The following is a 106,688-nucleotide window of genomic DNA, read 5'->3' as shown; positions in this document are numbered from 1 at the left end:
GTAAAACCCAGCCCGTAAACCCAGCCCGTAAACCCAGCCCGTAAACCCACCGCGTACACGGGTGGCGACGCCGCGTATCGATCGTGTGCCCGGGGTAGGTGCCCTGTGTGCGTCCTGTCTGCCGTTTTCGCCACCGATGGGTGACGATCGAGGCCATCGGCCGGGTCGTCACCCAAAGGTGCCACGTGTGCAGCAAGACACGGGTCAGGGTCCGCTGAGCGGTCGAGGCTGAGCAGCCGAGGCTGAGCGGTCGAGACCGGTGATCAGTTCGGCGCGGGATAGGTGACGCGGCAGTTCTTGTCGGACGGTCCCAGGATGTTGGCGAGCACCGGGTTGCCGTTCTCGCCGAACTCCGCCTGGACGAACACGACCGGGTTCGCGACGCCCATCCCCCTCAGATACGCCACGCCGCGCTCGCACAGCTTGATCGCCTGCCAGGAGTTGTCCGCCGTTTCCGGCAAATCGGTATAAATGCGCAAATATCCTCCGACGGTGCGAATGTCCTTGAGCCGCTTGTTCGCCTTGTCACCGGCACCCCAGGTGGCGCGGAAGTAGTCGGCCGCCTTGCGGTCGGTGTGCGGCGACGGGCCGTCCCCCTTGTAGCCCTTCGCGTTGTAACCACTCCGCCCACCCGTTTCAGGCCGCCCGCCCGCTTCCGGCGCGCCGTCCTCCACGTAGGCGGCCACCTCGCCGGGCCCGCTCTCGGTCATGGCCTGCTGGTGCTCGGGCGCCGGTGTGCCCTGGACGGGCTCGCCCGACGGCGGCCGCGCGCCGGCGCCCGGCGCCTCGCCCTTCTTCTGCGGCTCCCGCTTGCCCGACGACGGCTGCGCCTCGGCCCGCGGCTCACCGGCCGCCGCCCGGCCCGAAGGACGCGCGGCACCGTCGGCCGCCGCCTGCCCGCCCGGCGCTCCGTGCGACGGCTCGGACTGGCGCGCCGCGCTCACCACACCGCCGGGGGCGCCGTCGTGCTGGCCGAGCAGCCCGAACAGGCCGCCGACCAGCGCCAGCACACCCGCGGACGCCCCCACCACGACGATCCGGCCGTTCACCGCCCGGCGGCGGCCATGGCGACCGGCGGCGCGACGGCGGCCCGCGGCGTGCCGTCCGCGACCCTGCCCTTCGGTCTGTGCCACCCGAGCCCCCTTGGAACGCACCACCCGGCCCAGTCACCGAGCCGAGCCGGAGGATTTCTCCCGATTGTGACAAACCGGATGGGGCAAATTCAGTCGGATGGGCAACTTCGTCTGAAGCGGCAGGGCGGCGGCCCGGCTCGCTACGGCAGGCCGGCGACGAGGTCCTGCACCGGCTTGCGCACGCCGGTGTAGAAGGGGATCTCGATGCGGGTGTGCAGGCGCGCCTCGGCGCCGCGCAGGTGACGCATCAGGTCGACGATGCGGTGCAGCTCGTCGGCCTCGAAGGCGAGCATCCACTCGAAGTCGTTGAGCGCGAAGCAGGCCACCGTGTTGGAGCGCACGTCGGGGTATTCGCGGGCCATCTGCCCGTGCTCGGCCAGCAGCTTCCTGCGCTCGGCGTCGTCGAGCAGGTACCACTCCAGCGAGCGCACGAACGGGTAGACGCACACGTACGCGCGCGGGTCCTCCTCGGCCAGGAAGGCCGGGATGTGCGACTTGTTGAACTCGGCCGGCCGGTGCAAGGCCATCGCCGACCACACGGGCTCGCTGTGCCGGCCCAGGTCGGTACGCCGGAACCGGGTGTAGACGTCCTGCAGGTCCTCAGGCGTGGGAGCGTGCCACCAGAACATGAAGTCGGCGTCGGCGCGGAAGCCGGCCACGTCGTACAGGCCCCTGGTCACCACGTCTTTGCCCGCCGCCTGCTCCAGCAGCGCCTCGACCTCGTCGCCGATGTTCTCCCTGCTGCCGAGCACCGGCTCGGTCACCTTGAACACCGACCACATGGTGTAGCGGATCACCTGGTTGAGATCGCGGGCCTTGAGCCGCGGAGCACCCTCAGTCATGCCTTCATTCTCCTCGTTGGGCAAGGTGGTCAAGAATCCGGGCGGCGGCAGTGCGCGCGGTGGAGACGCAGGCCGGGATGCCGATGCCGTCGTAGGCGGCGCCGCACACGGCCAGCCCGGGCTGGACGGCGACCGCGGCGCGCACCCTGGCCACCCGGTCCAGGTGGCCCACGTTGTACTGCGGCAGCCCGCCGCCCCAGCGCGTGACCCGGCTGTCGACCGGCAGGCCGCGGGCGCCCATCACGTCGCCCATCTCGGCGATGGCCAGCGCGACCAGCTCGTCGTCGTCACGCTGCAGCAGTTGCTCCTCGCCGATCCTGCCGATCGAGCAGCGCAGCACCACCAGGTCCTCGGTCAGGTGCGGCCACTTCACCGAGCTGAACGTGACGGCCTTGACCGGCCGGCCCTCGACCGGCGGCACCAGGTAGCCGTTGTGCCCGGGCGGCTCGGGGAAGGCGTCGAGCGGGTAGGCGAGCGTGACGACGGCCATGCTGGCGTACTCGATGCGGGCCAGCTCGCTCGCCGCCTTGGGCGCCTCGGACTTGAGCAGCCTGCTCGCGGCGGGGCCCGGCGTGGCCACGATCACCGCGTCGGCCTCGATCGTCTCTGGCCTGGGCACCGGGCCTGCCACCAGCCGCCAGCCCCGCTCGGTGCGGTGCAGCTCGCGGACGGTGACGCCGGTGCGCACGTCGGCGCCCGACGCCTTGGCCACGGCCTCGGGCAGCGTGCCGACGCCGTTCCTGAGCGTGGTGAAGACCGGCCCGGCGTCCTTCGGCGCCTCCTCGACGAGCTGCCTGGCCCCGCTGAGCAGGGAACGTTCGGAGCGGGCCAGCGCCGCCACGCGCGGCATCGTGGCCTCCAGCGACAACATGTCGGAGCGGCCCGCGTAGACGCCGCCGAGCAGCGGCTCGACCAGCCGGTCGACGATCTCGCCGCCCATCCTGGCCCGGATGTAGGCGGCCACGGACACGTCGGTGCGCACCAGCGTGGCGGGCAGGATCTGGTCGAGCGGCACCCGCAGCAGCCCGCCGGGCGAGACGATGCCGGATTTCGCCAGCTCGGCCAGGTCCGCGGGCACGCCCATGACCTGGCCCTTCGGCATCGGCCGCAGCGCGCCCCTGCTGTAGATCGCCGAGCTCGCGGTGCCGGGGAAGACCAGGTCGTCGCCCAGCCCGACCGCCTTGGCCAGCTCTTTCCCCTCGGGCCGCCGGGCCAGCATGGCCTCGGCGCCCGCGTCGACGCCGACCCCGGCGACCTCCGAGACGTGCAGCTTCCCGCCGATGCGCGGGCTGCCTTCGAGCACGGTCACTCTGATCCGCTCGCCCGCGCCCTGGCGGAGGTACCAGGCCGCGGCCAGCCCCGAGATCCCCCCGCCGATGACGACTACGTGCGCCCGATTCCCTTCCACGCCTTCTGACGCTACCGTCTCACCGGCTCGCCCACCCGCCCGGGTCGCGGTCGCGGGTGCACGACGCGTGACCCTAACGTGACGTCCGCCGTCAAACCCGGTTGATCCTCGGTCCGTCTTACGTGACATGAGGAGAATCCGGTACGGCATAGCGTTAGCCGCCTCCAGCGCGGCCCTGCTCCTGACCGCGTGCGGCGGGGGCGGCGCCTCGCTGTCGTCCGCCTCCGGCGGGGCGCCCGGCACCCCGCTCCCCGAGTCCGCCGCGGCCGCGGGGCCCCAGGCCGACCAGAACTACTCGGCCCGCGGGCACAGCGGCCTGGCGGACGACGCCGCCGCCCCGCAGAAGAAGCCGGCGGGCGTCGAGAACGTCAAGGTGGTCCGGCAGGAGCAGCGGCAGGTCATCTACACGGCCTCGCTGACCGTCCGGGCCCCGCAGGTGGGCCCCGCCGCGCAGCAGGCCAAGCAGATCGTCGTCGGGGCCGGCGGCTACCTGTCGAAGGAGGAGTCCAGCGCCGGCGAGGACAGCGAGGCCTCGGCCACGCTGGAGTTCAAGGTCCCGCCGGCCCGTTACGCCGACGTGCTCACCGCGCTGGGCAAGGTCGGCAAGCAGCTCTCGCTCAACCAGGGCACCCAGGACGTCACGCTGCAGGTCGCCGACGTCGAGAGCCGGGTGAAGTCGGCGGAGAAGTCGCTCGAATCGCTGCGTACGCTGCTCGGCAAGGCCACCACGGTGGGCCAGGTGCTGCAGGTGGAGCGGGAGATCTCCAGCCGCGAGTCGGACCTGGAGTCGCTGCAGGCCCAGCAGAAGGAGCTGGCCACGCAGGTGTCGATGGCGACCGTATCGCTGCGGCTGGTCGGGCCGGTGACGGTGGTCGAGGACCCGGCCGACGAGCCCGCGGGCTTCCTCGGCGGGCTCAAGTCGGGCTGGAGCGGGCTGGTCGCGTTCGCCAAGGAGGCCGTGACGGTGCTCGGCACGCTGCTGCCGTGGCTGATCGTCATCGTGCCGCTGATCATGCTGACGGTCTACCTGACGCGCCGTCGTCGCCGCCGCGCGCGCCCCGGCCCGGGCGGCTCGGGCGGGCCCGGCGGACCCGGCGGTCCTGGCGGCCCCGACGGGCCTGGCCAGGGGCCGGCCCGGTCGGCCGCCGATCCCGTCTCCGTGTGACGGCTAGCCCCGGCCGTGCTCGTGCACCAGGTCGGTCAGGCGCTTGAGCTGGTCGGGGTCGGTCGAGGGCAGCACGCCGTGCCCCAGGTTGAACACGTGGCCCTCGGCCGACTCGCCGCGCCGCAGGATCTCCAGCGCCTTGCGCTCGACGACCTCCCAGGGCGCGAGCAGGATGGCCGGGTCGAGGTTGCCCTGCAGCGCCTTGCCGGGGCCGACCCGGCGGGCGGCCTCGTCGAGTGGCACCCGCCAGTCGACGCCGACGACGTCGGCCCCGGCTTCGCCGAGCACGCCGAGCAGCTCGCCGGTGCCGACGCCGAAGTGGATGCGCGGCACGTCCGGCTGGATGCCCTCGAAGATGCGGCGGGTGTGCGGCAGGATGAACTCGCGGTATTCGGCGGGGGCGACCGCGCCCACCCACGAGTCGAAGAGCTGGATCGCCGAGGCCCCGGCCGCCACCTGGATGCGCAGGTGCGCGAGGACGATGTCGGTCAGCCGGCCCATCAGCGCGTGCCACAGCTCGGGCTCGCCGTACATCATGGCCTTGGTGCGGTCGTGGTTCTTGGACGGGCCGCCCTCGATCAGGTACGAGCCGAGCGTGAACGGCGCTCCGGCGAACCCGATCAGCGGCGTGCCGCCAAGCTCGCCGACCAGCGCCTGGATGGCCTCGGTGACGTACGGCAGGTCGCCGGGCTCCAGCGGGCGCAGCGCGTCGAGGCCGGCGGCGTCGCGGATCGGCTGGGCCACCACCGGGCCGACGCCCGGCTTGATGTCGAGGTCGACGCCGATGGCCTTGAGCGGCACCACGATGTCGCTGAAGAAGATGGCCGCGTCGACGCCGTAGCGGCGGACGGGCTGCATGGTGATCTCGACGATCAGCTCCGGCGTCGCGCACGCGGTCAGCATGGGCACACCCTCGCGCACCTTCAGGTATTCGGGCAGCGAGCGGCCGGCCTGGCGCATGTACCAGACCGGGGTGTGCGGGACGGGCTGGCGTCGGCAGGCGCGCAGGAACGCGGAGTCGGCGAGGTTCACCCTCCAAGGGTGCCATGGCCGTGGGTCGCCCCCGACACCGGCGCGAGGTGTCGGAAAAATATGCATTGGAGACCCAAAATCATGATCAGATAGGCCGATGAAGGTTTACCGGTCTGCCCGCCATCGGCGTCACCTGCGGGTCGAACGCTTGCCATGGGTCGCCAGAGAGCCGGTCTCGGCTGGACCAAATGTTCGCCAAGCCACCGCGCGGCACCGATTCACCGACCACTTTCAGGACACGCCGAGCGCGATGCGGGGAATTGTCAGCGGCTCGTGCCAACGTCGGAGCCACGACCCGAAGAAAGGCCGCAGTGCGATGACAAGGGCGATGAGCGCGTTGTGGAGTTCCCCGGAGCACCGCAGTGACTACTGTGCTTCCTGCGCCGGCGAGCGGCTGTTCGAGCAGCCGCCCTGCCTCGACGGGCACGAAACGGGCCAGTGCCCCGAGTGGGCCTGCCTCGAATGCGGCCACGCGATCCTGCTCGGCCTGGCCGAGTCCGTCCGACCGGTCCGCCAGCTGGTTACGGCAGCGGCTTGATCTTCAAGGATGAGCACCCCCGTGGTCCCCTTCCGTCCACCTTCGACCTACGCTTCGGCTATGACCCTCGGTGACCAGCCGCCGCCGCCCGCCGCGTTCACGCGTGCCGTGGAGAGCCTGCGGCCGGCCGAGGTCAGGCCGGAGATCGAGCTCGAGGACCTGCCCGCGCCGCAGCGGCTGGCGCCGTACTCGGCCGCCATCGGCGCGTCCGTCTACCGCGACGACGACGAGCTGGCGGTCGGCAGGCTGATCCTGCTCTACGACCCCGACGGCCAGCGCGGCTGGGAGGGCCCCTTCAGGCTCGTGGCCTACGTCCGGGCCGACATGGAGCCGGAGATCACCTCCGACCCGCTGCTCGGGCCCGTCGCCTGGAGCTGGCTGACCGAGGCTCTCGACGCGCATCAAGCCGACTACTCCGCCGCCGGCGGTACCGTGACTAGAGCCGTGTCCGAGGGGTTCGGCAACAAGGCCGAAGACCCGGTCACCACCGAGCTCGAACTGCGGGCCTCGTGGTCTCCGGCCCAGGAGGACCTCTCCGGCCATGTCGCCGCCTGGTGCGACCTCATGTGCCTGGCGGCGGGGATCCCGCCGCTCCCACCGGACGTGGCAGCCCTGCCCCGCCGACGTGATGATCCGGAGAGTGACCGAACGAAGTGAGGGCACAAGTCAACACAGCACATACGTCATGAGGCCGGTGAACTCGTGACAGAAGAACGTACCGTCGTGCCACTGCTCGAACCGAGCGAGGGCATTCCGCCGGTCATCGCCGACGCCGACGCGCTCGCGCGCACGGTGGAGTCCTTCGCGGCCGGCTCCGGCCCGGTGGCCGTCGACGCCGAGCGCGCCTCCGGCTACCGCTACGGCAACCGCGCCTACCTGGTGCAGTTGCGCCGCGCCGGCGCGGGCACGGCGCTGATCGACCCGATCGCCTGCCCCGATCTGTCCGCGCTCGACGCGGCGGTGGCCGAGGCGGAGATCGTGCTGCACGCCGCGTCCCAGGACCTGCCGTGCCTGATGGAGGTCGGCTTCAAGCCGCGCACGATGTTCGACACCGAGCTGGCCGGCCGCCTGCTCGGCTACGAGCGCGTGGGCCTGGGCACGATGGTCGAGACCGTGCTCGGGCTCCGGCTGGAGAAGGGCCATTCGGCCGCCGACTGGTCCACCAGGCCGCTGCCCGAAGACTGGCTGCGTTACGCGGCGCTCGACGTCGAGGTGCTGGTGGAGCTGCGTGACGTGCTCCACCGGGAGCTGGACGAGAGCGGCAAGCTGGAGTGGGCGCGCGAGGAGTTCGCCGCCGTGCTCGGCACCCCGCCGCCGGCGCCCAGGTCCGATCCGTGGCGGCGCACGTCCGGCATCCACAAGGTGCGCAACGTGCGCGCGCTGGCGATCGTGCGCGAGCTGTGGACGATGCGCGACCGCATCGCCCGCGAGAACGACCTGGCCCCCGGCCGGGTGCTGCCCGACGCCGCGATCGTCACCGCCGCGCTGGAGGGCCCGCGCACCAAGAAGGCGCTGACCGAGATCTCGGCCTTCACCGGCCGCAGCGCCCGCAGGCACATGGGCGACTGGCTCGCCGCGGTCACCCGCGCCCGCCAGCTCCCCGACGGCCAGCTCCCGCAGCCGAGCACGGCCGGCGAGGGCCCGCCGCCGCCGAACCGGTGGGCCGACCGCGATCCGGCGGCCGCCAAGCGGCTGGCCGCGGCCAGGGCGGTGGTGGCCGCGCTCGCCGAGGAACACCACATGCCCACGGAGAACCTGCTGCAGCCCGACGCGGTGCGCAGGCTCACCTGGGAGCCGCCGGCGCAGATCACCGGCGAGAGCGTGACCGAGCGGCTGCGCGAGCTGGGCGCCAGGCGCTGGCAGCTCTCGCTGACCGCGCATGCCCTGGCCAAGGCGTTGTCCCGGCTGGGCAACGAGCTCTGATCGCGGCGGCCACGGGCCGGGCCGCGCCACTTGACGTGTTCAGTGGCGCGGTCGTACCGTTCGGGAAAGCGCTTTCCCCGAAAGGAATCCCATGAGCGTGCGCACCATCGGCGTCGTGATGAACGGCGTCACCGGCCGGATGGGCTACCGCCAGCACCTGGTCCGCTCCGTCCTGGCCATCAACGAGCAGGGCGGCGTCGCGCTCTCCGACGGCTCCAGGGTGAAGCTCAACCCCGTCCTCGTCGGGCGCAACGCCGACAAGCTCGCCGACCTGGCGGCCAGGCACGGGATCGCGGACTTCACCACCGACCTCGACGCCGCGCTCGCCGACGACGCCAACCTGATCTACTTCGACGCCCAGGTCACCACCGCCCGGGTGCAGGCCGTGCTCAAGGCCATCGACGCGGGCAAGCACATCTACGCCGAGAAGCCCACGGCCGAGTCGGTGCAGGAGGCCGTCGCGCTGGCCGAGGCCGCCGCCGCCAAGGGCGTCAAGAACGGCGTCGTGCAGGACAAGCTCTTCCTGCCCGGCCTGCTCAAGCTGAAGCGGCTGATCGACGGCGGCTTCTTCGGTCAGATCCTGTCGGTGCGCGGCGAGTTCGGCTACTGGGTGTTCGAGGGCGACTGGCAGGAGGCGCAGCGCCCGTCCTGGAACTACCGGGCCGAGGACGGCGGCGGCATCGTGCTCGACATGTTCCCGCACTGGCACTACGTGCTGGAGAACCTGTTCGGCCGGGTCGAGTCCGTCTACGCCAAGGCCGTCACGCACATCCCCGCCCGCGTGGACGAGCAGGGCAAGCCGTACGACGCCACCGCCGACGACGCCGCGTACGGGATCTTCGAGCTCGAAGGCGGCGTGATCGCGCAGATCAACTCCTCCTGGACGGTCCGCGTCAACCGCGACGAACTGGTGGAGTTCCAGGTGGACGGCACGCACGGCAGCGCCGTCGCCGGCCTGCGCAACTGCCGCGCCCAGTCGCGCGCCACCACCCCGAAGCCGGTCTGGAACCCCGACCTGCCGGTCACCGCCCGCTTCCGCGACGACTGGCAGGAAGTGCCGGACAACGCCGAGTTCGACAACGGGTTCAAGATCCAGTGGGAGATGTTCGTCCGGCACGTGCTGGAGGACGCGCCGTTCCCGAACGACTTCGCCTCGGGGGCCCGCGGCGTGCAGCTGGCCGAGCTGGGCCTGCGCTCGTCGGCCGAGGGCCGCAGGATCGAGGTGCCGGCGCTGTGAGAATCGACCTGCCCGGCGGCGCGTACGAGCTGCGCGACCCGGTGACCTGGCCGGTGCTCGACACCCCGGCCACGAGCCGGGTGGTCTACGCGGCGGCGCACGTGGTGGCCGACCCGCTCGGCGACAACACGCCGGGCTCCCCCGCCGCCGTCGACTGGGACGCCACGCTGGCCTTCCGTCACCACCTGTGGCGGCACGGACTGCGCGTGGCCGACGCCATGGACACCGCCCAGCGCAACATGGGCCTGGACTGGGCCGCGACCAAGGAGCTGATCACGCGCAGCGCCGCCGAGGCCCGCGCTTTCGGCGACCCGGCGCGGCTGGTGGCCTGCGGCGCGGGCACCGACCACGCGCCGGGCGCGGCCGACCTGTCCACGATCACCGCCGCGTACGCCGAGCAGATCGAGACCGTGCAGGCGGCCGGCGCGGGCGTGATCGTCATGGCCTCGCGCCAGCTCGCCCGCGCCGCCACCGGGCCCGCCGACTACCACCAGGTGTACGGCAAGCTGTTCGGGCTGGCCGAGCGGCCGGTGATCCTGCACTGGCTGGGCGAGATGTTCGACCCGCAGCTGGCCGGATACTGGGGCTCGCGCGACGTCGCGGCGGCCACCGACTCGTTCCTGGAGCTGATCCACGCCCACGCCGGGATGGTCGACGGCGTGAAGGTGTCGCTGCTGGACGAGGAGCACGAGATCGGCCTGCGCGCCGCGCTGCCGGCCGGGGTCAGGCTGTACACCGGCGACGACTTCAACTACCCGTCGCTGATCAAGTCCGGCTCGCACGCGCTGCTGGGCATCTTCGACGCGATCGCCCCGGCCGCGGCCGCCGCGCTGCACGTGCTGGACGCGGCCGAGTCCGCCTGCGACGAGGCCGGCCGCGAGCGGCTGCTGGCCGAGTACGACGCCATCCTGGCCCCCACGGTCGCCCTGTCGCGGAAGATCTTCGAGACGCCGACCTACCACTACAAGACCGGCATCGTGTTCCTGGCCTGGCTGAACGGCCACCAGGACGCGTTCGCGATGGTCAACGGCGCCCAGTCGGCGCGGTCGCTGACGCACCTGGCCGAGGTGTTCCGCCTGGCCGACCAGGCCGGGCTGCTGGCCGACCAGGAGCTGGCCGTGCGCCGGATGCGGGCCCTGCTGGCGGTGCACGGGCTATGAGTCTGTCGCTGAACCAGTGGACCACCCGCAGGTGGTCGGTCGCCGAGGCGGTCGACGGCTGCGTGCGTCACGGCCTGGAGGCGGTCGGGCTGTGGCGGGAGAAGGTGGCCGAGCAGGGCCTGGCCGAGAGCGTCAAGCTGGTGCGCGCGGCCGGGCTGCGGGTGTCATCGCTGTGCCGTGGCGGCTTCCTGACCGCGGGCGGGCTGCCAGGCGAGGAGGGCCGGCAGGCGTTCGCCGCCGCGCTCGACGACAACCGGCGCGCCATCGACGAGGCCGCCGAGCTGGACGCGGCCTGCCTGGTGCTGGTCGTCGGCGGGCTGCCCGGGGTCAAGCCGGGCGAGCCGCTGCCCGCCGGCTTCACCCGCGACGTCGGCGCGGCGCGCGAGCGTGTGGCCGAGGCGCTGTCGGTGCTCGCGCCGTACGCCGGCGAGCGCGGGGTCAGGCTGGCCCTGGAGCCGCTGCACCCGATCTACTGCCCGGACCGGGCGGTGCTGTCCACGCTCGGCCAGGCGCTCGACCTGAGCCTGGCGTACCCGGGCGAGCAGGTCGGCGTGGTGGTCGACACCTTCCACGTGTGGTGGGACCCGCGCCTGTTCGACGACATCGCCAGGGCCGGCGACAGGATCGCCTCCTACCAGGTGTGCGACTACCTGCACCCGCTGCCCGCCGACGTGCTGCTCGGCCGGGGCATGATGGGCGACGGCGTGATCGACTTCGCGCCGATCACCCGGGCGGTGCTGGCGGCCGGCTACACCGGCGACATCGAGGTGGAGATCTTCAACGCCGACGTCTGGGCCGCCGACCCCGACGACGTGCTCGCCACCATGAAGACCCGCTACGCCGAAGTGGTGCTCTGAGCCCGCTCAGAGCAGGCCGCGTTCCAGCGCGGCCACCACCGCGGCGGCCCGGTTGTCGACGCCGAGCTTGGCGAAGACGTGCTTGAGATGGGTCTTCACGGTGGTCTCGCTGATCAGCAGGGCGCGGGCGACCTCCTTGTTGGCCGCGCCCCTGGCGATCAGCCTGAGCACCTCCAGCTCGCGCGGGCTGGGCGTGCCGCCCCGCTCCGGCGCCAGGCCGTCCATCAGCCTGGACGTGATCGCGGGCGCGAGCACCCGCCCGCCCGCGGCGGCCGTGCGCACGGCCTGGTGCAGGGTCTCCCGTGGCGCGTCCTTGAGCAGGTAGCCGGCCACGCCCGCGGCCAGCGCGCGCGAGACGTCCGCGTCGGTGTCGTAGGTGGTCAGCACGATGACGCGGATCCCCGGATGGGTGGCGTGCAGGCGCTCGATGGCGCCGACGCCGTCGAGCCCGGGCATGCGCAGGTCCATCAGCACGACCTCGGGCCGCTCGGCGCGCGCCCGGGCGAGCGCCTCGTGGCCGTCGCCCGCCTCGGCCACCACCGCGATGTCGGGCACGCCGTCGAACATGCCGCGCAGCCCGTCGCGGACCACCGGGTGGTCGTCGACGATCATCAGGCGCAGGGGATGCTCAGGCACAACGCGGTCCCTTCGCCCGGGGTGGACTCCACGATCACCGTACCGCCGGAGCGCTCGGCCCGTTCGCGCATCGCGACCAGCCCGTAGCCGCCGGCCGCGGCGCCGGGGTCGAAGCCGGCGCCGTCGTCCAGCACGTCCAGCGTGACCTGGTCGTCCATGTACGACAGGGTGAGCGCGGCCCGTCCGGCCTTGGCGTGTTTGGCCACGTTGGCGAGCGCTTCCTGGGCGGCGCGCAGCACGGTCGTCTCCACCTCCCTGGGCAGCCGGCGCGGCTCGCCGTCGACCGCGACCGACACCGGGACGCCGATGCCGTCGCTCCAGCGCTCGGCGACGGCCGACAGCGCCTCGGGCAGCTCGGCGTGTTCCAGCGGCTCTGGCCGCAGCGCCTCGACCGAGCGCCTGGCCTCGTTGAGGCTCTCGCGGGCCAGCCGCTTGGCCACCGCGATGCGCGCGCGTACCGCCTCCGGCTCGGCGCCGGCCTGCTCGGCGGCCTCCAGTTGCGTGATGATGCCGCTGAAGCCCTGGGCGAGGGTGTCGTGGATCTCCCTGGCCAGCCTGGCCCGCTCCTCCAGCGTGCCCACCGTCCTGGCCTGCTCGCCGTGCTTGACGAGGGCCTGCACGAACGTCCCCATGACGATGACCAGCGCGAAGTTCCCGGCCAGCACCGCCAGCACGACCGGCTGGCGGACGGCCTCCTCGATCCGCCCGCTCGCCTGGGCGGCCACCAGCACGAGCAGCACCGCCCCGACGTGCCCCCACCGGTACGGCAGCATCACGTACGGCAGCGCCACCATGCCGAACACCATGATCTCGAACAGCGGGTCGCGCGAGATGAGCACGAACAGCAGCCCGAGCAGCACCAGCAGGTGCCAGCCCATCGGGTGCAGCCGTTCGAGCAGGCCGGGCCGGCGCGCCACGAACCAGCCGTACCAGGCGGCGATCACGGCGAGCGCGCCGACCGTGACGGGATCGGGGCCGAGCCGCAGCACGGACACCGTGGCCGCGAGCCCGAGGCAGCCGTAGAACAGCAGGTGGAAGGCGCGTAACCAGCCCGACTCCGACATCTGTCGATCACTCCCAACGGAACAGCGCCGCCGCCACGGCCGTGCTCACCACGATTATCCCGGCCAGGATCAGCAGCGGCGTCGCCGTGGGCGCGCCGAACCAGCTCTCACGCAGCGCGGTCACGCCCTGGCTGAGCGGCAGGTAGTCGCCGATCCTGCGCAGCGGCTCCGGCAGCCCCTCGCGCGGGATGGCCGCGCCGGCCAGGAAGATCATCGGGAACATGACCAGCATGCCCAGCAGGTCCGCGACCCTGCCGCGGGGCGCGATGGCGGCGATCACGAAGCCGATGGCGCAGCACGTCAGCGCGCACAACACGAACGACAGCGCCAGCATCAGCGGATGCGCGGGCAGGTCCACGCCGAACGCCAGCACCCCGGTGCCCACCACGATGAGCGACCCGGCCAGCCCCATCACGAGCTGCGCCACCACCTGCCCGGCGAGCAGCGCGAACGGCGAGACCGGCGTGGTGGCCAGGCGGCGCAGCACCTTGCGTTCCCGGTAGGTGGCCATGATGCCGGGCAGCGCGGCGATGCCGCCGATGGCCAGGATCATCGCCATGTAGCTGGGCACGAAGATGTCCAGCCGGTCGTTGCCGCTGTTCAGCACGAGCAGCATCATCGGGAAGGCCACCATGAAGAACAGGCTGCCCGGGTCTCTGGCCAGCAGCGTCAGCTCCGCGAGCGACAGGCGGGCGATCGCCTTCATCGGACGCCTCCCTCGGCCAGCGCGAGGTAGGCCTGCTCGAACGAGCCGGTGCCGGTCCGCTCGACGAGCTCGCGCGGGGTGCCGAGCGCCACGATGCGGCCGTGGCCGAACACCGCGACCCGGTCGCACAGCTCCTCGGCCTCGTCCATGAAGTGGCTGACCAGCACGGCGGTGGTGCCCGACGCCTTGAGATCGCCGATCAGCGTCCACGTCTCGCGGCGGGCGACCGGGTCGAGCCCGGTGGTCAGCTCGTCGAGCACGACCAGCTCCGGCCGGCCCACCAGGGCCAGCGCGAGCTGCAGCCGCTGCTTCTGCCCGCCCGACAGGTCGCCGAACGCCTTGTTGCGCAGCGGCGCCAGGCCCCAGCGCTCCAGCACCGCCCGCCAGTCGTCAGGACTGTCGTAGAAGGCCGCGAACAGCCGCAGCGCCTCGGCGACGCGCAGCCTGTCGGGCAGCTCGCTCTCCTGCAACTGCACGCCGACCCGCTGGGCGAGCCGACGCCGCCGCGCCGCCGGGTCCAGGCCGAGCACGCGCACGCTCCCGCTGTCGGGGCTGCGCAGCCCGGTCAGGCATTGCACGGTGGTGGTCTTGCCCGCGCCGTTGTGCCCCACGATCCCGAACGTCTCACCCGCCGCCACCGTGAACGACACGCCGTCCACCGCCCGGGTCCCGCCGTAGCTCTTGTGGAGGTCCTCGACCTCTATCGCCGTCATGCCTTCGAGCCTCCCGGCGGACGGGCGCGGGCGGCATCACCCGGGTGGACGCCGGGCATCCCTCATCCGGAGGACCCCTCTTCGACCACCGTCACGGTGCCCGCCGCGCCGTTGACCGTGATCTCCTGCCCGGTGGTGACGCGGTGCGTGGCGTCCGGCACGCCCACGACAGCCGGGATCCCGTACTCGCGGGCCACCACCGCGCCGTGCGACATCGCGCCGCCCATCTCCATCACCAGGCCGCCGGCCGTGAGGAACAGCGGAGTCCAGCCCGGGTCGGTCGACGGGCACACCAGGATCTCGCCGGGCTCCAGGTGGGCGCCGACCGGGTCGAGCACCACCCGCGCCGGGCCGGTGACCGTGCCCGCGGAGGCGGCCGTGCCGGTCAGCGCTCCCTCCTGCGCCGCCGTGGAGCGCGACTCGGGCTCGGTGCCGTCAGAGAGCATCACCCGGGGCACGTGCCTGCGCCGCGACTCCCGCTCGTACGCCGCCCGCCGCTCGGCCACCAGGCCACGCAGGTCGCCGCCGCCGGGCAGCGCGGCCCGCGCCTCGTCCAGGCCGAGGAAGAACACGTCGTGAGCGGACTCGATCACCCCGGCCGACACCAGGTGCTCCCCCACCACCAGCAGGCTGCGCCGCACCCCGGCGAGGATCTTGACCGCGTAGAACTTGGGCAGCTCCCTGATGCCCACCAGCTTCCTGGTCCGGCCGAGCGCGAAGCGCACGACCGCCGCGCGCAGCCTGCCCTTGCGCCCGGCCAGCGCCGCCACCCGGTCGATCGCCGCCTCGGCCGCGACCGCGCCCTTGGCGAACAGCACGTCGGGCGCCAGGTCGCCGCCGCCGTCCAGGCGCAGGTAGTTGGCCAGGACGCCGAGCAGGTGCGCCGGGTTCTCCGACCAGCGCGGCAGGCCCAGGTCGATCTCGGCCACGCCGCGGTGGCCGTACTCGGCCAGGAACGCGGCGATCTCCCGCTGGGCGCCGGGCGGCAGCTCGCCCGCCTGGTAGCGGCGGGTCAGCTCGGTCACCGGCTCGCTCAGGAACGGCTCGGGCTCGATGCGCCCGGCCAGCGCCCACAGCCGCAGGTCCATCTCGGTGGTCGGGTTGCCGGGGACGCTGCGCAGGACGTCCTGCATGTCGGCGATGGGCACCCCGGACAGCCGGGACGCCAGCGCGAACAGCGCGTACCCGGTGATCGCGACCGGCATGATCGAGATGATGATCGGAAAGGTGCCGTGGATCATGCGGATCGCGTGGTCCAGCCGTTCGGCCGGGGTGGCGGTGGCGGGCAGCGCGAGCCGGGCGTCCAGTTCAGCGCCGAGCCTGCGGGTGCGGGCGAGCGCGCGGTCGGGGCGGGTCAGCGCCTGCAAGGCGCGCGACGGCGCGTGGATGCGTCCCAGGAAGCGCCTGACCTTGGCCGCCACCGGCCGGCGGGCGGTGTGGATCAGCGACAGCCGCGGGTCGTCGAACAGCTCACGCATGATGCCGACGGCGCGGGCCTCGCCCAGCGCGAGCGCGCGCGGCAGGATCGCCCGGCCCGCCCGGCTGCGCACGGCCGTGGTGATGTCGAACCACACCCGCTGCCCGGACACCGCCATGAACGGCGCCCCGTCCAGCGGGTCCGCGGGGCCGTGGCCGAACAGGCCGGCCGCGCCCGCGGTGATCAGCCGGAACGCCGACAGCCCGGCCGGGGTGAGCGGGCCCATCACGCCCTGGGCGACGTTGAGCGAGAAGTAGACGCGCAGGCCCGGCCTGGTGGTCTCGGGCAGTGGATACAGGGTGGTGATCGGCCTGGCCTGGGTCAGCCAGAGGCGGCCTTCGGCGTCCACGGCCCATTCGGTGTCCTGCGGCGCGCCGTAGTGCTCCTCGACGCGGGCGCCGAGCGCGGCCAGGTCGAGCACCTGCCGGTCGGTCAGGCAGAGCCCGTCGTGGTTGGCCTGGCGGCGTTCGGTGCCGCCGCCGGGGAGCGCGTGGATGCTCAGCAGCTTGTCACCGGCGTGGCGTTCGCGGATCCTGCCGTCGCCGACGATGAAGCGGTCCGGGTTGACCGCGCCGGACACGACGGCCTCGCCGAGCCCGGGCGCGGCGTCGATGACGACCTCGCGGCGGGTGCCCGTCACCGGGTTCGCGGTGAACATCACCCCGGCCGCCGTGGCGTCCACCATCACCTGGACGACCACCGCGAGTCGCACCACCGCGTGGTCGATGCCGTTGGACTCGCGGTAGGCGACCGCGCGGTCGGTCCACAGCGAGGCCCAGCAGCGGCGGACGGCGTCGATCAGCGCGTCGGGGCCGACCACGTTGAGATAGGTGTCCTGCTGGCCGGCGAAGCTGGCGAACGGCAGGTCCTCGGCGGTGGCCGACGACCGCACCGCGACCGGGACGTCGTCGCCGAGCGCGGCGTAGGCCTTCAGGACCGCCTCGCGCACCTGCGGGGGGACGGGGGTTTCCAGGAGCCGGCGCCTGGCCTCGGCCGCGAACGCGTTCCCGCCGTCGGGGGCCGGGGTCCCGTGGAGTGAGGAGGGCGGGGTGGTGTGGGCGGCGATGAGGGCGGCGAGTCCGGCCTGGTCGGCGGCCTGGCGGTAGGCGTCGGTGGTGAGCGCCCAGCCGGGTGGCACCGGCAGCCCCGCCCTGGTCAGCTCGCCGAGGTTGGCGGCCTTGCCACCGACCTCGGCGAGCATCCCGCCGTCGATCTCGGAGAAGTCCAGTGCCGTTGTCATCGTCGGTACCCCCGCCGTTCAGCGTCCTGTCACGAGTCTCACGCTTTCACGGCAAGAATTCAACACCCGATGAACAATCCCCCGACGAACGCGGTCACCACGCCAGGGGCGTCCCGTCCAGGTCCCAGGCCGGGTCGACGGGCACGTCCAGGGCGGCCAGCGCGGTCGGGGCGACGTCCACCAGCCGGGGCTCCCCGAGCGGGCGCCCGCCCAGGTCCTCGCCGAGGCGGGCGGCGATGACGAACACCGTGCGCTCGGCGTCGGAGGTGCCGCCGTGGCCGCCGGCGTCGACGTGGCCGTGGTCGGTGGTGATCAGCACGGTCCAGCGCTCCCCCGCGTACGACGCCCGCCCCCGGACCGCGTCGAGCAGGCGGCCCAGGTAGGCGTCCTGGGTCAGCAGCGCGGCGGTGTACTCGGGGCACAGCGGCCCGAGCTCGTGCGCCACCTCGTCGGTGTCGCCCAGGTAGACGAACGTGAGGTCGGGGTCGTCCTGGGCCAGGTGCCGCTCGGCGGCCTCGGCGATCTGCTTGTCGCAGGTGGCGAACGTGAGCGCGAACCCGTCGAGCACGTGCCGGTGGTCGATGGAGCGGCTGAAGGCGCCGTTCTCGTCGAGTGCGGCCCAGGAGAAGAAGGCGGAGGTGAACAGGTCGGGGCGGGCCGCCTTGGCCCGGGTCAAGAAGTCCGGATATTTCGTGTACTGGGGCGCGTAGAAGCCGTTGTCCACGACGCCGTGCTTGTCCGGCCAGACCCCGGTGGCGATGGACGACCATCCGGGACCGGAGTCGGTGCGCGACCTGATCGTCCGCACCGTCCCGTCGTCGCGGGAGAGGGCGAGCTCGGGCACCACCTCGCCGGCGGACTCGGTGCGCGGGGCGTCGGGCTCGCCGTAGGGGAGCTTGCTGGTGCCGTACGCGCCGGCGGACATCAGCCCGCCCAGCACGGGCGCGCCTGCGGCGGCGATGCGGTCGAAGCGCAGGCCGTCCATGCCGACGACGAGCACCTTGTTTCTCAACTCGGGCATTCCCCTATCTAAGCGCCGAAAGCCCTAGGCGCTGAACCGCCGCACCCACTCGGCCGCCCCCGGCAGGATCTCCTCGACCGGCGCCACCCGCGGATACCAGGTGCGTTCCCACTCCAGGGACACCCAGCCGTCGTAGCCGGCCGAACGCAGCAGCTCGCCTGCCTCGTCCAGCGGCACCGCGCCCGTCCAGAGCGGCACCGGCGTGGTGTCGTCGGCCGAGACGGCGTCCTTGACCTGGACGTAGGCCAGCGTGGGCGCGAGCGCGGCGAGCGTGTCGGCCGGGGATTCGCCGTTGCGCCACGGGTGCAGCAGGTCCCAGAGCGCGCCGGTGGTGCCGGGGCAGCCGGCCTCGGCCAGCAGCCCGGCCACGGCCGCGCCGGTCGCCATGAGGTCGTGCGTCTCGACGAGCACGCGCCGGCCGAGGTCGGCGGCCTCGCCGGAGACGGCCTTGAGCCTGCGCGCGCCGATCGCCGGGTCGTCGCCGCGCGGGAACACCCGGACGCCAGGAGCGCCGAGGTCGGCGGCCAGGCGCAGGTCGGCGAGGAGCGCGTCGACGACCGGTTCGTCCGGCCCAGGCTCACAGATGCGGACATATCCGGCGACGGCGGAAATTTCTAGACCGGCCCGCTCCACCCGCTCGCGCACCGACCGCCGCTCGCCGGCGCTCAGGCCGGTGTGCACGCCCGTGTCGGGGTGCAGCCGCAGCTCCAGCCCCTGGCACCCGTGCCCGGCCGCGATCTCGATCGCCCGGTCGAGCCCCTCGCCGGGCAACCCGAGCGTGCTGAGCGCCAGCTTCACGCCGTCCTCCGTCTCGCCGCGTCGGTCATGCCAGTCTCCGTACGCTCTCCCGCAGGACGACCTCGCCGGCCACCCGCTCGACCACCGGCTCGTCGCCGTCGGCCAAGGCCAGTTCCAGGGCCCGCGCCCCCATGTCCGTGAGCGGCAGCCGTACGGTGGTCAGCGCGGGCACCTGGTCACGCAGCGTGACGATGTCGTCGAACCCGGCCACCGAGACGTCCTCGGGCACCCGCACGCCACGCTCCCTGTAGGCGGCCAGCGCGCCCACCGCCATCACGTCGTTGACCGCGAACACGCAGGTGGCGTCCCCGGTCTGGGCGGCGGCCGCGTGCCCGCCGTCGCGGTCGAACGGCCCGTGGACCACCCGCGGCGCGGGCAGCCCCAGCTCCTCGACGGCCGCGACGAACCCGGCGCACCGGTCGGCCGCCGTCATGAGGTGCGGCGGGCCGGCGAGCACGGCGAACCTGGTGTGCCCGAGCCCGGCCAGCGAGCGGGCCAGCGCCGCCGCGCCCTCCCGGTTGGCCGGGGCCACGGTGTCGACGTCGAGCAGGTCCTGGCCCACGCAGGCCACCCGGCCGCCGCCGGAGCGGTATCTGGCCAGTTCGGCGCGGAGCCGGTCGGTCACGTCAGGATCGGAGACGCGCGAGCCGGCCAGCAGCACCGCGCGCACCCGCTGGGCGTGCAGCGTGGCCACGTAGGCGATCTCCTGCTCCGGGTCGCGATGTGTGGTGCCCACCATGACCAGCAGCTTCTCCGTGGCCGCCGCGCGCATCGCCCCGTCGGCCAGCGCCGCGAAGTACGGGTCGGTCAGGTCGTGGACGACGATCCCGATGACGTTCGCGGCGCCCCGCGCCAGGGTCTGAGCGGCGATGTTGGCCCGGTAGCCCAGCTCGTCGGCGGCCCGCTCGACGCGCGACCGCAACGCCGCGCCCACCTGGCGCGTGCTGCCGTTGAGCACGCGCGAGGCGGTGGCGAGCGAGACGCCCGCCTGCTTGGCGACGTCTTCCAGCGTGACCACGAGACCTCCCCGGAAAGCGGTTTCCAGTGTGCCATACGCGCACTGCCCGGCACGCGCGGACCGGCGCCGGTCTCCGCATCCTTACATGCTCACCAGGGGAACAGGATGTCCAGCAGCCCGCCGCCCTTCTTGCTCTCCGACGGGGTGGGCGCGGGGGCCTGGGTGGTCGGCGCCGGGGCCTGCGAGGTGGGCTGGCCGGCCGGCTGCTTGGTCGGCGGCTTCGTCGCGGGCTGCTCGGTCGCCTTCTCCTCGTTCTTGACGCCCTGCGGCTCGCCGCCCGCGTCCTGCATCTCGCCCTCGATGTCGCGCGTGGGCTGGGCGGTGGGCTTGACGGGCGCGGCGGTGCGCGTGGCCGACGGCCGGGTGGTGGGCACCCGCGTCGGACGCACGCGCGTCGCGGTCGGAGTGGGGGTTACGGTCGCTGACCCGGTCGGTGGGACCGCGCCCGAATCGGTGGGTTCCGGCAGGACCGCGTCGGGCTCGACGGGCACGGAATCGGCCGGCGACGACACCCGCTCGGCGCTCGCGCAGCGGCCGCCCCCGCACGGGTCATCGGACGACGTGCCGGTCAGCAGCCAGCCCGCGCCGACGCCCACCAGCACCACCGTGGCCGCGGCCAGCACCAGCACCCGGGCACGCCGGCGCACCTCCCGGTCCGCGCCCGAGCGCCGGCCGGTCAGGTCGTCTCCGTCGTCGGTCCAGCCCGAGCCGAGGAAGCCGCGGCGGGTCCTGTCCGGCTCGTCGTCGAGCGTGGACTCGTAGCCCTGGTCGAGCGGCAGGTAGCCGGGCTCCTCGACGGCATGCGGGCCGCTGTCCGAGCGCAGGTCGGCGTCGGAACGCAGGTCGGCGTCGGTGTACGGGTCGCCGTCCGAGCGCGGGTCCGCGTCGGTGTACGGGTCGGTGGCGGAGCGCAGCTCGGCGTACGGGTCGGCGTCGGCGTACGGGTCGGCGTACAGGTCGGCGTCGTGGCGGGGCTCGTCGAGCCCGTCGGCGGACGCGTCCGCGGCGCCCCCGCCGGTGGCTCCCGCCGCCGCCGCGTCCAGGGCGGCGAACGCGTGGTGCGGGCCACTGGCCGGGTCGGAGTATCGCGTCGCGCCCAGCACGTCGTGCGGGTCGCCGGCCTCGCCCGCGCCGCCCTGCGCGCCGCCCTGCGTGCCCTGGTCAGGGGGAAGGATGTACGTCCCGTTGGGCGAGACCTGGATGGCCGGCTGCTCGTCGGTGTCCTCGGTGCTCCAGCGCGGGGACAGCACGTCTCCGGTCATCGTCGGATCTAACGACCTCCCCTGCCCATCCTCGTACGGCCTGTCGTTCTCGTCGCGCGACACGATGAACCCTTCTCGTTCGAATACGGAACGCGACCTTTCCTAACAGAATCGACCACCACTTGTCCGGAAATTTCACATGTTTTCCTAAAGTCACGCTGCGTCACATTCGCCGAACCAGCGTTCGAGTGCGGCCCGCAGCGGATGGCCGGTGGCCTCGGAGGTCCACGCCACGTACCCGTCCGGCCTGATCAGCAGCGCGTCGGCGGGATGCGCGGCGCTCGCGCGCACCACGTCCACCCGGCCGGCCCAGCCCGCCGCCTCGGCCACCAGGTCGTCGCGGCCGGCCAGGTCGAGCAACAGCGGCCGGCCCGCCCGCAGCAGCTCCACCAGCGTGACCGGGCCGTCGCCGGTCTTCAGCTCCAGGTCCACGGCCATCCGCCCGGCTCCCGGCACGCCCACGTCGTAGGCGGTGCGCACGCCGCTGATCATGCCGCTCAGGTGCTCGTTGACCTCGTCGAAGCGCATCAGCTCGGCGAACAGCTCGCGCAGCGGGTCGACCGCGGGGTCGGGGTTCGCCAGCGCGGTCTGCGCGCGCACGTTCCACAACACCCGGGCGCCCACCGGGTGCCGCTCGGCGTGGTAGCTGTCGAGCAGGCCGGCCGGCGCGTGCCCCCGCACCTCGGCGGCCAGTTTCCAGCCCAGGTTGAACGCGTCCTCGAGCCCGGTGTTCAGGCCCTGGCCGCCCCACGGGAAGTGCACGTGCGCGGCGTCGCCGGCCAGCAGCACCCGGCCCGCGCGGTACGTCTCGGCCTGCAGCGCGGCGTCGCCGTACCTGGACAGGGCGCCCGGGTCGGCCATCGGGACCGGCCGGTCCAGGATGTGTTCGGCCGCCGCGCGCAGCTCGTCCAGGGTGACCGGGGCCTGCCGGTCGGCGTGCGGGGCGCGGAAGTCGTAGGTGGTGACGCGGCTGTGCCCGGCCGGGTTCAGCCAGACGATGATCCAGCCTCGCGGGGTGCGGGTGTAGCCGGGCGGCACGCCGTACGGGTCGAGCAGGCGTACGTCGCCCATGAGCGCGGCGACCCCGGCGGGCGTGCCGGTGAACGGGATGCCCGCCGCCGTGCGCACCGTGCTGCGCGCGCCGTCCGCGCCGACGACGTAGCGCGCGGCCAGTTCGCGCCCGTTGACCGTGAGCACCACGTGGTCGTCGTGCTGGACCAGCCCGGTGACCTCCTGCCCGCGCCTGATCTCCGCGCCGAGCGCGGCGGCGCGGCGGGCGAAGACCTGCTCGGCCCAGGACTGCGGGCTGCCCACGATGCTGACGCCCTCCTGCGCCACCGCGCCCAGGTCGAGCCCGAACATGCCGGAGAAGTGGAAGCTCACGCTGCCCGTGCTCGACCGGCCGACCGCGCCGAGCAGGCCGCGCCGGTCGAGGCTCTGCGCGGTGCGCGCGTGCAGCGTGCCCGCCTTGGACTCGCCCGACGGCATCGCCAGCCGTTCGAGCACCACCGGCCTGACTCCCTGCAGGGCCAGCTCGGCGGCCAGCAGCAGGCCCACGGGGCCGCCGCCGGCGATCGCGACGTCGTACATCACAGCTCCTTCTCGCAGGTGGACGTGCGTCTCAGACGAGCGCGGGCGCGGCCGCGCGCCGCCTGGCGAAGGTGAGTGCCACTCCGGTGCCGAGCAGCATCCCCGCCGCCGCGATGAACACCGCGGTACGCAGGCCGGTTGCGAGCGCCGGGCCGCTCGCGTGTCCCAGCCCGCCGGCGGCCACCAGCACCGCCAGTCCGAGTGCCGAGCCGACCTGCAGCGCGGTGGAGGCCAGGCCGGAGGCCACGCCCTGCTCGCCGTCGGCGACCCCGGTGGCCGCCGCGATCCACATGCCGGTCCAGGTGAGCCCCTGGCTGACGCCCATGACGACGATGCCGGGCAGGACGCCGGCGTACGAGCCGTCCGCGGCCACGCCGAACGCCAGCAGCGCGGTGCCCGCGGCGCCGCCGACCGTGCCGATGAGCAGCGTGGCGCGCATGCCGATCCGGCCCGCGAGCCGCCCGCCGAGCTGCGTCCCGAGCGCGATCAGCAGCGCGGGCACCAGGAACGCCAGCCCGGTCGCCACCGCGCCGTAGCCGAGCACGTTCTGGAAGTAGACGGTCAGGAAGTACGGCAACGCGTTGAACGTGGCGCCGAAGACCAGGATGACGGCGATGGCCGAGCTCAGGCTGCGGTTGCCGAGCAGGCGCGGCGGCATGAGCGGGTCGGCGCCGCGCCTCTCGACCGCGAGGAACGCGGCCAGCAACGCGGCCGCCAGCACGACGCCGACCAGGATCGGCGCGGACGTCCAGCCGGACTCGGGGCCCTGGATGAGCGCGTAGGCGAGCAGGCTCACCCCGGCGGTGGCCAGCACCGCGCCCGGCAGGTCGAAGCGGCGGCCGCGGGCGCGCGGGCCGTCGGCGGGGATCAGCAGGTAGGCGCCGGCGATCGCCAGCGCGGCCAGCGGCACGTTGACGTAGAAGACCGCCTGCCAGCCCCACGCGCCGGTCAGCAGCCCGCCGAGCAGCGAGCCGAGCGCCAGCCCGCTCGCGCCCGCGCCGCTCCACACGCCGAGCGCCCTGTTGCGCGCGGCCCCCTCCTCGAACCTGGTGTTGACCAGCGCCAGGGTGGCGGGGAAGAGCAACGCGCCGCCCAGGCCCTGCACCGCGCGCGCGGCGACGAGCAGCCCTTGGCTGCCGGCCAGCCCGCCGGCCAGCGACGAGATCGCGAACAGCGCCAGCGCCGCCACGAACATCCGCCGGTGCCCCAGCAGGTCGGCCGCCCGGCCGCCGAGCAGCAGGAAACCGCCGTACGAGACGGCGTACGCGCTGGCCACCCATTGCAGGGTCTGCGCGGAGAAGCCGAGATCTCGCCCGATGTCGGGCAGCGCCACGAAGACGATGAAGAAGTCGAGTGCGGTGATGAGCTGGGAAAGCGCCAGCAACGCGAGGGTCCAACCCGGACGATATGTCACGATCTCTCACTTACGATAGTTCGGGAAATTCGTACGGTTCGAGATACTCGTACAGTTGTCGGCCGTTCGTCAAATCACTGTCCGGGACATGCGTACAATCGGAGCATGCTGCACCCGTCACGCGACCAGATCAACCTGCTGGACGTGCTCGCGGCGCTCGGCCACCCCGTGCGCGCCCAGATCGTGCGCGCGCTGAGCTCGGGCGAAGAGCGGTTCTGCGGCTCGATCGTGCCCGGCGTGCCCAAGTCGACGCTGACCACGCACTGGCGGGTGCTGCGCGAGGCCGGCGTGATCTACCAGCGGCCGGAGGGGCGCAAGCAGTTCATCACGCTGCGCGCCGACGACCTCAACGCCCGCTTCCCCGGCCTGCTCGACCTGCTCATGACCGCCGAACTCTGACGCCGCCCAGGCCCCGCCACTCAAGCCCCGCCGCCGGGTCCGGATCTCAGGTGCGGCCGCTCAGGTGCCCGCGAGTCCTTCGGCCAGGGCGTCGAGTGCCGCCTTGACGCGTTCCACGCTCACCCCGCACTCCCGCAGCCGGTAGGCCAGCAGCGGCGCGGCGAGCGGCGCGAGCAGCGCGTCGGCCAGGCTGGAGGTGTCGGCGCCCGGCTTCACCTGGGCGAGCAGCATCGCCACGTGGGCGTGGTGCGCCTGGTAGGCCCCGCTGAAGCGGGCGAACGCGCCCGCGGTCTCGGCCATGAGCAGCAGGTCGAGTTGCGCCACCGTCCTGTCGGTCAGGGCGTGCAGGAACGCGCGCAGCCGGGCGGCGGGCGGCGCGCCCGGGCCCAGCGGCGGCGGCCCCTCCAGGAACGCGGCCTGGAGCTCGCGCTCCCGCTGGTCGATGAGCGCGTACGCGAGCCCCGACCGGTCGCCGAAGCGCCGGTAGAGCGTGCCGACCCCGACCCCGGCCGCCGCGGCCACCTCGGCCATCGACAGCCCTGACACGCCGTGCTCGGCCACGATGCCGGCCGCCGCGGCGAGGATCTTCGCCCGGTTTCGCGCCGCGTCGGTGCGCTCGCGTTTCACACGGTCCATCCTCCCATCACTTGCGAACCGGAATGGATTCCGCTTAGTCTCCCCTAAGCGGAACCCATTCCGATTAGGGGAGACAACCATGACACGCAAGGTCGCCTTGGTCACCGGTGGCAGCAGGGGCATCGGCGCGGCCATCGCCCGCCGCCTGGCCGCCGACGGTTTCGACGTGGCCATCACCTACGCCCAGGCGCGCGACCGGGCCGAGGCCGTGGCCAAGGACATCGAGGCGGCCGGCGGCCGGTCGCTGGTCCTGCGCATGGCGGCGGCGGACCCGGCCGAGCCGGTCGCCGCCGTCGAGCGGACGGTCGCCGCGCTGGGCGGCATCGACGTGCTGGTGAGCAACGCGGGCATCGCGCCGTACGGGCCGCTGGAGGAGGTGACGCCGGCGGAGGTGGACACGACGCTGGCGGTGCACGCGCGGGCCTCGTTCGTGCTGGCGCAGGCCGCGGCGCGGCACCTGAGCGCGGACGGCAGGATCGTGGTGATCGGCAGCAGCCTCGCCGAACGCGTGCCCTACCCGGGCTGGACGCTGTACGCGATGAGCAAGGCGGCGCTCGGCGGGCTGGTCAAGGGCCTGGCCCGCGACCTCGGCCCGCGCGGCATCACCGCCAACCTGGTCACCCCCGGCTCCACCGACACCGAGATGAACCCGGCCGACAGCCCGGAGGCCGACGGCGAGCGCGCCTACACCGCGCTCGGCCGGTACTGCTCGCCCGAGGACATCGCGGCCACCGTCGCGCACCTGGCCGGCCCGGGCGGGCGCAACATCACCGGCGCCACCATCCCGGTGGACGCGGGCGTGACCGCCTGACGGGCAGGCGGGAACGGGACCGTCCGGGCGGGTAGGCAGAAAGATGTAGGCGGGGTTCGGCCCGCAGCAGGATGCCCGGCGCCGGCGCCGGCGGCATCCTCGGTGAGGTGACCATCGGCCTGCTGCTCGCCCTGGCCGCTCTCGCGCTGGTCGACAGCACCAGCTTCGGCACCCTGGGCATCCCCGTCTACCTGCTGCTCGCCTCGGAGCGTGCGCAGACGCCCCGGCTGCTGATCTATCTGGCCACCGTGGCCGGGTTCTACTTCCTGGTCGGCGTGGCGCTCATGCTCGGGCTCTCCACCCTGCTGGAGCACTTCGGCGAGGCATTGCGCAGCACACCGGCGTACTGGGCGCAGTTCGCGCTCGGCGCGGGGCTGTTCGCGCTGAGCTACCAGGTCGACCCCAAGCGGCGCGCGAAGCTGGGCAAGCCGGCGCACCGCTTCGAGCCGCGCGTCGGCGGCCCGCGGGTGATGGTGGCGCTGGCGCTCACCGCGGGGCTGCTCGAGGTGGCCACGATGATGCCTTACCTGGCCGCCGTCGGCATCATGACCACCTCGGAGCTGCCCGCCGGGCAGTGGGTGCCGGTGCTGGGCGGCTACGTGCTGGTCATGATCCTGCCCCCGCTGGCGCTGCTCGCGCTGCGGGCCGTGGCCAGGTCCTGGCTGGAGCCGAAGCTGGAGCGGCTACGCGCGTGGATGACCAAGCACACGGCGAACGCCGTCAGCTGGACGCTGGCCATCGCCGGCGTCCTGCTGGCACTCAACGCGCTGCCGCACCTCGCACCCTGAACCGCCCTGAGCCACCCCGAGTCGCCCTGAGTCGCCCTGGGTCGTCCCGAGCCGTCCTGAGTCTCACAGGCAGGGGTTGGTCTTCGCGTCCACGACCTTGTCCTTCTGCGAGTCCGGGATCACCGACAGCACCCGCACGCCGGGCCAGTCCGTGCCGATGACGAGCTGGATGATCGGCCCGGTCGGCGCCTTGCCCGCCGACTTGGCCCCGCCGTCCGGCTGGTACGGCTCGCTGGTCAGCGGCTTGACCTTGCCCGCCACCGGGGTGCGCTTGTCCTTCGACAGCCTGGCCGCCACGGCGTCGCCGTAGGCCGAGCCCTCGGTGTCCTTCTTGGCGTAGCGGATGGCCGTAGTGTCGGTCTTGGCCACGTTGCCGACGCTGGTCACCACGAAACCCTGGGCGGCCAGCTCGGCGGCGACCTGACCGGCCTTGCCGGCCTCGCCGGTGCCGTTCAGCACCTGGACCCTGACCTGCTCGTGCTCGATCTTCGGCGCCGGGCTGGCGCCGGGGCTGGCCTGGACGGTGACCTCGACGTCGTTCCTGACCCGCTCGAAGAACTCCTTGGCCTCGGCGGCCCTGAACTGGACCCGGTTCTTGTCCTGCGGGTACGCCTCGACCGGCACCGTGACGCCCTTGAGCTCCTTGACGCTCATGCCCTTGACGCTGTTGGCGATGTCGAACATGCGGGTGAGCGACAGGTCGTCGTCCACCTCCACCGCCTTGACCGCGGCCCGCAGGAAGGCGTCGAGCCTGCCCGGGTCGGTCAGCAGGCCGCCGTCGGTGACCTTCTGCATCACCTTGGTGAGGAAGACCTGCTGGCGGGTGATGCGGCTGAGGTCGCTGCCGTCGCCGAGCGCGTAGCGGGTGCGGACGTAGCCCAGCGCCTGCTCGCCCTTCACCACGTGCTTGCCCGCCGGGAGCACCAGCTTGGCCTTGGGGTCGTTGACCGGCTTGGGCAGGCAGATCTCGATGCCGCCGATGGCGTCCACGATGCCCTTGAACCCGGTGAAGTCGACCTTGACGTAGTGGTTGATGCGAATGCCGGTGATCGCCTCGATGGTCCGCCAGGTGCACTCGATGCCGCCGTCGTTGAAGGCGGAGTTGATCTGGCGCAGCCCGGACGGGATCGTGCCACCGCCGGGCCGGTTGCACAGGGGGATCAGCACCATCGAGTCACGCGGGAAGCTGATCATGGTGGCCTTGTCGCGGTTCGGCGACAGGTGCAGCAGCATGATCGTGTCGGTGCGCTCGCCCAGATGCTGCGACTGCGGGCCGTACTTCTTGTTGTCGCCCACGCGCGAGTCCGACCCGACGAGCAGGACGTTCAGCGCCCCGGTGTCCGGCGGCCGGCTCTTGCCGGGGTCGACCGGCTTGCGGGTGATGTCGTCGGCGAGGCTGCGGTAGTAGACGTACCCGCCGAGGCTGACGGCCACCAGCAGCACGGTCAGCACGATGGCCACCCAGCCCACCGGCGTCAGCGGCCCGCCGCGGCGACGCGGCGCGCGACGCCTCGGCGCGGGCGGAACTCCCCGGCGCTGAACAGCGACGTCCCGGTAATCGCTCACGCAGGCCCTTTCACCCGAAGATCACCGCGCAGCATACTCAGAAACCGACGTTTCATGGCATGTTGTCAAAATGTTAGCGCGGGAATGGACAGCGAGGGCTCCATCCAAACCGCGCGAATCAGGGGCATCGCTACCGACCGTGACGCCATCATGACCTCATGCTCTCGACCGAGACCCCTCCACTCCCGGGCGCGCGAGCGGTGGCCGCGCTGCGCGCCGGCGCCAGGTCCGCGCGCAGGACCGCGCTCACCACGCTCTGCGTGTCACTCGCCCTGCTGTCATCCGCCCAGGTGCTCGCCGACCGGGCGCCCACCAGGGAGGAGACGCTGCCGCTCGCCGTACTCGCCCTGGTGGTCTTCGTGCTCGCGCTGCCCACACTGGCGCTCACCCAGGCGATCTGGGGGCTGCGCATGCGGGCGGTGCGCCGCCGCGAGCGCGAACTGTACGCCGTGCCGCCGCGCGAGCGCGGGCGCACGGCGGGCCGGCTCGGCATGGCCGCGGGCTGGGCGCTCGTCGTGCTGCTCGGGGGCACGCTGCCGCGCCTGTTCCGCGACGCCGCCGCCTACGGCATCGCGGCCGCACTTACCTGGGCGACCGAAGTCCTCACCCTCGCGACAGCCGCCGCCGGGGTGTCATTCCTTCTCTGGTGGGCACGTGACGCGCTGGGGATGCTGGCGCGTGCGAGGCGTTCGGGTGGATCACCTGGCGATCCTTGGGATCCCGGACGGGGCACGCGCCCAAGAGGGGGCGCGGCGCTCTGGACGGGCGCGGCCGTAGCGGTCGCCGCCCTGCTCGGAGCCCGCGCCCACCTCTGGGAGCCGGCGACGGGCGTGATCTACGCGCTGCTCACCGCCGCCCTCGTCCTGGGAGTAGTTACCGGCGAGTAGCATAGGCGCGGAAACCATCCAGCAACGAGGAGCGAATCCGTGCCTTCCTCTCGTGACGTCGTGTTCGTCGACGGCGTGCGCACGCCTTTCGGCAGGTCAGGGCCGAAGGGGCTGTATGCGGAAACCCGCGCGGACGACCTGGTCGTCCGCGTCATCCGCGAGCTCATCAGGCGCAACCCCAACCTGCCGCCTGAGCGGGTGGACGAGGTCGCGATCGCCGCGACCACGCAGATCGGCGACCAGGGCCTGACCATCGGCCGGTCGGCCGCGGTGCTGGCCGGGCTGCCCAAGAGCGTGCCCGGCTACGCGATCGACCGCATGTGCGCGGGCGCGATGACCGCGGTGACCACGGTCGCGGGCGGCATCGCGTTCGGCGCGTACGACGTGGCCATCGCGGGCGGCGTCGAGCACATGGGCAGGCACCCGATGGGCGAGGGCGTCGACCCCAACCCGCGTTTCCTGTCGGAGAAGCTGGTCGACCCGAGCGCCCTGGTCATGGGCATGACGGCGGAGAACCTGCACGACCGCTACCCGTCGATCGGCAAGGAGCGGGCCGACGCGTACGCGGTGCTGTCGCAGGAGAAGGTGGCCAAGGCGTACGCCGACGGCAAGATCCAGCCCGACCTGGTGCCCACCGCGATCAGGACGGCGGAGAAGGGCTGGGGCCTGGCGGTCGAGGACGAGGCGCCCCGACCCGGCACCACGATGGAGGCGCTGAGCGCGCTCAAGACGCCGTTCCGCCCGCACGGCAACGTGACGGCGGGCAACTCCTCGGGCATCAACGACGGCGCCACCGGCTGTATCGTCGCGGCCGCCGACGTCGCCGCCGAGCTGGGCCTGACGCCGAAGATGCGGCTCGTCTCCTACGCGTTCGCCGGTGTCGACCCCGAGGTCATGGGCGTCGGCCCGATCCCGTCGACCGAGCGGGCGCTGCGCCTGGCCGGGCTGTCCATCGAGGACATCGGCCTGTTCGAGATCAACGAGGCGTTCGCCGTGCAGGTGCTGGCCTTCCTGGAGCACTTCGGCATCGCCGACGACGACCCGCGGGTCAACCCGTACGGCGGCGCGATCGCCTTCGGCCACCCGCTGGCCTCCTCGGGCGTGCGGCTGATGACGCAGCTCGCGCGGCAGTTCGGCGAGCGTCCCGACGTGCGGTACGGCATCACCACCATGTGCGTCGGCATGGGCATGGGCGGCACTGTGATCTGGGAGAACCTGGCATGAGTGACATCGAGACCTGGCGCTCGCTGCTGAGCGCGAAGGACACCGGCGAGGTCGTCACCAAGGCGCTGGTGCGCGATGTGACGCTGCCCGGCGGCGCCGGCACGATGGCGCTGATCACCCTGGACAACGGCTTCGACCACACCAAGCCGAACACGTTCGGGCCGCAGGGCCTGCTGGCGCTGAACGACGCGCTCGACGCGATCGCGGCCCGCACGGACCTGGCGGCGGTCGGCGTGACCGGCAAGCCGTTCATCTTCGGCGTGGGCGCGGACCTCAAGGGCGCGGCCACGGTGGCCTCCCGCGAGGAGGCGCTGGCCATCGGCGCGCTGGGACACCACGTGTTCAGGCGGCTGGGCGAGCTGGCGGTGCCGTCGTTCGCGTTCGTCAACGGCGCGGCCATGGGCGGCGGCCTGGAGATCGCGCTGCACTGCACCTACCGGACGATCTCGGCCGGCGTGCCCGCGGTCGCGCTGCCCGAGTGCTTCCTCGGCCTGGTGCCCGGCTGGGGCGGCACGCAGCTGCTCCCCCGCCTGATCGGCCCGGCGAACGCGATCAAGCTGATCATCGAGAACCCGCTGGCCCAGAACCGGATGATCAAGGGGAAGCAGGCGTTCGAGCTGGGCGTCGCCGACGCGCTGTTCGAGCCGGCCGACTTCCTGGAGGAGTCGCTGCGCTGGGCGTCCCGGGTGCTGAGCGGCGAGGTCGCGATCGAGCGGCAGAGCTTCGACGGCTGGGCCAAGGCCGTCGGCGACGCGCGCTTCCTGGTGGACATGAAGCTGCGCGGCGCCTCCCCCGCCCCCTACCGGGCGCTCGACCTGATCGCCCTGGCCGAGACGGCCTCGCGTGACGAGGGCTTCGCGGCCGAGGACGAGGCGCTGGCCGACCTGCTGATGAGCGACGAGCTGCGGGCCGGTCTCTACTCCTTCGACCTGGTGCAGCGCCGGGCCAAGCGGCCCGCGGGCGCGCCCGACAAGGCGCTGGCGCGCAAGGTCACCAAGGTCGGCGTGGTGGGCGCGGGCCTGATGGCCTCGCAGATGGCGCTGCTGTTCGCGCGCCGCCTGGAGGTGCCGGTCGTGCTGACCGACCTCGACCAGGCGCGGCTGGACAAGGGCGTCGGGTACGTGCACGCCGAGGTCGACAAGCTGCTCGGCAAGGGCCGCGTGTCCGCCGACCAGGCGAACCGGCTCAAGGCGCTGGTGACCGGGTCGCTGACCAAGGACGCCTTCGCCGACGCCGACTTCGTCATCGAGGCGGTCTTCGAGGACCTGGCGGTCAAGAAGCAGGTCTTCGCCGAGGTGGAGGCCGTGGTCTCGGCCGGGTGCGTGCTGGCCACCAACACCTCGTCGCTGTCGCTGACCGAAATGGGCGCGGACCTGGCGCACCCGGAGCGGCTGGTCGGCTTCCACTTCTTCAATCCGGTCGCGGTCATGCCGCTGCTGGAGATCATCAAGGGCGCGGCCACCGACGACGCCACGCTGGCCACCGCCTTCGCCGTCGGCAAGTCGCTGCGCAAGTCGTCGGTGCTGGTCAAGGACGCTCCGGCGTTCGTGGTCAACCGGCTGCTGACCCGGTTCATGGGCGAGGTCATCGCGGCCGTGGACGAGGGCACACCGCTGGAGACGGCCGAGCACTCGCTCGACGGGCTCGGCCTGCCGATGACGCCGTTCGCGCTGCTGCAGCTGGTCGGCCCGGCGGTCGGCCTGCACGTGGCCGAGACGCTGCACGCGGCCTTCCCCGGCCGGTTCGGCGTGTCGGAGAACATGGGCAAGCTGGTCGCCTCGGGCAAGCCGGGCGTCTACCGTCCGGACTTCTCGCTGGATGAGGAGGCGGTGGCGCTGTTCGCGGGCGGCACCCCGCCATCCGCTGGGCCGTCAACGGCCGAGCAGGTGCGCGAGCGGGTGCTGCGGGCGCTGTCCGAGGAGGTGCGGATCATGCTCGACGAGGGCGTGGTCGCGGCGGCCGAGGACATCGACCTGTGCATGATCCTGGGCGCCGGCTGGCCGTTCCACCTGGGCGGGATCACCCCGTACCTGGACAGGACCGGCTACGCCGAGCCGCGCTTCCTCGCGCCGGGCGTGGCGTCCTTGCCTGCTTGACGCGGGCTTTGCCCGGGTGACCCTCGTTCGTGACTTCCGCCTCCGTAGCGTGTGGTGCCGTCCCACGAACGGAGAGTAATCATGATGAGATCACTCAGCACCCTCGCGCTCTGTGGAGCCTTCGTGTTCGCGGCGGCGTCCCCTCCCGCGATCGCGGCGGCCGAGCCCAAGGCCAAGCTCAAGGTCGTCGTCGCGGTGAAGAACGGAACCACGAAGACGGACTGGCTCTACTGCAACCCCGACGGCGGCACCCACCCGGCCGCCAAGGCGGCGTGCGGGCTGCTGCGCAAGGCGAAGGGCGACCCGGCCAAGGTCAACGTCAACCCCCGGCCGGTCTGCACGAAGGAGCTCACGCCGCACGCCGTCGTCGTGGCGGGCATGTGGCGCGGCAAGCCGGTGCGGTACGCCACGATCTTCGGCAACGAGTGCCTGATGAAGGCGCGCACCGGGGCGCTGCTCTCGCTCTGAGCGAGGTCTTCTCCTGAGGGGATGGGCTTCACGCCCATCCCCTCGGTCGTGTCAGCAGGTGAATCTGGCCGCCGCCCAGTCTCCGTGGTCGCCGGCGTTGCCGTTGCCGGCGTCCTCCAGGACGAGGTCCACGTACTGGGCGCCCTTGAGGTCGGCGGTGACCTCGACGGGGGCCGAGGCGCCCGTCAGGGTGCCCGAGCGGTAGACCTGCTCGCCGTCGGCGACGACCGCGAAGACCACCGAGCCGTAGCCGGGGATCTCGTCGTCGACGCCGATCGTGGCGGTGAAGGACGTGCAGGCGCCGCCCAGGAAGTACGACACGGTGGACTTGGCGTGCGCGCCGAGGCCCTTGTCGTGGACGACGCCGCCCAGGGTGAGCGGACGGCCGTCGCCGGCGCCGCTCTCGCCGTTGCTGCGGTCCTTCTCGACCGGGCCCCAGCCGTTGGTGGCCGACAGCCACGGGTGGTCGGAGGCCCAGACCTGGCCCTTGGGCGGGGCGGGCAGGGTGAGGGTGGCGGTGGTGGCGGCGAACACGTGCACGGCCCCGTTGTCCGGCATCGTCACCGCAACCACCTTCTTTTCCGGATTTATCCGGACTTGCTGGTAGAAGATGCGGTAATCGGTGGTCGGGTATTGGTTGGGGCCGGTCGCGGTGTTCTTGCCCTTGTGGGAGAAGGCCACCTTGGAGCCGTACGCGGCCGGGTCGAGGCAGCACCAGTTGGCGAACCCGAGCGTGGCCGTGCCCGTCGAGCCGTCCTCGTAGTGCACGGTCAGCGGGCCCGACGCCGAGCCGCTGGTGCCGGTGCCGAGGAAGGCCAGGTGGTTGCCCTGGCCGGTGAGCGCGATCGTCTGGCCCTGACCGGCCACGTTGTCCGGCTTGCCGGCCTCGGCGGACGGCCAGGTGAACGCGACGCCCTGAGCCGTCACACTCGCGCCAGGCGTCAGCCCGATCGCGGCCAGCTTCTGCCGCGAGAAGCTGGAGCCGCCGCCGTCGATGTTCCCCTTCGTGGTGTCGGCGTCGTCGCTGCCGCCCACGTTGTTGAACGCCGCCGCCAGCGACCTGTACGGCACCCGCGACGCCAGCGCCGCGGTGACCTCCTGCCGGTCGACGTGCGCCCGGTACGACCCGGTCGCGATCAGCGTCACCGCGCCCGGCGTCGCCTCGTCCGGCACCCGGACCTCGACCTGCCTGGTCACGGACTTTCCGTCGAGCACGATGCCCGCGTTCACCGCGGCCGGGGCCGTCCAGCCGTCGGGCACGGTGAGGCCCAGCTCGACGCCGCGCGCCGGCAGCCCGGTCCGGTTGGTGAAGGTGACCGGCACGGTCACCGACGTGGCCGGCGTCATCAGCGCGGGCAGCTCGGCCGTCAGCGTGACGTCGGTGTCGCCGGGGAACAGCCCGCCGACCACGCCCGCGCCGACCAGTTCCAGTTCGGCGGAGCCGGTGGCGGCCACGGCCGGGATGCGGGCCTTGACCAGCGTGCCGTCGGCGTACCAGCCGGTCTGGCCGCTCTCGTAGGCGGCCTTGCCGATCTTCGCCAGCGGGCGCTTGCCGTGCAGGATCACGGCGGGCGCGCGCCCGGTGTGCACGTTCAGCTCGTACGGCCGCGCGGCCGGCTTGCCGGCGTACGCGCCCTCGATCGGCCCGATGCCGATCCTGACGGTGCCGACGCCCTTGTCCGGGGCGTCGACGGTGAAGCGCTGCGTGGCGCTCTGGCCGGCCGCGTACGCCCTGGTCCTGCCGTCGTCGGCGTACAGGTCGAAGGACGAGTCGCCGAGCGGGTAGACGTCCAGGGTCAGCGGGTCCTCGGCCCTGACCTCGGAGTGGTTGTTGATGCCCGCCTTGTACATGGGCACGATCGCCCCGGCCCGGACGAACACCGGCAGCGTGTCCAGCGGCGCGTGGTAGCCGTTCAGCGTGGCCGGGCCGTTGTGCACCTTGCCGGTCCAGTAGTCGACCCAGCGGCCTTCCGGCAGGTAGATGCCGTCGCGTACGTCGCCGGGCCGGTAGACGGGCGCGACCAGGAAGTCGCGGCCGGCCAGGAACTGGTCCTTGAGGTTCCAGGTGGCCTTGTCCGCCGGATATTCCATGACCAGGGCGCGGTTGACCGGAGCGCCGGTCCTGTGCGCCTGCGCGGCGTAGGTGTAGAGATAGGGCAGCAGCCGCTCGCGCAGCTTGAGGTACTTGCGGTTGATCGAGGTGTACGGCTCGCCCTGCGTCCACGGCTGCTTGTCCTTGGCGGCCCAGCCGGACATCGACATGAGCACCGGGCTGAACGCCTTCCACTGCAGGTCACGCGTGTACGACGGGCCCGAGCCGCCGAAGATGCCGTCGATGTCGCCGGCCGTGAACGGCATGCCGGACAGCCCGGCGCCGGTGATGGCCGGGATCTGCCAGCGGATCGCGTCGAGCGTGCCGTAGTGGTCGCCGGTCCACTGCACCGCGCAGCGCTGCGACCCGGCCCAGCCCTCGACCATCCAGACGAAGCCGCGGGCGTCGGAGTGCTGCTCGATGCCCTGGTCGGCGGTGTCGCAGGCGGTCAGCGCGTGCCGGTAGCCGGCGCCGACCCAGGCCACGTCGAGCTTGCGCACGCGCACCCCGGCCTCCTTGACCTCCCACTCCTGGTTGGTCAGCGCCCGCTGGGTCCACAGGCCCATCTCGATGCCGCGCTGGCGCAGCGCGTCGCCGGTCTCCTTGAGCTGCTGGTACTCGCAGCCGTAGCCATCGTTGACCAGCATCCAGCCGCGCGGCATGTCGTGGTCCAGGTAGCCCTGGGCGACCTTGACCGCGTCGGGGGTGGTCCACTTGGCCGGGTTCCTGGTGCCGGTGTAGGTCGGGCTGGAGTGGTTGTAGCAGTCGGCGTCGCCCATCTCCAGGCCGTAGATCGGCGGCATCATCGGCCGGCCGGTCAGCTCGGTGTAGCGGTCCAGCGGCGTCTTCAGGTCGAACGCCTTGGGCGCGACGAAGTAGAAGGCGTCGAAGCGCTGCTCCTGGTGCGTGGTCACGACCGGCTGGGCGAAGTCGTAGCCGCCGGGCGCGAACGTGTCGCGCAGCACGCCGTAGCCGGCGCTGCTGACGTAGTAGGGGGCGGCGTTGGGGTTGCCGCCGTCGTCCCAGTCGAAGTCGTTGGTGATGCGGATGGCGGCGCCGGTGTGGTTGAGCCGGCCGTTCTGCATGCCGCCGCCGAAGAACTGCTCGTCGGGCGCGGGGGCGAGGGTCTGCCTGGTGCCCGCGGTGTCCCAGCTCAGCGGCTGCTTCTCGGCCAGGACGAGGCTGCCGTCGGCGCGGTGGACGCTGATCAGCGGCGGGTTCTTGGCCAGCTTGACCGTGACGGCGGCGGTCCTGATCTCGTACCGGTCGTCGAACTCCTGGTGCGAGCTGGGCACCGGCGCGTAGTCGGTCTTGGCGATGATCTTCGAGCCGGTCCCGGTGTTGGCCGGGTCGGTGAACGTGCCGTCAGGGGCCAGTTCGACCCGGAACACGTCGTCCTTCTGGAAGGTGACTCTGAGCTTGGCGCTGCCCGCGCTCGCGGTGTAGACGCCGTTCTCCGCGGTGAGCGCGGAGAACGGGTCGAGCGTCGCGGCGTGGGCGGTGGCGGGCAGGGCGATGGCGCCGAACGCGGCGACCACCGCGCTCGCTAACCAGCACGCGAGTCTGCGCATGCGCTGGCCTCCGGGGGGTGTGGGTGCGCATTATTGCGCACACCGTAAGCTCAGAGGTCAGCTTTAGGCAAGTGAGTCGCGCGCCGGGCCGCCCGGCTGTTCCAGTAGCCGTACGCGAAGTACAGGACGAGCCCGATGGCCATCCAGACCACGAAGCGGATCCACGTCTGCACCGGCAGGTTGAGCATCAGGTAGACGCAGGCCAGCACGGACACGATCGGCAGCACCGGCACCAGCGGGGCGCGGAAGGCCCGCTCCAGGTCCGGACGGGTGCGCCGGAGCACGACCACGCCGATCGAGACCACCACGAACGCGAACAGCGTGCCGATGTTGACCAGTTCGGCCAGCTCGCCGAACGACACGAACCCGGCCAGCGCCATCGTCACCAGCCCGATGATGACCGTGAGCCTGGCCGGCGTGCCGTAGTGCGGGCTCACCTTGGCCAGCGATCGCGGCAGCAGCCCGTCGCGGCACATCGCGAACATCACCCGGGTCTGGCCGAGCAGCAGCACCAGCACCACCGTGGTCAGACCGGCGATCGCGCCGACGCTGATGATCGTCGCCAGCCAGGGGTAGCCGACGGCGGTGAACGCGTCGGACAGCGGCGCCGCCGTGCTCAGCTCGCTGTAGCGCTGCATGCCGGTGACGACCACCGACACGGCCACGTACAGGGCGGTGCAGATGGCCAGCGAGCCCAGGATGCCGCGCGGCACGTCACGCTGCGGGTGGATGGTCTCCTCGGAGGCGGTGGCGACGATGTCGAAGCCGATGAAGGCGAAGAACACGATCGCCGCGGCTGAGAAGATGCCGATCACCCCGAACGCGACCGGCGTGATCCCGAACATCACCTGGATCAGCGGCGCCTCCATGCCCTGCCCGGGCGGCAGCGGCACCGGCTCGGGGATGAACGGCGAGTAGTTCTGCCCCTTGACGAAGAACAGCCCGGCCACGATGACCAGCAGCACCACCGCGATCTTGACGATGACCAGGGTCAGGTTGACGCGCGAGGACAGCTTGATGCCCACGGCCAGCACGATCGTCAGGAGCAGCACGATGAGCACCGCGGGCAGGTTCACCACCGGATCGTCGCCGGCCAGCGCGGCCGGCAGGTGCACACCGACCGACTCCAGCATGGAGGCGAAGTAGCCCGACCAGCCGACCGACACCACGGCGGCGGCCAGCGCCAGCTCCAGCATCAGGTCCCAGCCGATGATCCAGGCGGGGAACTCGCCCAGCGTGGCGAAGGAGAAGGTGTAGGCGGACCCGGCCACCGGGATCGTGGAGGCGAACTCGGCGTAGCACAGGGCCGCCAGGCCACAGACGACGCCCGCGACGACGAACGAGATCGCCACCGCCGGACCCGCCATGGTCTTGGCCACCTGGCCCGTGAGCACGAAGATACCGGTGCCGACGATGACGCCGATGCCGAAGACGGTGAGATCGACGGCGGTCAGGCGCTTCCTCAGCTGGTGCTCGGGGGCTTCGGTGTCGCGAATCGACTGCTCGACACTCTTCGTGCGAAAGATGTCCACGCCCAGCGATCCTTCCCACACTGTTCGTGATCATGCGTTTTTCCGCTGAAGCCGTCGTCGGCGGGTAGCAGGGGGAAATCATGCTCAACGACCTGCTCGACTTCGTCACCAGGCAGGACCTCGGCGTGGTGCTCCCGATCATGCTGATCTTCCTGACGCTGGACGCCTCGGTCGGAGTCGGGCTCATCACGCCGGGCGACACGCTGCTGCTGCTCGCGGGGGCCACCGCGGACAGCGTGGGCGAGGCGCTGGTGCTGATCGCCGGGGGCATCGCGGCCTGCTTCGCGGGCGCGTCGGGTGGTCACTGGCTGGGCCGCAGGTACGGCGCCCGGCTACGGCACGGCCGGCTGGGGCGGCGCATCGGCGAGCGGCGCTGGCGCAAGGCCGAGCGGCTGCTCGACCGGTCGGGGTGGGCGCTGGCGCTGGCGTACTTCGTGCCGGTGCTGCACGCGCTGACCCCGGCCGTGGCGGGCACGGTCGGGATGTCGTACCGCAGGTTCATGTTGTGGGCGACGGTGGGCAGCACCGCGTGGGTGAGCACGTACGTGACGCTGGGCGCGGTGGCCGGCGGCGTGGTGCGGCGGCACGCCGAACTGCTGCTGCCGGTGCTGGCCGCGCTGGCCCTGATCGTGGTGGCGATCACCTACGGAGTACGCAGACTCATCAACGGCAACCGCCACCACTGACCATCACGGCCCGAGGACCGTTTACCCCGGTCAGTGGGGGGCGTGCTCGATGGAGGAGCCGCTGCGCTTGGCGACCGCCTCGGTGATCTGGCGGGCCAGGTCCTGCCCGGTGAGCCCGACCTGCCCGAGGATGGCCGCCCGCTTGGCGTGGTCGAGGAAGCGCTGCGGCACGCCGTACGTCCGCACCGGAACGTCCACGTCGGCGTCGCGCAGCAGGCGGGACACGGCGTCGCCGACGCCGCCCACGCGCCCGTTGTCCTCCACCACGGCCACCAGCTTGTGCGCGCTCGCCGCGAGCACCAGCGCTTCGTCGAGCGGCTTGACCCAGCGCGGGTCGACCACGGTGGCCGAGATGCCGTGCGCGTCGAGCAGGACGGCGGCGTCCATGCAGATGTGCGCCATCGGGCCGACGCCGACCAGCAGCACGTCGGCGTCGCCGGCGCGCAGCACGTCCATGTCGCCCAGCTTGCCGACGGCCTCGATCGGCTCGGCCACCGGGCCCTTGGGGAAGCGCAGCACGGTGGGCGCGTCGTCGACCTGGACGGCCTCGCCCAGCAGCTCGGCCAGCCGGTCGCCGTCGCGCGGCACCGCGATCCTGAGCCCGGGCACGACCTGGAGGATCGACAGGTCCCACATGCCGTTGTGGCTGGCGCCGTCGTCGCCGGTGACGCCGGCCCGGTCGAGGACCACGGTGACCGGCAGCTTGTGCAGCGCGACGTCCATGAGGAGCTGGTCGAAGGCGCGGTTGAGGAACGTGGCGTAGACGGCGACCACCGGGTGCAGCCCGCCGAGCGCCAGGCCGGCCGCGCTGGTCAGCGCGTGCTGCTCGGCGATGCCGACGTCGTAGATGCGGTCGGGGTAGGCGTCGGCGAAGGCGTTGAGCCCGGTGGGGTGCAGCATGGCCGCGGTGATCGCGACCAGGTCTTCGCGCTCCTTGCCCAGCCGGACCAGCTCCTCGCTGAACACGTTGGTCCAGATGCGGCCCTTGGGCTTCTCGGCCCCGGTGGCGCGGTCGAAGGCGCCGGGCGAGTGGAACTGGTCTTCGTCGTGGTTCTCCGCCGGGGTGTAGCCGCGGCCCTTCTGGGTGAGCGCGTGCACGATGACCGGGCCGCCGAAGTCGCGGGCCTTGCGCAGCGCGGCCTCCATGGCCTGCTCGTCGTGGCCGTCGATGGGGCCGAGGTATTTCAGGCCGAGGTCTTCGAACATCACCTGCGGGGCGATGACGTCCTTGACGCCCTTCTTGATGCCGTGCAGGGCGTCGTAGACGATGGGAACGTTCCCGATCTTCTCCTTGACGAAGTCGAGCACGTCCTCGTAGCGGCGGGTGACGCGGAGCTTGGCCAGGTGGGAGGCCAGGCCGCCGATGGTCGGCGAGTAGGAGCGGCCGTTGTCGTTGACCACGATGACGACCGGCAGGTCTTTGATCGCGGCGATGTTGTTGAGCGCCTCCCAGGCCATGCCGCCGGTCAGCGCGCCGTCGCCGATCACCGCGACGGCTGTGCGGCCGCGGGCGCCGCGCAGCTTGAACGCCTTGGCCAGGCCGTCGGCGTAGGACAGCGCGGTGGAGGCGTGGGAGTTCTCCACGAAGTCGTGCTCGGACTCGGCCTGGCTCGGGTAGCCGGACAGGCCGCCCTCCTGCTTGAGCGCCTCGAAGCCGGCGGCCCTGCCGGTGAGCAGCTTGTGCACGTACGCCTGGTGGCCGGTGTCCCAGATGATCGGGTCGTTCGGGGAGTCGAAGACGCGGTGCAGCGCGATCGTGAGCTCGACCACCCCGAGGTTGGGCCCGAGATGGCCGCCGAATCTGGCGCACGAGTCAACGAGCAGATCGCGGATCTCCCCGGCCAGGCGCGGCAGCTCCTCCGCGTTGAGCCGTTTGACGTCGTGCGGTCCCTTGATCGAGCCCAGCAACCCGCTCACGGATCGGACTCCCCTCTGCTTTTGTTCGCCGACTACCCGAGTCTAGTTCGCCAGGGCCCCACTGACTCCATCGAGTCAACTACACCCACATATGTCAGATCTTGACCTAGTCTTGCGTTACCTATGAACACCGTCCCCAAAAGTAAGGTCGCCACCCTGCTGGTCGTCGGGCTGATGCTGGCCCTGGCCATCGCTGGTGTGGTGCTCGCACTCGCGGGCGTGGCGACGACGACCACGCGGGGCGGTGCCGTCGGCGAGGCGCGGCAGGCGGAGTCGCCGCCGGGCGAGGCCGGCGGCGCGACGTCGGGGAAGAAGACCGGCGCGCCGGGCAGGGCGGTCGCCACCGCCAATCCGCTGTACAAGACGAGCCGGCTGAGCAGCCCGAACTGCTCGCCGGGCGACCTGCCGGCGAACAGCATGATCGCCTACAAGCGGTTCCTGACCCGCGTGACGTCCTGCCTGAACCGGGCCTGGGCCACCCAGTTCCGCCGGGCGGGGCTGCCGTTCACCAAGCCGAAGCTGCGCATCATCACCAGCCGGGTGAAGACCGCGTGCGGCTCGTGGAACACCGGCGCGGACGGCGTCTACTGCTCCAGCGACCGCACGATGTACCTGATGATCAGCAGGGAGCAGCTGCGCAACCCGTTCCCGCTCGGCATCACCCGGCTGGTCGCCCACGAGTACGGCCACCACGTCCAGCAGGTCTCCGGCATCTGGAACTACTACTGGACGGCCAGGGCGAGCGCGGGCAAGACCGCCAAACTGCAGTTGTCGCGGCGCTCGGAGCTGCAGGCCGAGTGCTTCTCCGCGGTGTTCATGAGCTCGATCAGGAACACCCCGCTGGTCTCCCCCGCCGACTGGGACTACACGGTGGACTGGTTCCGCAAGAACGGCGCCAAGGGCTGGCCGCAGAACGACCACGGCAAGGGCGAGACGCAGGCGGCCTGGATGAGCCGGGGCTTCTCGCGCGGCACGCCGGGCGCGTGCAACACCTGGTCCTCACCGGCCCGGTATGTGGATTGACCGTGGATCGACCTCTTTTACCCCAGCTTTACCAGTTGCTCCTCCTCTAATAGGCTCCGTACCCATGCGTAGCCCCCTATTGGCGCTCATCGCGGGCGCCCTGGCGAGTGTGCTGTTCGCCGGCACCGCCCACGCGGCACCGGTCGCGGCGGATCCGTTCAGCCCGGTCCTGACGAAGAACCCGATCTACAAGACGGGTGAGCTGGGCACCGAGACGTGCGAGGAGCAGCCGCTCCAGCGCGACGACCTGGACGGCGCACGGGTGTACCTCGAGTTCCTGCTCGACTGCCTGGCCGACTCCTGGCGCGAGCCGATCACCAAGGCCGGCTTCACGTTCAAGGAGCCGAAGTTCAGCGTCATCAGCAAGCCCGGCGCGGCCACCGGATGCGGCAAGTTCCCCCGGGGCGCCCAGGCGGTGTACTGCCCGAACAACAAGAAGATCACCTTCCTGCTCGACCCGTACATCCTGTCGGAGCCGACCGAGCTGTTCCTGATGGCGGTGATCGCGCACGAGTACGGCCACCACATCCAGGACCTGACCGGCGTGCTCAACATCGTCGACAGGTACAAGGGCAAGAGCAAGGCCCGCATCTACGACGAGGCCCGCCGCGTCGAGCTGCAGGCCGAGTGCATGTCGGGGGCGTTCATCGGCAGTGTCTGGCACTCGCTGGGCCGCCGTGACTTCGACTTCAAGTACATCGTGCAGACCGCCCAGGTCGGCTTCGACGACGGCATCCACGGCAAGCCCGCCAACATCGCGTGGTGGCTCCAGCGCGGCTTCGACGCCGAGTCGCCGAGCGCGTGCAACACCTGGGCCGCGCCGAAGGGCAAGGTCCGCTAGCCCCTGTCCGTCCGCCAGCTACGTGATCTGAGATCCGCGACCGTGCGCCTTCCCCTCATCGCCGCTGCGATGTGCATGGTCGCGGATCTGCTGTCGTCCGGGGTGTCCCCGGCCGCGGCCGCCGCGGCCAGGCCCGGCGGGCTGGAGGGCTGGCGGCCGCTGCTGGCCGCCCGGCCCGCCCCGCTGACCTGCCGGGTGCCCCCGATCAGGACGGGCAGCGCGGCCTCGTTCCGCGCGTTCTACCGTGGGATGGCCGCCTGCGCCGACCAGTTCTGGTCGGCCAGGTTCGCCGCGGCCCGGCTGGCCTACCGGCCGCCCGCGGTGGACGTCACCACCGGCCGAGACTCGGTCTGCGGGAAGATCGTCACCGGCGCCCAGTACTGCCCGGCGCAGCACACGATCGTGATCAGGATCACCCGGGGCGACCTGCGCGACCCGTTCAGGATGAACGCCGCGCACGCCGTCGCGCACGAGTGGGGGCACCACGTGCAGGCGCTCACCGGCGTGCTCGACGCGCAGAACGCCCTGTACCAGCGGGCCACCGGCGCGGCGCGCACCACGCTCAGCCACCGGCTGGAGATGCAGGCCGAGTGCTTCGCCGGGGCCTTCTACGCGAGCGCGCTGCGTTCGATCCGGCCCGGGATCACCTGGCGGGACTGGCTCGGCGCGGTGCGCATGGCGGAGGAGAGCGAGGTCCACGGCCGGCCGCGCAACCTGGCCTACTGGCAGAACCAGGGCTTTCGCGGCGCGACCCCGGACGCCTGCGACACCTGGAACGCCGCCCCCGCCAAGGTCACCTGACCCCGCCGGCGCGGCCCGTTCACCGGCGCGGCTCATCCACGGACGTGGATCAGCCGCTGGCGCGGGCGAGCACTTCCAGCGGGTCGGCGAGCACCTGGGCGAAGGCCAGCTCGGCCGCCCCGACCAGCGTCGCGTCGTCGCCCAGCGCGGACGTGCGCAGCCGCAGCCGCTCCCGCTGCGGCGCCATCGCGTGCAGCGCCAGCCTGCTGCGCACCTGCGCGGCCGAGCCGAGATAGATCTCACGCAACATCCCCCCGAAGATCACCATTTCCGGGTTGAAGATGTTCACCAGGTTCGCCACGCCGAGCCCGAGCCAGTCGCCGACCCGGCTGAGCGCCTCCTGCGCGACGATGTCGCCCCGGTCGGCCGCGTCGACCACGGCACGCACCGCGTCTCTGCCGTGCGGCTCCTTGCCCGGGTACTCGGTGCCGATCCGGCCGGCCGCCTCCAGCAGCGCCCGCTCGCCGACCTCGGCCTCCAGGCAGCCGTGCGAGCCGCAGCCGCAGGCCCGGCCGCCGGGGTCGACCACCATGTGCCCGACCTCGCCGCCGTAGCCGTCGTGGCCGCCGAGCAGGTGGCCGCCGGCGATGATGCCGCCGCCGATGCCCACGTCCCCGTGCAGGTAGATGAGGTCGCGTACGGCGACGCCGACGCCGCGGCTGTGCTCGGCCAGTGCCGCCAGGTTCGCGTCGTTGCCCACGCTGACCGGCAGGCCCAGGCCGAGCCTGCGGCCCAGCTCCTCGCCGAAGGGCACCTCCTCGGTCATGAGGTTCGGGCCGAACCTGATCACCCCGTCGCCCTTGCGCACCCCGCCCGACACGGCCGCCGCCGCGCCCACGCACACGGTGTCAGGACGGGTCCTGCGCCGCATCTGCCTGGCGAACCCGGCCAGGATCCCGGCCTGTTCGTCCAGGTCGAACGGGCCGCGTTCGCGCGTGGTCTCCCTGCGGTCGAGTATCACCCCGCCCAGCCCGACGCGGGCGACGGCCAGCCGGTCGGGGCCGACGTCGAAGGCGAACACGTACACGCGGGCGGACTCGGGGCGCACCACCAGGGAGGGCCGCCCGGCGCGGCCGGTCTCGCGCGGCAGCTCTTCGCGCACCAGCCCGGCGGCGGTGAGGTCGGAGGTCAGCGCCATGATGGTGCTGCGGTTGAGCCCCATTCTGGAGGTCAGCTCGGCCCGCGAGATCGGCCCGCCCAGATGGACATGGCGAAGCAGCGCGCCGAGGTTGTAGCGCCTGATGTCCTCCTGCGAAGGGCCGGCACGCATCGTCTGGGTTTCCTTAAAGGGCTGGAAGTCGCTGATCACCTTAGACCAGCGGCCGCCGCCCGCTTGCGCGCCAGGGCGTCGACACCCGCGGCCAGCAGCAGGACGAAGCCGGTGACCAGGTATTTCACGCTGGATCCGTACCCCATCAAACCCATGCCGTTCTCGATCACGGCCACCACGGCGCCGCCGAGCACCGCGTCGAGCACCCGGCCCTTGCCGCCGAACAGGCTGGTGCCGCCGATGACCGCCGCGCCGACCGCGTACAGCAGCACCGGGCCGCCGCCCGTGTTCGGGTCGACCGAGCTGGCCCGGGAGGCGGCGATGATCCCGCCGACGGCGGCCATCGTGGAGCAGATCACGAACGCGCTGATCTTGATCCGGTCCACGCCGATGCCGGCCCGGCGGGCGGCCTCGGCGTTGCCGCCGACCGCGTAGATGTGGCGGCCGAACGAGGTGCGGCGCAGCACCAGCGTCCAGAAGATCAGCAGTGCGAGCACGATGGGCACCACGATCGGCACGCCGGTCAGCGAGACCAGCGCCGGGTTGCGGCTGCGCTCCAGGTTGAGCACGTAGACCGTGAAGCCGCCGAGCGAGACCAGCGAGCCCACCCGGACGGCGATCAGCCACAACGGGTCGGCGGTCAGGCCGCGCCTGGCCCGGCTCGAGGCCCGCATGAGCTGGACGGCCGCGAAGACCGCCACGCAGACGGCGAACAGCCCCCAGCCGAGCATCGGCGGCAGGTTCCTGGTCGCGATGGCGACGATGACCTCGTCTCTGACCGAGATGTTCGTGCCCTCCTTGACCAGCATGAGGAGCACGCCCTGGAAGGCCAGGAACATGGCCAGGGTCACCACGAACGACGGGATGCCCAGCTTGGCCACCAGCGAGCCGAGCACCACACCGATGATCGTGCCGGTGAGTATCGCCGCGAGCACGGCCGTGTACCAGGGCAGGCCCAGGTTGGTCAGCGAGACGGCGAGCACGGCCGCGCACACGCCGCTGGCGAAGCCGGCCGACAGGTCGATCTCGCCGAGCAGCAGCACGAACACCAGGCCCATGGCGATCACGGTGATCGCGGCGCCCTGGGTGAACAGGTTGGCGAAGTTGATCGGGGTGAGGAAGTTCTGGTTGGCGAAGCCGAACACCGTGCACAGCGCGATGAGGCCGAGCTGGGCGGGCAGCGCGCCCACGTCGCCGCCGCGCACCCGCTGCACGTAGGCGGAGAAGCTGTTGGAGATGGACGGTGCGGCCGTCGCGGCGACGATGGCCTCGCCGGGCAGTTCCTTAACCTTGCTCACGGGCGACCCCGTTCTTGAGGCCGAGGTCTCCGCTGCGGCCGGATGTGATCAGTTCGACGACCTGCGCGTGCGTCACGTCGGCGGTCCTGACCTGGGCGGCCATCCTGCCGAGATAGAGCGCCGCGATCCGGTCGGAGACGGCGAAGACGTCGTTCATGTTGTGCGAGATGAGCACCACGGCCAGCCCCGTGTCGGCCAGCCTGCGCACCAGCTCCAGCACCTGCGCGGTCTGGGCGACGCCGAGCGCGGCGGTGGGCTCGTCGAGTATGACGACCTTGCTGTTCCACAGCACGGCCTTGGCGATGGCGACGGTCTGCCGCTGCCCGCCCGACAGGCTCGACACCTGCTGCCTGATGGACTTCACGGTGCGCACCGACAGGCTGCTGAGCGTCTTCTCGGCCAGCTCCTCCATCGTCTCCTCGTCGAGCAGGACGCCGCGCTTGCGCTCCCTGCCGAGGAACATGTTCTGGACGATGTCGAGGTTGTCGCAGAGCGCGAGGTCCTGGTAGACGATCTCGATGCCCAGCTCGCCGGCGTCGCGCGGGCCGTGCACGTGCACTTCCCTGCCGTCGAAGAAGATCTGGCCGGCGTCGATCGGGTGGATGCCGCCGACGCACTTGACCAGCGTCGACTTGCCCGCGCCGTTGTCGCCGACGAGGGCGGTGACCTCGCCGGCGTAGGCGGAGAACGCCACGTCGTGCAGGACCTTCACCGGGCCGAAGCTCTTGTCGATCCCACGCACTTCAAGAAGGGGGGTCATGGGGCTCCCTAAAGGAGGGCACGGCCCGCGCCCGTGGCGCCGGCCGCACCCCATTTTTCACTGGATTCCGGCCTCGGTGCACTTCTCGGCGAAGTCACCCGTGCACAGTTCCTCCTTGGTGACGTAGCCGTCCGCGACGACGTCCTTGACGTTGTCGAAGAAGATCGCCTGCGGTTCGAGGAGTTCGGCGGGGACGTCCTGGTTGGTGGTGGTGTCCTTGACGGTCCCGCTCGCGGCCGGCTTCTCGCCCTTGGCCAGCGCCACGGCGAGCTTGGCCCCGGCCTCGGCCTCCTTCTTGACCGCCTTGTAGACCGTCATGCACTGGTCGCCGGCCAGGATGTTCTGCAGGCCCTGGACGGTGGCGTCCTGGCCGGTGACGGGCACCTTGCCGTTGAGCTTGTTCTTCTTCAGCACGGTGATGGCGGCGTTGCCGAGCCCGTCGTTGGCGGCCAGCACGCCGGCGATCTTCGGCTCGCTGGTGAGCATCTGCTCGAAGATCGTCCCGGCCTGGGTGTTGTCCCACTCGGGCACGTCCTGGTCGGGGCCCTTGACGTACTCGCCGGCGTCGAACTTGGGCTTGAGCACGCCGTCGTAGCCGGCCTTGAACAGGGTCGCGTTGTTGTCGGTGGGCGAGCCGTTCAGGTAGGCGACGATGGGCTTGTCCGCCTTCTTGTCGGTCAGGCACTTGCTCAGGCCCTCGCCCTGCAGGGTGCCGACCTTGGTGTTGTCGAAGCTCACGTAGTAGGCGGCGCCGCCGCCGAGGGTGAGCCGGTCGTAGTCGATGACGGCCACGCCCTGGGACTTGGCCTTGTCGATGACGGCCTTGCCGCTGCCGCTGTCCAGGTTGACGATCATCAGGACGGTGGCCCCGTTGGTGATCATCTGGTCGGCGATGGTCTGGAAGGCGTTCTTGTCGTTCTGGGCGTTCTGGATGTCGTACTCCACGCCGGCGGCCGTGAACGCCTCCTGGAGGAACTTGCGGTCCGCCGTCTCCCACCTGGCCGAGGACTTGCTGTCGGGCAGGATGACGCCGATCTTCCCGGCCTTCTGCGCCGGCTGGGAGGCGGATGCTGAGGCGGAGGACGTCGACGTGGTCTGACCGCTTTCGCCCCCGCAGGCGGTGAGACCGAGGGCGAGCGCGGCTGCCGCGGCGGTCATGCTGAGGATCCCCTTGCGCATGGTGCAGGGTCCTTTCTTCCGGAGGGGCCCGGATGAATGTTGTTTGCGGCAACGTATTCCGCTGCGGCCTGCTTTGGAAGACCCTCCAGGTCCGGAGTTTGTTGTTTCCGGTAACAATCCAGAAACGCACTGTCGGCGGCCGGCCGGGAATGCGAAAGCGCCGCCGCCGTCCTCGTCGGACGGCGGCGGCGCGATGTGACGGCCCCGGCGGTGCGGCCGGTCAGCCCGGCCGGACGGCGGCTATCGCCTCCCTGAGCACGGCCGGCGGGCGGTCGCCGAAGCGCTCCAGATAGGCGGCGGTCTGCTCCGGGTCGTCCTTCAGGAACGGGAAGTCGCTGGCCACCATGTGCCTGATCGCCAGCAGCGGCACCGGGCTGCCCAGCGGCCTGAAGTCGGTGTTCCACAGCCCGGCCTTGGGCGGCGGCCCCGGGTAGAACTCGCCGATCATCAGGCCGGCCCGGACGTAGTCGGTCTTCAACTCGAGCTGGGCCGCGTCGATCACCGCCGCGGCCTCGTCGTCGGGCAGGTCGGGCACCAGGACCAGGATCGTGCGGAACTGCGGCGACACCCCCTCGGGGCTGACCAGCCGCTGGAACCACGCGCGGTATCCGGCCAGCAGGCCGGTCAGGTCGGCCACCGTCGGCTCACCGCGGCAGACGGCCAGGTAGAAGGTGCCCTTGTCGAGCGAGGTCTGGGCGTAGGGACACACGGGTCCCTTCCTGCCGAGTTCGGGATGCGGGCGGGTCAGGTACGTACGCGCCCAGGTCACGATGTGACGCAGCGGTTCGCCGTACAACTTGACGATCTCGTCGTCGCCGTCGAGGTCGGACAGTTCGATCAGCACACGTGAGGGGTCGGTGTGATCCGTGAGCATGGTTCTTAGCGGACCTTCCTGGCGAGCATGGCGATCGCGGCGAGCCCGGCGCCGCCCAGGGCGGCCCAGCGAAGGACGGCGTCCTGCCGCTCGGCTCGGGCGAGCGCGTCGGCGTAGGGCGTGGTGGTGTGGGAGACCATCGTGTAGAGGGGGACCCAGCGGCCGGGGAAGGCCCGGGCCAGCATGAGGTCGGCGCGCTTGCGCGCGGCGTGCAGCGGCGAGCGCACCCGCTCGCGCAGCTCGACGAAGTTCTGCCTGGACAGCTCGTCCAGCACGTCGGTGTGCGGACGGCGGCGGCGCTCGAACTCGGCGAAGGCGGCGGCCAGGTCGTCGCCGTGCTCGGCCACGCAGGCGTCGAGCACGGTGCAGTCCTCCAGCGCGGAGTTCATGCCCTGGCCGTAGAAGGGGTAGACGGCGTGGGCGGCGTCGCCGATGAGCACGATCCGCCCCTCGTGGTGCCAGGGCGCGGTGCGGACCGAGACGAGGTGCCCCACGGGCCGCTCGGCGTACTCCTTGGCCAGGTCGGGGATGAGATCGAGGGCGTCGGGGAAGCGGCGGGCGAAGAACGCCTCGGGGTCGGTGATCTCGGCGAACCGCTCGTAGGGCAGGAACAGCGTCGCGGTGGCGGAGCCGTCCAGGTTGGGGTGGGTGACGATGAGGCCGTCGTCGCCGCCCGGCCACACGTGCAGCGCCTCGTGGTGCGAGGGCACGCGCGGGATGGTCAGCTCCTTGTACCCCCAGGGCAGGAACTCCTGGCGGAAGTCGGCCCTGACGGTGCGCTGCATCAGCGTCCTGACCGTGGAGAACGCGCCGTCGGCGCCGACGACCGCGTCCCCTTCCGGCAGGTCGGTGAGCGGGGTGTCGAAGTGGAAGGTGACACCGGCCGCGCTCGCGTGCCTGATCAGGCTGACGACCAGGTCGCGGCGGCGGATCGAGTGCAGGATCTCCTCCTGCCTGGTGCCGTACGGGTGGAACGACACGTGCCCGTCGGGCGTGTGCACGGCCCTGCCGCGCATCGGCACGGTCAGCGGCCAGATCTCGGACATGAGGCCGACGTCCGTCAGCGCGCGCACGCCGCGGGCCGACAGGCCGAGGTTGATCGAGCGGCCCTCGGCGTCGTCGTGGCCGCGGGGGTCGGAGCGCCGCTCGTAGACGTCCACGCGGTGGCCGCCCTTGGCCAGGTAGCAGGCGAGCAGGCTGCCCGCGGGCCCGGCGCCCACGATTGCGATCTTCACTGCGCCTCCCGCCTGGCCACGAGCAGTTCGTCGGTGCTGGGCGCGTCGAGCGCGAGCCGTTCGAGTCCGGTCAGTCCCGCCGCGGACGCCCATCCGGCGACCTCGTCGAAGGCGTAGAGCCGCCCGCCCTGAGTGGCGGCCAGGTTGAGGCTGAAACCGCCGAGGAAGGCCGCGTCGTGCCCGCCGGTCCCGGCCGGCGGGTCGGCGAAGGGCTCCAGGACGAGCACCACGCCGCCGGGGCGCAGCGCGGCGAAGACCCGCTCGAACAGGTCGGCGTTGGCCGAGGGGTCGAGACCGTGGACGACGTTGAACAGCAGCACCGCGTCGTGCCGACCCTCGATGGGGTCGGCCAGGTCACCGGGCACCAGCCGGACCCGGTCGGCCAGACCGGCGTCCGCCACGTGCGCGCGGCCCTGCTCCAGCGCGCCTGGCAGGTCCACGACGGTGGCGGTCAGGTCGGCGGCGGCCCGGCAGAAGGCGAGGCTGTAGATCGCGTGACCGCCCCCGATGTCCAGCAGGCTGCCGCGCACCGGCGGCGCCGCCTTGACCACGGCGGGGGCGAGCATCCAGGCCAGTCCTGCGAGCATGGTCTGGAAGTCGCGCAGGGTGCCGGGCCGCCGTTCCAGCCACGGGTAGTAGGGCTCGCGCGGCCGGCCGGTGCGTACCGCGTGCTCCAGGCCGGTCCACAGCTCGCCGATCAGGTCGTGCCAGACGGCCAGCGCGGGCGCGAACCCGCCGCCGGCGTTCCTGTCGAGCCACGGGCTGGCCGCGGGTCCGGCGGCGTACTGTTCGCCGGTCCGCTCCAGGTAGCCGAAGCCGGTGAGCGCGTCGAGCAGGACGGTCAGTGGCTGCTCGGGGACGCCGAGTTTCCCGGCCAGCGCCGCGGCGCTCATGGGTCCGGCGGCGACGACCTCGAACAGGCCGAGCCGCTGGGCCGTCCCCGCGGCGCGGAAGGCCATGGCGCCGATCAGGTCGAGCATGGCGCCCGGGCCTTGGTTGAGATCGCGGAAGGTGTGTAGTGCGTCAGGATCGAGATACAGCGGCATCGGAGGGCTCCTCGATGTCGGGTAGTTCCGTCTCCACCCGCCGCAGGCGGGGCTGGAGATAGGCCAACGGCGCGAGCACGAGCAGCCCGGCGCCGGCGATGATGAAGATCAGGGCGATGCCGCGGCCGGGCCCGGTGCCGATCAGCTCGCCGACGCTGCCGGCCAGCAGGCCGCCGGGCGCCAGCATCGGTTCGAACACCTGGTCGGCGAGCGGGCCCGCGGCCAGGTAGGTGAGCACGGTCGCGGCCTGGGTGACCATCCGGACCGTGCTGAGCACCCGGCCCAGCTCGTCCGGTGGGGTCTTGAGCTGGAGGATCGTGATTCCGGTCCCCTGGACGAACGGCAGCGTGAACAGGAAGGCGGGCGCGACCACGGCGATCAGCGCGGCCGACGGGCTGAGGCTGTGCGCGGCGAGCAGCGCGCCGCCCGCGGCCATGAAGCCGAGCAGGCCGCGCACCCGCTGCTTGGGCCCGCCCCAGGCGCTCAGCACCAGGCCGCCGACGAACACGCCCGCCCCGCCCGCGGCCATGAGCGCGCCGAGCACGGCGGCCGAGCCGAAGGAGAGGATCAGCGGCTGGACGAGCACGCCCGCCATGCCGAAGAACAGGTTGTACGCGGCCAGCAGCCCGACCAGCCAGAGCAACCCCTGCCTGGCCCGCAGGTACCTGATGCCGAAGGCCAGGTCGCGCAGCCACGGCTCGGCCGGCCTGCCCTCGCCCGGCCTGGTCACCGCGCTCGGCAGCGGCACCAGGTGCAGCACCACGCGCGAGACCAGGAAAGCCACCAGGTCGATGACGACCACGCCGGTCATGCCGACGCCCACCAGCAGCGTGCCCGCCAGCAGCGGCGCGGCGATGCGGACGGCGTCGGCCACCTGCATCATGCCGTTGGCCCTGCCGAGCTGCTCCTTCGGCACGAGCAGCGGCATCATCGAGTGGTAGGCCGCCATCTGCGCGGTGCCGAAGACCGCGCCGACGGCGGTGATGAGGTAGATGTGCCAGACCTGCGGCTCGCCCGTGACGAGCAGCAGGGCCAGCGCGCCGGTGGTCAGGGCGGCGCCCAGGTCGGCCCCCATCATCAGCTTGCGCCTGTCCCACCGGTCGGCCAGCGAGCCCGCCAGCGGCGCGAACAGCACCTCGGGCAGGATCGCGCAGAGCGTGATCGTCACGAACTGGGTGGCCGAGCCGGTCCGCTGGAAGACCCAGACGCCCAGGACGAACCCGGTGACGCTGGAGGTGATGATCGACAGGAGCTGGGACGACCAGATCACCGTGAACGTTCTAGGCACGAAGGGCTCCTTGCAGCACACCGGCGTCGATCAGGTCGTCCAGGTAGGCGCCGAGCAGGGTGTCCGCGGGCGGGCAGACGAGCCCGGCCGCGGCCAGCACGGACGCGGTGGCCGAGCAGTCGAAGCTCGGGCCGCGCTCGTCGCCGTACTCGGCGAAGTAGGCGGGGAAGGCGGCCAGCGGCAGCTCCTCGCCCGCGGCCAGCCGGCGGCGCACCTCGGCCCGCCAGGCGTCGGCGGGCTCCAGGCGCACCCGGATGCCGCGCTCGGTCAGCCCGCGCGCGAGCTCGGCCGAGCCCAGCGTGCGCGGGTTGTGGTAGTGGAAGTCGCCCTCGGCGCCGGACCTGGCCAGGTGGCCGATGGCGGCGGCGACGTGGTCGACGGGCGCCATGTCCAGGTGTTCGCCGGCCGGCACCGATCCGAGCTGCGCGCAGGTGGCGAAGAATCTGGCCAGGAAGTCGTCCTTGACCGAGCGTCCGGTGCGGCTGTCGCCGGAGATCCTGGCCGGGCGGTGGATCGCCACCGGCAGCCCGGTCTCCCTGGCCGCCGCCGCGAGCCGGTCGGCCACCCATTTGCTCTGGTCGTAGCCCAGGTGCAGGTGCCCGGGGTCGGGCAGCAGGTCGCCTTCGCGCACCACCCGTTCCCCCGGCGTCAGGTACACGCCGAGCGTCGAGACCAGGTGCACGGGCGTCGCCGTGCGGGCGGCCAGGCGGAGTATCGCCAGCGTGCCGTCCACGTTGGCGGGCTTCAGCCGGGCGTAGGGACGGGTGAAGTCGACGGCCCCGCCGTTGTGCAGGATCAGGTCCAGCTCGGACGGCAGGCCGGGCAGCTCACGGCTCAGGTCACCGGGAACCGGGACGATCCTGGCCGCGAAGTCCTCCCGCCACAGCCCGTGTGCCGCCAGGTTGCGCCTGATCCGCTCGCCCGGGTCGGCGCCCCTGACCAGGCAGTGGACGGTGGCCTGGGTGCGGGTCATGAGGTCGGCCAGCAGGTGGGCGCCGAGGAAGCCGGTCGCGCCGGTGAGCAGGACCCGCCGGAGCTGGGCCGGCACCCGTCCCGCGCCGACGGCGAAGTCCGCGGGCAGGACGGCGTCGCCGTACAGGTCGGGTGGCGCGGCCGGGGCCCGGCCGTCGATGGCGGCGGCCAGTTCGGCCAGGTCCGCGCAGGCGAAGAAGGTGGCCAGCGGCACCTCGACCCCGGTCACCTCGGCCAGCCTGGTGACCGTGCGCGGCGTGAGCAGCGAGTGGCCGCCGAGGTCGAAGAAGTTGTCGAAGCGTCCGGCCCGGCCGCCCAGCACCTCGGCCCACACGTCCGCGACGGCCTGCTCGGTGGCGGTCTTGGGGCTCTCGTACGGCACGGACGCGACGTCCGGCTCGGGCAGCGCGCGGAAGTCGACCTTGCCGTGCGGGGTCAGCGGGACGGACTCCAGCATGACGGCCGCCGTCGGCACCATGGCGGGCGGCAGCCGGTCGGCCAGGAAGCCGCGCAGCTCGGCCGTGCTCAGCGTGGTCGGCGGGGTTCCGACGAGGTAGGCGACCAGGCGGCCGCCGACGGCGGTCACCACGCACTCGCGCACCCCGGGGTGTGCCAGGCAGGCGCTCTCCACCTCGCCCGGCTCGATCCGCACGCCGTTGATCTTGAGCTGCCTGTCGATGCGGCCGAGGAAGTCGAGTGTTCCGTCGGGGTGGCGGCGTACCAGGTCGCCGGTGGCGTACCTGGTGGCGCCGGGCAGGAACGGGTCGGACAGGAAGCGTTCGGCGGTCTGCTCGGGCCGTCCGAGGTAGCCCCTGGCCACGCACTCGCCGCCGAGGTGGAGCTCGCCGGGCACGCCGATCGGCGCCGGGTTGCCGTGCCGGTCCAGGACGTAGGCGCGCACGTGCGGCAGGGCGTGCCCGATCGGCAGGTGGGTGCGGCCGGGCAGTTCGCCGCCGTCGATCGTGCGGTAGACGGTCGCGCACACCGTGGCCTCGGTGGGCCCGTAGTGGTTGTAGAAGGCCACCTTGCCGCCGGTCAGCTCGGCCCAGGCGCGCAGCCGCTCGATCGGCACGCTCTCGCCGCCGACCATCATCGTGGTCAGCGGCCCGATGTCGGCCTGGCCGAGCCCTGACAGGTCCTCCACCCACTGCTGCCAGAGCGCGCTGGCCGTGTCGATCATGGTGATGCCCAGGTCGGCGCAGAGCCGCAGGACCTCGGGGCCGCTGAGCGAGGCCGGGTCCGGGTGCAGGACGAGCGCGGCGCCGCTGATGAGCGCGGGGAAGATGTCGCCGACCGAGGCGTCGAAGCTCAGCGGCGGCACCATGAGCACCCGCTGGCCGGGGCCGAACCCGTGCGCGTCGCGGAAGGAGGCGGCCAGCCGGGCGGCGGTGCGATGCTCGACCACGACGCCCTTCGGCACCCCGGTCGAGCCCGAGGTGTAGATCACGTACGCGGCGCCGGCCTCGATCGCCCGTCCGGGCAGGCGGGTGATCCCGTCCTCGGAGATCACCGCGGCGCAGCCGTCCAGCATGACCTGGGTCCTGGCTTCGGGCTGGAACGGGTCGATCGGCACGTAGGCGGCGCCGGCCTTGAGCACGGCCAGCAGCGCGACCATGGCCTCCGTCCCGGCTCGCAGGCGAACCCCCACCAGCGAGCCGGGAGGCAGATCGAGCTCGGCGGCCAGCAGCGCCGCGCGCCGGTCGAGCTCGGCATAGGTGAGCACGCCCGCGCCGGTGACGACGGCGGGCGCGTCAGGGGTGCGCGCGGTCTGCTGGGCGATCAGCCCGTCCAGCCGGTCGGGCAGGACGAGCGCGAACTCCTCGGCGGTGAGCATGTCCAGCTCGGACAGCCGGGCGCCGGGCCGCGCCACCATCTCCTCCAGCAGGCGGCGCAGGTGGCCGGCCATCCGCTCGACGGTGGCGGGCTCGAACAGCTCGCTGCTGTAGGTGAGGATGAACTGCAGGTGGGCCGGGTAGACGATGACGTCCACGGCCAGGTCGAACTTGGCCGGAGCCAGGCCGGAGACCACGGGCACGCGGTCGAGCCCGGTCAGGTTGAGCGACCCGGTGCCGTTGGCCAGGCCCTCTTCGGGGTTGTCCAGGTTCAGCATGGTCTGCACGAGCTGCCCGTCGTCGCCGCGCCTGCGCAGCGCGCCGACCACCTCGTCGAAGGGCACCTCCCGGTGCCCGAACGACCGCAGCACCCTGCGGCGCACCCGCTTGACCAGGTCGCGTACGGTCGGGTCGCCGTCCAGGTCGGCGCGCAGCGCGAGGGTGTTGACGAACGGGCCGAAGACCTGTTCGTCGTCGACCTCCTCGCGGCCGGCGATCGGCACGCCGACGCAGAAGTCGTCCTGGCCGGAGTAGCGCGACATCAGCGTCTGGTAGGCGGCCAGCATCACCATGAACGGCGTGCACCGCTCGGCCCTGGCCAGCTCGCGCACCCCTTCCCACAGCTCGATGGGCATCCGGTGGATGACCAGGCCGCCGGCGCCGCTGGGGGCGGCCGGTCGCGGCCGGTCGAGCGGCAGGTCGAGCGCGGGCACGCCGGCCAGGTCGGCGCTCCAGAAGTCGAGGTCGGCGTCGTGGTCGCGCTCGCGCTGGCGGCGGGCGTAGTCGGAGTACGGCCGCGCCTGCCCGGGCATCGGCGCCGGGTCGCCGGCGAGGTGGGCCGCGTAACGGGCGGACAGCTCGGGGAACAGGATCCGCTCCAGCGACCAGGCGTCGCCGATGATGTGGTGCAGCACCAGCAGCAGGACGTGGTCGGCGGGGCCGAGCCGCAGCAGGCTCAGCCGGAGCAGCGGGCCCTCTGCCAGGTCGAACGGGCGGTTCGAGCGCTCGGCGAGCAGTTCGGGCAGCCGGTCCTCGGTGGCGTCGAGCCGCTCGACGGTGACGGGCCCGGCCGGACGCACGCGGGCCGAGGGCCGGCCGCCGGACTCGGGGAACACCGTGCGCAGGGCCTCGTGCCTGGCGACCAGGTCGGTGAAGGCGCCTTGCAGGGCGGCGGCGTCGAGCGGTCCGGTGAACCGTTCCGCGACCGCGATGTTGTAGGAGGAGCCCCCGCTCGCGAGCCGGTCGAGGAACCACAGGCGCTCCTGTGCTCTCGACATGACCGCGTCATGAGCCCGCGCCGTGTCCATTCTTACCGTCCCCCTGGGCCGCGGATCAGCGCGCGGCGTTGCACCACAAAACTCTTAGGAAAGTTTCCTATTTATTTGCAGGGTTTGATGCTATACACAGGTGATGACCACAGACAAGGACTTCGCATGACGTCGTCGGTAAGCGCCCGGAACCTCGGGAGCCCCGTCCTGGCCGAGCTTGCCGACACCGTGCTCCAACCCGGATTCAAGGGCACGACCCTGCCTGATTGGGTCAGAAAGCGCCTCGCGACCGGCCTCGGCGGCATAGCCCTCTATTCGCGAAATTTGGCGGAAAAGGGACAGATACAGCTACTTACGGCCGCAATTCGGGCAGAAAACCCGGACGTCATCATCGCCCTCGACGAGGAGGGCGGCGACGTCACACGTCTGGAGGCCTTCAGCGGCAGCTCGCGCCCCGGCAACCTGGCGCTCGGCGCGGCCGACGAGCCCGCGCTGACCGAGGCCGTCGCCCGGGGCATCGGCCGCGACCTGGCCGAAGTGGGACTCAACCTCAACTACGCGCCCGTGGTCGACATCGACTCCGCGCTGCACAATCCGGTCGTCGGCACCCGGGCGTTCGGCTCGGACCCCGAGCTGGTCGCCCGCCACACCGCCGCCTGGGTGAGCGGCCTGCAGTCGGCCGGCGTCGCCGGCTGCGCCAAGCACTTCCCCGGCCACGGCGCCACCGCCGTCGACTCGCACGACGCGCTGCCGACCGTCGAGCTGTCCGCGGCAGAGCTGGCCGCGACCGCGCTGCTCCCCTACCGCGCGGCCATCGCCGCGGGCGTGCGCGCGATCATGACCGGCCACCTCCTCGTGCCCGCCTACGACGCCGGCTCCCCCGCCACGATCAGCGCCCGTCTCATGACCGGGCTGCTGCGCGAGGAACTCGGCTTCGACGGGCTGATCGTGACCGACGGCATCGAGATGCCCGCCGTGTCGGCGACCTACGGGCTCGGCGGCACCGCCGTGCGCGCCCTGGCGGCCGGGGCCGACGCCATCTGCGTGGGCGGGGAGAACGCCACGCCGGGCGTGGTCGGGCTGCTGCGCAACAGCATCATGGCCGCCGTCGCCGACGGCGTGCTGCCCGAGGAGCGCCTGGCCGAGGCAGCGGGACGCGTCCGCGCCCTGTCGGCCTGGTCCGCCGGGCACCCGGGCGCCCCCGCCGGGGAAGGCGACGCTCATGCCGCCGTCACGGCCGCACGCAGCGCGCTCAGCATCACGATCAACACCGCGCTCACCGCGCCGGGCGTGCCGCACGTCATCGAACTGGACGCCCCCACCAACCTGGCGATCGACCCGGCCACCCCGTGGGGCCTGGGCGCGCCGCTGTCCGCGCTCGTCCCCGGCACGACCGCGGTCAGACTCGACGCGCCCGGCGACGCCGAACTGCGCCAGGCGGTCGACGCGGGCGCCGGGCGTCCGCTCGTCCTGGTGCTGCGCACCGCCTACCGGGACGCCCGCCTCACCGCGGCCGTGGACCGGGTGCTGGCCGGCCGTCCCGACGCGATCGTGGTCGAGCTCGGCGTGCCCGGCGGCGAACGCCCCGGCGCGGTGCACGTCGCCACGTTCGGCGGCACCGCGCTCTGCTGCCAGGTCGCCGCGCAGGCCCTGGCCGCCATGCTCAGGACGTGACCCCTCCCCCGCCCGCCTGATCGCGCGCGATCGGGCCTTCCCCGCGCACCCGAAAAGTGATATCACTTTGCTATCGGGACGATGACACATGGGAAGGACGGGACGATGCCGAACACACCGGGCGGAGCCACCCTCGAGGCGGCCGTCGTCGACATGCCCGCACCGCGCACGAACGAGCAGCCGGTGCGTGCGGCCAACGGGTTCGTGATGCTGGCGGTGGCGACGGCGCTGGAGCTGGCCGCGATCGCGCTGCTCGTCGTGGGAATCCGCCTGCTCGCCTCGGGGGCCGGGCAGGGCGGCATGTGGGTGGTCATCGCGAGCATCCTGGTGTTCGCGTTCGGGTTCTTCACCTTCTTCGGCCTCACCGCGGTCGCGCCGGGCGAGGCCAGGGTGGTGCAGCTGCTCGGCCGCTACGTCGGCACCCTGCGCACCCCCGGCTTCCAGTGGGTCAACCCGGTCACCGTGCGCCGCCGGGTCTCCACCAGGATCCGCAACCACGAGACCGACGTGACCAAGGTCAACGACGCCGACGGCAACCCGATCCAGATCGCGACCGTGGTGGTCTGGCAGGTGCAGGACACCGCGCAGGCGATCTTCGAGGTGGACGACTTCGTGGAGTTCGTGGCCATCCAGGCCGAGACGGCGGTGCGGCACATCGCGGGCAGCTACCCGTACGACGCGCACGGCGAGCCCAGGCTGTCCCTGCGCGACAACGCCGACGAGATCAACGAGCGGCTGTCGGCCGAGATCGCGGCCAGGGTGGCGTCGGCCGGGGTGAAGGTGATCGAGTCGCGCATCATCCACCTGGCCTACGCGCCCGAGATCGCCCACGCCATGCTGCGCCGTCAGCAGGCGGGCGCGGTGGTGGCGGCCAGGCAGCGGATCGTCGAGGGCGCGGTCGGCATGGTGGAGATGGCCCTCGACAGGCTCGCCGAGCACGACGTGGTCGAGCTCGACGAGGAGCGCAAGGCGGCCATGGTGAGCAACCTGCTCGTGGTGCTGGTCGGTGACCGCGACACCCAGCCAGTGGTCAACACGGGCACGCTCTACCAGTAATCACCGTGGAGCGGAAGAAGATCCTGCTGCGGCTCGACCCGGTGGTTCACGACGCGCTGGTCAGGTGGGCGTCCGACGAGCTGCGCAGCACGAACTCCCAGATCGAGTTCCTGCTGCGCAGAGCGCTCGCCGACGCCGGACGCCTGCCGGAGGGCGTGGGGCGGATGCGCCCGCGCGGACGGCCGCGGAAGGCCCCAGAGGACGACGACCCCGATCATGCAGAACAGGAGCAGGCGGATGGAGACGAGAGTGAAGCAGGGTGAGTCACTGACCCGGTCGGCCTTCCTGCTGGCCTTCGACCTGCGCAAGGAGAAGCTGACCCAGCGCGGCCGGCTCGGCTACCTGCTGCGCGCGGCGGCCCTGGCCGAGCTGCTGCTGGCGGGCAACCTGTCGGACGAGTCGGGCAAGGCGCGCGCCCGCACCGCCCCGGCCGCCGCGCCGGGGTCTCTGCCGGCCGTGATCTGGGCGCAGATCTCGGACTCACCGCCCCACTCGTGGAAGCGGTGGGTGCGCAAAGACCACGGCAAGGCGGTCCGCGTCGTCTGCGACGAGCTGGCCGCCGCCCGGCTGGTCCGCGTGGAACGGCGCAGGATCCTGCTGTTCCCGGTCGAGCGGATCACGCCACGCAAGGCGTACCTGTCACGGCGGCTGGCCGAGCGCGTCGTCCGGGCCTACCGCGACGGCCGGCCGGTCGGGCACCTGGAGCAGGACGTCCGGGTCCTGGCGGCGCTGGCCGCGGCGGCCGGGCTGAAGACGGTGATCCCGTCCTGGCTGGAGATGCGTCAGCGCCAGGACCGGATCAAGCAGCTGTCCGAGCCCGTCGAGCCGATCACGACCGCGCTGCGCAAGAGCATCGAGGCGGCCGACGCCGCGAGCGCGGCGGGCTGACCCCGCCGCGCCACGTCACGACCGGGACCCGCGCCACGTCACCCCCGAGACCCGCGCCCGGCGAAGACCGGCGGGACACGTTCGCGCCACGGCATGGCCTGTTCCAGGCACGACGCGACGCGGAGCAGCAGGTCCTCGCGGCCGTGGGCGGCGACGAGCTGCACGCCGACGGGCAGCCCGCCGGCGTCGTGGCCGAGCGGCAGGCTGATCGCCGGGTGCCCGGTGATGTTGAACAACACCGTGAACGGCCCGTAGTCGCTCATCGCGTCCAGCCAGCTCGGCAGCGTGTGCGCCGGGTCGTCGTAGCGCAGCGTGCCGTGCGGCGCGGGCGGCCGGGCCAGCGTGGGCGTGACGAGCAGGTCGTGCTCGGTGAAGAAGGCGCTCACCGACCTGGTGACCCGGTTCTGGGCGTTGAGCCCGGCCAGCAGGTCGAGCGCGCTGAACGCGTCGGCCGTCTCCAGGAAGCGCCTGGAGACGGCCTCCAGCAGCGCCGGGTCGGGCCGCCTTGGCGCGAGCAGCACCATCGAGGCCACCGCGACGGCCTCCGTGACCCAGCTTCGCACGACGTCCGGCCAGTCGACCCGGGGGCCTACGGCGTCGACGTGGTGGCCGAGCCGTTCCAGCACCCGGCCGGTCTCGATCGCGGCGGCGGCCACCTCGTCGTCCACCTTCGCGCCCGACCAGGCCGCGGTGGTGACCGCCACGCGCAGCCGGCCGGGGTCGGCGCCGAGTTCGGCGGCGTAGCGGCGGGCGGGCGGCGGCGCGGTGTACTTGTCGCCGATCCCCGGCCCGTGGACGGCGTCGAGCAGGTGGGCGGCGTCGCGGACGGTACGCGTCAGCGCGAACTCGTTCGCCATGCCGAGCATCGGCTCGCCCACGTCGGGCCCGCACGGGAGACGGCCGCGGCTCGGCTTGAGCCCGACCAGCCCGCAGCAGGAGGCGGGCACCCGGATGGAGCCGGCGCCGTCGCTGGCGTGCGCCACCGGCACGGCCCCGGCGGCGACCAGGGCCGCGGCGCCGCCGCTCGAACCGCCCGCGCCCCGCTCCGGGTGCCACGGGTTGCGGGTGACGCCGAACCTGACCGACTCGGTGGCGAAGCTCAGCGACATCTCGGGCGCGGTGGTCAGGCCCAGCGTGACCAGCCCGGCCGCGCGGAAGCGGGCCATCAGGTCGGTGTCGTGCCCGGGGACGACCCCGGCCGGCAGGCTGCGGCTGCCGAGGAAGAACGGCACCCCCTCGGCCACCGGGCCGTGGTCCTTGATGAGGAACGGCACGCCGGTGAACGGCCCGTCGGCGGCGTGGCCGAGCGCGGGCTCGAACACCGGCAGGGCCAGGGCGTTGAGCCGGGGGTTCACCTCGGCCAGCGCCTGCCTGGCGGCGGTCTCGACCTCGGCGGCGGTGACGTCGCCCGCGCTGATCAGCTCGCGCAGGCCGACGGCGTCGTACGTGGCGTAGTCATGGAGATCCATGGGAAGAAGTCCTGTTCCGGGCGTCGAAGAACGCCCCTGCCTCGATCACGGGAAGTTTCGGGAAAGTGAGTGGTACGCGCCGAACCAGGGCGCCGGCTCCCGGGGAGCCCGCCCTGTCGTGATCGAGGTGGTTCTACGCTCGGTACATCGCCTCCCATGCTGGCAGCGGCGGCCGCCGCCGTCGACAGGTTTTCCGCCCGGGGCTCAGCGCAGCAGGCTCTGCACGATCAGCACCGCGGCCGACACGCCCGCGACGGCCAGGATGGCGACCCTGACCTTGCCCGTGTCCACGTACCTGCGCACCGGGCCCGACACCAGGAACCCGAGCAGCATCGGCGCCAGCAGCAGCGCGCCGGTGAGCAGCGCCTGCCCGGGCAGCCGGTCGACCGCGGCCAGGATGGCCAGCGACTGCGCGGCGCTCAGGAAGAAGAACGTGGCCAGCGTGGCCCGGATCTGCGGCCCCTTGGCGTTCTGGTACACCAGCGCGAGCGGCGGCCCGCCGATGCCGGTGGCGGTGCCGGTGATGCCCGACATGAACCCGGCCGAGGTGATCGTCGGCCCGTTGCGCGTCACGCTCGGCGCGCGAGCCGTCATGATCACCGCGATCAGCACCATCACGCCCACGAAGACGCCGATCGCCTGGATGGACACATGGACGACGATCAGCGCCCCGATCGCGCTGCCCGGCAACCGGCCGAGCAACGCGAAACCGAGCCCGCGCCAGTCCACCTTGCGCCACTCGGTGACCAGCGTGAACACCGGCAGCGACAGGTTGACCACCTGGATCGCCCCCGGCATGACACCCGGGTCGAGCAGGGTGAGCATCGGCACCGCCACCAGGCCGACCCCGAAGCCGACGCTCCCCTGAACCACCGCCCCGACAAATACCGCCAAACCACCAAAAATCATGACTAATGCCGTAATCGTCATGCGGATGAGTCAACCACCAGCACGCCGCGTGATCGGCCACGGGTGGCGCGGTGACCGGCGAGACCAGTGGGACCGGCGAGACCGGCGGGACCGGTGGGACGGCTGCCGCTAGGCTCACTGATCGTGCCACTCCTCCGCTTCCGCCCGGCCTCGCCGCCCCGCGCCCGTTTCGCCCTGCCGGCCGTCGCCGCCACAGCCGCCGCCGCTGCCGCCGTCTGCGTCGCGACGGCCCTGCCGGCCGCGCCCGCGCACGCGGCGGCGAACACGTCTGCGAACACGAACGCGAACGCGCCTGCGAACACGACCGCGAACGCGACCGTGCGGGCCGACCCGTTCGCCAGGACGGGCAAGCTCGCCGCCGCCACCTGCCCGGAACCGCCGATGATCACCGGCGGCGTGCCGCGCACCGAGTCCTACCTCCGCACGATGCTGAAGTGCCTGAACACCTCCTGGTCGCGGCACCTGGCCAAGTCCGGCCGAACGTTCCGCGCGCCGGTCGTGGAGTTCTACGACGAGCCGGTACGCGAGGTGTGCGGCCTGCCCTGGCCGGCCCAGGCGGCGGCCTTCTACTGCACCGACCGCCGCACGCTGGTCTTCCCGCTCACCGGCGACTGGGTGGAGAACCGCACCGACCTGTACCCGCTCAAGGTCGCCGCCCACGAGTACGGCCACCACCTGCAGAGCCTGACCGGCATCAGGCGCGCCTTCGAGTCCCGCCTGCGGGCCGCCCGGTCCCGCGCGCTGCAGAGCGAGCTCGGCCGCCGCTACGAACTGCAGGCCGACTGCCTGGCCGGGGTGTTCCTGGGCGCCGCGTGGGGGTCGATGAGCCGTACCGGCCAGGACTGGACGACCCTGCTGGACGAGACCAAGGACAGCGGCGACGAGTACGCCGCCTACCGTTCCCACGGCAAGGGCGCCAACCGCGTCCACTGGCTGAAGCGGGGTTACCAGGGCAGGTCCCCGGCGGCGTGCGACACCTGGTCGGCGCCCGCGGCCAAGGTCGCCTGAGAACGGCGAGAGCCGCCCGGCGGCGGTTGGTCGCCGGGCGGCTCTCGTGAGTCGGGTGGTATCCCCCGAGTGTGGCGCGTGAGGTCGCGCCGGGCCGGCCGCCCCTGCCATGAGCCGGGGCGTGGCCGGTTCTCCCGGCCGCCGCCCGGCTCGTGGCAGGGCGGCGGCGCGGAGGTTCGCGGGTCCCCGCGGCGGGGGACGCGGGACTACTTGGCGAGCAGCGAGCGCAGGACGTACTGCATGATGCCGCCGTGACGGTAGTAGTCGGCCTCGCCGGGGGTGTCGATGCGGACCACCGCGTCGAACTCCACGTCGCCGGCCTTCACGTGCACGGTCTGCGGGATGCCGCCCTTGTTGAGCTCCTCGACCCCGGTGATGTCGAAGCTCTCCTCACCGGTCAGGCCCAGCGACTCGGCCGTGGCGCCCTCGGGGAACTGCAGCGGCAGCACGCCCATGCCGATGAGGTTGGAGCGGTGGATGCGCTCGTACGACTCGGCGATGACCGCGCGCACGCCCAGCAGCGCCGTGCCCTTGGCCGCCCAGTCGCGCGAGGAGCCCGAGCCGTATTCCTTGCCGGCCAGCACGACCAGCGGCGTGTTCTGCGCGGCGTAGTTGACCGAGGCGTCGTAGATGAACGACACCGGGGCGTCGGGCTGGGTGAAGTCGCGGGTGTAGCCGCCCTCGGTGCCGGCCGCGATCTGGTTGCGCAGGCGGATGTTGGCGAACGTGCCGCGGATCATCACCTCGTGGTTGCCGCGCCGCGAGCCGTAGGAGTTGAAGTCCTTCACCTCGACGCCGTTGGCCTGCAGGTACTGAGCCGCCGGGGTGCCGGTCTTGATCGAGCCGGCGGGCGAGATGTGGTCGGTGGTGACCGAGTCGCCGACCTTGACCAGCACCCGGGCGCCGGAGATGTCGGTGACCGGCTGCGGCTGCTCGGGCATGCCGTCGAAGTACGGCGCCTTGCGCACGTAGGTGGAGTCGGGGTCCCACTCGAAGGTGTTGCCCGTCGGGATCGGCAGCGAGCGCCAGTGGTCGTCGCCCTTGAACACGTCGGCGTAGTCGCGCTCGAACATGTCGCGGCCGATCGAGGAGTTGACGACCGCGGAGATCTCCTCCGGCGACGGCCAGATGTCACGCAGGTAGACCGGCTCGCCGTCGTTGCCGATGCCCAGCGGCTCGGTGTCGAGGTCGAGGTCCATGGTGCCGGCCAGCGCGTAGGCGACCACCAGCGGCGGCGAGGCCAGGTAGTTCATCTTCACGTCGGGGTTGATGCGGCCCTCGAAGTTGCGGTTGCCGGACAGCACGGCGGTGACCGCGAGGTCGTTGGCCTGGATGGCCTCGGAGATCTCGGTGGGCAGCGGGCCGGAGTTGCCGATGCAGGTGGTGCAGCCGTAGCCGACCAGGTTGAAGCCGATCTTGTCGAGGTACGGCTGGAGGCCGGAGCGCTCGAAGTAGCCGGTGACGACCTGCGAGCCGGGGGCCAGCGAGGTCTTGACCCACGGCTTGCGGGTCAGGCCCTTGTCGACGGCGTTGCGGGCCAGCAGGGCCGCGCCGAGCATGACGTACGGGTTGGAGGTGTTCGTGCACGACGTGATCGCGGCGATCGAGACGATGCCGTGGTCGATCTCGAACGAGGTGCCGTCGGCCAGCGTGACCGGGACCGGCTTGTGCGGCCGGACGCCGCCCGCGTCGGCGTTGGAGGCCGGGGCGTCGGAGGCGGGGAAGCTCTCCTCGACGGCCTCGTCGACCCCGTCGGCGTCGGCCACGTAGTTGCGCACGTCGCGGCGCCAGGCCTCCTTGGCCGACGACAGGGCGATGCGGTCCTGCGGGCGCTTCGGACCGGCGATCGACGGGACGACCGTGCCCAGGTCGAGCTCGATGTACTCGGAGAAGACCGGCTCGGGGCCCTGCGGGTCGAGCCAGAGGCCCTGGGCCTTGGCGTACGACTCGACGAGGGCGATCTGCTCCTCGGAGCGGCCGGTCAGGCGCAGGTAGTCGACGGTCTGACCGTCGATCGGGAAGATGGCGCAGGTGGAGCCGAACTCGGGGCTCATGTTGCCGATCGTGGCCCGGTCGGCCAGCGGCACGGACGAGACGCCCTCGCCGTAGAACTCCACGAACTTGCCGACCACGCCGTGCTTGCGCAGGATCTCGGTGATCGTCAGCACCAGGTCGGTGGCGGTGGCGCCGGCCGGGAGCTTGCCGCTGAGCTTGAAGCCGACCACGCGCGGGATCAGCATGGAGATCGGCTGGCCGAGCATCGCGGCCTCGGCCTCGATGCCGCCGACGCCCCAGCCGAGCACGCCGATGCCGTTCTCCATGGTGGTGTGGGAATCGGTGCCGACGCAGGTGTCGGGGTATGCCTTGCCGTCGCGGATCATGACGACGCGGGCCAGGTGCTCGATGTTGACCTGGTGCACGATGCCGGTGCCGGGCGGGACGACCTTGAACTCGTCGAAGGCGGTCTGGCCCCAGCGCAGGAACTGGTAGCGCTCGCGGTTGCGCTCGTACTCGCGCTCGACGTTGCGCTGGAAGGCGTCGGGGTGGCCGAAGTAGTCGACGATGACCGAGTGGTCGATGACCATCTCGGCCGGGGCCAGCGGGTTGATGCGGGCCGGGTCGCCGCCCAGGTCGCGCACGGCCTCGCGCATGGTGGCCAGGTCGACGACGCAGGGCACGCCGGTGAAGTCCTGCATGATGACGCGGGCCGGGGTGAACTGGATCTCCACGCTCGGCGCGGCCTTCGGGTCCCACTCGCCCAGCGCGCGGATGTGGTCGGCGGTGATGTTGGCGCCGTCCTCGGTGCGGAGGAGGTTCTCCAGCAGGATCTTCAGGCTGTACGGGAGGCGTGCAGCGCCCTCGACGGCATCCAGCCGGAAAATCTCGTACGACGCGTCGCCGACGCGCAGCGTGTCACGGCTGCCGAAGCTGTTCGCGGACACGGTGGTTCGCCTCCTCATAGACGGTTGCTCAGTCCAAATCCTGCCGCACGCCGAGAGCGAGAAGAACGTTAGGTCACCCTAACTCGCGCGTTGCAGCGGATGTCTCGACGTCAAGATATCTCCAGAGTATCTCGACATCAAGTTAAACGGGTGCCAGCCGCCAGAACAGCAGCCCGATGATCGCCACCGACAGCACCGGGGCCAGGATCTTCTGCTCGAACTTCTTGCCGGTCTTGATCCCGATCTTCCACGGCAGCACGAACTTGGCCCCGAGCGGCCAGAGCACCGGGCAGCCGCGCTCGGTCATGCAGTCGCCGACGACGTGGATCAGGCAGCCGATGCCGACGGCCAGGCCGAGCCAGGCGTACCCGACGGCCAGCGAGAGGAAGACGGCGTACAGCCCGGCGGTCAGCCCGATGTTGACCGCGGCCGAGCCGAGTTTGTTACCCGGGATGCCGACGCCGATGGCGCGCAGCGCCAGGCCGATCAGCAGGACCACCATGATGTCGCGGCCGATGGGATAGGTGTTGGCCAGCCAGTGCGTGCCGATGCCCACCGCGACGGCGAACACCAGCGAGTGGGTCGCGCCCCGGTGCCCGCCGCTCAGCCACGCGACGACCTTGCTCAGCGCCCAGGTGACCGGCCCGAAGGTCTGGGCGATGGTCGCGCTCGGGTGGTCGAGGTCGGGCAGCATCGCCGCGCCCGCGCAGATGATCGCGCCGGCGATGAGCTCGGCCGGACTGAGCGCGCCGGCCATGATGCCGGTCTCGATGAACCGGGAGGATTCGTTCAACAGCGGCAGCGCGGCCAGCGCCGGCGCCAGTCCCAGCCAGGCGATGGCCCCCGTCATCGCGTGCGTGTGCCCCATCATGATCGGGACTGTACGGCAAACCCCGCCCGCGCGCGGCCGGGCCCCGGAGAATCGGTCTCCGCACCCCGGACCACCATATTTTTATTTAACGCGACAAATCATAATCTTTTCGGTCATCATTTGTCCCTTTTCGCGGCTTTATGCGTCCTATTTGTTTAGGGCTCCCATAAGCCGATTCGCCCCCGTAGGCTCGGCTCGCACATCCCCGAGGACGGGAGCAGGCGATGGCCGTCAACAGCACCGACACCGGTTCCGTACGGGAGCCGTTCGCCCGCGAGAAACCGCGGCAAATGAGCAACGACACCCGCTATCTGTGCGCGGCCGCATATCTGGACAGCGGCTTTCGCGACCACGTGATGGACGAACTCCTGTCCGATCCATATCGCGCCGTCTCCCCGTCCTACGGGGACTTCGACCTCATGCCGGTGATCCATCATTGCCGCCGCTCCCGTTCGATGCTCATCGTGCGCGACGTGCTGATCACCGTGATCCTCCTGTTCGGGCTGGTGGTGTCGCCGCTGACGACGATCCAGTGGGTGGTCATGCTGGTGCCGTTCGTGCTCCTGACGACCGGCCCGGTGCGGAACGGGCCGCTGATCGTCAAGGCGCTGATCTGGATCTGGGCCGTCTGGTCGGCGTTCGGGCTGTTCCTGACCGCGATCTTCCAGCAGTCGCTCCTGCTCCTCATCGGCGGGCTGAACGAGCGTTACCTCACCGCGTTCGACTTCACCGAGGCGGTCGGCGCGATGCTGAGCATGTTGTTCATCCCGCTGGTCACGCTCGCCGTCGCGCTGGTGTACCGCATCGCGGTCTACCTGACGCTGGCCGGCGTGCTCAGGCCGGGCGCGCCCGCGCCGGAACCGGGCGTCACCGACCCGAAGACCCGCGCCAGGCTCGACTACGTGCACCGGGCGCAACACGGCAACATCACCATGTACGCCAACGAGGACGCGTTCATGGGCGCCGGGCACATCCTGCTCAACTGGTCGATCGCGGTCGAGCTGGACCGGGTCCGCGAACCCGAGGGCCCGCCAAGCCGCCGTGACACGCCCGTCGACATCGACCCCATGGTGCTGCACGCGTTCGTCAGGAACCGGCTGCAGGAGATGCGCGACCACGTGCTGCGCCCGAACGAGGGCATCCACCGCCTCGACCTCGGCGACCACGTGGTGACCAAGGGCCTGTTCACCGTCTCCGACTGGTACGGCGACGGCACCGGCGTGGCGCACCCGCTGATCGACCCGGCCGGGCTGCCCCGCTACCAGGCGCACCCCGACGAGATCGCGGCGATCGCCCGCCACCCGCAGGGCGGCGTGCGCTACTACCAGCGCGTGACGATCAGCAACACCGGCCAGGAGATCCGCGACCTGAACGGCAGGCTCGTCGCGCCCGCCGCCGACCAGGAGGCGATCACCTCGGCGTTCATCCACCTGGCCGTCGAAGGGCGGATGCTCTACACGCAGTTCGTGGTCACCGTGCTGCCGCCGGTGCTCCCGATCTACCACGTGGTGGACCTGCTGCCCGCGATGAACAGCCGGCGCATCGCCTGGGAGGCGGTCAGGGCGCTGAAGCTGCGCCTGCTGCGTGACGTGCTGGCCGCGCCGGTACGCGCCGCGCGCACCGGGGTGCAGGCCGTCCGGCAGGGCCTGACCAGGCCCAACCCGGCCAAGTACGTCGTGTACCCGTACGGGGCCGGGTTCAGCGTCCGCGAGTTCGGCGCCGACGACGACCTGCAGACCCACATCCAGCGACTCGACGTGCGCAAGTACGTGCGGATGATCGAGCAGCGGCTCACCGAGTCCGTCCTGGACTTCTTGGAGGAGCGCGGGGTGGAGACCGGCGCGTACCGGATGCAGGCGGCCAACGTGACCAACCAGAGCATGTACGTGTTCGGAAGTACGGTGAGCGGGCCGATCGCCTTCGGCTCCCACGCCTCGGCGACGGTCAACAACCCGCCCCGCCCGGCCAGCTGACGAAGGGGAGGCTCCCATGGGAACCGAGTACGGCATGCACATCAGCGGCGGAAACGTCAGCGGGCCCATCGCGATGGGCCCGCACGCCCGCGCCACCGTCAACAACTTCGCCGACCCGGCCGCGGCGCGGCTGCTCGACCGGCTCGAGCAGCTGATCGGGGAACACCAGTCCGAGGTGGCCGAGCCCGAGCGGGCGCTCAGGGACGTGGCCGACGTGCGGCAGGAACTGGCGGAGACCGAGCCGGACAGGTCGCGCGTGCTCGACGCCCTCAAGCGGCTGTCGGCGCGCGCGGCGGAGGTCTCGGTGATCGTCGAGGTGGTCGGCCAGATCCGCGAACTGTTCGGCTGACCAGCGCCGCCGGCCGGCATCGAGGCCGGCAGGCTCAGGGCTGGCCAGGCTCCAGGCCCGGGCGGCGGAACGCTCCATCGGGCCCGCGCGGGCCGCGCTCAGCCCGTCTTCGGCCCGAAAGGGCTGGTAAACGCAGACGAGGCCGTCTCCACGGCGACAGCACCCCCCAGCCCTGCCGACGTGGAACGACCTCGTCTGCTGTGTTCAACGGTACTAGTCCCAAGCATGTTCCCAAATTCCGCAACTTTTTCGTGATCTGGCTCACTCTCTTCTTCGCCTTGCCGACGACATGTTCTCGATATATCGTTGACATATCAAGAACAGATCGTGATACCGGAGGAAGAGATGTCTTCAGCACAGGCGGCGGGTGGCCACTGGCCAGGCGCGCACGAGTACAAGCGGGCCGCACGCGAGGCGTTCAAGGCCGTGGCCGACGCGTTCGAGCAGTTCGGCGCCCCCCACCAGCGTGGTCCGCACGAGCATCGGGGCCCGCACGAGCACCGTCACCGCGGGCGACGGCCCGGCGGTCCCTTCCCGTTCGACTTCGGCCGCGGCGGCCCCTGGGGCGGCCCCGGCGGCGGTCCGTGGGGCGGTCCGCGTGGCTGGGGCGGCGGCCGGGGCCGCAAGGCCAAGCGGGGCGACGTCCGCGCCGCGATCCTCGCGCTGCTGGCCGAGGAGCCGCGCAACGGCTACCAGATCATCCAGGAGATCGCCGAGCGCAGCGAAGGCGGCTGGAAGCCCAGCCCCGGCGCCGTCTACCCGGCGTTGCAGCAGCTCACCGACGAGGGCCTGGTCATCTCCGAGGAGAACGAGGGCCGCAAGACCTTCACGCTCACCCAGGCCGGCCGCGACTACATCGAGTCGCACGCCGACGAGGTGCGCGCCCCCTGGGACGAGATGCGTCCCGACATCGACGACAACGCCGCCGATCTCTGGCACATCGCCAGGCAGTCGGCGTTCGCGATGATGCAGGTTCTGCAGACCGGGAACGACGCACAAATCCGCGAAGCGCGTAAGACTCTGGTTGAGACCCGGCGCAAGCTCTACCAGATTCTGGCCGACGGCGACCCGGGCGAGGAATGACCCCGATGACCGGCGCCGTACCGGAAAGCCGGTTCGGAGAGAGCGAGGACCACGTCATGGACCCCAACGATCTCCGCATCGGCGACGCCGAGCGCGAGCAGACGATGGCCGCGCTGCGCGAGCACTTCGCGCAGGGCCGCCTGACCCACGAGGAACTGGACGAACGGCTCGACCGGGCACTGGCCGCCAAGACGGCCCGTGACCTGGCCGCGGTCACCTCCGACCTGCCCGGCGCCGCCTACCGCGAAGCCGGGTCGCCCTACGCGCCGGCCGACCCGCACGAGGAGCACGGCGGACACGGTTGGCACGGCTGGCACGGCGGGCTTCATCCGCACGAGGGGCATCATCGGCACGGCCGGCACGACGTCGACGGCTGGCACGAGGCCATGCGGGCGCACCGGCGGCAGATGCAGGCGATGCACCGGGCGAGCCGGGAGCAGGTCCGCGCCATGCATCAGGCCCGCAGGGAGATGCACCGCGGGCGCCGCGGCCACCACGGCCCGAGCCCGATGGTGCCGATCCTGGTCGCCCTGGCCGCCGTCGGGCTCATGGTGGGCGGCTTCGGGCTGGTCAAGATGCTGATCGTGGTGGTGGTCGTGTCGTTCCTGATCAAAGCGGCGCACCGCCGCTTCCACTGCAGGGACTGACCGCGGGCGACGTCACTCCCCCAGGGAGTCCCGCAGTTCGCGCATCGCCCCCGCGATGCCGTCGGCGGTCCAGTGGGCGTTGAGCCCGCTCGGATTCGGCAGGACCCACACCCTGGCACCCCCCACCAGATCCGGCTGCGGCCCGATGCGTGCCTTGGGCCGGGCGAAGGCCGCCCGGTAGGCCGAGATCCCGAGCACCGCCAGCACCTTCGGCTCCCACTCGGCCACCTTGCCGGCCAGTAGCCGGCCGCCCTCGGCCAGCTCCTCCTTGGTCAGCTCGGCCGCCTTGGCGCTGGGCCTGGCGACGATGTTCGTGATGCCCAGCCCGTACGCGGGCAGCAGGTGCTGCTCGGCCGGGACGAGCAGCCGCGGCGTGAACCCCGAACGATGCAACGCCGGCCAGAACCGGTTACCCGGCCGGGCGAAGTGATGGCCGGTGGCCTCGGACATGAGACCGGGGTTGATGCCGCAGAACAACACGTCCAGCGAGGGACCGAGCACGTCGTCGAGCACGCACGAAGGCTACCCGCTCGGGCCGGCTCACCCGCCGAGGCCGTCCATGCTCCACAGCCGCACCAGCGGGCCGTCGGCCAGGAGCATGAAGTCGATGGCCCGCGAGAGCGTGTCACCCACGTGCCAGACCACCCCGGGCAGGGACGCCACCACCAGCCCGCCGGAGGTGAAGTACACGTGCGAGCGGCACAGCCACCAGCCGAGCGGGCAGAACGGCGCGCCGAACCACTCGGCCAGGTCGTTCGCCTCGCGCAGGTGGCGCAGTCCCACGCCCAGCGGGTCGACGACGAACGGTTCGTCGTTCTTGAAGCCGGTGCCCTCGACGTTGACGGGACCGGCCTCGATGCCCGCCAGGCAGCTCAGGACCTCTTCCATGACCGGGTCGATCCGGTATCCGGCCGATCTCAGGGCCGCGAGGACGCCGGAGACGTCGACGCGGCGGTCCTCCGCCCAGCCCCGGCGCACCAGGGCCGCGCGGCTCTCCGGGGCCGGCCGAAGCTCCAGCACCCGAGCCCACCTTCTCCCGTGGTGATGCGGTCCCGTGTCCGGGCCGTCTCGCGGAACGGTACCCGGCCCCGGCGCGCGTTACCCCATTTCTTCAAGCCTGCGGCCCTTGGTCTCCTTGACCCACTTGGTCACGAATAGGAATGACAGGGCCGCGAAGAGCGCGTACATGGCGTACGTCAGCGGCAGGTTCCACTCCGACATGGCCGGGAACGTCACCGTGACCAGCCAGTTGGCGAGCCACTGGGCCGCGGCGGCGACGCCCAGCGCGGCGGCGCGGATGCGGTTGGGGAACATCTCCCCCAGCAGCACCCACACCACCACACCCCACGACAGGGCGAAGAACAGCACGAACACGTTGGCGGCGACCAGCGCGATCGGTCCCTGCGGGTCGGGCAGCCTGACGTTGTCACCGATCTGGCGGGCGTGGCTGAACGCCCAGGCGGCCGTGCCCAGCGCGATCGCCATCCCGGCCGAGCCGGTGAGCAGCAGCGGCTTGCGTCCGATCTTGTCGACCAGGGCGATCGCGATGAACGTGCCGACGATGTTGATGATCGAGCTGGAGAAGCTGATCAGCAGGGAACTCTGCTGGTCGATGCCCACCGACTGCCACAGCACCGACGAGTAGTAGAAGATCACGTTGATGCCGACCAGCTGCTGGAACGCCGACAGGACGATGCCGATCCAGACGATCGGCAGCAGTCCGAGCGCCTTGCCGCGCAGGTCCTTCATGGTGGGGCGGGCCTCGGTGCGCAGCACGTTCTGGATCTCGGAGACGCGCGCGTCCAGGTCCACGTCGTCGCCCTCGACCTCGGACAGCACCTCGCGGGCCCGGCGGGTGCGCCCGGACATCACCAGGTAACGCGGCGACTCCGGGATCGTGGAGGCGAACAGCAGGAACAGCAGCGCCGGCACCACGCACGCGCCGAGCATCCACTGCCAGGCCTGCAGGCCCCAGAGGTGGTTGTTGACGTCACCGTCGGCCTGCCGTGCGATCACGTAGTTGACCGCCTGCGAGACCGCGATGCCGAGCACGATCGCGAGCTGCTGGAACGAGCCCAGCCTGCCGCGGTAGGCGGGCGGCGACACCTCGGCGATGTAGGCGGGCCCGAGCACGGAGGCCATGCCGATGCCAACACCGGCCAGCAGCCGCCAGAAGCCCAGGTCCCAGATGGCGAACGGGAGCATCTGCCCGATCGAGCTGATCGCGAAGACGATGGCCGCGATCTGCATCGACCGGGTGCGCCCGACCCGGTCGGCCAGCCCGCCGCCGAACCACGCGCCGAGCGCGGAACCGAGCAGCGCGATGGCCACCACGACCCCGATCTCCACCGAGCCCACGTCGAAGTGCCGCTGGATGCCGACGACCGCGCCGTTGATGACCGCGCTGTCGTATCCGAACAGGAACCCGCCGATGGCCGCCGCGGCCGCGATGAGCACGACGTGGCCCAGGTGCTCCTGGTGCTGGTACTGAGTAGCCATGCAGGTCCTTCCCCCGGATCAAGGACCTACCCGCAGCTCACGGGCGTACCGCTGCCCTTGCTCAACCTTGAAAGAACCCGATATTTCGCAATACTGCTGCTCTATGCGGATGATCTGGTTACGGATGGTCCTGTGCCTCGGGGGGATCGCCGGCGTCTTCTGGCTGGGCGGCGTCCTGCTGACCGACGGCCCGTTCTGCACGCCCGACGGCTGCGCGGACCCGGTGCCGTACCGGGTGGAGCTGCCGCTCGACCCGGTCACCTGGGGCGTCACCACCGCGGGCGGGCGGCGCGAGGAGCCCGCCGACCGGCCCTGGGCGGTCCGCGACGGCGTGCTCCAGCGCTGGGACGGCGCCACCTGGCGGACGGCGGACCTCCCCCAGGTGCCGGTCCCGGACACCGTCGGCGACCCGGCAAAGCTCACGCCCGGCCGGCTCAAGGACGTCGTCAACCTCTCCGAGACCGAGGCCTGGGCGGTCGGCGACCTGACCACGCACCTGTGCTGCGACCTGTGGAGCCATCACCGCGAGCTGATCATGCGCTGGGACGGGCGCTCCTGGCGCCTGCTCGACCTCGGCCTGCGCGGCGTGCGACTGCACCACGCGGCGCCGGACGGCGCCGGCGGGCTGTGGGTGACGGCCGAGGACGGCCGGGGCAAGGTCGTCATGCTGCACCAGTCGGGCGGCCGCTGGACGCAGAGCCCGGTGCGGCTGCCCGCGGGGACCCCGAGCGCGGACGTCGTCGCGCTCGGCCGGGGCAGGCTGACGCTCATGCCGTACAACCTGCCCACCGGGCTGCCTGAGGAGATCGTCCTGTCACCGGCCTAGGACGCCGGGGTCACAGCCGCGGGTCGACCGGCTCGGACTCCAGCGCCAGCACCGCGAAGACCGGCTCGTGCACCCGCCAGGCCGCCTCGCCCTCGGCCAGCCGCGACAGCGCCTCCAGCCCCAGCGCGTACTCGCGCAGCGCCATCGACCGCTTCTTGCCGAGGAAGCGGCGGCGCAGCACGTCCAGCGACTCGGTGTAGTCGGGGCCGTAGATGATGCGCAGGTATTCGCGCCCGCGCACCTTCACGCCCGGCTGCACCCGCCCGGCCGTGTACGCGGCCGGCTTGACCACCATGCCCTCGCCGCCGTCGGCCGTCATCGACTCCCACCACTCGGTCGCGGCGGCCCGCGAGGCGGCCGAGTCGAGCGAGACGAACACGTGCCTGGTCGGGGTGATCAGCGGGGAGTCGAGCAGCCCCAGCGTCGACAGGTGCCAGGCGTGCGGCTCCAGCGCGGTGTTGCGCCCTTCGCAGGCCAGGATCTGGAACGGCGCGACCCGCACGCCGTCGAGCCCGTCGACCGGCCAGCAGTAGCGTGCGTAAGCGTCGCGGAACAGGGCAGCGTTGTCGGAGCGGCGTCGGGTGCGGGCCAGCAACCCGCCCACATCCAGCCCGCGCTCGGCCGCCGCCGCCAGCGCCGCCACCGCCTCGGGCAGCGCGGCGCGGGCCGCGGCGCCGACGGAGGCGTACTGGGTGCGGATCAGCTCGCCGGCCTTGGCCGACCAGGGCAGCAGCTCGCAGTCGAGCACCACCCAGTCCGAGCCCAGCGACTCCCACAGCGGCTCGCAGGCCGCGCGCAGCCGGTCGACCAGCGGCGCCATGTCATGGAAGAACGGCCGTCCGGTACGCGTGAAGACCGCGCCCGCGCTGCCGTCGGTGACGCCGAAGCGCGCCGCGGCCGCCTCGGGCGTCCTGGCCAGCACGGCGACCGCGCGCGAGCCCATGTGCTTCTCCTCGCACACGACCTCGCTCACCCCGGACGCGGCGAACTCCTCGAACGCCTCGTGCGGGTGCTCCAGGTAGCCGTCCAGCGTGGACGTCCCCGGCGGGGCCATCGTCGGCGGCAGGTAGACCAGCCAGCGCGGATCGACCGCGAAGCGGCTCATGACCTCCAGCGCGGCGGCCGCGTTCTCCTCCATGACCTTCACCCGGGTGCCGAACCTGGTCTCGACGTGCCGGGTACCGATCACGTCGTTGATGTCGAGCATGCCGGGATCGCGGGACGGCCCGCCGAGCGGCTTGACCGATTCGTACCAGGTCTTCTCCGCCGGCACCTGGACGATCTCCCGCTCCGGGTAGCGCAGCGCGGTCAGGTGGCCGCCGAACACGCAGCCGGTGTCGAGGCAGATCGTGTTGTTGACCCACTCCGGACGGGTCGTCGGCGTGTGGCCGTAGACGACCATGGCCCGGCCCCGGTACTCCTCGGCCCACGGGTAGCGGACCGGCAGGCCGTACTCGTCGGTCTCGCCGGTGGTGTCGCCGTACAGGGCGAACGCGCGGACCCGGCCGGAGGCGCGGCCGTGGTAGGCCTCCTTGAGCCCGGCGTGCGCGACGACGAGCCGGCCGCCGTCGAGGCGGTAGTGGCTGAGCAGGCCGTCCATGAACCGCCTGGCCCGCTCGACGAACTCGGGCGGCTGGGCGGCGAGCTGGTCGAGCGACTCCTGCAGGCCGTGCGCGACCGTGACCTTGCGGCCGTTGAGCGCGCGCACGAGCTTCTGCTCGTGGTTGCCCGCCACGCAGATCGCGGTGCCCGCCTCGACCATGTCCATGACCAGCCGGAGCACGCCGGGCGAGTCTGGGCCGCGGTCGACCAGGTCGCCGACGAACACGGCGGTGCGGCCGTCGGGGTGGTGCAGGCCCTGCCAGCCGAGCTCGCGCAGCAGCGTCTCCAGCTCGGCGCGGCAGCCGTGCACGTCGCCGATGATGTCGAAGGGGCCGGTCAGCTCGCGCTTGTCGCTCCACGCCTTCTCGTAGACGATCTCGGCGTTCTCGATCGCGTCGAGCCCGCGCAGCACGTGCACGCGGCGGAACCCGTCGTTGTTGATCTTGCCGAGGGAGCGGCGCAGGTCCTTGCGCTGCCTGATGACGACGCCGGGGCCGAAGTCGCGGTCGGGACGCGCGTTGTTGCGCTCGATCGCCACCTCCTCCGGGGCGTCCAGGACGATCGCGTCGGCCAGCACGTCGTGCTTCCTGGCCAGGTCGATGAGGGACTTGCGGGCGGCGTACTGCACGTTGGTGGCGTCGACCACGGTGAACAGCCCGCGCGCCAGCCGCACGCCGACGATGTGGTGCAGCAGCTCGAACGCCGCCGGCGTGGCCGACTGGTCGTTCACGTCGTCGGCGACCAGGCCACGGCAGTAGTCGGAGGAGATGACCTGGGTCGGCTTGAAGTGCCTGGCGGCGAACGTCGACTTCCCGCTGCCCGACACGCCGACGAGCACCACGAGGGAGAGCTCAGGAACGCTGATCACGGGTGAACACTCCCATCTGGGTGGGCGGGCCGACCTCGGGGTCGTCGTCGCCCACCGGCTTGAACACGACCTGGTAGCCGTAGTCGGCGGCCACCCTGGCGGCCCACGCCTGGAACTCGGCGCGGGTCCACTCGAAGCGGTGGTCGGGGTGGCGTAGCCCGGTCAGGAACTCGTAACGCACGTTGTGCTCGACGTTGGGTGTGGTGACGAGCACGTGCTGGGGTCTGGCGTGGCCGAACACGACGCGTTCGAGCGCGGTCAGGCGCGGCGGGTCGACGTGCTCGATGACCTCCATGAGCACGGCCGCGTCGTAGCCGGTCAGCCGCTTGTCGGTGTAGGTGAGCGCGCCCTGGAACAGGCTGAGCCTGGCCCGCTTGCTGTCGGGCATGCGCTCCAGGCGGAGCTTGCGCGCGGCGATGGTGAGGGCCATCGACGACACGTCCGTGCCGGCCACGCGCGCGAACCTGGGCCTGGCCAGCAGCGCGCCGACCAGCTCGCCCTGGCCGCAGCCGAGGTCGATCACGCTGACCGCGCCCAGCTCCTCCAGGGTCGCCAGCACGGCCTCGCGGCGGCGCAGGTTGAGCGGCTTCGCCTTGGGCGCGGGCTCCCCGGTCGCCGCGTCGGGCGCGGGCTCTCCCGTTTCCGCCTCGGCCGTCGCCGTTTCCCCCTCTGCTTCCGCCTCGGCCGCCGCCGCCTCGTCGGCGGCGCTCTCGTCCGGCGCGGCCTCCTCGGCCACCGGCGGCTCCAGCTCCTCCTCCGTCTCGTCGCCCAGCTCGGCCAGCCTGGCGAGCGCGGTGCGGGCCAGCGCCCAGCGCCGTCCCATGTAGCGGCGGGTGATCAGGCCGCGCTCCGGGTGGCCGTGCAGCCAGCCGGTCCCGGCCCTGACCAGCTTGTCGACCTCGTCGGGCGCGATCCAGTAGTGCTTGCCGTCGTCGAGCACCGGCAGCAGCACGTACAGGTGGTTGAGCGCGTCGGCCAGCCGCAGCGTGCCGCTCAGCGTGAGCCGCACGTACCGCGAGTCGCCCCACTCGGGGAAACCCTCGTCCAGCGGGACGGACTCGGCCGCGACGTCCCAGCCCAACGGCTCGAACAGGCGCCTGGCCAGCTCGGGACCGCCCCGGCAGGGCAGCGCGGGCAGCCTGATCTCCAGCGGCAGCGGGCGCTCGGCCAGCTCGGGACGCGCCTTGCAGCGACCGGCCCGCGCGGTGCGGAAGACGTCGGCCAGCGCCACGGCCAGCAGCGACGAGGCCGCGTACGGCCGGTCGTTGACGTACTGCGACAAGCTGAAGTCGGGCGAGTTCCTGCCGCGCGATCTGACCAGCGCCACCGGGTCGACGTCGAGCATGAGCGCCGCCGTGCAGCGTTCGTCGCCCGCCTCGGGATAGAAGACCGTGGCGGTGCCGAACGACTGGCCGAACTCCTGCACGCGCTCGGGATGCTTGTGCAGGAGGAAGCCCAGGTCGGTCGCCGGACGGGCAGTGGTCGAGATCGTCAGAAGCACGCCCCAAGTCTGCCGTAGCCCGGCAAAACACCGCCACGCGATTTAACCCGCCACGCGATTTAACCCGCCACGCGATTTGCACGTGCGGCTTACACGTGCGGCTTACACGTGCGGCAGCACCTCGGCGGCGATCAGCTCCAGCTGGTCGAGGTCGGACAGGTCGAGAACCTGCAGGTAGACGCGCTCCGCGCCGAGCTCGCCGAACTTCCCGAGCTTGTCGAGCACCTCGGCCGGAGTTCCGGCCAGCCCGCCTTCGCGCAGCGTGGCCAGGTCCTGGCCGATGGCCGCGGCGCGGCGCTCCAGCTCGGCCTGGTCGCGTCCGACGCACACGGTCTGCGCCGCCGACAGGACGAGCGTGCGGCCCGCCTCCTCCGCCGCCCGGCGCACCCGGTCGAACGCCTGGCCGGTGTCGGCGACGCCGTGGAACGGCACGTTGTACTCGTCGGCGTACGCGGCGGCCAGGCGCGGGGTGCGCTTGGCGCCGAAACCGCCGATGATCAGCGGCGGCTTGGGCCGCTGGGCCGGCTTGGGCAGTGCGGGCGAGTCGGCGAGCCGGTAGTAGCGGCCGTCGAAGTGGTACGACTTCTCCGCCGTCCACAGCCCGGTGATGATCTCCAGCTGCTCCTCGAACCGGCCGAACCGCTCGCCGAGCGGCGGGAACGGGATGCCGTACGCGGTGTGCTCGCCGTCGAACCAGCCGGTGCCGAAGCCCAGCTCCACCCGTCCGCCGCTCATCTGGTCGACCTGCGCCACGCTGATCGCCAGCGGGCCGGGCAGGCGGAACGTGGCCGGCGACACCAGCGTGCCCAGCCTGATCCTGGAGGTCTCCCTGGCCAGGCCGGCCAGCGTGATCCAGGCGTCGGTCGAGCCCGGGCCCGGGTCACCCGCCCCGATGCGCTGGTAGTGGTCGGAACGGAAGAACGCGTCGAATCCCAGCCGCTCGGTGGCCTGGGCGACGGCTAGCAGGTCGTCGTACGTGGCGCCCTGCTGGGGCTCGGTGAAGATCCGCAGCTTCATGACGCCATTATCCGCACACATCGGACGGCATCGGGAAAAGGCCCGCGCCGCGTGGCGAACACTTGCTAACGTTTCTGCGCGTAGCCGACCAACCACTCGGAGTTGCGTATGTCGCGGCACGTGCGGCCGCCCGGCACGCTGCCCCGCCCGCTCGCGTTCCTCGGCGCGGTGCTGCTCGTCGGGGGCACGGCGATGGCGATCTCCGTGCTCCCCGCCCCGGCCGAGCCGGAGGCCACACCCGCGCCACGGGCCGCCACCGTGTCTCCCCCGCCGGCCACCTCCGGCGCCGAGCCCGCGGGTCCCGCCGGGTTCGTCGCGTTCGTCGACACCGCCCTCGATCCCGGCCTCGACCTGGCCGCCGAGTCGCGCCGCAGCGGCGTGCGCTGGTACGAGCTGGGCCACGTGATCGCGGGCGGCGACGACGGCTGCTCGCCCCGCTGGGCCACTTCCGCGGCGCCGGGCGCGTCTTCGACGGCCGCCCAGGGCGTGCTGGCGGCGCGCGCCCGGCCGCTGGGCGAGCGGCTGGGGCGGCTGCGCGCGGCGGGCGGCGAGGCCGGTCCCGTCTTCGGCGGCCCCGCCGGGCGCGAGCCGGCCGCCGCCTGCACCAGGCCGGGCGCCCTGGCCGCGCTCTACCGTCGCGTGGTGGTGGCGCTCGACGCCCGCTACGTCGGCTTCGAGGTGCGTGACAGCGCGGATCGGGCCACGGTGCTGCGCCGGGCCAGGGCCGTGCACCAGGTGCAGCGCGAGCGTCCGCTGCGGGTGGCCGTCACGCTGCCGCTTGGCCCGTACGGGCTGAGCGCCGAGGACGCGGCGATGTTGCGGCTCACGCGCCGGGCGGGCGTGCGGATCGACACGGTCGGCCTGCTGGCGCGGATCGAACCGCAGACCGCGCCGGACGGGCGCATGCGCCGGCTGGCCGCGGCCGTCCGCGCGGCCAGAACCCAGATCGACGCGGCGCTCGGCGACAGCGGCGGGCGGATCGCCCTGACCTCGGTGCTCACCGGATCGGCCGATCTGAGCGAGCTCGACGCGCGCAAGCTCGTCGCCTACGCCGACCGGCACCGGCTCGCCTGGTTGTCACTGCGCGGCCAGGAACCCGCACCCGAGATCGCCAGAATTCTCTGGCACCCCCCTCGCTGAATATAGGATTTTGACGACATTGCGGTCAGCGGGGGGAGGGGCGTGGTGGCGAGCCGTCCTACGTCAGCCAGAAAGATGCTGCTGTACTGGATGGATGCCATGGCCGTCCTCATGGCCCTGCTGCACCTGGCGATCGTCGGCACGCTCGCCGCGCTGGGGCACATCACGATCCTCCACGGGGCGGCCATGGTCGCCTGCCTGCTGGGCTTCTACGGGCTCTTCCCGTTCATCCTCAGGGACGGCTACGACGCACGCCGTTCGCCCCCGGCCAAGCTGTGGATCGCCGGCGCGTTCGTGGCGGCGTCGGTGGCGCTGCTGCCTCCGGGCGCCTTCGAGGACATCGCCACGTGGGCCGAGGTGTGGGCGTTCTGGTTCGCCCTGACCGCGCTCTTCCTGCCCCCGCGTGCGCTCGTGCTCCTCGGGGCCGCGCTGACCGCCGTGATCAGTGGATACACCTCCGTGGTCACCGGGCGTCCCTGGGCGGGCATCGCGGTCTCCCAGGCGGCCAGCGCCGTGCTGTTCACGCTCGCGCTGTTGATGTGGCGCTGGCTGTGGTGGACGATCAGGGACGCCCACGACAGCCAGCAGGCCAAGGCCAGCCTGGCGGTCTCGGAGGAGCGGCTGCGTTTCGCCCGCGACCTGCACGACCTGCTCGGCCACAGCCTGTCGGTCATCACGCTGAAGAGCGAGCTGGCCGCGAAGCTGTCGACCAAGGACGCCGGCCGCGCCGCCGCCGAGATGACCGAGGTGCATCGCCTGGCCGGGGAGGCGCTGGCCGAGGTGCAGGTGGCCGTGCACGGCTACCAGGCGCTCGACCTCGACGCCGAGCTGACCCGGGTGCGCGACGCGCTGTCGGCCGCGGGGACGCGGTGCGTGATCGACGTCCGCGCCGACGACCTGTCGCCGGCCGCGCGCACGCTGCTGGCCTGGGCCGTCCGCGAGGGCGTCACCAACATCATCAAGCACAGCACGGCCACCCGATGCGTGATCACCATCGAGCAGGGGGTGCTGGAGATCCGCAACGACGGCGTGCACGGGCAGGTGTCGGGGTCGGGCAGCGGGCTGCGCGGGCTGTCCGAGCGCATGGCCACGGCAGGCGGGTCCTTCACCGCCGAGCCCGCTCCCGGCGGCGAGTTCCTGCTGCGGGCGGCGGTCCCGGCATGAACCTCGACGTCCTCGCCCGCCTGCGTGAGTCCTACTCGCGGGTGCGGCACGCGTCCAAGCTGGACAAGGTCCGGTGGATGGTCCTGTACTCCAGCGACATCACCATCCTGCTGTCGCTCATGGGCTTCGTGGACCTGTACATCCGCTGGCAGAAGGGCATGTGGCCGCCGCTGCTCGCGGTCGCCGCGGTGCTGCTGGCGGTGCACATCACCCTGTCGTTCCGGGTGATCAGGATCGCCGTCGGCGGCGGGCCCCGGCCCGCCAGGATCCTGGCCACCACCGGCGTGATCGTCCTGCTGCTGTCGATCTTCCCGCTGGTGTGGGTCATTCCGACGTGGCTGGGGACGCTCGCGCCGTTCGTCCGCAGGCGGACCATCGTGCTGGCGTCCGCGGCGTCGGTCGCGGCGACCAACCTCTACGTGACGCTGGCGGACGAGTTCCAGCCGGCGGTGCTCCTGACGCAGACCGTGCTGACCGCGCTCTGCGCGGCGGCCCTGCCGGCGAACATGTCGCTGTGGCGGGTGGCCAAGGAGGCCCACGAGGGGCAGGAGGCCAAGGCCAGGCTGGCGGTGTCGGAGGAGCGGCTGCGTTTCGCCCGCGACCTGAACGCGCTGCTCGGGCAGAGCCTGTCCGACATCTCGGCCCGCGCGCTCGGCGCCTCCCGCGTGCTGGCGGCCGATCCGGGCACCGCCGCCCAGGAGATGTTCGAGGTGCGCGAGCTGGCCAGGCAGTCGCTGCGCGAGGTGCGCACGACCGTGCAGAACTATCGGGCGCTGGACCTGGACGAGGTGCTGTCGAGCGTGCGCGCGGTGCTGGAGGCAGCCGACGTACGCTGTACGGTACGGGCCGCCACCGCCGACCTGACGCCGGAGGCGCGCACGCTGCTGGCCACGGTGGTCCGGGAGGGCGCGACGAACGTGCTCAAACACAGCAAGGCGGAACGTTGCACGATCACGATCGAGGATGGGGTGCTGGAGATGTCGAACGACGGCGTGACGGGACCGGTGGGTGAGCACGCGCCGATCGGCCTGGCGGGCCTGGCCCAGCGGCTGAACGCGGCGGGCGGCACCCTGGAGGCCGCGCCGGCGCCTGGCGGCTCGTACCTGCTCAGGGCGGCGGTGCCGGCATGAACACGCGCGTGCTGCTGGCCGACGACGAACACCTGATCCGCGGCGCCATCGCGGCCCTGCTCGACCTGGAGGACGGCATCGAGGTCGTGGCCCAGGTGGGCCGGGGCGACGAGGTGGTGGCGGCGGTGGCCGAGCATCGTCCGGACGTGGCCGTCCTGGACATCGAGATGCCCGGCATGGACGGCCTGAGCGCGGCCGAGCAGATCAGCTCGCAGTGCAAGATCGTCATCCTGACCAGCCTCGGCCGGCCCGGCTACCTGCGCCGCGCCATGGCGGCCGGGGTGAGCGGCTTCCTCGGCAAGGACGCCTCGGCGGAAGAGCTGGCCATGGCGATACGCAAGGTGCGCGCCGGCGGCCGCTACCTGGACGCCGAACTGGCCGCGGCGGCCATGGCGGCCGGCGACAGCCCGCTGACCGAACGCGAGCGCGACGCGCTGCGGCTGGCCGGAGACGGGGCCGCCATCTCGCGGATCGCCGCCGAGCTGCACCTGACGGAGGGCACGGTACGCAACTACCTGTCCAGCGCCATGACCAAGCTCAACGCCCAGAACCGGCTGGAGGCCATCCGGACGGCCCAGCGCATGGGCTGGCTCTGACGAGCCGCCGCCGGGCCGGGAATGGATCGCGAGTGGGGGCCGTTACCTATCTCGTAACCGGTGTGTCCAGTGTCCCCGGGCCTCACCTACCGCCTTCGCGGACTACCGTTCGGCTGGAGCCGCGTTGAGCCTTTCGCCGAGAGGCGACCTGCACACCGGTACGCACACGTGAAAGGGCCGCTCTCCCCCAGGGGAGAGCGGCCCTTCGAACGTCCCGATACACGGCCTGCCGCGCCGCCGGTGCTACTCCCTGACCAGCAGTGCCACGCACTCCACATGGTGAGTCATGGGGAAGGCGTCGAAGGCCCGCAGGTCCGTCAGCGGGTAGCCGCGTTCGGCGAACCACGCCAGGTCCCGCGCCAGCGTGGCCGGGTCGCACGACACGTACACGATCCGCGACGCCTCCAGCCCGGCGATCCGCTCGACCACCTCGCGGCCGAGCCCGGACCGGGGCGGGTCGACCACGACCAGGTCGGCGCGTTCGATCTGGAACCGGTCGAGGGCCTCCTCCACTCGCCCCCGCTCCACCCGCGCCTGCGGCAGGTCGCGGAGGTTGGCGCGGGCGTCGCGGACGGCGGCGGCCTCGGACTCCAGGCCGAACACGGCGCCGTCGGGGCCCACGCCCTCGGCCAGCCCGGCGGCGAACAGCCCGACGCCGCAGTACAGGTCGAGCGCCCACTCCCCCGGCTCGGGCGCGGCGTAGGACAGCACGGCGTCGAGCAGGGTCTCGGCGGCGCCCGGGTGGACCTGCCAGAAGCCGCTGCCGGCCACCCGGAAGTCGCGCTCGCCCACCTGCTCGTGCAGGACGCCCGAGCCGCGGCGCGGGACGGTGCGGCCCTTGCCCTGGTTGAGCAGGATGGAGGCGGGGGCGTCCAGTTCGGGGACGGTGACCGAGCGGCGCGGCTTGGGCGAGACGACGACGGCCCGCTCACCGCCGGAGGCGGCGATCACCTCGACGCCCGCCGCGCCCGGCCAGTCGTAGGCCTCGGCGCCGACGGCCTCCACCTCGGGGTGGGCGATCAGGCAGGCGTCGACGACCTCGATGTCGTGCGAGCGGTGCCTGCGGAAGCCGAGCTGCCCGTCGGGGCGCGCGGCGAACTGCACCCGGGTGCGCCAGCCGAGCCCGTCCTTCGCGCCGGGCACCTCCTCCACCACGACCTCGCGCTCCAGCCCGGCCAGCCGGTGCAGTTGCTCGGCGACCACGGCGGCCTTGAGCCCGCGCTGGGCCTCCAGCGTGGCGTGCTGCCAGTCGCAGCCGCCGCAGCGGCCTGGGCCCGCGTACTGGCACGGCGGGACGACGCGGTCGGCGGAGGGTTCGATGATCTCCACCGCGTCGGCTCTGAGGAAGCGGCTGGTCTCCTCGGTGACCCGGGCGATCACCCGCTCCCCCGGCAGCGCGTGCCTGACGAACACCACGCGTCCTTCGTGGCGCGCCACGCACCAGCCGCCGTGCGCGACCGGACCAACTGTCAGCTCGAGAGATGCCTGTTCCACAGAGACACCTTATGCCCTGACCTGGATGACTACTTTCCGTACTTGATCCATTATTCTAGGTGATTATGGACAGGGCGCGCGTGGTGCGGCGGCGGCTCGGCTTCGGGGGCACGCTGCTGGCCACGCTGTTCGCGTGCGCGTCGCTGACGCCGTCGCTGCTGCCGCGCACCTGGCTGTTCCAGGGCGTGATGGGCGCGATCACCGGCATCATGGGGTACGCGGTCGGCGCGTCGATCGGCGCGATCGGCCGGGCGGTCGTCCCGTACCGGCTGCCGGAGCGCGGGCGGGTGATCGCCTGGCGGGTGATGATCGGCGCCTGCGTGCTGCTGACCACGGTGACGTTCGGCTACAGCTTCGGCTGGCAGCGTGACCTGCGCGCGCTCATGGGGATGGACACCGCGATCACCTGGTTCGCGCCGGTGATCCTGGCCATCGCGGTCTCGTTGTTCCTGCCGTGTCTTCTCGTCGCCAGGCTGATCCGGCTGGGCGGGCGCACGCTGATCGACTGGCTGGACCGGTTCGTGCCGCCGTGGGCCGGTCACGTGGCCGGGGTGCTGATCATCGCGTTCCTGGTGGCGGTCTTCGCCAATGACGTGCTGTTCTCCGCGTTCGTGGCCAGGATGAGCGACGTCTCCTCGGTCGCCAACAGCGGCACGCATCCGGGCGTCAGCCCGCCCACCTCGGCCAAGCTCTCCGGCGGGCCGGGCTCGCTGGTGCGCTGGGAGTCGCTGGGCCGGGAGGGCCGCCGCTTCACCGGCACCGCCGCCACCCCCGACCAGCTGGAGTCGTTCTCCGGGCAGCCGGCCGCCGAGCCGATCCGGGTCTACGTCGGCCTCGACTCCACCGGCTCGGTAAGTGAGCGGGCCGCGCTGGCCGTGCGCGAGCTGGAGCGCACCGGCGCGTTCGGCCGTCCGGTGCTGGCGGTGCTCGGCACCACCGGCACCGGCTGGGTCGACGAGAACATCGCCGACTCGCTGGAGTTCATGTACAACGGGCACTCGGCGATGGTCGCGCTGCAGTACTCCTACCTGCCGAGCTGGGTGTCGTTCCTGGTCGACAAGGAGCGGGCGGCCCAGACGGGCCGGGCGCTGGTCAGCGCGGTACGCGCGCGCTGGGCGGCGCTGCCCGCGCACACCCGGCCCAAGCTGCTGCTGTCGGGCGAGAGCCTGGGCTCGTTCGCGCTGGAGGAGGCCTTCCGCGACCTGGACGACCTGATCGGCCGCACCGACGGCGCGCTGTTCGTGGGCCCGCCCAACGCCAACCACATCTGGTACGAGCTGACCACCGGCCGCCGCCCCGGCAGTCCGATCTGGCGGCCGGTCTCCCGCGCCGGCACCTCGGCCAGGTTCGCCCAGACCCCGCGCGACCTGGGCGAACCGCCCGGCCCTTGGCGGCATCCGCGGGTGGTCTACCTGCAGAACGTCTCCGACCCGGTGGTCTGGTGGTCGCCCAAGCTGCTGTGGGAGCGGCCGGCGTGGCTGACCGGCCGGCGGGCGCCGGGGCTGAACCCGCGGATGAACTGGTTCCCGGTGGTGACGTTCTGGCAGGTGCTGGTGGACATGGAGACCGCGCGGTCCGTGCCGCCCGGGCACGGGCACCGCTACGGCGCCAACATCGTCGACGGCTGGGCCGCCGTCGCCGCCCCGCCCGGCTGGACGCCCGCCGACACCGCCAGGCTCCGCGAGCTGATCAGCGTGCTCTGATCAGCGGGCACTGATCAGCGGGTCCCGGCCTGGCCTCCCTCGTCCTTGACCGTCTGGTGCCAGGGCCGGCGCACCGCGCCCGGCGCGAACGGCTCGGGACGGCCCTTGAGCCGGTCGGAGGAGTGCAGCTGCCACGGCACGCTCGTCACCATCACGCCCGGCTTGAACAGCAGCCGCGCCTTCAGCCGCAGCGCGCTCTGGTTGTGCAGCAGGTGCTCCCACCAGTGGCCGACCACGTATTCGGGGATGAACACGGTCACCACGTCGCGCGGGGAGCGCCGGCGCAGCGTCTTGACGTAGTCGAGGATCGGCTGGGTGATCTCCCGGTACGGCGAGTCGAGCATCTTGAGCGGCACCGGGATGCCGCGCCGCTCCCACTCCTCCTGCAGCCGGCGCGCGTCTTCGCCCTCGACGCCCACCGTGATGGCCTCCAGCGTGGACGGCCGGGTGGCGCGGGCGTAGGCCAGGGCGCGCAGCGTCGGCTTGTGGATCTTGGAGACGAGCACGATGGCGTGGTTGCGTGCGGGCAGCGTGGGCGGCTCCTCGTCGTCGCTGATCTCCAGCTCGGCGGCCACGTTGTCGTAGTGGCGGCGGATGCCCTTCATCATCAGGAACAGCAGCGGCATCGCGATGACCACGATCCACGCGCCGACCAGGAACTTCGTCAGCAGCACGACGATCAGCACCAGGCCCGTCATGATGCCGCCGAAGAAGTTGATCACCCGGGAGCGCTGCATCTGGTGCCGGATCTTGGGGCTGGTCTCGGTCTTCAGGTGGCGGGTCCAGTGGATGACCATGCCGATCTGGCTGAGCGTGAACGACACGAACACGCCGACGATGTAGAGGTTCAGCAGCCGGCTGACGTCCGCCTGGAACCCCCACAGCAGCAGGCAGGCGCCGAGCGCCAGGATGACGATGCCGTTGGAGAAGGCCAGCCGGTCGCCGCGGGTGTGCAGCTGGCGCGGCAGGTAGCGGTCCTGGGCCAGGATCGAGCCGAGCACGGGGAAGCCGTTGAAGGCGGTGTTGGCGGCCAGGAACAGGATGAGCGCGGTCACCGCGGAGATCACCACGAACGGCAGCGACCCGCTGCCGAAGACCGCGTCGGCCACCTGGGAGATGATCGGCTGCTGGTGGTAGCCCTCGCCGACCGGGTTGCCGTCGGGCTTGATGAGGTTGTGCGGGGCCACCGACGGCTCGTCCACCTTGACGCCCGAGGCCAGGCCGAGCGCGATGATGCCGCCGAACATGGTGATGGCGACCAGGCCCATCATCAGCAGCGTGGTGGCGGCGTTCTTGCTCTTGGGCTTGCGGAAGGCGGGCACGCCGTTCGAGATGGCCTCGACACCGGTCAGCGCGGCGCAGCCGGAGGAGAAGGCGCGCAGGATCAGGAACGCCGCGGCGAAGGCGGTCAGGTTGGTCTGCTCCGCCTTGATCGTGAAGTCGGCCGTCGGCGCGCGCAGCTCCTCGCCGAGCACCAGCAGCCGGAACCCGCCCCACACGATGAGGCCGAGCACCGCGATCATGAAGGCGTAGGTGGGGACGGCGAAGGCCGCCCCGGACTCGCGGATGCCGCGCAGGTTCACCACGGTGAGCAGCACCACGATGACGATGGCGACGGCGGGCTTGTGCTCGGCCACGAACGGGATCGTGGCGCCCACGTAGTCGACGCCGTTGGCCACCGACACGGCGACGGTCAGCACGTAGTCGACCATGAGCGCGCTGGCCACGGTGAGCCCGGCGTTCTTGCCCAGGTTCGTGTTGGCCACCTCGTAGTCGCCGCCGCCGCTGGGGTAGGCGTGCACGTTCTGCCGGTACGAGGCCACCACCGTGAGCATCACGACGACGACGGCGATCGCGATCCACGGGCTGTAGGAATAGAAGGAGACACCGGCCAGCGACAGAATGACCAGAATTTCCTGGGGCGCGTACGCCACGGAGGAAAGGGCGTCACTGGCGAAAACCGGCAGGGCGATACGTTTCGGCAGGAGTTGCTCGTGGAGCTGCCCGCTACGCAGCGCGCGCCCCACGAGCACGCGTTTGACAAGATCCGCTACCTTCGCCACGTAACGAGATGCTAGCCCCACCTGGAGTCGATAAACCCGGCGCTCCCCCGCCGGGCCATACTGGTGTCGAGCAACCGGCCGGAACCGCGGAGTGCGGGGGAGTATGCATATTGTGATCATGGGGTGTGGCCGGGTCGGATCGACTTTGGCCCACATCCTCGAAGACAGCGGCCATTCCGTCGCCATCATCGACCGCGATCCGCAGGCGTTCCGCCGGCTGCGCGCCGGGTTCCGCGGCCGCCGGGTCACCGGCGTCGGTTTCGACCGCGACGTGCTCACCGAGGCCGGCATCGAGTCCGCCACCGCCTACGTGGCGGTCTCCAGCGGCGACAACTCGAACATCATCTCCGCCCGGGTGGCGCGCGAGACGTTCGGCGTCGACAACGTGGTGGCCCGCATCTACGACCCCCGCCGCGCCGAGGTCTACCAGCGGCTGGGCATCCCGACCGTGGCCACCGTGCGCTGGACGGCCGACCAGATCCTGCGCCGCATCCTGCCCGAGGGCGCCGAGCCGCTCTGGCGCGACCCGACGGGCACCGTGGTGCTGGCCGAGGTCGCCGCGCACCCGTCCTGGATCGGCACCCGCGTCGTCGACCTGGAGTCGCGCGCGAAGACCCGGGTCGCCTTCATCAACCGCATGGGCGAGGCGCTGACCATCGCCGACGACACCGTCGTGCAGGAGGGGGACATCCTGCACGTCATCGCCGCCGAGCGGGACATGGACCGGATCAACAAGGTGCTGGCCGCGGCACCGGAAGAGGAACACTGATGCGCGTCGCCATCGCCGGGGCCGGCGCCGTCGGCCGCTCCATCGCCGCCGAGCTCCTGGAGAACGGCCACGAGGTCCTGCTCATCGACATCGACCCGCGGGCCATCAAGATCGACAGCGTGCCGCGCGCCGAGTGGCTGCTCGCCGACGCCTGCGAGATCGCCTCGCTCGACGAGGCCGGGCTGAACAACTGCCACGTCGTCGTCGCCTCCTCCGGCGACGACAAGGTCAACCTGGTGGTGTCGCTGCTGGCCAAGACCGAGTACGGGGTGCCGCGCGTCGTCGCCCGCATCAACCACCCGAACAACGAGTGGCTGTTCAACGAGTCGTGGGGCGTCGACGTGGCGGTCTCCACGCCGCGCCTGCTCAGCGCGCTGGTCGAGGAGGCGGTGAGCGTCGGCGACCTGGTGCGCCTGATGACCTTCCGCCAGGGGCAGGCCAACCTGGTCGAGCTCACCCTGGCCGACGACGCGCCGGTGGTGGGCCAGCGAGCCGGCTCGGTGCCGTGGCCGACCGACGCGGCGCTGGTGGCGATCCTGCGGGAGGGCCGGGTGCTGGTGCCCACCTCCGACGACCCGCTGGAGGCCGGCGACGAGCTGCTGTTCGTGGCCAGCCAGGAGGTGGAGCAGGAGCTCGCCCACCTGCTCTCCCAGCACTGAGCACGCGATCCGGCACCCCCCGTCGCCGCGGAGCGCGGGGGGTGGGCCCGGCGGCGGTCATCATCCGTCTTCACCGATGAATGTCCTGCGCAACAGCCTCGTAATCGTTTTCGGAAAACACCGCCGTACATGATCGGCCGGATGAACGCGTCCCAGCGTGGATTAATACACATTTCAATGGGATATCCCGGCCCTGTGCCTGTCGCGCTCGCGAGGGCGATCTGGCAGAATTTGGACGGTACACGCAGTCATCGTTCGGACGACTGATAATCATGACTGTCACGTAGCGCGCACGGGGAGACATTCGCTCTATGTGGAGAAAGACCGCAAGGAAAACGGGGAAGATCAGCGCCAGGCTCGGTTGAGTGTGGATCGGTGTGCGCCGGGGGCGGCAGCGCGCCACGAGGGGAAGTCCTGGCAGAGCAGCTGTCGGCGACGCCACGCGTTTCCGTTCGGCGACAGGTGACGGGGCTGCGACAGGAGTGTCGCAGTAGCCTGCCCGCCGCGTGGGGCCTTTGAGTGTCACGTTCGCCGATCCTCCACACCGAGCCCATCCGACGAATCAGGTAATGAGGCCTCCTCACAACAGGGCGATCATTCGCTTGCCTTGAGCGGCGATTCCCCCATCCTGCCCGGAAGAATTCATCAAGGATTCGCCTGACTTGGAAGGAACAGATGAGGAAGACAGGGCTCCAGGATCTCGGCGGCCAGGACTGGGCCGACTTCATCGCAGACCTCTTTCGATCAGCCCGGTCCGAAATAATGATCGTCGGGTCGGGGACACCCGTTCCGTTCTGCCCTTATCGCAGTGGCGTGGTCGCGGCCAAATCCCACCTGGCCGACGGCAGAAGGGTTCACTGCCTGCTCTCTCAAGAATGCTTCGGCCTGTTGACGCACCGCAATCTGCTGCATTGGGTGGCGTTGGGCATGCAGGTCAGGGTCAGCAATTCGCATCTGTCGAATCTGCTGATCGTCGATCGGTCGGTGGCCGTCGCCTGGGATCCCGGGCGCGATGACGGCACGTACCGTGCGACCGTCTACCGGGACGTGCGGCACGTGCGCCCGCTCGTCGAGCTGACGCGCGCCGGCTGGGACAGCGCGCAGCGGCTGACGCTGAGCGACACCCGCATCATCGACGGCCTGGTCGGCGACCGGTGGCGGCAGATCATCGCCGCCCTGGAGACCGGCATGACGGACGAGGTCGCCGCCCGCAGCATGAGCATCTCGGTGCGCACGTATCGCCGTCACGTCGCCGAGCTGCTGGAGAAGGTCGGCGCGAGCTCCCGTTTCCAGGCCGGGTCACGGCTGGCCTCGCTCAGGATGCAGACGCCCAGGAGTCACGACCTCCGCAAGGTGTCCGCCGCCCACGCCCGCGAAGGCGAGCCGCGGGCGGCGGCGCCGCGTCACGACTCGCCGGCGTCCGCGGTCTGGGGCACCGGGGTCAGGCGGTAGACGACGAGGGCCGACAGGCTCAGGCCCGCGAGGATCAACACCATCGGAGTGGAGGTGTGCGCTCCGCCGGCACCCGCCAGCGGAGCCGCCACTCCGGCGAAGAGGAACTGGGTGGCGCCCATGAACGCCGACGCGGTGCCCGCCATGTGCGGCGGATGGCTGGAGATGGCCAGCGCCACCGAGTTCGGCACGATGAACCCGACCGAGGCCACCACCAGGAACAACCCGGGCAGGAGCGTCCAGAGCCCGGCGACCGGCGAGGTGACGACCACCAGCCCGCCCACCGACGACAGGGCCAGGCCGATGCCGAGGATCCGACGGGGCCCGTGCCGGCCGACGACGCGCGAGCTGATCCGGCCCATCACCACGATGCCCGCGCTGTTCAGCGCGAAGATCACCGAGTAGGTGAGCGGGGACAGCCGGTAGACGTCCTGGATCACGAACGACGAGCCGGAGATGTAGGTGAACAGCGCCGCGAACGACAGCGCGGCGGTCAGCGCGTACCCGGCGAACGTGCGGTCCGACGCCAGCCGCCCGAACTTGGCCAGCACGGCCTTGGGGCCTTGGGCGTCGCGCTTGTCCGGAGCCAGGGACTCGGGCAGGAACCACAGCACCATGAGCGTCAGCAGCACGCCGAGCCCGGAGATGACGGCGAACAGGCCGCGCCAGGGCATGACCTCCAGCAGCAGCCCGCCCGCCAGCGGCGCGAGCACCGGCGCGAGCGCGCTGATCTGGATGAGCGTGGCGAAGAAGCGCGCCGCGGCCACCCCCTCGTGGCGGTCGCGGACCACCGCGCGGGCGATCACCATGGCGCAGCCGCCGGTGAACCCCTGTAACAGCCGGAAGACGATGAGCAGTGTCGCCGACGGCGCGATCACGCACAGCAGCGAGGCCACCGCGTAGCCGATCACGCCCGCCAGCAGCGGCCGGCGCCGGCCCAGCAGGTCACTGGTCGGGCCGGCGGCGATCGTGCCCAGGGCGATGCCGACCACGCAGGCGGTGATCGTGAGCTGGGTGAGCGAGGCCCCGGCCCCGAGCTCCCGGCCCAGCTCGGGGAGCGCGGGGAGGTACATGTCGATGGACAGAGGGCCGATCGCGGACAGGCCCGCCAGGATCGCCACGACGACGGCGGGACGCTCCTTGGCCTGTGGTGAGACCGACGTCATCAACCCACCTCAGCGGCGCTGGGGGGATGAGGGCAGGGATGAGACATGTGATCGCTTCAATCTCTGGGAGAACAGGGAAATGACAAGCGGTTACTCGACCTCGTAGAACCCGGCGCCGTCGAGATGGCGAGCGGTGATGAGGTCGCGGGCGACGACGCCCTCGATCTCGTGGGCGAGGTAGATCCGCAGGGGGAAGGTCCAGTCGTCCACCGACCGATGGACCTCCTCGCCTGCCGAGTACTGGAACTTGATTCCGCAGTAGCTCTCGAGCGCGTAGATCTCGTCCAGTCGGGGATACGCGACGAGCTTCCCGGCGACGGGCGAGACCATGTTCACGATACCCGCGTGCTTGATCAGCCGATAGTCGTCGTCACACCGCGCCAGGAACCGCTCGGGGTCGAGGTAGGCGTCCACGGTCCATTCGAGCTGGCTCTCCCCGGTGGCCGCGCGGACCGGCACGTGCACGTCGGCGCCGCAGATGCGGGCCGCCGTCTCGATCAGCCGCGGGCCGTCGGGCGTGAGCTTCAGCTCGGTGTGCGCGGCGCCGTGGCGCACCCCCAGCGCGTCCAGCACCTGGCAGGTGTAGGCGACCAGGGCGTCCTGCTCGGCTCCCCGGCGCGGCATCAGCTCGGCGCCGGCCGTCAGGTCGCGGACGCCGTTGGCGCTGAGGTGGTGCATCTTCCAGACGTCGGTCACGTGGTGACGGCCGTTCAGGCTCACCGTGTCGACGATGTATTCGCGGCCGAACAGGTACTCCTGCGCGAGCACGGCGTTGTTGCGCTGGTCGAGCGCGCTCTTGGTGCCGAGCAGGCTCTCGAAGCCGGCGCGCAGCTCGTCGAGGTCGTCGCAGAAGCGCACGCCGTCGCTGCCGGTGCTGCGCAGCGGCTTGAGCACCACCCGCCCCTCGACGCCCTCGTACCAGTCGAGCAGCGTGTCGAAGTCGGTGGCCAGGACCTGGTGGGTGCCCGGCACGCCGGCCTGCTTGACCGTCTCCATCATGAGGTACTTGTCGCGGCGGGCCGCGCTCAGCTCGGTCCCGTTGGTCAGCAGGCCGAGCCTGGAGCTCAGGATGTCGGCGACCTCCACGCCGCTCTCCACGCCGGGCAGCACCTGACGCGGCGCGAACTCGGCGACCGCCGCCGCGGTCTCGTCCGCGTCGCCCCGGTGGACGATGTTGGCGACGAACTCGCCCGGGTCGAAGTGCCGGTCGAGCGCGTTGAGCACGGGTGAGCTCTGCACGTGGACGCAGTCGTAGCCGCGTTCGGCGAACAGCGCCTTCAGGAAACGGGCGCTCGAATAGGCGTCCACGATGGCGATGGTCGGGCGGGTGTTCATAGTTCCACTCCTGCTGAGGTCGAACGGGTCGACAACGTCTCGTGCTCGTGTTCTGTCCGCTGGTTCCACTCGCTCTTGGAGGCCTGCCAGCCGTCCTCGTTGAGTCCCCTGCGCCAGTAGCCGGAGATCGACAGCCGGTCGCGGCTCAGGTTCCGCTCGACCAGCAGGTGCCGGCGCAGCTCCTTGACCAGGTTCGCCTCGCCGTGGACGAACGCGTGGACCCGGCCAGGCGGGAACTCGGCACCGGCGAGCAGGGCGGCGAGCCCGCCGGCCGGCTCGTCCGCGTCGCGGTGCGCCCACGTGACGCGCACCCGAGCCCTGCTCTCCAGGCGCTGTTCCTCCCGCGGGCCGGACACCTCGACGAGGACCAGTGCCGTGGCGCTCTCCGGGAGCGCTTCGAGCGAGGCGGCGATCGCCGGGAGCGCGCTCTCGTCCCCGGCCATGAGATGCCAGTCGGCCAGCGGATCGGGCGCGTAACCACCGCCGGGCCCGAGGAATGACAACTGGTCGCCGGGGACTGCCGCCGCCGCCCATGGGCCCGCCAGGCCGCGGTCCCCGTGATGGACGAAGTCCAGGGTCAGCTCGCGAGCCGTTTCGTCCCACCGCCTGACCGTGTACGTGCGCATGCGCGGCCACTGCTCGCGCGGCAGGTCCCGGCGGACGGCCGCGAGGTCGAACGGCTCCGGATACGTGACGCCCGGGGCCGGGAACAGCAGCTTGACGTAGCGATCCGTCAGCTCGCCTTGCGGGAAGTCGCGCAGCCCCGGCCCGCCGAAGACCACGCGTCTCATCCCCGGCGTGATCCATTCCGCGTGGCGGACCCGGCCGGTGTGCACCCGGCTGGTGCGGGTCGTCCGCGTCGTCGTCATCTCTTCGGCATTCCTTCCTTCGTACGGGGTTCAGGCGGTGAGGCTGACGACGTCGCCGTAGCGCATCAGGTCCTGGTAGGCCTCGGCCCTGATGTGCCGCATGCGGCGCAGCACGGCGATCGCGCTCTCCGCGGACGCCTCGCCCTGGATGATGGAGAAGTCGTCGCCGACCAGGGCGGCGGTCACGATGATGTGCCGTTCGATGTCCTGCAGGTCGGCTTCGAGCAGCGCGTCCCTGGCGACGGCCAGCTCGGGGTCGGCGGCGAACAGCTTGCCGAAGGACTCCGGGGAGGCCGGCAGGAGCCCGCGCATCGCCTTCCTGAACGAGCGGTGCTCGGGCTGCGTGCGGCCGGTGAGCGCCACCGGCACGGCGGGCGGCTGCATGGTCGGCCGGACCTTGGCGTCATAGCAGGGGGCCGACATGTCCCCGGAGTGCATCATCGCCGCGGTGAAGCCGCGAACGTGCACGGTCGCCGTGCGGAGGGCGGCGAGCGCCGCGTCGCGGTCACCGTCACGCAGCCCGGCGATCGCCTGGGAGACGGCGTCCGCCGCGGCGAGGTTGAGCAGGAAGTACAGGTGATGGGTGATGACCCAGCGGGTCAGTTCGTCGCCGCCCGGCCGGTAGGGCGCCGGGTGGGCCGGGGCGGCCGGCTCGGGCGCCGCCGGGCCGGAGCCCGGGTCCAGCCCCCTGAGCAGCGCGGCCATCGCGCGGACCTCGGCGGCCTGGTCGTTCAGGTCCAGCCGCGCGTTACGCAGGTCGGTCAGCGCTCGCGCGATGACCGTGGTCATCTCGGCGGCGAGGTAGGCGTCGTCGACGTGCGCCGTCCTGACGCCGAAGTACTCGTGGTTGGGCACGATCGGCCGCAGCGGCGCGGTGTCCATCGGGGCGACGGCGGCCACGACGGCCAGGTGGTCGGCCCGGTCGACGGCGGCGTCCATGGCGGCCTTGACCACGCCGCCGGCCCCGTCGGGGCTCAGCAGCTCGGTGTGCAGCCGCGTCAGCGCGTCCACGGCCGCCGACAGGGCGGCCGCGACCCGCGGCGACGGGCGGGTGGACGCGCGCACCAGGTTGTTCTCTGGCAGGACGACGATCGGGATGTCGGGGCAAGCAGCAGACATGTCTTCACCTTGGAAACCTTGGAGACCTTGGAGACCTTGAGAACCGTGGAAACAGTTGAGACTTCAGAGCCGGCGACGTGTCGAAGGCGGGCGCTTCACGCCACGGCGAAGCCGCGCGCCTCCATGAGGAACTGGGCGAGATGGCCGTCGTGCGGCAGATACGGGTCCCGCCACCACCCGGCGACCGGGCCATGCAGCACGGTGCGGATGCCGGGCGTGCGCAGCGCCTCGGCGACGAGCGCGGTGTCATCGGTCAGCAGGGTCAGCGCCAGCGAGCCGTCCAGCGGCCGCACGCCTTCCGGCCGCCGCCAGGGCGCCACCCACACGCAGGGGAACGGCAGTTCCACGCCCAGCCCCGGATGGTCGGCCCGGTCGACGGCCAGCACCGCGGGACGCAGCGCCACGGCCGCCCCGCCCACGGGGGCCAGCGGGCCGTCGTCGTAGTGGCGCAGCGCCAGGTCGGCCGCGCCCTGGGCGGCCCGGTCGAGAGACGCCCGAAGCGCTTGCGCCTCAGGCAGCGGACGGGCGGGCAGGACGGCCCTGCCGTCGGTGACCGGGTGGGCCGGCAGCGCGGCCAGCCGCTCCGCCAGCGCCTCGGCGAGCGCCAGATGATCGCCGGAGGTGAAGACCGCGGTGGCGTTGGTGCAGCGCACCCCGCCGTCCGCGGCGATCTCCGTGACGAGGTGGTCCAGCGTCGCGCCGTCGAGCGGGCGGTCCACGAGGACCTTGCTGCGTCCCGGGCCGCGCACCAGCACCCGATCGTCGCCGCGCAGCCTGGCGACCGTGGACTCGCCGCCGTAGACCAGCGCCAGGTCCGCCGACCGGACGAGCGTGTCGACGGCGGAGTGCGACCCGGGCAGCAGGCTGATCCAGCCGGGGTCGAGCCCGGCCGCCAGCAGCGCCCTGGCCAGGCGCAGCGGGGTGAACGGATCGCGCGCGCCGGGCCGGACCGCCACCCGGTATCCCAGCGCGACGGCCTGCAGCCAGGCGCCGTGGGTGGCGGGATGGTTGCTCGGCGCGACGACCCCCAGCGTCGAGCCGCGGCGCTCCCATCGGGCCGTACGGCCGGCGCCGGCCGGGGACTGCCGCCCGACGACCTCGCCGAGCAGCGCGCAGTCGCCGCTCACCCGGTGCAGCGTCTGCCTGGCCACGCTGATGGGCACGCCGGAGGCCAGGGCCTGGATCTCGCAGTACTCCTCCGGGGTCTGCCCGCCCAGGGTGGCCTCGGCGAACAGGGCGCCCGCCCGGGCGAGCACCGCCAGGCGCTCGTCCAGCGGCAGGTGCGGCGCCTGGCGCATCGACTTCGCGGTCATCCTGACCATCAGGGCGGGAGCCTCGTGCACCACCGCCAGCGGCTCGCCGTCCACGCCGGACAGCGGGCGCGTGTCCTGCGAGGCGCGTTCCGAGCCGCCGCGCAGCACGGGGATGGACATCGACATCAGACCAACTCCTCGGGGGCCGGCCAAGCGTGGCCGCCGGCGCGTTCGGCGTCCTGTCGCGGGACGCGGAACTGGGTGGACTCCTGCTCGGTGACGGGGTGGCCCATCGCGTGGCGCAGGCCCGCGATCTGGATGGCCCGCGGCGGGCAGCCCTCCAGGTAGACGCCGGCCTCGCGGTGTTCGTACAGGGCGTTGCCCACCAGCACCACCGCGCCGCGCAGCGCGGGAAGACGCTCCATGGGCCCGGACACGATCGTCAGCTCGCCGGGGAAGCTCAGCAGCTCGTCCCGCAGCCGGTGCATGGCGGCCGCCAGCCAGCGCCGGCAGTCCGCGCACGCGGTGTCGGCGTGCACGTGGATGCCGTCCCTGGGCGGGGTCAGGTCCACCGGGGCGCGCTCGATGGCGAACGCGGCGTCCTCGACCGCGAGTCCCCGCACCTCGATGTCGGCGGGATCGACCGGTCCCATGCCGCGTTCACACGCGTCGCGGAGATAGGCGAGCTCCCACCAGCCGACGCCGGCCACCCCGGCCATCGTGGCGTCCATGGCGACCGCGTTGCGCGACGCGGCGATCAGGCCGACCTCGCGCAGGCTCCCCGCCATGGGGTAGTTCCCCTCGATGACGGTCAGCGCGTCGCAGACGACCAGGTGCTGCGGGCGCAGCAGGTTGAGGTCGACGAGCGCCTCCTCCACGCCGGCCATGTGGACGACCCGCGTGGTGAATCCGGGCAGCAGCCCGACCAGGTTCTTCATGGCATTGGTGAGAACCACGCTGGAATGGGTGCGCAGTTGCGGGGCGCCGATGAAGAACTCGCAATCCAGCACGATGTCCGGGATGGCGATGGGCACTCTCAGCGAGGTGGCGCCCGGCACCTGGACGACGCGCAAGGGCCGATCGTCGAAACTGACGACCTTGGCATAACGGTGGATCGGGCTCAGGTCGAGTATTTCCTTGATGACCTGCGTCCGCTCCGCGATATACACCTCGGCCCCGCGCGCCGCGGCCTGCCTGGCCAATACGAGCAGCAGTTCGGGGCTCGTGACGAATCCCGGTTTCCGCTGGAACATATTGGGTTTGATGACCACGCGGTCGCCTTTGCAGATGTGCCGCAAAGGATCGCCGAGAAGATCCAGCGCCGCTTCGGTCGCATCGGCGATCTCGGCGGCCGTCCGTCCTTCGGCTCGGACGAGAGCAACTGGAGTCAGTTCGCCGCTCACGGAACTCCCTAACGGGGGATTGCGAATTCAGGGCAGGTTCAGAAAGGCCAGCCGTCCAGCACGATGGCCCGGGCCGGCGCCGCCTCCACGTCGGAGACCTTGATCGGCAAGGCCATCAGCTGGACGACCGGATTGGAGATCCGGTCGAGGTGCTGGATGTTCTCCAGGATCGGGATCCCGGCGGCCAGCAGGCGCCGGTGCACCTGCCCGCTGCGGTCGTCGGGCTGCTCGGTGATGCAGTCCATGCCGACCAGGACGCAGCCGTTGTCCACCATCCAGTCCGCCGCGGAGACCGTGAGGTACGGCGGCTTGTCCCAGTAGTCGTCGCGGCCCAGGTGACGATTCGGGTGGTCGGTGCGCACCAGCAGCCGGTCGCCCGGCCGCCACACCTCGCGCAGCGCCTTCTCCAGATCCTCACCGGTGACCGGGTCGAGATCGCCCTTGTGCGACAGGTCCGCCACGCAGGCGCGGCCCACGAAGACCTCCAGCGGAACCTCGTCGATCCGCTCGCGGTCGGCAAAGAAGTGATATCCCGACTCCACGTGCGTGCCGTTGTGCGGAAATATCTGAAGGTCGGAGAACGTGCGGCCGACTCCCGACGGATCGGTCTGCGGCGTCATGGCTCTGCGTACGCCGAATTTCGGATACCAGGGCGCGGCATAAGAGGGCATTCCCTCGTACCAGCCCTGACTAATGTCGATGATCTCCACGGTCACCCTCTCGCTCGTTTGGCAAACGTTCGCCAGTAGAGATGAGAGCACATTGGGCCGAGCCCGCGGCAACCTCTCAAGGGGGTCCTGGCAGGAAACTGCCACCGGCTTCCTATCAAAAGTGCCGATGTGGATAGTTGATTACCTCCGGTCCCGTCGCGGATCGATGACGCCGCACCGCCGGCCCGAAAGTCAACCCACTGGAAGGTTCCCATGATCGTGGTTATGCGTTCGCGGGCCACCCGCGAACAGCTGGATTTCATCGTCGGACTTCTCCGGGACCAGGGTTTAACACCGATGTCCGGCACGCTGCTGGGCGTTTCCATGTTCGTCACCCAGGAGAACGGCTCTCCGGAGCTGGCGTCCGTCGTGGAGAACTCCCCCGGGGTCGACCGCGTGGTCGTGGTCACGGGGGCGATGCGGCTCACCAGCCGGGAATTCCTGGCGGAGGACACCCGGGTGCGGGTGGGACCGGCCGGCGAGGCGGTGATCGGCGGCCCGGAGTTCACCGTGATCGCGGGGCCGTGCGCGGTCGAGGGCAAGGAGCAGATGGATTCCGTGACGGACGCCGTCGTCGCGGGTGGCGCGGTGATGCTGCGCGGCGGCGCGTTCAAACCCCGCACCTCCCCCTACAGCTTTCAGGGCATGGGGCTGGCGGGCCTGGCGCTCCTCGCCGAGCAGCGCAAGCGCACCGGCCTGCCCGTGGTCACCGAGGTCGTCACGCCGGCCGACGTGGAGTGCGTCGCCGAGGAGAGCGACATGCTCCAGATCGGCACGCGCAACATGCAGAACTTCGAGCTCCTGCGCGCCGCCGGGGAGTCGAACCGGCCGGTCCTGCTCAAGCGGGGCATGTCGGCCACGATCGAGGAATGGCTGCTCGCGGCCGAATACCTGCTGCACACCGGCAACGGCGACGTGGTGCTGTGCGAGCGCGGCATCCGCAGCTACGACCGCAGCACCAGGTTCACCCTGGACCTCAGCGCGGTGGCCGAGGCGAAGCGGCTCACCCACCTGCCGGTGATCGTCGATCCCAGCCACAGCACCGGGCGTCCGCACCTCGTCGCGCCGATGTCCCTGGCCGCGGCCTCGGCCGGAGCCGACGGCCTGATCATCGACGTGCACACCGACGCGCGCAACGCCCTGTGCGACGGCGCGCAGGCGATCACGGGCGAGCAGTTCGCCGAGCTGATGAGCCGGCTCAAGCCCGTCGTGGAGGCGGTGGGACGCATCCTGTCGCCGTCCCGTTCGCACTTTCTTGCCCAGGTCTGACCAGCCGCTACCGGAGAAGGACGATCATGTTGGAGACCACGGCCGAGCCGTTCACCGCCGACCTCTCCCCCGAGGAGTTCATCCGCGCCGCGATGCGCTGGCACTTCTCGCCGGAGACCGGCTCTCCCTACTGGTTGAAGCGGGCCGCCGAGCTGGACTTCAATCCACTGACCGACGTCGCGACCTGGGCGGACCTGGACCTGTTCCCCGAGGTCAGCGGCGAGTGGCGAGACGTCTCCGTGGACGACCTCGTCCCGGCCGGGCTCACCGGGGGCCACTGGGACTTCCAGGTGTTCGACAGCGGCGGCACCACGGGCAGCCCCAAGCGCATCGTGGAGTCACGCTCGCGCCGCAACGGGGTGCTGTGGGTGAGCGAGGTGCTCGCCGAACACGGCATCCCCGGGGAGGGCGGCGGTCACTGGCTGCACCTCGGCCCGACGGGGCCGCACATCGTCGGCCGCTCGATCGGGCTGCTGGCCCAGTTGCGCCGTACGTTCTGCCACTACATCGACCTCGACCCGCGCTGGGTCAAGAGCAGCCTGAAGCAGGGGCACTCCGACGAGGCGGCCCGCTACGTGCGGCACATCCTGGCCCAGGCCGCGGACGTGCTGTCCACGCAGCCGGTCTCCGTGCTGTTCGCGACCCCGCCGGTCCTGGAGGCCCTGGCCGCCGACGAGCGGCTGCTGGACCTGGTGCGGGACAAGGTGCGCGGCATCGTCTGGGCGGGCACCAGCGTGAGCCCCGAGACCCTCAGGTTCCTGGAGGAGGAGGTCTTCCCCGAGGCCCGCGTGGCCGGCCTGTACGGCAACACCATGATGGGCATCGCCCCCCAGCGGCCCAGGAACGGGGACCCGGCCGATGCCGGCTGCGTCTTCGTGCCCTTCCACCCGTTCAGCCGGGTCAGGGTGGTGGACCCGGAGAACCCGACGGCGGAGGTGGCCTACGGCGAACGCGGCCAGGCGCGCATCTCCCTGGTCTCCCGTGACCTCTTCCTGCCCTGGACCCTGGAGCGCGACTCGCTGCTGCGTGTCGCCCCCACGGCCGCGTACCCGCAGGACGGGGTGGCCGACGTCCAGCCCCTGACCAGAGACGGCGGCCCGGTAGCGGTCGAAGGAGTGTACTGAACGTGAGGAACAGCACTGCCCTGGCGGCCGGCCGGGAGCGGCCGGCGCCGGCCCTGGACCGCGGCGACGGGGAAAGCCTGCTCACCACCTGCAGGCACGCGCTCGACAGGGCCCGCAGAACCCGCCGCCCGGTGCTCATGAGCTGGGCCAAGCGGCTCACGCTCGCCGACCCCGTGGTGGTCTGGAGCCGCGCGCGGCGCAGCACGTCGCGCTCGTTCCTGTGGCAGTCGGCGTGGGACCAGGGCTCGATCGTCGCCATCGGCACCGCACGTGACCTGCGCGGGCGCGGCGAACAGCGCATCGCCCGGGTCCGCGAGGACTGGGCGGCGCTGACGCGCGACCTGGTCAGCGGCGGCGCGGCCGACCCGGCGCTGCCCGCCGGCCGCGGGCCCCTCGCGATCGGCGGGTTCGCGTTCAGCCCCGACCAGGCGACGCAGGCGCGGCAGCTGCCCGACGCCCTGCTGTGGGTGCCCGCGCTGCAACTGCGCAGCCGCGTGCCCGACGGGGGCGCCGCGGACCGCTCCGGCCCCGCCGAGCTGCGGCTCAACGCGACCCTGCTGCACGACAGCGACCCCGAGCAGGTGGCCGAGGCACTCGCCCAGCTCGCCGAGCGGTGCCTGCGTGGCGGCGCGGGCGCGGAACGTCCGCCCGCGCCGTCTCCGGCCGCCCGGTACACCCGGGTCGAGCGGCCCGGCGCCGACGACTGGAAGGGGCTGGTGCGCCGCGCGACCTACGACATCCGCGACGGCCGCTTCGAGAAGGTGGTGCTGGCCCGCGAGCTGCGTGTCATCGCGTCCGCGCCGTTCGACATCCCGGCCGCGGTGCACCGGTTGCGCGCGGCCAATCCCGGCACCACGGTCTTCGCGGTCGATCACGAGGAGTACACCTTCCTCGGCGCCACCCCTGAATACCTGGTGCGGGTCGAGGACCGGGCCGTGCACGCGCTGGGGCTGGCCGGCACCGCGCCGCGCGGCGCCACGCCCGAGGAGGACGAGGCACTCGAACGCGAGCTCGCGGCCAGCCCCAAGCTCAGGCACGAGCACGACATCGTGGTCCAGATGCTCCGTGACGCCTTCCACCGCTCCTGCACCGAGGTCGCGGTCGAGGACCGGCCCAGCGTGGTCAAGCTCGCCAACGTCCAGCATCTGTCCACCAAGGTGCGGGGCCGGCTCGACGCCGGCGCGGCGGTCGGCGTGCTGGACTTCGTCGATCGGCTGCACCCGACGCCGGCCCTCGGCGGCCATCCCCGCGCGGAGTCGCTGAGCTGGCTCTCCGACCACGAGGGGTTCGACCGCAACTGGTACGCGGGCGTGGTCGGCTGGGCCGACCCCGCCGGGCAGGGCCAGTTCTCGGTCACCATCCGCTCGGCTCTCCTGGACGGCTCCTCCGCCTCGCTGTACGCCGGTTGCGGCCTGGTGGCCGACTCCGACCCGGAGGCCGAGTACGCCGAGACCTGCGCGAAGCTGCGCCCCATGATGTCCGCACTGGGAATCGAGTGACGCCATGCCGACCCCGATGTCACCACCGACCACCCCGCCGACCGGCGCGTTCCCGGCCCGGCGGGTCGAGGCCCTGCGCCTGCGGCTGCTGGAACTGCGATCGCTGGTGGTCGCCTTCTCCGGCGGCGTGGACTCCGCCCTGCTGCTGGCCGCGGCCACGCGAGCGCTGGGCACGGAACGCGTGCTCGCCGTCACGGGCGACTCGGCGAGCCTGTCGCAACGCGAGCGCGGCGCCGTCCGCGAGGTCGCGGGCGCGATCGGCGTGCCGCACGCCTTCGTCGAGACCCGCGAGCTCGAGGTCGAGGGCTACCGCGGGAACGCGCGGTCCCGCTGCTGGTTCTGCAAGGACGAGCTGGCCGGGCGGCTGCTGGACGTGGCGGCCGAGCGGGGCTTCGACCACGTCGCGACGGGAACCAACGCCGACGACCTGAACGACCCGTTCCGCCCCGGCATCCGCGCCGCCGCCGGTCGCGGGCTGGTCACCCCCCTGGCCGACGCCGGTCTGACCAAGGACCAGGTCAGGGCGGTGAGCCGGGCCTGGGGGCTGCCGACCTGGCACAAGCCCTCCTCGCCCTGTCTGTCCAGCCGCGTCGCCTACGGCTTGACCATCACCCGCGCCCGGCTGTCCCGCGTCGAGGCGGCCGAGCAGATGCTCGCGGACAGCCTGCGCGCGGCCGGGATCGACACCTACGACCTGCGTGTGCGCGACCTCGGCGAGCGGGCGCTGATCCAGGTCGACCGGTCGGCCGTGGCCCGGGTCGCGGCCTGCGACCCCGCGCTGGAGGCCGTCCGGTCCGCGGGATTCGCCGCGGTGGAGGTCGATCCGCGCGGGTTCAGGTCCGGCGCGCTCAACGAGATCGCGGAGCGGTGAGCATGGATCGAGCCGAAGTCCTGGAACTCCTGCGCCGCGTGTCGGCGGGCGCCGCGACCGCCGAGGAGGCGCTCGGCGCGCTGGTGTCCGGCCCGCTCGCCCCCGGCAATCTCGGGTTCGCCCGGCTGGACACCCATCGCGCCCTGCGTACCGGCGACCCCGAGGTGGTCTACGGCGAGGGCAAGACGACCCCGCAGGTCGTCGCCCTGCTGCAGGAGCTCCACCGGCAACCGGGACGGCGCTCGGCGCTGGCGACCCGGCTGTCGGAGAGCGCGCTCGACGCGGTTTCGGAGACCTTCCCCGGCGCGCGCGTCGACGCGCGGGCGCGCTGCGCGGCCGTGGGCGAGCGGCCACCGGCCCGGGGCACGGTCCTGGTGGTCACCGCCGGGACGACGGACGAGCCGGTGGCGCGGGAGGCGGCCTTCGTCGCCGCGGAGTTCGGCTGCGCGGCCGAGCTGGTGCGGGACGTCGGCGTGGCCGGCATCCACCGGGTGCTCGCCGTTCGCGACCGGCTCGACGCGGCCGACTGCCTGATCGTCGTCGCCGGGATGGACGGCGCGCTGCCCAGCGTGGTGTCCGGTCTCGTCGGCGTCCCCGTCATCGCGGTGCCGACCAGCGTCGGGTACGGTGCCGCGTTCGGCGGCCTCGCCGCGCTGCTGACCATGCTCAACTCGTGCGGCCCCGGCGTGGTGGTGTGCAACATCGACAACGGGTTCGGCGCGGCGGTCGCGGCCGCCCGGATGACGCGCGGCATGGTGCACGGCATGGCATGCCGGGAATCGGCCGAGCCCGACGCGGTGAGCGCGCGGTGACCGCCGCCTGGTTCGACTGCTCGGCCGGCGCGGCCGGCGACATGATCCTGGGCGCCCTGCTCGACGCCGGGGCGTCACTCGCGGCGGTCCAGCGGGCCGTCGAGGCGGTCGCGCCGGGGGCCGTCCGCGTCCGCGTCGAAACCGTCCGGCGCTGCGGCCTCGCGGCGACCCGCGTGCACGTCGACACCGAGCCCGGCCCGCCGCACCGCACCTGGCACGACATCCGCGCCACGCTCGCCGGCGCCACGCTCGCCGAGCCGGTGCGGGAGCGGGCGCTCGCGGTGTTCTCGCGCCTGGCCCGCGCCGAGGCCGCCGCGCACGGCGTGCCCGCGGACGACGTGCACTTCCACGAGGTCGGCGCGCTCGACGCGATCGCCGACGTGGTGGGCGTGTGCGCGGCCGTGCACGAGCTCGGCGTCGGCCCGGCGACGGCGACGCCGCTGACGCTGGGCTCGGGCAGCGTGCCCAGCGCGCACGGGCGGCTCCCCGTCCCCGCGCCCGCGGTGCTCAGGCTGCTGGCCGAGCACGGGGCGCCGGCCCGCTCCGGCGGGTTCCCTTACGAGATGGCCACGCCTACGGGGGTGGCGCTCGTGCTCACGCTCTGCTCGGGGTGGGGTGGCCTGCCGCCGCTGCGCGTGCTCGGGACCGGGTCGGGGGCCGGCGCGAGGGACCTGGCCGGCGTCCCGAACGTCGTCCGGGTCGTGCTCGGCAGCCCGCTCGACGACGACGCGTACCCGGGGACGGAGGCCGTGGTCGTCGACGCGAACGTGGACGACCTCGACCCGCGGATCTGGCCCCAGGTCCTGGCCCGCCTGCTGAGTGCCGGGGCGGCCGACGCCTGGCTGACGCCCGTCCTGATGAAGAAGGGGCGCCCGGCGCACGTCCTGTCCGTCCTCTGCTCCCCCCAGGCCCTGGCGGACGTGCGGGAGACGATCGTCGCGGAGACCTCCACCATCGGCAGCCGCGAGTACCGGGTGCGCAAGCGCGAGCTGGCACGGGAGTTCACCACCGTGGCCGTCGGCACCGCCGAGGTCCGGGTCAAGGTGGCCAGGCACCGCGGGCGGATCGTCAACGTCCAGCCGGAGTACGAGGACGTGGTCGCCGCGGCGGACCGCCTCGGCGTCCCGGTCAAGGCGGCGCTGGCACGCTCGATCGCCGCCGCCGCGCAGGTCGCGGAGGTGGCGGACGTGGCGGACGTCGGGCGGCATCAGGAGCAACCGGAGAGGCGGCAGCCATGGAGAACATGATCGTCGTCGGGGGCGGGCTCGCGGGCCTGCGCACGGTCGAGTGC

90 protein-coding genes are annotated in these 106,688 nt (G+C 72.0%); 42 read left to right on the top strand and 48 right to left on the bottom strand.

Translation table 11 applies throughout. The features are described 5' to 3' along the window. Positions 1-263 precede the first annotated feature (263 nt). From HII36_RS04140 to hemG, 3 genes are all read right to left on the bottom strand, one after another. Positions 264-1,133: a hypothetical protein gene (locus HII36_RS04140; protein ID WP_173521672.1), complete on the bottom strand. Its 870-nt coding sequence runs from the start codon at positions 1,131-1,133 to the stop codon at positions 264-266. A gap of 140 nt (positions 1,134-1,273) precedes the next feature. After that, positions 1,274-1,975 (bottom strand): hydrogen peroxide-dependent heme synthase, encoded by a 702-nt coding sequence (hemQ, locus tag HII36_RS04135; RefSeq protein WP_173521671.1) that lies wholly within the window; start codon positions 1,973-1,975, stop codon positions 1,274-1,276. Between the two features lie 4 nt (positions 1,976-1,979). Continuing rightward, positions 1,980-3,383: a protoporphyrinogen oxidase gene (gene hemG, locus HII36_RS04130; protein ID WP_328807582.1), complete on the bottom strand. Its 1,404-nt coding sequence runs from the start codon at positions 3,381-3,383 to the stop codon at positions 1,980-1,982. Between the two features lie 127 nt (positions 3,384-3,510). On the opposite strand from hemG, the gene HII36_RS04125 reads away from it, so the two are divergent. Continuing rightward, positions 3,511-4,548: a DUF4349 domain-containing protein gene (locus tag HII36_RS04125; protein ID WP_173521669.1), complete on the top strand. Its 1,038-nt coding sequence runs from the start codon at positions 3,511-3,513 to the stop codon at positions 4,546-4,548. 3 nt (positions 4,549-4,551) lie between these two features. On the opposite strand, the gene hemE is transcribed toward HII36_RS04125, so the two are convergent. Then, positions 4,552-5,580: a uroporphyrinogen decarboxylase gene (hemE, locus tag HII36_RS04120; RefSeq protein WP_173521668.1), complete on the bottom strand. Its 1,029-nt coding sequence runs from the start codon at positions 5,578-5,580 to the stop codon at positions 4,552-4,554. A 328-nt stretch (positions 5,581-5,908) separates the two neighbouring features. Between hemE and HII36_RS04115 the strand changes: the two genes are divergently transcribed. The 6 genes from HII36_RS04115 to HII36_RS04090 all read left to right on the top strand — a co-directional run bounded on the left by HII36_RS04115 (position 5,909) and on the right by HII36_RS04090 (position 11,295). Beyond that, positions 5,909-6,118, top strand: coding sequence for a hypothetical protein (locus HII36_RS04115; RefSeq protein ID WP_173521667.1), 210 nt, complete (start codon positions 5,909-5,911; stop codon positions 6,116-6,118). A 60-nt stretch (positions 6,119-6,178) separates the two neighbouring features. Beyond that, positions 6,179-6,775: a DUF3000 domain-containing protein gene (locus HII36_RS04110; protein WP_173521666.1), complete on the top strand. Its 597-nt coding sequence runs from the start codon at positions 6,179-6,181 to the stop codon at positions 6,773-6,775. Between the two features lie 45 nt (positions 6,776-6,820). Continuing rightward, positions 6,821-8,041, top strand: a complete 1,221-nt coding sequence (locus tag HII36_RS04105) for an HRDC domain-containing protein (RefSeq protein WP_173521665.1) — start codon at positions 6,821-6,823, stop codon at positions 8,039-8,041. A gap of 91 nt (positions 8,042-8,132) precedes the next feature. After that, complete coding sequence (locus HII36_RS04100; protein WP_173521664.1) at positions 8,133-9,278, top strand: Gfo/Idh/MocA family protein; 1,146 nt, start codon at positions 8,133-8,135, stop codon at positions 9,276-9,278. Further along, positions 9,275-10,438 (top strand): dihydrodipicolinate synthase family protein, encoded by a 1,164-nt coding sequence (locus HII36_RS04095; protein ID WP_173521663.1) that lies wholly within the window; start codon positions 9,275-9,277, stop codon positions 10,436-10,438. Before HII36_RS04100 ends, HII36_RS04095 begins: the two co-directional genes overlap by 4 nt. Then, positions 10,435-11,295, top strand: coding sequence for a sugar phosphate isomerase/epimerase family protein (locus HII36_RS04090; protein ID WP_173521662.1), 861 nt, complete (start codon positions 10,435-10,437; stop codon positions 11,293-11,295). The genes HII36_RS04095 and HII36_RS04090 overlap by 4 nt, the downstream gene beginning before the upstream one ends. A gap of 6 nt (positions 11,296-11,301) precedes the next feature. On the opposite strand, the gene HII36_RS04085 is transcribed toward HII36_RS04090, so the two are convergent. From HII36_RS04085 to HII36_RS04035, 11 genes are all read right to left on the bottom strand, one after another. After that, positions 11,302-11,931: a response regulator transcription factor gene (locus HII36_RS04085; RefSeq protein ID WP_328807581.1), complete on the bottom strand. Its 630-nt coding sequence runs from the start codon at positions 11,929-11,931 to the stop codon at positions 11,302-11,304. Then, positions 11,907-12,995, bottom strand: coding sequence for a sensor histidine kinase (locus HII36_RS04080; protein WP_173521661.1), 1,089 nt, complete (start codon positions 12,993-12,995; stop codon positions 11,907-11,909). The genes HII36_RS04085 and HII36_RS04080 overlap by 25 nt, the downstream gene beginning before the upstream one ends. Positions 12,996-13,002: 7 nt before the next feature. Further along, entirely contained in the window at positions 13,003-13,701 is a 699-nt protein-coding gene (locus tag HII36_RS04075; protein WP_173521660.1) for an ABC transporter permease, read from the bottom strand. Next, positions 13,698-14,414 carry an ABC transporter ATP-binding protein gene (locus tag HII36_RS04070; protein WP_173521659.1) on the bottom strand — a complete coding sequence of 239 codons (717 nt, stop codon included), beginning with the start codon at positions 14,412-14,414 and terminating at the stop codon, positions 13,698-13,700. Before HII36_RS04070 ends, HII36_RS04075 begins: the two co-directional genes overlap by 4 nt. 62 nt (positions 14,415-14,476) lie before the next feature. Further along, a complete protein-coding gene (locus tag HII36_RS04065) occupies positions 14,477-17,131 on the bottom strand; it encodes a PEP/pyruvate-binding domain-containing protein (RefSeq protein WP_173521658.1) in 2,655 nt (884 codons plus the stop codon). A 94-nt stretch (positions 17,132-17,225) separates the two neighbouring features. Next, positions 17,226-18,152, bottom strand: coding sequence for an alkaline phosphatase family protein (locus HII36_RS04060; protein WP_173521657.1), 927 nt, complete (start codon positions 18,150-18,152; stop codon positions 17,226-17,228). 24 nt (positions 18,153-18,176) lie between these two features. Next, positions 18,177-18,950 carry a sugar phosphate isomerase/epimerase family protein gene (locus tag HII36_RS04055; RefSeq protein ID WP_173521656.1) on the bottom strand — a complete coding sequence of 258 codons (774 nt, stop codon included), beginning with the start codon at positions 18,948-18,950 and terminating at the stop codon, positions 18,177-18,179. A gap of 25 nt (positions 18,951-18,975) precedes the next feature. Beyond that, on the bottom strand, positions 18,976-19,968 hold the full coding sequence (locus HII36_RS04050; RefSeq protein ID WP_173521655.1) for a LacI family DNA-binding transcriptional regulator: 993 nt from the start codon (positions 19,966-19,968) through the stop codon (positions 18,976-18,978). Positions 19,969-20,057: 89 nt separating this feature from the next. Next, positions 20,058-21,230 (bottom strand): hypothetical protein, encoded by a 1,173-nt coding sequence (locus HII36_RS04045; protein ID WP_173521654.1) that lies wholly within the window; start codon positions 21,228-21,230, stop codon positions 20,058-20,060. A 153-nt stretch (positions 21,231-21,383) separates the two neighbouring features. Next, positions 21,384-22,820 (bottom strand): FAD-dependent monooxygenase, encoded by a 1,437-nt coding sequence (locus HII36_RS04040; RefSeq protein WP_173521653.1) that lies wholly within the window; start codon positions 22,818-22,820, stop codon positions 21,384-21,386. 31 nt (positions 22,821-22,851) lie between these two features. Next, positions 22,852-24,234, bottom strand: a complete 1,383-nt coding sequence (locus HII36_RS04035) for an MFS transporter (protein ID WP_328807580.1) — start codon at positions 24,232-24,234, stop codon at positions 22,852-22,854. 105 nt (positions 24,235-24,339) lie between these two features. Between HII36_RS04035 and HII36_RS04030 the strand changes: the two genes are divergently transcribed. Beyond that, the gene (locus HII36_RS04030; RefSeq protein ID WP_173521652.1) at positions 24,340-24,633 is read left to right on the top strand and encodes an ArsR/SmtB family transcription factor; all 294 of its coding nucleotides are present in this window, start codon (positions 24,340-24,342) and stop codon (positions 24,631-24,633) included. 60 nt (positions 24,634-24,693) lie between these two features. Here HII36_RS04030 and HII36_RS04025 read toward each other — a convergent pair whose 3' ends face one another. Beyond that, positions 24,694-25,269: a TetR/AcrR family transcriptional regulator gene (locus HII36_RS04025; RefSeq protein ID WP_173521651.1), complete on the bottom strand. Its 576-nt coding sequence runs from the start codon at positions 25,267-25,269 to the stop codon at positions 24,694-24,696. Positions 25,270-25,348: 79 nt separating this feature from the next. On the opposite strand from HII36_RS04025, the gene HII36_RS04020 reads away from it, so the two are divergent. Together HII36_RS04020 and HII36_RS04015 are read left to right on the top strand one after the other, a co-directional pair. Continuing rightward, a complete protein-coding gene (locus HII36_RS04020) occupies positions 25,349-26,080 on the top strand; it encodes an SDR family NAD(P)-dependent oxidoreductase (RefSeq protein WP_173521650.1) in 732 nt (243 codons plus the stop codon). Between the two features lie 107 nt (positions 26,081-26,187). Continuing rightward, complete coding sequence (locus HII36_RS04015) at positions 26,188-26,868, top strand: GAP family protein (protein ID WP_173521649.1); 681 nt, start codon at positions 26,188-26,190, stop codon at positions 26,866-26,868. Between the two features lie 63 nt (positions 26,869-26,931). Here the strand turns inward: HII36_RS04015 and HII36_RS04010 are convergent, their stop codons facing one another. After that, on the bottom strand, positions 26,932-28,329 hold the full coding sequence (locus HII36_RS04010; protein ID WP_328807579.1) for an LCP family protein: 1,398 nt from the start codon (positions 28,327-28,329) through the stop codon (positions 26,932-26,934). A 263-nt stretch (positions 28,330-28,592) separates the two neighbouring features. Between HII36_RS04010 and HII36_RS04005 the strand changes: the two genes are divergently transcribed. The 4 genes from HII36_RS04005 to HII36_RS03990 all read left to right on the top strand — a co-directional run bounded on the left by HII36_RS04005 (position 28,593) and on the right by HII36_RS03990 (position 33,109). Continuing rightward, positions 28,593-29,321 carry a hypothetical protein gene (locus HII36_RS04005; RefSeq protein ID WP_173521647.1) on the top strand — a complete coding sequence of 243 codons (729 nt, stop codon included), beginning with the start codon at positions 28,593-28,595 and terminating at the stop codon, positions 29,319-29,321. A 39-nt stretch (positions 29,322-29,360) separates the two neighbouring features. Further along, positions 29,361-30,545, top strand: coding sequence for a thiolase family protein (locus HII36_RS04000; RefSeq protein ID WP_173521646.1), 1,185 nt, complete (start codon positions 29,361-29,363; stop codon positions 30,543-30,545). Continuing rightward, positions 30,542-32,641, top strand: a complete 2,100-nt coding sequence (locus tag HII36_RS03995) for a 3-hydroxyacyl-CoA dehydrogenase NAD-binding domain-containing protein (protein WP_173521645.1) — start codon at positions 30,542-30,544, stop codon at positions 32,639-32,641. The genes HII36_RS04000 and HII36_RS03995 overlap by 4 nt, the downstream gene beginning before the upstream one ends. A gap of 81 nt (positions 32,642-32,722) precedes the next feature. After that, on the top strand, positions 32,723-33,109 hold the full coding sequence (locus tag HII36_RS03990; protein WP_173521644.1) for an SSI family serine proteinase inhibitor: 387 nt from the start codon (positions 32,723-32,725) through the stop codon (positions 33,107-33,109). A gap of 51 nt (positions 33,110-33,160) precedes the next feature. Here the strand turns inward: HII36_RS03990 and HII36_RS03985 are convergent, their stop codons facing one another. After that, positions 33,161-36,772, bottom strand: a complete 3,612-nt coding sequence (locus HII36_RS03985; RefSeq protein ID WP_173521643.1) for an NPCBM/NEW2 domain-containing protein — start codon at positions 36,770-36,772, stop codon at positions 33,161-33,163. 50 nt (positions 36,773-36,822) lie between these two features. Further along, positions 36,823-38,304 (bottom strand): amino acid permease, encoded by a 1,482-nt coding sequence (locus tag HII36_RS03980; protein ID WP_328807578.1) that lies wholly within the window; start codon positions 38,302-38,304, stop codon positions 36,823-36,825. A gap of 80 nt (positions 38,305-38,384) precedes the next feature. On the opposite strand from HII36_RS03980, the gene HII36_RS03975 reads away from it, so the two are divergent. After that, on the top strand, positions 38,385-38,990 hold the full coding sequence (locus tag HII36_RS03975) for a DedA family protein (protein ID WP_173521642.1): 606 nt from the start codon (positions 38,385-38,387) through the stop codon (positions 38,988-38,990). 30 nt (positions 38,991-39,020) lie between these two features. Here the strand turns inward: HII36_RS03975 and dxs are convergent, their stop codons facing one another. Then, positions 39,021-40,898: a 1-deoxy-D-xylulose-5-phosphate synthase gene (gene dxs, locus HII36_RS03970; RefSeq protein ID WP_173521680.1), complete on the bottom strand. Its 1,878-nt coding sequence runs from the start codon at positions 40,896-40,898 to the stop codon at positions 39,021-39,023. 132 nt (positions 40,899-41,030) lie between these two features. Here dxs and HII36_RS03965 point away from each other — a divergent pair, with 132 nt between their 5' ends. From HII36_RS03965 to HII36_RS03955, 3 genes are all read left to right on the top strand, one after another. Beyond that, positions 41,031-41,930 (top strand): neutral zinc metallopeptidase, encoded by a 900-nt coding sequence (locus HII36_RS03965; protein ID WP_236003172.1) that lies wholly within the window; start codon positions 41,031-41,033, stop codon positions 41,928-41,930. Between the two features lie 64 nt (positions 41,931-41,994). Then, the gene (locus HII36_RS03960; RefSeq protein ID WP_173521641.1) at positions 41,995-42,771 is read left to right on the top strand and encodes a neutral zinc metallopeptidase; all 777 of its coding nucleotides are present in this window, start codon (positions 41,995-41,997) and stop codon (positions 42,769-42,771) included. Between the two features lie 42 nt (positions 42,772-42,813). Further along, entirely contained in the window at positions 42,814-43,572 is a 759-nt protein-coding gene (locus tag HII36_RS03955) for a neutral zinc metallopeptidase (protein WP_173521640.1), read from the top strand. 49 nt (positions 43,573-43,621) lie between these two features. Here HII36_RS03955 and HII36_RS03950 read toward each other — a convergent pair whose 3' ends face one another. The 9 genes from HII36_RS03950 to HII36_RS03910 all read right to left on the bottom strand — a co-directional run bounded on the left by HII36_RS03950 (position 43,622) and on the right by HII36_RS03910 (position 56,603). Further along, the gene (locus tag HII36_RS03950; protein ID WP_173521639.1) at positions 43,622-44,842 is read right to left on the bottom strand and encodes an ROK family transcriptional regulator; all 1,221 of its coding nucleotides are present in this window, start codon (positions 44,840-44,842) and stop codon (positions 43,622-43,624) included. Between the two features lie 35 nt (positions 44,843-44,877). Then, the gene (locus HII36_RS03945) at positions 44,878-46,140 is read right to left on the bottom strand and encodes a sugar ABC transporter permease (RefSeq protein WP_173521638.1); all 1,263 of its coding nucleotides are present in this window, start codon (positions 46,138-46,140) and stop codon (positions 44,878-44,880) included. Next, positions 46,127-46,900 carry an ATP-binding cassette domain-containing protein gene (locus HII36_RS03940; RefSeq protein ID WP_173521637.1) on the bottom strand — a complete coding sequence of 258 codons (774 nt, stop codon included), beginning with the start codon at positions 46,898-46,900 and terminating at the stop codon, positions 46,127-46,129. The genes HII36_RS03945 and HII36_RS03940 overlap by 14 nt, the downstream gene beginning before the upstream one ends. A gap of 57 nt (positions 46,901-46,957) precedes the next feature. After that, positions 46,958-48,079 carry a sugar ABC transporter substrate-binding protein gene (locus HII36_RS03935; protein ID WP_173521636.1) on the bottom strand — a complete coding sequence of 374 codons (1,122 nt, stop codon included), beginning with the start codon at positions 48,077-48,079 and terminating at the stop codon, positions 46,958-46,960. 220 nt (positions 48,080-48,299) lie between these two features. Continuing rightward, positions 48,300-48,953 (bottom strand): DUF6875 domain-containing protein, encoded by a 654-nt coding sequence (locus HII36_RS03930; protein ID WP_173521635.1) that lies wholly within the window; start codon positions 48,951-48,953, stop codon positions 48,300-48,302. Between the two features lie 5 nt (positions 48,954-48,958). Continuing rightward, a complete protein-coding gene (locus HII36_RS03925) occupies positions 48,959-50,188 on the bottom strand; it encodes an FAD-dependent oxidoreductase (protein WP_328807577.1) in 1,230 nt (409 codons plus the stop codon). After that, positions 50,185-51,234, bottom strand: coding sequence for a class I SAM-dependent methyltransferase (locus HII36_RS03920; protein WP_173521633.1), 1,050 nt, complete (start codon positions 51,232-51,234; stop codon positions 50,185-50,187). Before HII36_RS03920 ends, HII36_RS03925 begins: the two co-directional genes overlap by 4 nt. Next, on the bottom strand, positions 51,212-52,522 hold the full coding sequence (locus HII36_RS03915; RefSeq protein ID WP_173521632.1) for an MFS transporter: 1,311 nt from the start codon (positions 52,520-52,522) through the stop codon (positions 51,212-51,214). Before HII36_RS03915 ends, HII36_RS03920 begins: the two co-directional genes overlap by 23 nt. Next, the gene (locus tag HII36_RS03910) at positions 52,515-56,603 is read right to left on the bottom strand and encodes a non-ribosomal peptide synthetase (protein WP_173521631.1); all 4,089 of its coding nucleotides are present in this window, start codon (positions 56,601-56,603) and stop codon (positions 52,515-52,517) included. The genes HII36_RS03915 and HII36_RS03910 overlap by 8 nt, the downstream gene beginning before the upstream one ends. 156 nt (positions 56,604-56,759) lie before the next feature. Here HII36_RS03910 and HII36_RS03905 point away from each other — a divergent pair, with 156 nt between their 5' ends. From HII36_RS03905 to HII36_RS03890, 4 genes are all read left to right on the top strand, one after another. Then, entirely contained in the window at positions 56,760-58,268 is a 1,509-nt protein-coding gene (locus HII36_RS03905; protein ID WP_173521630.1) for a glycoside hydrolase family 3 protein, read from the top strand. Between the two features lie 105 nt (positions 58,269-58,373). Continuing rightward, positions 58,374-59,324: an SPFH domain-containing protein gene (locus HII36_RS03900; protein ID WP_173521629.1), complete on the top strand. Its 951-nt coding sequence runs from the start codon at positions 58,374-58,376 to the stop codon at positions 59,322-59,324. A 5-nt stretch (positions 59,325-59,329) separates the two neighbouring features. Continuing rightward, positions 59,330-59,587, top strand: a complete 258-nt coding sequence (locus HII36_RS03895) for a hypothetical protein (RefSeq protein ID WP_407940738.1) — start codon at positions 59,330-59,332, stop codon at positions 59,585-59,587. Continuing rightward, positions 59,562-60,212 (top strand): GPP34 family phosphoprotein, encoded by a 651-nt coding sequence (locus HII36_RS03890; RefSeq protein WP_173521628.1) that lies wholly within the window; start codon positions 59,562-59,564, stop codon positions 60,210-60,212. Before HII36_RS03895 ends, HII36_RS03890 begins: the two co-directional genes overlap by 26 nt. 38 nt (positions 60,213-60,250) lie before the next feature. Here HII36_RS03890 and HII36_RS03885 read toward each other — a convergent pair whose 3' ends face one another. Both HII36_RS03885 and HII36_RS03880 read right to left on the bottom strand, forming a co-directional pair. Further along, positions 60,251-61,681: an amidase gene (locus tag HII36_RS03885; protein WP_173521627.1), complete on the bottom strand. Its 1,431-nt coding sequence runs from the start codon at positions 61,679-61,681 to the stop codon at positions 60,251-60,253. Positions 61,682-61,885: 204 nt separating this feature from the next. Next, on the bottom strand, positions 61,886-62,575 hold the full coding sequence (locus HII36_RS03880) for a sulfite exporter TauE/SafE family protein (RefSeq protein ID WP_236003171.1): 690 nt from the start codon (positions 62,573-62,575) through the stop codon (positions 61,886-61,888). Positions 62,576-62,734: 159 nt separating this feature from the next. On the opposite strand from HII36_RS03880, the gene HII36_RS03875 reads away from it, so the two are divergent. Next, positions 62,735-63,619 carry a neutral zinc metallopeptidase gene (locus tag HII36_RS03875; protein WP_328807576.1) on the top strand — a complete coding sequence of 295 codons (885 nt, stop codon included), beginning with the start codon at positions 62,735-62,737 and terminating at the stop codon, positions 63,617-63,619. A gap of 206 nt (positions 63,620-63,825) precedes the next feature. On the opposite strand, the gene acnA is transcribed toward HII36_RS03875, so the two are convergent. Continuing rightward, positions 63,826-66,561 (bottom strand): aconitate hydratase AcnA, encoded by a 2,736-nt coding sequence (gene acnA, locus HII36_RS03870; protein WP_328807575.1) that lies wholly within the window; start codon positions 66,559-66,561, stop codon positions 63,826-63,828. 142 nt (positions 66,562-66,703) lie between these two features. Further along, entirely contained in the window at positions 66,704-67,432 is a 729-nt protein-coding gene (locus tag HII36_RS03865; RefSeq protein WP_173521624.1) for a metal-dependent hydrolase, read from the bottom strand. 224 nt (positions 67,433-67,656) lie between these two features. Here HII36_RS03865 and HII36_RS03860 point away from each other — a divergent pair, with 224 nt between their 5' ends. The 4 genes from HII36_RS03860 (at position 67,657) to HII36_RS03845 (ending at position 71,484) form a co-directional block, all read left to right on the top strand. Beyond that, positions 67,657-69,405, top strand: a complete 1,749-nt coding sequence (locus tag HII36_RS03860; protein ID WP_173521623.1) for a hypothetical protein — start codon at positions 67,657-67,659, stop codon at positions 69,403-69,405. A gap of 16 nt (positions 69,406-69,421) precedes the next feature. Next, positions 69,422-69,754, top strand: coding sequence for a hypothetical protein (locus HII36_RS03855; protein WP_173521622.1), 333 nt, complete (start codon positions 69,422-69,424; stop codon positions 69,752-69,754). A 345-nt stretch (positions 69,755-70,099) separates the two neighbouring features. Then, positions 70,100-70,837, top strand: coding sequence for a PadR family transcriptional regulator (locus HII36_RS03850; RefSeq protein ID WP_173521621.1), 738 nt, complete (start codon positions 70,100-70,102; stop codon positions 70,835-70,837). 56 nt (positions 70,838-70,893) lie between these two features. After that, positions 70,894-71,484, top strand: a complete 591-nt coding sequence (locus HII36_RS03845) for a DUF1707 SHOCT-like domain-containing protein (protein ID WP_173521620.1) — start codon at positions 70,894-70,896, stop codon at positions 71,482-71,484. 12 nt (positions 71,485-71,496) lie between these two features. Here the strand turns inward: HII36_RS03845 and mug are convergent, their stop codons facing one another. The 3 genes from mug to HII36_RS03830 all read right to left on the bottom strand — a co-directional run bounded on the left by mug (position 71,497) and on the right by HII36_RS03830 (position 73,983). Further along, positions 71,497-71,997, bottom strand: coding sequence for a G/U mismatch-specific DNA glycosylase (gene mug / locus HII36_RS03840; protein WP_173521619.1), 501 nt, complete (start codon positions 71,995-71,997; stop codon positions 71,497-71,499). A 27-nt stretch (positions 71,998-72,024) separates the two neighbouring features. Beyond that, on the bottom strand, positions 72,025-72,504 hold the full coding sequence (locus tag HII36_RS03835; protein WP_173521618.1) for an SUKH-3 domain-containing protein: 480 nt from the start codon (positions 72,502-72,504) through the stop codon (positions 72,025-72,027). A 78-nt stretch (positions 72,505-72,582) separates the two neighbouring features. Further along, positions 72,583-73,983, bottom strand: coding sequence for a sugar porter family MFS transporter (locus HII36_RS03830; RefSeq protein ID WP_173521617.1), 1,401 nt, complete (start codon positions 73,981-73,983; stop codon positions 72,583-72,585). 109 nt (positions 73,984-74,092) lie between these two features. On the opposite strand from HII36_RS03830, the gene HII36_RS03825 reads away from it, so the two are divergent. Continuing rightward, positions 74,093-74,809 (top strand): hypothetical protein, encoded by a 717-nt coding sequence (locus HII36_RS03825; protein WP_173521616.1) that lies wholly within the window; start codon positions 74,093-74,095, stop codon positions 74,807-74,809. Between the two features lie 10 nt (positions 74,810-74,819). Here HII36_RS03825 and HII36_RS03820 read toward each other — a convergent pair whose 3' ends face one another. The 3 genes from HII36_RS03820 to HII36_RS03810 form a co-directional block, all read right to left on the bottom strand. Further along, positions 74,820-77,279 (bottom strand): polynucleotide kinase-phosphatase, encoded by a 2,460-nt coding sequence (locus HII36_RS03820; RefSeq protein WP_173521615.1) that lies wholly within the window; start codon positions 77,277-77,279, stop codon positions 74,820-74,822. Then, positions 77,263-78,780 (bottom strand): 3' terminal RNA ribose 2'-O-methyltransferase Hen1, encoded by a 1,518-nt coding sequence (locus HII36_RS03815; RefSeq protein ID WP_173521614.1) that lies wholly within the window; start codon positions 78,778-78,780, stop codon positions 77,263-77,265. Before HII36_RS03815 ends, HII36_RS03820 begins: the two co-directional genes overlap by 17 nt. A gap of 102 nt (positions 78,781-78,882) precedes the next feature. Then, positions 78,883-79,797, bottom strand: a complete 915-nt coding sequence (locus HII36_RS03810; RefSeq protein ID WP_173521613.1) for an LLM class F420-dependent oxidoreductase — start codon at positions 79,795-79,797, stop codon at positions 78,883-78,885. 108 nt (positions 79,798-79,905) lie between these two features. On the opposite strand from HII36_RS03810, the gene HII36_RS03805 reads away from it, so the two are divergent. From HII36_RS03805 to HII36_RS03790, 4 genes are read left to right on the top strand one after another with little or no spacing between them, the layout of a single operon-like run. Beyond that, positions 79,906-80,937, top strand: a complete 1,032-nt coding sequence (locus tag HII36_RS03805; protein ID WP_173521612.1) for a glycoside hydrolase family 18 protein — start codon at positions 79,906-79,908, stop codon at positions 80,935-80,937. Between the two features lie 45 nt (positions 80,938-80,982). Then, positions 80,983-82,101: a sensor histidine kinase gene (locus HII36_RS58540; RefSeq protein WP_173521611.1), complete on the top strand. Its 1,119-nt coding sequence runs from the start codon at positions 80,983-80,985 to the stop codon at positions 82,099-82,101. Beyond that, positions 82,098-83,231, top strand: coding sequence for a sensor histidine kinase (locus HII36_RS03795; protein WP_173521610.1), 1,134 nt, complete (start codon positions 82,098-82,100; stop codon positions 83,229-83,231). The genes HII36_RS58540 and HII36_RS03795 overlap by 4 nt, the downstream gene beginning before the upstream one ends. Continuing rightward, complete coding sequence (locus HII36_RS03790) at positions 83,228-83,827, top strand: response regulator transcription factor (RefSeq protein WP_173521609.1); 600 nt, start codon at positions 83,228-83,230, stop codon at positions 83,825-83,827. Before HII36_RS03795 ends, HII36_RS03790 begins: the two co-directional genes overlap by 4 nt. Positions 83,828-84,070: 243 nt before the next feature. Here the strand turns inward: HII36_RS03790 and HII36_RS03785 are convergent, their stop codons facing one another. Further along, positions 84,071-85,321, bottom strand: coding sequence for a class I SAM-dependent RNA methyltransferase (locus HII36_RS03785; protein ID WP_328807574.1), 1,251 nt, complete (start codon positions 85,319-85,321; stop codon positions 84,071-84,073). Positions 85,322-85,386: 65 nt separating this feature from the next. Here HII36_RS03785 and HII36_RS03780 point away from each other — a divergent pair, with 65 nt between their 5' ends. Continuing rightward, positions 85,387-87,024 (top strand): alpha/beta hydrolase, encoded by a 1,638-nt coding sequence (locus HII36_RS03780; RefSeq protein ID WP_173521608.1) that lies wholly within the window; start codon positions 85,387-85,389, stop codon positions 87,022-87,024. Positions 87,025-87,038: 14 nt separating this feature from the next. On the opposite strand, the gene HII36_RS03775 is transcribed toward HII36_RS03780, so the two are convergent. Then, a complete protein-coding gene (locus tag HII36_RS03775; protein ID WP_173521607.1) occupies positions 87,039-89,087 on the bottom strand; it encodes an APC family permease in 2,049 nt (682 codons plus the stop codon). A gap of 103 nt (positions 89,088-89,190) precedes the next feature. Here HII36_RS03775 and HII36_RS03770 point away from each other — a divergent pair, with 103 nt between their 5' ends. The 3 genes from HII36_RS03770 to HII36_RS03760 all read left to right on the top strand — a co-directional run bounded on the left by HII36_RS03770 (position 89,191) and on the right by HII36_RS03760 (position 91,967). Continuing rightward, positions 89,191-89,856 carry a potassium channel family protein gene (locus tag HII36_RS03770; protein ID WP_173521606.1) on the top strand — a complete coding sequence of 222 codons (666 nt, stop codon included), beginning with the start codon at positions 89,191-89,193 and terminating at the stop codon, positions 89,854-89,856. Beyond that, positions 89,856-90,515, top strand: a complete 660-nt coding sequence (locus HII36_RS03765; RefSeq protein ID WP_173521605.1) for a potassium channel family protein — start codon at positions 89,856-89,858, stop codon at positions 90,513-90,515. Before HII36_RS03770 ends, HII36_RS03765 begins: the two co-directional genes overlap by 1 nt. A gap of 675 nt (positions 90,516-91,190) precedes the next feature. Beyond that, the gene (locus HII36_RS03760; RefSeq protein ID WP_173521604.1) at positions 91,191-91,967 is read left to right on the top strand and encodes a helix-turn-helix transcriptional regulator; all 777 of its coding nucleotides are present in this window, start codon (positions 91,191-91,193) and stop codon (positions 91,965-91,967) included. On the opposite strand, the gene HII36_RS03755 is transcribed toward HII36_RS03760, so the two are convergent. The 7 genes from HII36_RS03755 to HII36_RS03725 form a co-directional block, all read right to left on the bottom strand. Next, a complete protein-coding gene (locus HII36_RS03755) occupies positions 91,919-93,133 on the bottom strand; it encodes a multidrug effflux MFS transporter (protein WP_173521603.1) in 1,215 nt (404 codons plus the stop codon). The two genes, HII36_RS03760 and HII36_RS03755, sit on opposite strands and share 49 nt — an antisense overlap. A 90-nt stretch (positions 93,134-93,223) precedes the next feature. Continuing rightward, positions 93,224-94,468 carry an ATP-grasp domain-containing protein gene (locus HII36_RS03750; RefSeq protein WP_173521602.1) on the bottom strand — a complete coding sequence of 415 codons (1,245 nt, stop codon included), beginning with the start codon at positions 94,466-94,468 and terminating at the stop codon, positions 93,224-93,226. Beyond that, positions 94,465-95,337, bottom strand: coding sequence for a siderophore-interacting protein (locus HII36_RS03745; protein WP_173521601.1), 873 nt, complete (start codon positions 95,335-95,337; stop codon positions 94,465-94,467). Before HII36_RS03745 ends, HII36_RS03750 begins: the two co-directional genes overlap by 4 nt. A gap of 30 nt (positions 95,338-95,367) precedes the next feature. After that, the gene (locus tag HII36_RS03740; RefSeq protein WP_173521600.1) at positions 95,368-96,456 is read right to left on the bottom strand and encodes a hypothetical protein; all 1,089 of its coding nucleotides are present in this window, start codon (positions 96,454-96,456) and stop codon (positions 95,368-95,370) included. Positions 96,457-96,551: 95 nt separating this feature from the next. Beyond that, entirely contained in the window at positions 96,552-97,895 is a 1,344-nt protein-coding gene (locus HII36_RS03735) for an aldehyde dehydrogenase family protein (protein WP_173521599.1), read from the bottom strand. Continuing rightward, positions 97,895-99,112, bottom strand: coding sequence for a DUF362 domain-containing protein (locus HII36_RS03730; protein ID WP_217369134.1), 1,218 nt, complete (start codon positions 99,110-99,112; stop codon positions 97,895-97,897). The genes HII36_RS03735 and HII36_RS03730 overlap by 1 nt, the downstream gene beginning before the upstream one ends. Before the next feature lie 38 nt (positions 99,113-99,150). Continuing rightward, the gene (locus HII36_RS03725) at positions 99,151-99,828 is read right to left on the bottom strand and encodes a cyclase family protein (protein WP_217369133.1); all 678 of its coding nucleotides are present in this window, start codon (positions 99,826-99,828) and stop codon (positions 99,151-99,153) included. A 207-nt stretch (positions 99,829-100,035) separates the two neighbouring features. Here HII36_RS03725 and aroF point away from each other — a divergent pair, with 207 nt between their 5' ends. Genes aroF through larC form a run of 6 tightly spaced genes read left to right on the top strand, consistent with a single transcriptional unit; the run spans position 100,036 to position 106,644 of the window. Then, positions 100,036-101,091: a 3-deoxy-7-phosphoheptulonate synthase gene (gene aroF, locus HII36_RS03720; protein WP_173521598.1), complete on the top strand. Its 1,056-nt coding sequence runs from the start codon at positions 100,036-100,038 to the stop codon at positions 101,089-101,091. Between the two features lie 26 nt (positions 101,092-101,117). Further along, positions 101,118-102,215, top strand: coding sequence for an acyl-CoA synthetase family protein (locus HII36_RS03715; protein ID WP_173521597.1), 1,098 nt, complete (start codon positions 101,118-101,120; stop codon positions 102,213-102,215). Positions 102,216-102,217: 2 nt separating this feature from the next. Then, a complete protein-coding gene (locus tag HII36_RS03710; RefSeq protein ID WP_217369131.1) occupies positions 102,218-103,714 on the top strand; it encodes an isochorismate synthase in 1,497 nt (498 codons plus the stop codon). A gap of 16 nt (positions 103,715-103,730) precedes the next feature. Further along, positions 103,731-104,585: an ATP-dependent sacrificial sulfur transferase LarE gene (gene larE, locus HII36_RS03705; protein WP_173521596.1), complete on the top strand. Its 855-nt coding sequence runs from the start codon at positions 103,731-103,733 to the stop codon at positions 104,583-104,585. A 2-nt stretch (positions 104,586-104,587) separates the two neighbouring features. Continuing rightward, positions 104,588-105,397 carry a nickel pincer cofactor biosynthesis protein LarB gene (gene larB, locus HII36_RS03700; protein WP_173521595.1) on the top strand — a complete coding sequence of 270 codons (810 nt, stop codon included), beginning with the start codon at positions 104,588-104,590 and terminating at the stop codon, positions 105,395-105,397. After that, on the top strand, positions 105,394-106,644 hold the full coding sequence (larC, locus tag HII36_RS03695) for a nickel pincer cofactor biosynthesis protein LarC (protein ID WP_173521594.1): 1,251 nt from the start codon (positions 105,394-105,396) through the stop codon (positions 106,642-106,644). The genes larB and larC overlap by 4 nt, the downstream gene beginning before the upstream one ends. Positions 106,645-106,688 lie beyond the last annotated feature (44 nt).

Source organism: Nonomuraea antri, assembly GCF_013283785.1.
GTDB lineage: Bacteria > Actinomycetota > Actinomycetes > Streptosporangiales > Streptosporangiaceae > Nonomuraea > Nonomuraea antri.
The sequence above is the reverse complement of the archived record's forward strand: the minus strand, read 5'-3'. Positions and strand labels throughout refer to the sequence as shown.

Coding starts and splice junctions, on each gene's coding strand:
- hemQ (WP_173521671.1), bottom strand. CDS start 1,975: ATGACTGAGGGTGCTCCGCGGCTCAAGGCCCGCGATCTCAACCAGGTG.
- HII36_RS04125 (WP_173521669.1), top strand. CDS start 3,511: ATGAGGAGAATCCGGTACGGCATAGCGTTAGCCGCCTCCAGCGCGGCC.
- HII36_RS04115 (WP_173521667.1), top strand. CDS start 5,909: ATGAGCGCGTTGTGGAGTTCCCCGGAGCACCGCAGTGACTACTGTGCT.
- HII36_RS04110 (WP_173521666.1), top strand. CDS start 6,179: ATGACCCTCGGTGACCAGCCGCCGCCGCCCGCCGCGTTCACGCGTGCC.
- HII36_RS04100 (WP_173521664.1), top strand. CDS start 8,133: ATGAGCGTGCGCACCATCGGCGTCGTGATGAACGGCGTCACCGGCCGG.
- HII36_RS04090 (WP_173521662.1), top strand. CDS start 10,435: ATGAGTCTGTCGCTGAACCAGTGGACCACCCGCAGGTGGTCGGTCGCC.
- HII36_RS04080 (WP_173521661.1), bottom strand. CDS start 12,995: ATGTCGGAGTCGGGCTGGTTACGCGCCTTCCACCTGCTGTTCTACGGC.
- HII36_RS04075 (WP_173521660.1), bottom strand. CDS start 13,701: ATGAAGGCGATCGCCCGCCTGTCGCTCGCGGAGCTGACGCTGCTGGCC.
- HII36_RS04070 (WP_173521659.1), bottom strand. CDS start 14,414: ATGACGGCGATAGAGGTCGAGGACCTCCACAAGAGCTACGGCGGGACC.
- HII36_RS04065 (WP_173521658.1), bottom strand. CDS start 17,131: ATGACAACGGCACTGGACTTCTCCGAGATCGACGGCGGGATGCTCGCC.
- HII36_RS04060 (WP_173521657.1), bottom strand. CDS start 18,152: ATGCCCGAGTTGAGAAACAAGGTGCTCGTCGTCGGCATGGACGGCCTG.
- HII36_RS04045 (WP_173521654.1), bottom strand. CDS start 21,230: ATGACCGGAGACGTGCTGTCCCCGCGCTGGAGCACCGAGGACACCGAC.
- HII36_RS04040 (WP_173521653.1), bottom strand. CDS start 22,820: ATGTACGACGTCGCGATCGCCGGCGGCGGCCCCGTGGGCCTGCTGCTG.
- HII36_RS04030 (WP_173521652.1), top strand. CDS start 24,340: ATGCTGCACCCGTCACGCGACCAGATCAACCTGCTGGACGTGCTCGCG.
- HII36_RS04025 (WP_173521651.1), bottom strand. CDS start 25,269: ATGGACCGTGTGAAACGCGAGCGCACCGACGCGGCGCGAAACCGGGCG.
- HII36_RS04020 (WP_173521650.1), top strand. CDS start 25,349: ATGACACGCAAGGTCGCCTTGGTCACCGGTGGCAGCAGGGGCATCGGC.
- HII36_RS04005 (WP_173521647.1), top strand. CDS start 28,593: ATGCTCTCGACCGAGACCCCTCCACTCCCGGGCGCGCGAGCGGTGGCC.
- HII36_RS03995 (WP_173521645.1), top strand. CDS start 30,542: ATGAGTGACATCGAGACCTGGCGCTCGCTGCTGAGCGCGAAGGACACC.
- HII36_RS03990 (WP_173521644.1), top strand. CDS start 32,723: ATGATGAGATCACTCAGCACCCTCGCGCTCTGTGGAGCCTTCGTGTTC.
- HII36_RS03985 (WP_173521643.1), bottom strand. CDS start 36,772: ATGCGCAGACTCGCGTGCTGGTTAGCGAGCGCGGTGGTCGCCGCGTTC.
- HII36_RS03975 (WP_173521642.1), top strand. CDS start 38,385: ATGCTCAACGACCTGCTCGACTTCGTCACCAGGCAGGACCTCGGCGTG.
- HII36_RS03965 (WP_236003172.1), top strand. CDS start 41,031: ATGAACACCGTCCCCAAAAGTAAGGTCGCCACCCTGCTGGTCGTCGGG.
- HII36_RS03960 (WP_173521641.1), top strand. CDS start 41,995: ATGCGTAGCCCCCTATTGGCGCTCATCGCGGGCGCCCTGGCGAGTGTG.
- HII36_RS03950 (WP_173521639.1), bottom strand. CDS start 44,842: ATGCGTGCCGGCCCTTCGCAGGAGGACATCAGGCGCTACAACCTCGGC.
- HII36_RS03940 (WP_173521637.1), bottom strand. CDS start 46,900: ATGACCCCCCTTCTTGAAGTGCGTGGGATCGACAAGAGCTTCGGCCCG.
- HII36_RS03935 (WP_173521636.1), bottom strand. CDS start 48,079: ATGCGCAAGGGGATCCTCAGCATGACCGCCGCGGCAGCCGCGCTCGCC.
- HII36_RS03930 (WP_173521635.1), bottom strand. CDS start 48,953: ATGCTCACGGATCACACCGACCCCTCACGTGTGCTGATCGAACTGTCC.
- HII36_RS03920 (WP_173521633.1), bottom strand. CDS start 51,234: ATGCCGCTGTATCTCGATCCTGACGCACTACACACCTTCCGCGATCTC.
- HII36_RS03910 (WP_173521631.1), bottom strand. CDS start 56,603: ATGTCGAGAGCACAGGAGCGCCTGTGGTTCCTCGACCGGCTCGCGAGC.
- HII36_RS03905 (WP_173521630.1), top strand. CDS start 56,760: ATGACGTCGTCGGTAAGCGCCCGGAACCTCGGGAGCCCCGTCCTGGCC.
- HII36_RS03900 (WP_173521629.1), top strand. CDS start 58,374: ATGCCGAACACACCGGGCGGAGCCACCCTCGAGGCGGCCGTCGTCGAC.
- HII36_RS03890 (WP_173521628.1), top strand. CDS start 59,562: ATGGAGACGAGAGTGAAGCAGGGTGAGTCACTGACCCGGTCGGCCTTC.
- HII36_RS03885 (WP_173521627.1), bottom strand. CDS start 61,681: ATGGATCTCCATGACTACGCCACGTACGACGCCGTCGGCCTGCGCGAG.
- HII36_RS03865 (WP_173521624.1), bottom strand. CDS start 67,432: ATGATGGGGCACACGCACGCGATGACGGGGGCCATCGCCTGGCTGGGA.
- HII36_RS03860 (WP_173521623.1), top strand. CDS start 67,657: ATGGCCGTCAACAGCACCGACACCGGTTCCGTACGGGAGCCGTTCGCC.
- HII36_RS03855 (WP_173521622.1), top strand. CDS start 69,422: ATGGGAACCGAGTACGGCATGCACATCAGCGGCGGAAACGTCAGCGGG.
- HII36_RS03850 (WP_173521621.1), top strand. CDS start 70,100: ATGTCTTCAGCACAGGCGGCGGGTGGCCACTGGCCAGGCGCGCACGAG.
- HII36_RS03845 (WP_173521620.1), top strand. CDS start 70,894: ATGGACCCCAACGATCTCCGCATCGGCGACGCCGAGCGCGAGCAGACG.
- HII36_RS03830 (WP_173521617.1), bottom strand. CDS start 73,983: ATGGCTACTCAGTACCAGCACCAGGAGCACCTGGGCCACGTCGTGCTC.
- HII36_RS03825 (WP_173521616.1), top strand. CDS start 74,093: ATGATCTGGTTACGGATGGTCCTGTGCCTCGGGGGGATCGCCGGCGTC.
- HII36_RS03810 (WP_173521613.1), bottom strand. CDS start 79,797: ATGAAGCTGCGGATCTTCACCGAGCCCCAGCAGGGCGCCACGTACGAC.
- HII36_RS03805 (WP_173521612.1), top strand. CDS start 79,906: ATGTCGCGGCACGTGCGGCCGCCCGGCACGCTGCCCCGCCCGCTCGCG.
- HII36_RS03795 (WP_173521610.1), top strand. CDS start 82,098: ATGAACCTCGACGTCCTCGCCCGCCTGCGTGAGTCCTACTCGCGGGTG.
- HII36_RS03790 (WP_173521609.1), top strand. CDS start 83,228: ATGAACACGCGCGTGCTGCTGGCCGACGACGAACACCTGATCCGCGGC.
- HII36_RS03780 (WP_173521608.1), top strand. CDS start 85,387: ATGGACAGGGCGCGCGTGGTGCGGCGGCGGCTCGGCTTCGGGGGCACG.
- HII36_RS03770 (WP_173521606.1), top strand. CDS start 89,191: ATGCATATTGTGATCATGGGGTGTGGCCGGGTCGGATCGACTTTGGCC.
- HII36_RS03765 (WP_173521605.1), top strand. CDS start 89,856: ATGCGCGTCGCCATCGCCGGGGCCGGCGCCGTCGGCCGCTCCATCGCC.
- HII36_RS03760 (WP_173521604.1), top strand. CDS start 91,191: ATGAGGAAGACAGGGCTCCAGGATCTCGGCGGCCAGGACTGGGCCGAC.
- HII36_RS03755 (WP_173521603.1), bottom strand. CDS start 93,133: ATGACGTCGGTCTCACCACAGGCCAAGGAGCGTCCCGCCGTCGTCGTG.
- HII36_RS03750 (WP_173521602.1), bottom strand. CDS start 94,468: ATGAACACCCGCCCGACCATCGCCATCGTGGACGCCTATTCGAGCGCC.
- HII36_RS03745 (WP_173521601.1), bottom strand. CDS start 95,337: ATGACGACGACGCGGACGACCCGCACCAGCCGGGTGCACACCGGCCGG.
- HII36_RS03740 (WP_173521600.1), bottom strand. CDS start 96,456: ATGTCTGCTGCTTGCCCCGACATCCCGATCGTCGTCCTGCCAGAGAAC.
- HII36_RS03735 (WP_173521599.1), bottom strand. CDS start 97,895: ATGTCGATGTCCATCCCCGTGCTGCGCGGCGGCTCGGAACGCGCCTCG.
- aroF (WP_173521598.1), top strand. CDS start 100,036: ATGATCGTGGTTATGCGTTCGCGGGCCACCCGCGAACAGCTGGATTTC.
- HII36_RS03715 (WP_173521597.1), top strand. CDS start 101,118: ATGTTGGAGACCACGGCCGAGCCGTTCACCGCCGACCTCTCCCCCGAG.
- larE (WP_173521596.1), top strand. CDS start 103,731: ATGTCACCACCGACCACCCCGCCGACCGGCGCGTTCCCGGCCCGGCGG.
- larB (WP_173521595.1), top strand. CDS start 104,588: ATGGATCGAGCCGAAGTCCTGGAACTCCTGCGCCGCGTGTCGGCGGGC.